At 60.0% G+C, this 115343-nt stretch carries 96 protein-coding genes and 3 pseudogenes (1 of these 99 running past the window's edge); 47 read left to right on the top strand and 52 right to left on the bottom strand.

The features are described from left to right. Positions 1 to 150 precede the first annotated feature (150 nt). From G559_RS0104630 to G559_RS0104645, 6 genes are all read left to right on the top strand, one after another. Complete coding sequence (locus G559_RS0104630; protein WP_155945668.1) at positions 151 to 597, top strand: hypothetical protein; 447 nt, start codon at positions 151 to 153, stop codon at positions 595 to 597. A gap of 578 nt (positions 598 to 1175) precedes the next feature. Further along, a complete protein-coding gene (locus tag G559_RS30225) occupies positions 1176 to 4538 on the top strand; it encodes a hypothetical protein (protein WP_155945669.1) in 3363 nt (1120 codons plus the stop codon). Between the two features lie 12 nt (positions 4539 to 4550). Next, complete coding sequence (locus G559_RS0104635) at positions 4551 to 5027, top strand: response regulator (RefSeq protein WP_028627134.1); 477 nt, start codon at positions 4551 to 4553, stop codon at positions 5025 to 5027. Continuing rightward, entirely contained in the window at positions 5017 to 6249 is a 1233-nt protein-coding gene (locus G559_RS29735; protein WP_081667913.1) for a phosphorylase family protein, read from the top strand. The genes G559_RS0104635 and G559_RS29735 overlap by 11 nt, the downstream gene beginning before the upstream one ends. Before the next feature lie 12 nt (positions 6250 to 6261). Continuing rightward, positions 6262 to 6723 carry a hypothetical protein gene (locus G559_RS30230; RefSeq protein WP_155945670.1) on the top strand — a complete coding sequence of 154 codons (462 nt, stop codon included), beginning with the start codon at positions 6262 to 6264 and terminating at the stop codon, positions 6721 to 6723. A gap of 312 nt (positions 6724 to 7035) precedes the next feature. Further along, entirely contained in the window at positions 7036 to 7854 is an 819-nt protein-coding gene (locus G559_RS0104645) for an SDR family NAD(P)-dependent oxidoreductase (protein ID WP_028627135.1), read from the top strand. A gap of 68 nt (positions 7855 to 7922) precedes the next feature. Here G559_RS0104645 and G559_RS0104650 read toward each other — a convergent pair whose 3' ends face one another. Next, the gene (locus G559_RS0104650; RefSeq protein WP_028627136.1) at positions 7923 to 8900 is read right to left on the bottom strand and encodes an AraC family transcriptional regulator; all 978 of its coding nucleotides are present in this window, start codon (positions 8898 to 8900) and stop codon (positions 7923 to 7925) included. 135 nt (positions 8901 to 9035) lie between these two features. Here G559_RS0104650 and G559_RS28440 point away from each other — a divergent pair, with 135 nt between their 5' ends. The 6 genes from G559_RS28440 (at position 9036) to G559_RS30235 (ending at position 17682) form a co-directional block, all read left to right on the top strand. Continuing rightward, entirely contained in the window at positions 9036 to 10106 is a 1071-nt protein-coding gene (locus tag G559_RS28440; protein ID WP_036996898.1) for an aromatic ring-hydroxylating dioxygenase subunit alpha, read from the top strand. Between the two features lie 553 nt (positions 10107 to 10659). Further along, positions 10660 to 12288: a DUF1302 family protein gene (locus tag G559_RS28445; protein ID WP_081667915.1), complete on the top strand. Its 1629-nt coding sequence runs from the start codon at positions 10660 to 10662 to the stop codon at positions 12286 to 12288. 13 nt (positions 12289 to 12301) lie between these two features. Beyond that, positions 12302 to 13657 (top strand): DUF1329 domain-containing protein, encoded by a 1356-nt coding sequence (locus G559_RS0104665; protein WP_028627137.1) that lies wholly within the window; start codon positions 12302 to 12304, stop codon positions 13655 to 13657. Positions 13658 to 13677: 20 nt separating this feature from the next. Further along, on the top strand, positions 13678 to 14817 hold the full coding sequence (locus G559_RS28450) for a YCF48-related protein (protein ID WP_081667917.1): 1140 nt from the start codon (positions 13678 to 13680) through the stop codon (positions 14815 to 14817). Between the two features lie 6 nt (positions 14818 to 14823). After that, entirely contained in the window at positions 14824 to 17292 is a 2469-nt protein-coding gene (locus G559_RS28455; protein ID WP_051246403.1) for an efflux RND transporter permease subunit, read from the top strand. A gap of 210 nt (positions 17293 to 17502) precedes the next feature. After that, positions 17503 to 17682, top strand: a complete 180-nt coding sequence (locus G559_RS30235) for a hypothetical protein (RefSeq protein WP_155945671.1) — start codon at positions 17503 to 17505, stop codon at positions 17680 to 17682. A gap of 73 nt (positions 17683 to 17755) precedes the next feature. Here the strand turns inward: G559_RS30235 and G559_RS0104685 are convergent, their stop codons facing one another. The 17 genes from G559_RS0104685 to G559_RS0104765 all read right to left on the bottom strand — a co-directional run bounded on the left by G559_RS0104685 (position 17756) and on the right by G559_RS0104765 (position 35579). Further along, a complete protein-coding gene (locus G559_RS0104685) occupies positions 17756 to 18781 on the bottom strand; it encodes an aldo/keto reductase (protein ID WP_028627138.1) in 1026 nt (341 codons plus the stop codon). Positions 18782 to 18857: 76 nt separating this feature from the next. Beyond that, positions 18858 to 19505 (bottom strand): NAD(P)-dependent oxidoreductase, encoded by a 648-nt coding sequence (locus tag G559_RS0104690; protein ID WP_028627139.1) that lies wholly within the window; start codon positions 19503 to 19505, stop codon positions 18858 to 18860. 10 nt (positions 19506 to 19515) lie between these two features. After that, positions 19516 to 19869 (bottom strand): c-type cytochrome, encoded by a 354-nt coding sequence (locus G559_RS0104695; protein ID WP_081667919.1) that lies wholly within the window; start codon positions 19867 to 19869, stop codon positions 19516 to 19518. Further along, on the bottom strand, positions 19866 to 21524 hold the full coding sequence (locus G559_RS0104700; RefSeq protein ID WP_028627141.1) for an FAD-binding oxidoreductase: 1659 nt from the start codon (positions 21522 to 21524) through the stop codon (positions 19866 to 19868). Before G559_RS0104700 ends, G559_RS0104695 begins: the two co-directional genes overlap by 4 nt. A gap of 35 nt (positions 21525 to 21559) precedes the next feature. Further along, a complete protein-coding gene (locus G559_RS0104705) occupies positions 21560 to 22165 on the bottom strand; it encodes a twin-arginine translocation signal domain-containing protein (protein ID WP_028627142.1) in 606 nt (201 codons plus the stop codon). 395 nt (positions 22166 to 22560) lie between these two features. After that, entirely contained in the window at positions 22561 to 22707 is a 147-nt protein-coding gene (locus tag G559_RS30240; RefSeq protein ID WP_155945672.1) for a hypothetical protein, read from the bottom strand. A 124-nt stretch (positions 22708 to 22831) separates the two neighbouring features. Next, entirely contained in the window at positions 22832 to 24187 is a 1356-nt protein-coding gene (locus tag G559_RS28460; protein WP_081667921.1) for an FAD-dependent oxidoreductase, read from the bottom strand. A gap of 65 nt (positions 24188 to 24252) precedes the next feature. After that, positions 24253 to 24993 (bottom strand): hypothetical protein, encoded by a 741-nt coding sequence (locus G559_RS0104720; RefSeq protein WP_028627143.1) that lies wholly within the window; start codon positions 24991 to 24993, stop codon positions 24253 to 24255. A 154-nt stretch (positions 24994 to 25147) separates the two neighbouring features. After that, on the bottom strand, positions 25148 to 25525 hold the full coding sequence (locus G559_RS28465; protein WP_036996902.1) for a nuclear transport factor 2 family protein: 378 nt from the start codon (positions 25523 to 25525) through the stop codon (positions 25148 to 25150). Positions 25526 to 25535: 10 nt separating this feature from the next. Continuing rightward, on the bottom strand, positions 25536 to 25739 hold the full coding sequence (locus G559_RS0104730; protein WP_028627144.1) for a hypothetical protein: 204 nt from the start codon (positions 25737 to 25739) through the stop codon (positions 25536 to 25538). Next, positions 25739 to 27328: a phytoene desaturase family protein gene (locus tag G559_RS0104735; protein WP_028627145.1), complete on the bottom strand. Its 1590-nt coding sequence runs from the start codon at positions 27326 to 27328 to the stop codon at positions 25739 to 25741. Before G559_RS0104735 ends, G559_RS0104730 begins: the two co-directional genes overlap by 1 nt. A 267-nt stretch (positions 27329 to 27595) precedes the next feature. Then, positions 27596 to 29545: a methyl-accepting chemotaxis protein gene (locus G559_RS0104740; protein ID WP_036996903.1), complete on the bottom strand. Its 1950-nt coding sequence runs from the start codon at positions 29543 to 29545 to the stop codon at positions 27596 to 27598. 125 nt (positions 29546 to 29670) lie between these two features. Next, on the bottom strand, positions 29671 to 32439 hold the full coding sequence (locus G559_RS0104745; RefSeq protein WP_162144803.1) for a LuxR C-terminal-related transcriptional regulator: 2769 nt from the start codon (positions 32437 to 32439) through the stop codon (positions 29671 to 29673). Between the two features lie 144 nt (positions 32440 to 32583). Further along, the gene (locus G559_RS0104750; protein WP_051246409.1) at positions 32584 to 33384 is read right to left on the bottom strand and encodes an N-acyl homoserine lactonase family protein; all 801 of its coding nucleotides are present in this window, start codon (positions 33382 to 33384) and stop codon (positions 32584 to 32586) included. Positions 33385 to 33457: 73 nt separating this feature from the next. Continuing rightward, a complete protein-coding gene (locus tag G559_RS0104755; protein ID WP_028627149.1) occupies positions 33458 to 33847 on the bottom strand; it encodes a carboxymuconolactone decarboxylase family protein in 390 nt (129 codons plus the stop codon). A gap of 10 nt (positions 33848 to 33857) precedes the next feature. After that, positions 33858 to 34766, bottom strand: a complete 909-nt coding sequence (locus G559_RS0104760; protein ID WP_028627150.1) for an NAD(P)-dependent oxidoreductase — start codon at positions 34764 to 34766, stop codon at positions 33858 to 33860. 24 nt (positions 34767 to 34790) lie between these two features. After that, entirely contained in the window at positions 34791 to 35579 is a 789-nt protein-coding gene (locus tag G559_RS0104765; RefSeq protein WP_028627151.1) for an SDR family NAD(P)-dependent oxidoreductase, read from the bottom strand. Between the two features lie 308 nt (positions 35580 to 35887). Here G559_RS0104765 and G559_RS0104770 point away from each other — a divergent pair, with 308 nt between their 5' ends. Next, positions 35888 to 37258: an MmgE/PrpD family protein gene (locus G559_RS0104770; RefSeq protein ID WP_028627152.1), complete on the top strand. Its 1371-nt coding sequence runs from the start codon at positions 35888 to 35890 to the stop codon at positions 37256 to 37258. 51 nt (positions 37259 to 37309) lie between these two features. Here the strand turns inward: G559_RS0104770 and G559_RS28470 are convergent, their stop codons facing one another. From G559_RS28470 to G559_RS0104785, 3 genes are read right to left on the bottom strand one after another with little or no spacing between them, the layout of a single operon-like run. Continuing rightward, positions 37310 to 37954, bottom strand: a complete 645-nt coding sequence (locus tag G559_RS28470; protein WP_036996905.1) for an alpha/beta hydrolase — start codon at positions 37952 to 37954, stop codon at positions 37310 to 37312. Positions 37955 to 37965: 11 nt separating this feature from the next. Further along, the gene (locus G559_RS0104780) at positions 37966 to 38922 is read right to left on the bottom strand and encodes a VOC family protein (RefSeq protein ID WP_028627153.1); all 957 of its coding nucleotides are present in this window, start codon (positions 38920 to 38922) and stop codon (positions 37966 to 37968) included. Positions 38923 to 38969: 47 nt separating this feature from the next. Then, positions 38970 to 40025, bottom strand: a complete 1056-nt coding sequence (locus G559_RS0104785; protein WP_028627154.1) for a maleylacetate reductase — start codon at positions 40023 to 40025, stop codon at positions 38970 to 38972. 179 nt (positions 40026 to 40204) lie between these two features. Between G559_RS0104785 and G559_RS0104790 the strand changes: the two genes are divergently transcribed. Then, a complete protein-coding gene (locus tag G559_RS0104790) occupies positions 40205 to 41812 on the top strand; it encodes an AMP-binding protein (RefSeq protein WP_155945673.1) in 1608 nt (535 codons plus the stop codon). After that, entirely contained in the window at positions 41809 to 42981 is a 1173-nt protein-coding gene (locus G559_RS0104795; protein ID WP_028627156.1) for a CaiB/BaiF CoA transferase family protein, read from the top strand. The genes G559_RS0104790 and G559_RS0104795 overlap by 4 nt, the downstream gene beginning before the upstream one ends. A gap of 39 nt (positions 42982 to 43020) precedes the next feature. Here G559_RS0104795 and G559_RS0104800 read toward each other — a convergent pair whose 3' ends face one another. From G559_RS0104800 to G559_RS0104825, 6 genes and pseudogenes are all read right to left on the bottom strand, one after another. After that, on the bottom strand, positions 43021 to 43977 hold the full coding sequence (locus tag G559_RS0104800; protein ID WP_028627157.1) for a PDR/VanB family oxidoreductase: 957 nt from the start codon (positions 43975 to 43977) through the stop codon (positions 43021 to 43023). A gap of 54 nt (positions 43978 to 44031) precedes the next feature. Continuing rightward, on the bottom strand, positions 44032 to 44835 hold the full coding sequence (locus G559_RS0104805; protein WP_051246412.1) for an alpha/beta fold hydrolase: 804 nt from the start codon (positions 44833 to 44835) through the stop codon (positions 44032 to 44034). Positions 44836 to 45031: 196 nt separating this feature from the next. Next, positions 45032 to 45448 (bottom strand): annotated as a pseudogene (locus G559_RS0104810) (formaldehyde dehydrogenase, glutathione-independent); the annotation flags it as partial. After that, positions 45382 to 46656, bottom strand: a complete 1275-nt coding sequence (locus G559_RS0104815; RefSeq protein WP_028627160.1) for a malic enzyme-like NAD(P)-binding protein — start codon at positions 46654 to 46656, stop codon at positions 45382 to 45384. The pseudogene G559_RS0104810 and the gene G559_RS0104815, both read right to left, overlap by 67 nt. 116 nt (positions 46657 to 46772) lie before the next feature. Continuing rightward, a complete protein-coding gene (fdhA, locus tag G559_RS0104820) occupies positions 46773 to 47972 on the bottom strand; it encodes a formaldehyde dehydrogenase, glutathione-independent (protein ID WP_028627161.1) in 1200 nt (399 codons plus the stop codon). A 618-nt stretch (positions 47973 to 48590) separates the two neighbouring features. Next, the gene (locus tag G559_RS0104825) at positions 48591 to 48947 is read right to left on the bottom strand and encodes a histone-like nucleoid-structuring protein, MvaT/MvaU family (protein WP_028627162.1); all 357 of its coding nucleotides are present in this window, start codon (positions 48945 to 48947) and stop codon (positions 48591 to 48593) included. A gap of 533 nt (positions 48948 to 49480) precedes the next feature. Between G559_RS0104825 and G559_RS0104835 the strand changes: the two genes are divergently transcribed. Beyond that, a protein-coding gene (locus G559_RS0104835; RefSeq protein ID WP_137823895.1) for an IS3 family transposase occupies positions 49481 to 50625 on the top strand; the annotation gives its coding sequence in 2 pieces (ribosomal slippage) (positions 49481 to 49751 and positions 49751 to 50625; 1146 coding nt in all). A gap of 49 nt (positions 50626 to 50674) precedes the next feature. Beyond that, positions 50675 to 51295: pseudogene (locus tag G559_RS30775) on the top strand (inositol monophosphatase family protein); the annotation flags it as partial. Positions 51296 to 51413: 118 nt separating this feature from the next. On the opposite strand, the gene G559_RS29745 reads toward G559_RS30775, so the two are convergent. The 3 genes from G559_RS29745 to G559_RS0104845 form a co-directional block, all read right to left on the bottom strand. Further along, complete coding sequence (locus G559_RS29745) at positions 51414 to 51701, bottom strand: BPSL0761 family protein (protein ID WP_155945674.1); 288 nt, start codon at positions 51699 to 51701, stop codon at positions 51414 to 51416. A gap of 189 nt (positions 51702 to 51890) precedes the next feature. Beyond that, positions 51891 to 53282, bottom strand: a complete 1392-nt coding sequence (locus G559_RS0104840; protein WP_028627165.1) for a DEAD/DEAH box helicase family protein — start codon at positions 53280 to 53282, stop codon at positions 51891 to 51893. Continuing rightward, the gene (locus tag G559_RS0104845) at positions 53279 to 53857 is read right to left on the bottom strand and encodes a hypothetical protein (protein ID WP_028627166.1); all 579 of its coding nucleotides are present in this window, start codon (positions 53855 to 53857) and stop codon (positions 53279 to 53281) included. The genes G559_RS0104840 and G559_RS0104845 overlap by 4 nt, the downstream gene beginning before the upstream one ends. Before the next feature lie 103 nt (positions 53858 to 53960). Between G559_RS0104845 and G559_RS0104850 the strand changes: the two genes are divergently transcribed. Then, complete coding sequence (locus G559_RS0104850) at positions 53961 to 54191, top strand: helix-turn-helix domain-containing protein (RefSeq protein ID WP_028627167.1); 231 nt, start codon at positions 53961 to 53963, stop codon at positions 54189 to 54191. Positions 54192 to 54433: 242 nt separating this feature from the next. Here G559_RS0104850 and G559_RS0104855 read toward each other — a convergent pair whose 3' ends face one another. Genes G559_RS0104855 through G559_RS0104870 form a run of 4 tightly spaced genes read right to left on the bottom strand, consistent with a single transcriptional unit; the run spans position 54434 to position 60827 of the window. After that, the gene (locus G559_RS0104855; RefSeq protein WP_028627168.1) at positions 54434 to 55852 is read right to left on the bottom strand and encodes a tyrosine-type recombinase/integrase; all 1419 of its coding nucleotides are present in this window, start codon (positions 55850 to 55852) and stop codon (positions 54434 to 54436) included. Then, positions 55833 to 56447, bottom strand: coding sequence for a hypothetical protein (locus G559_RS0104860; RefSeq protein ID WP_028627169.1), 615 nt, complete (start codon positions 56445 to 56447; stop codon positions 55833 to 55835). Before G559_RS0104860 ends, G559_RS0104855 begins: the two co-directional genes overlap by 20 nt. 8 nt (positions 56448 to 56455) lie before the next feature. Beyond that, a complete protein-coding gene (locus G559_RS0104865) occupies positions 56456 to 58540 on the bottom strand; it encodes a hypothetical protein (protein WP_028627170.1) in 2085 nt (694 codons plus the stop codon). After that, positions 58518 to 60827 (bottom strand): hypothetical protein, encoded by a 2310-nt coding sequence (locus G559_RS0104870; RefSeq protein ID WP_028627171.1) that lies wholly within the window; start codon positions 60825 to 60827, stop codon positions 58518 to 58520. Before G559_RS0104870 ends, G559_RS0104865 begins: the two co-directional genes overlap by 23 nt. A gap of 68 nt (positions 60828 to 60895) precedes the next feature. Here G559_RS0104870 and G559_RS28475 point away from each other — a divergent pair, with 68 nt between their 5' ends. Further along, positions 60896 to 61201, top strand: coding sequence for a YggL family protein (locus tag G559_RS28475; RefSeq protein WP_051246415.1), 306 nt, complete (start codon positions 60896 to 60898; stop codon positions 61199 to 61201). A gap of 181 nt (positions 61202 to 61382) precedes the next feature. On the opposite strand, the gene G559_RS0104880 is transcribed toward G559_RS28475, so the two are convergent. Next, a complete protein-coding gene (locus G559_RS0104880) occupies positions 61383 to 64337 on the bottom strand; it encodes an HD domain-containing phosphohydrolase (protein WP_028627172.1) in 2955 nt (984 codons plus the stop codon). 412 nt (positions 64338 to 64749) lie between these two features. Between G559_RS0104880 and G559_RS0104890 the strand changes: the two genes are divergently transcribed. Together G559_RS0104890 and G559_RS28480 are read left to right on the top strand one after the other, a co-directional pair. Continuing rightward, positions 64750 to 65364 carry a response regulator transcription factor gene (locus G559_RS0104890; protein ID WP_028627173.1) on the top strand — a complete coding sequence of 205 codons (615 nt, stop codon included), beginning with the start codon at positions 64750 to 64752 and terminating at the stop codon, positions 65362 to 65364. 8 nt (positions 65365 to 65372) lie between these two features. Further along, positions 65373 to 68990, top strand: a complete 3618-nt coding sequence (locus G559_RS28480) for a transporter substrate-binding domain-containing protein (RefSeq protein ID WP_036996914.1) — start codon at positions 65373 to 65375, stop codon at positions 68988 to 68990. A gap of 9 nt (positions 68991 to 68999) precedes the next feature. Here the strand turns inward: G559_RS28480 and G559_RS0104900 are convergent, their stop codons facing one another. The 6 genes from G559_RS0104900 to G559_RS0104925 all read right to left on the bottom strand — a co-directional run bounded on the left by G559_RS0104900 (position 69000) and on the right by G559_RS0104925 (position 73797). Further along, entirely contained in the window at positions 69000 to 70064 is a 1065-nt protein-coding gene (locus G559_RS0104900) for an FUSC family protein (protein ID WP_028627174.1), read from the bottom strand. 25 nt (positions 70065 to 70089) lie between these two features. Continuing rightward, a complete protein-coding gene (locus G559_RS0104905) occupies positions 70090 to 71421 on the bottom strand; it encodes a deoxyguanosinetriphosphate triphosphohydrolase (protein WP_028627175.1) in 1332 nt (443 codons plus the stop codon). A gap of 61 nt (positions 71422 to 71482) precedes the next feature. Continuing rightward, entirely contained in the window at positions 71483 to 72655 is a 1173-nt protein-coding gene (locus tag G559_RS0104910) for an EAL domain-containing protein (RefSeq protein ID WP_028627176.1), read from the bottom strand. Positions 72656 to 72776: 121 nt separating this feature from the next. Further along, a complete protein-coding gene (locus G559_RS0104915; protein WP_028627177.1) occupies positions 72777 to 73094 on the bottom strand; it encodes a hypothetical protein in 318 nt (105 codons plus the stop codon). Beyond that, entirely contained in the window at positions 73091 to 73480 is a 390-nt protein-coding gene (locus tag G559_RS0104920; RefSeq protein ID WP_028627178.1) for a phage holin family protein, read from the bottom strand. Before G559_RS0104920 ends, G559_RS0104915 begins: the two co-directional genes overlap by 4 nt. A 2-nt stretch (positions 73481 to 73482) precedes the next feature. Further along, positions 73483 to 73797 (bottom strand): DUF883 family protein, encoded by a 315-nt coding sequence (locus tag G559_RS0104925; protein WP_028627179.1) that lies wholly within the window; start codon positions 73795 to 73797, stop codon positions 73483 to 73485. A 355-nt stretch (positions 73798 to 74152) separates the two neighbouring features. Between G559_RS0104925 and G559_RS0104935 the strand changes: the two genes are divergently transcribed. Together G559_RS0104935 and G559_RS0104940 are read left to right on the top strand one after the other, a co-directional pair. Next, positions 74153 to 75361 (top strand): ammonium transporter, encoded by a 1209-nt coding sequence (locus tag G559_RS0104935; protein WP_028627180.1) that lies wholly within the window; start codon positions 74153 to 74155, stop codon positions 75359 to 75361. Between the two features lie 224 nt (positions 75362 to 75585). Further along, a complete protein-coding gene (locus G559_RS0104940) occupies positions 75586 to 76194 on the top strand; it encodes an FMN-dependent NADH-azoreductase (protein ID WP_028627181.1) in 609 nt (202 codons plus the stop codon). Positions 76195 to 76410: 216 nt separating this feature from the next. Here the strand turns inward: G559_RS0104940 and G559_RS0104945 are convergent, their stop codons facing one another. Beyond that, a complete protein-coding gene (locus G559_RS0104945; protein WP_028627182.1) occupies positions 76411 to 78000 on the bottom strand; it encodes an ABC-F family ATPase in 1590 nt (529 codons plus the stop codon). 407 nt (positions 78001 to 78407) lie between these two features. Between G559_RS0104945 and G559_RS0104950 the strand changes: the two genes are divergently transcribed. The 3 genes from G559_RS0104950 (at position 78408) to G559_RS0104960 (ending at position 80199) form a co-directional block, all read left to right on the top strand. Next, on the top strand, positions 78408 to 79421 hold the full coding sequence (locus G559_RS0104950; RefSeq protein WP_028627183.1) for an aldo/keto reductase: 1014 nt from the start codon (positions 78408 to 78410) through the stop codon (positions 79419 to 79421). A 207-nt stretch (positions 79422 to 79628) separates the two neighbouring features. Then, the gene (locus G559_RS0104955; protein WP_028627184.1) at positions 79629 to 79814 is read left to right on the top strand and encodes a hypothetical protein; all 186 of its coding nucleotides are present in this window, start codon (positions 79629 to 79631) and stop codon (positions 79812 to 79814) included. Positions 79815 to 79899: 85 nt separating this feature from the next. After that, on the top strand, positions 79900 to 80199 hold the full coding sequence (locus G559_RS0104960; protein WP_028627185.1) for a hypothetical protein: 300 nt from the start codon (positions 79900 to 79902) through the stop codon (positions 80197 to 80199). Positions 80200 to 80277: 78 nt separating this feature from the next. Here the strand turns inward: G559_RS0104960 and G559_RS0104965 are convergent, their stop codons facing one another. Next, entirely contained in the window at positions 80278 to 80556 is a 279-nt protein-coding gene (locus tag G559_RS0104965) for a peptidylprolyl isomerase (RefSeq protein ID WP_028627186.1), read from the bottom strand. A gap of 118 nt (positions 80557 to 80674) precedes the next feature. Between G559_RS0104965 and G559_RS0104970 the strand changes: the two genes are divergently transcribed. Beyond that, positions 80675 to 81880 carry a PilT/PilU family type 4a pilus ATPase gene (locus G559_RS0104970; protein WP_028627187.1) on the top strand — a complete coding sequence of 402 codons (1206 nt, stop codon included), beginning with the start codon at positions 80675 to 80677 and terminating at the stop codon, positions 81878 to 81880. A gap of 203 nt (positions 81881 to 82083) precedes the next feature. After that, positions 82084 to 82680, top strand: coding sequence for a DJ-1/PfpI family protein (locus G559_RS0104975; protein WP_028627188.1), 597 nt, complete (start codon positions 82084 to 82086; stop codon positions 82678 to 82680). Between the two features lie 60 nt (positions 82681 to 82740). Here G559_RS0104975 and G559_RS28485 read toward each other — a convergent pair whose 3' ends face one another. Together G559_RS28485 and G559_RS0104985 are read right to left on the bottom strand one after the other, a co-directional pair. After that, positions 82741 to 84732 (bottom strand): acetoacetate--CoA ligase, encoded by a 1992-nt coding sequence (locus G559_RS28485; protein ID WP_051246418.1) that lies wholly within the window; start codon positions 84730 to 84732, stop codon positions 82741 to 82743. A 60-nt stretch (positions 84733 to 84792) separates the two neighbouring features. Next, positions 84793 to 85701 (bottom strand): LysR family transcriptional regulator, encoded by a 909-nt coding sequence (locus G559_RS0104985; protein WP_028627189.1) that lies wholly within the window; start codon positions 85699 to 85701, stop codon positions 84793 to 84795. A 125-nt stretch (positions 85702 to 85826) separates the two neighbouring features. Here G559_RS0104985 and G559_RS0104990 point away from each other — a divergent pair, with 125 nt between their 5' ends. From G559_RS0104990 to G559_RS30855, 12 genes and pseudogenes are all read left to right on the top strand, one after another. Next, positions 85827 to 86525, top strand: a complete 699-nt coding sequence (locus G559_RS0104990) for a CoA transferase subunit A (protein WP_028627190.1) — start codon at positions 85827 to 85829, stop codon at positions 86523 to 86525. Between the two features lie 30 nt (positions 86526 to 86555). Next, positions 86556 to 87212: a CoA transferase subunit B gene (locus G559_RS0104995; RefSeq protein WP_028627191.1), complete on the top strand. Its 657-nt coding sequence runs from the start codon at positions 86556 to 86558 to the stop codon at positions 87210 to 87212. 139 nt (positions 87213 to 87351) lie between these two features. Next, positions 87352 to 88530, top strand: a complete 1179-nt coding sequence (locus G559_RS0105000) for an acetyl-CoA C-acetyltransferase (protein WP_028627192.1) — start codon at positions 87352 to 87354, stop codon at positions 88528 to 88530. 319 nt (positions 88531 to 88849) lie between these two features. Further along, positions 88850 to 90268 (top strand): short-chain fatty acid transporter, encoded by a 1419-nt coding sequence (locus tag G559_RS0105005; RefSeq protein WP_028627193.1) that lies wholly within the window; start codon positions 88850 to 88852, stop codon positions 90266 to 90268. A 278-nt stretch (positions 90269 to 90546) separates the two neighbouring features. Then, a complete protein-coding gene (gene kdpF, locus G559_RS28490) occupies positions 90547 to 90636 on the top strand; it encodes a K(+)-transporting ATPase subunit F (protein ID WP_036996920.1) in 90 nt (29 codons plus the stop codon). 8 nt (positions 90637 to 90644) lie between these two features. After that, positions 90645 to 92345 carry a potassium-transporting ATPase subunit KdpA gene (kdpA, locus tag G559_RS0105015; protein ID WP_028627194.1) on the top strand — a complete coding sequence of 567 codons (1701 nt, stop codon included), beginning with the start codon at positions 90645 to 90647 and terminating at the stop codon, positions 92343 to 92345. Positions 92346 to 92357: 12 nt separating this feature from the next. Then, the gene (kdpB, locus tag G559_RS0105020) at positions 92358 to 94409 is read left to right on the top strand and encodes a potassium-transporting ATPase subunit KdpB (RefSeq protein WP_028627195.1); all 2052 of its coding nucleotides are present in this window, start codon (positions 92358 to 92360) and stop codon (positions 94407 to 94409) included. An 86-nt stretch (positions 94410 to 94495) separates the two neighbouring features. After that, complete coding sequence (gene kdpC, locus G559_RS0105025; protein WP_028627196.1) at positions 94496 to 95047, top strand: potassium-transporting ATPase subunit KdpC; 552 nt, start codon at positions 94496 to 94498, stop codon at positions 95045 to 95047. After that, positions 95044 to 97692 carry a sensor histidine kinase gene (locus G559_RS0105030; protein WP_028627197.1) on the top strand — a complete coding sequence of 883 codons (2649 nt, stop codon included), beginning with the start codon at positions 95044 to 95046 and terminating at the stop codon, positions 97690 to 97692. Before kdpC ends, G559_RS0105030 begins: the two co-directional genes overlap by 4 nt. Positions 97693 to 97739: 47 nt before the next feature. Continuing rightward, positions 97740 to 98432, top strand: a complete 693-nt coding sequence (locus G559_RS0105035; protein WP_028627198.1) for a response regulator — start codon at positions 97740 to 97742, stop codon at positions 98430 to 98432. Between the two features lie 80 nt (positions 98433 to 98512). Continuing rightward, on the top strand, positions 98513 to 99421 hold the full coding sequence (gene glsB, locus G559_RS0105040) for a glutaminase B (RefSeq protein WP_028627199.1): 909 nt from the start codon (positions 98513 to 98515) through the stop codon (positions 99419 to 99421). A gap of 46 nt (positions 99422 to 99467) precedes the next feature. Further along, positions 99468 to 99623, top strand: a pseudogene (locus tag G559_RS30855) (phytanoyl-CoA dioxygenase family protein); the annotation flags it as partial. Between the two features lie 264 nt (positions 99624 to 99887). Here G559_RS30855 and G559_RS0105045 read toward each other — a convergent pair. The 5 genes from G559_RS0105045 to G559_RS0105065 form a co-directional block, all read right to left on the bottom strand. Then, positions 99888 to 100355, bottom strand: a complete 468-nt coding sequence (locus tag G559_RS0105045; protein ID WP_028627200.1) for a BRO-N domain-containing protein — start codon at positions 100353 to 100355, stop codon at positions 99888 to 99890. Between the two features lie 509 nt (positions 100356 to 100864). After that, the gene (locus G559_RS31210; RefSeq protein ID WP_028627201.1) at positions 100865 to 101347 is read right to left on the bottom strand and encodes a MaoC/PaaZ C-terminal domain-containing protein; all 483 of its coding nucleotides are present in this window, start codon (positions 101345 to 101347) and stop codon (positions 100865 to 100867) included. A gap of 51 nt (positions 101348 to 101398) precedes the next feature. Beyond that, positions 101399 to 102166, bottom strand: a complete 768-nt coding sequence (locus G559_RS0105055; RefSeq protein ID WP_028627202.1) for an enoyl-CoA hydratase-related protein — start codon at positions 102164 to 102166, stop codon at positions 101399 to 101401. 70 nt (positions 102167 to 102236) lie between these two features. After that, complete coding sequence (locus G559_RS0105060) at positions 102237 to 103427, bottom strand: acetyl-CoA C-acyltransferase (protein ID WP_028627203.1); 1191 nt, start codon at positions 103425 to 103427, stop codon at positions 102237 to 102239. Positions 103428 to 103490: 63 nt separating this feature from the next. Beyond that, positions 103491 to 104258, bottom strand: a complete 768-nt coding sequence (locus G559_RS0105065; protein ID WP_028627204.1) for an SDR family NAD(P)-dependent oxidoreductase — start codon at positions 104256 to 104258, stop codon at positions 103491 to 103493. A 457-nt stretch (positions 104259 to 104715) separates the two neighbouring features. On the opposite strand from G559_RS0105065, the gene G559_RS0105070 reads away from it, so the two are divergent. From G559_RS0105070 to G559_RS0105090, 5 genes are all read left to right on the top strand, one after another. Next, positions 104716 to 105741: an AraC family transcriptional regulator gene (locus G559_RS0105070; protein WP_028627205.1), complete on the top strand. Its 1026-nt coding sequence runs from the start codon at positions 104716 to 104718 to the stop codon at positions 105739 to 105741. A 323-nt stretch (positions 105742 to 106064) separates the two neighbouring features. Then, the gene (locus tag G559_RS0105075) at positions 106065 to 107408 is read left to right on the top strand and encodes an MFS transporter (RefSeq protein WP_028627206.1); all 1344 of its coding nucleotides are present in this window, start codon (positions 106065 to 106067) and stop codon (positions 107406 to 107408) included. A 58-nt stretch (positions 107409 to 107466) separates the two neighbouring features. Beyond that, a complete protein-coding gene (locus G559_RS0105080; RefSeq protein ID WP_036996961.1) occupies positions 107467 to 108207 on the top strand; it encodes a nitroreductase in 741 nt (246 codons plus the stop codon). Continuing rightward, a complete protein-coding gene (locus tag G559_RS0105085) occupies positions 108204 to 109856 on the top strand; it encodes an AMP-binding protein (RefSeq protein WP_028627208.1) in 1653 nt (550 codons plus the stop codon). Before G559_RS0105080 ends, G559_RS0105085 begins: the two co-directional genes overlap by 4 nt. A 165-nt stretch (positions 109857 to 110021) precedes the next feature. Continuing rightward, complete coding sequence (locus G559_RS0105090; protein WP_028627209.1) at positions 110022 to 111284, top strand: OprD family porin; 1263 nt, start codon at positions 110022 to 110024, stop codon at positions 111282 to 111284. A 428-nt stretch (positions 111285 to 111712) separates the two neighbouring features. On the opposite strand, the gene G559_RS0105095 is transcribed toward G559_RS0105090, so the two are convergent. After that, a complete protein-coding gene (locus G559_RS0105095) occupies positions 111713 to 112738 on the bottom strand; it encodes a patatin-like phospholipase family protein (RefSeq protein WP_028627210.1) in 1026 nt (341 codons plus the stop codon). A gap of 166 nt (positions 112739 to 112904) precedes the next feature. Here G559_RS0105095 and G559_RS0105100 point away from each other — a divergent pair, with 166 nt between their 5' ends. Then, on the top strand, positions 112905 to 113183 hold the full coding sequence (locus G559_RS0105100; RefSeq protein ID WP_028627211.1) for a hypothetical protein: 279 nt from the start codon (positions 112905 to 112907) through the stop codon (positions 113181 to 113183). Here the strand turns inward: G559_RS0105100 and G559_RS0105105 are convergent. After that, the gene (locus tag G559_RS0105105) at positions 113153 to 114199 is read right to left on the bottom strand and encodes an AraC family transcriptional regulator (protein WP_028627212.1); all 1047 of its coding nucleotides are present in this window, start codon (positions 114197 to 114199) and stop codon (positions 113153 to 113155) included. The two genes, G559_RS0105100 and G559_RS0105105, sit on opposite strands and share 31 nt — an antisense overlap. Positions 114200 to 114335: 136 nt before the next feature. Here G559_RS0105105 and G559_RS0105110 point away from each other — a divergent pair, with 136 nt between their 5' ends. Then, positions 114336 to 115343: the 5' portion of a flavin-containing monooxygenase gene (locus tag G559_RS0105110; RefSeq protein WP_028627213.1), read on the top strand. Its footprint extends 462 nt past the window's final position; only the first 1008 of its 1470 coding nucleotides appear in the window; it begins with the start codon at positions 114336 to 114338; the stop codon falls past the right edge of the window.

Below are 115343 nucleotides of genomic sequence, written 5' to 3' on the forward strand. Positions count from 1 at the left end.
GCGGAGGCTGAGGCAAACTTCTACCAGCAACAAGCAGGTCAGGCCATGGCGGCCTGACTTAAACGAAACGGCCTCTACAAAAGCCGGGGCGATTCACCTTGCCGGATTTCCCCATGCTGGAAGACTACGTGCCGGATGGTTTGGGGCGAAGTGAAGATTCTTCTCGGGCAGGAACCATTAGCCATCTTGCACGGCGGCCCTGTGCCGCGCGTCGTCGACCATATTGAAGCATTTTGCATCTGCCGCGGGGATGGCACCCAGGCTGGTGCCGATCTGGAAAGTGCGATCCGACTACAGGGCGAGTTTCTCCGGCTAGTTCCCATGAATGGTGGCGATCAGACGGATGAATCGATTCCAGGATACATCGAGATACCGCCCGCGTCTTTTGGGGAGACGGTCTTGCAGGCGTCCAAGCAGTTGCCCGAGGTCGAGAAAATTCGGGATCACTACGTCGCGGAGTTGGGGCACCCTGATTCTTGGCAGGACGCAAGCAGCTTCAGCGAATCGGTGATGACTGGCACAGCGCTGCCTTGGATGGCAATTAGGATCGACGGAGCTCCCATTGCAGTTTCCCTACGAAACGCGGCGACGTTGTAATCGAATCGTGGGCCAAAGCTACGCAAGATGCTCCTGCCCGGGTTGCAGCACGCTTGGGGGCCTACCTGGCTCAATTTCGATGCATTACCGGGTTTCCGCAGCGCTCACTCCTCGCTAGCATTGGGCTATCACCACCCAGGGCATCCACATGGCTAGAGGTCACAGCAAATCCCTAGAGCAGCCATTTTCTGCAGGGGAAAATTTCCTGCAATTTGTGGAGTTCACCTACGAACAGAGGTATGAGCTTGGGGGTACGAACATAGACTCCAGTAGCTAGTGACTCAAGGAAGCTCAAGCTTTTCCCCTTCTCGTCATAAGGCAACGTCGAACCTTGAACCGAATCGAAGGCTAGACCCAGAGAGGGTAATAGCGAGAGTGGAGCAAAAGTATTGCTTGGCGTGTTTAGGAGCCAAGCAAGCCGTAAGAAGAGTGGCTAGATAACTTATTGTAGACCAATGTAAAGCCTGTCCCCTAACTGAAGTGGATGGCAGGATGTAAGTTGGCGACTATTGAGATCTACCTTGGCACGAGCGTGGCTTTGGTTTGAGAATATAAGTTTTTAAATAAAAGGAATTAATATGAAAAAAAAGCCAATTTCCTCCTTGGATAAATCAAAGAATATCGTAAGAGGGGCTTTGTCGCATTTGAGTGCGAGAAGCACACCGAGCAGGAAGTTGGAGGCATGGAGTCAAGAGCAGAGGGCGCAGCAGCAAATAAATAGAGCTCTTGCATTCGCCAAAAAAAATCTCAACTCTTCGCAGCTTCTGTCATTTGAGCTTTGGCTCTCTAATCAGTTGGTTAATGATACCAAGGTTAGACCCAGAATTGGTTTGAGTTTAACATCCCTAGGCATATTTCCCGCGAATATCACGCCCAAAAGCATTGCTATAGAGTTGGGGCTTGCAAGGGATCGCCTAGGTCGCCATCGCGACCTGTTTTCCGATTTTGTTCCAGATGCTCAAAATCTAATTTCCCAGATTAGAAGCGAGAAGTGGGAGGAGGCGATAGCAACTATAGATGAAATAGAGTCCCGCGATGGCTTCTCCTATTGGCTAGTTGAGACTCGACTTTTCCTGCTGGGAAAGACTGGTGGAATTGAAGCCATAAAGGGTTACATAGCGCAAGTCTCGGAGTATTCCTTTGGGATTCTTAGGTTTCATCTTTACCATCTTGGGGTAAGAAATGAATCCGCGCAGAACTCTAATCGTTTCAAGGTTAATCTGAAAAAGCGAATTGATGAGTCTGAATTGCCTCTGCAGTTAAAGGATTACTCGAAGTACAGGCTGTATTCGGCGCTCGACTTAGATTCTAACAGTCTCTCAAGTATCTTGGCGTGCGAACAGGTAAATAATCTGGTTGATCTGCTTGTAACGACTTCCAGAATTTCTAGATATATTTTACTGAATAAGGCTAGGTTTAGCCGCGATGAGATTAATATCGCTGGCTCAGCGATTGATTTGGTAATCGGGATGGGGTTCCCATTTTCATCAATGATGAAAGTGGATGATTTGTATGTGAATCAAAAAACGTTAGAGGTAGCCCGGGAGGCTGTATCTCTTGTGCTCGCTGAGGATAGTGATGTTCAGGACGCCTCCGGTTTTGAAAGGCTAATCTATCAGGGGATTAGCTCTGCAATATCTAGTAGAAGTGATGGGGCAGGTGCAGAAGAGCTTTCGAAGGCGCTATTGAATCTGAATTGGCTCCCTGAGGCAATTCAGATTGGGGATATTACAAATCTTCCTTCCTTACCGAGGCTTATGCTGGAGGCTACAGATTCAAAGCTGGTGGAAACAACTTCCTCGGCAATGCATAAAGCGCTCTTGCTTATTTTGTCAAAGGAGCCGGCTTCACCCCATTGCAGACAGGCTTGTATTAGTAACCTTGCAAAGGTGGCTGATATTCCAGTGGAACCTGCTACCAGTTACAGTAGGCGGCTTGATGAATTTATACAAGTGTGCAAGGGGGAGGTGGCCTCAGATGTTCTTAGAATAATGGCCGTTCGACTACTCATTCAGAACGGTTTGGTGGAAGAGGCGGTTACTCATTGTGCAGTAGCGGGAATAGATAACAGCAGGCTAATTCAGAACTTGCCTTTGATAGAGCTTTTCCAAGGTTTGCGCTGGCCTACTATAAAGGGTATGTGTAATCCTCTGGATTTGTCGATTGCTCTTGACCATTATTTGCATATCGATGAAGATCGAAAAATAAAGACCTTTAAGAGGTATGCGATAGAAGAGCTTTTGCGTGAGTATGAATGTCCCAGTCTTGAGGCGCTTCCTTCAGTTCTTTATAAGTCTGGCGTTGAAATATCAAAGATTGAATTTTTCTCTTCCAAAGTGTGCGATCTGTCGACCGTCGAGCTTCTCCCTGGCATGGGGGAGTCTAGACGCACTCGTCAAACTAGAAGTGCTCTTTTGAAAAGTGTTGCGGCTTTGCATCCACGTGATGAGCTTTCTTATATTAGGGAAGCGGAGGAAATTGATGCGGGCTTGGAGCTGGATGATGGTCTTGAGGTTTTGGATGAAAACAAAATCTATGTTGATGAAAGTGCAATTTTAAAGTTAATTAATCACGAGCTTGGTGCGGATTTTCAGCGTTACATAAAGTTGGTTGAAAGTGGGGTTGGAGTCTCGGAGTCTCTGGCTGAAGTTATTAGAAGCTTTAAAAGTCCGTCTGCAAAAACATTCCAAATACCTAAGAATGATGCCGATGATCTCCTAGCCAATTTACTGAGTTCGGCCTTAGAGAAGTTTCTCAGTGATCCAACTCATGGGCTTGACATAATTCTAGGTCGCAGAATTCGACATGGCACCATTGCAAGTGAAATCCGAGGTGTCCTGGAACCCGCAGAACTGATCGGGCAGCGCCCGCGTGCAGGTGCCGACTATGCCCCACCGAACAAGGCAATACTCCTTGGTCAAAAATTAGATCCTAGGCGTAGAAAATCTGTCTATGCGCTGTTCTCCCGATTCTCGGAGTCTATAGATCAGCTCATTGCACTTTTGCGTGATGAGTACTTTCACGTTAAATCAAAAAGCAAACCTCGTGGAATATTTGATATTCAAATTGATCCGCTCAAGCTGGCTCTTGCAAGAGGTATTGCGCAGTCGTGTTTGTCAATTGAGCAGCTTTCTAAGGAGCTTGTTGAGTTGTTCTGGTTCTCGCTTTCAACTAAGGCTGAGGCGATACGTCCTACAGTTGAGGCGGAAATTAAGAGAACCCTTCATTCGTGTTTTCAACGGTTGCATGATGAACTGAAGTCACAAAGCATCAATGATCCAGCCTTCTATTCTCATGCATTGCAGATCTCCGAAGAATTGCAGCGAAGGGCGTCGGTTATCTCGAACTGGATAAGAGTTCCGCAATATAATATTGACGGGAAAACCTACTCTATGGGCTATGCAGTAGATGTGGCTTTAGCACTTGTTACTGGCAAGCACCCCGGTTTCCAGCCTGATGTTTCCATAGATGTCCCAGATGATCTTGAGCTAGATACGCATGGATTCTCAATAATTGAGGATGCCCTCTATCTTGCTCTGGTTAATATATATGAGCATTCTGGTATTAGGGTTGGAAATAAAGTAAGTATATCTGTGTCGCACAATCGGCAGGATAATCTCATATCATTTGAAATCGAGAATGATGTGGCGAAGAGTTCTAGGACCCCTGAGAAGGATGCGCGAATAAGCTCAACCAGGGCGATAATTCAAAGGCGCGCATATAGTGAACGAGCTCGCCTCGATAAGGGCGGTTCTGGGCTTTGCAAGCTTGCCGGAATTGTAATGCAATCTGAAAGGACGAAGATTGTTTTTGACTATATTACGCCCGAGCGATTTCAACTCAGATTTGATTTGATTTGGATTGGGTTTACAGATGTGCCTCAGCTAAGTCTGCTTGATCGGGATGCTAGTCTTTTAAATGAGGCAATTCCAGAAGTGTAGTGGAGATTAGTGATGAATGAATTTTCAGTTCTAATCGTCGAAGATAGTGAAGCAAAGCTACATAGTATCCAAACGGTCTTGGAACGGGTGGTTAAAGGCCTAAATCTAACTACGGCAAAGTCGGTGCGTTCGGCAATTGATGCAATTCAGTGCTTCGATCTCGACATGATTATTGCTGACATGTCTCTTCCGACCTATGACGTGGAAGTTAGGGAGCGAGGGGGGACGCCGCGCCCGTTTGGCGGGATCGAAGTTTTTGAAACCTTAGAGAGGTTCTCCATCAATGTCCCTGTTCTTGTAGTTACATCCTATCCTGTAATTATCGAAGGAAGTCAGAATGTAGGGCTTTCAGAGTTGTCTTTAAGGTTAAAGAACGAATTTCCAGAGAGCTTTATTGGGACGGTCTATTTTGATTCCTCATTCTCTTATTGGGAAAAAGAGATTGAAGGGTATGTAACTGATATATTGAGGGGTAAGTATGGCTCTTGAGGTGCTCCTGCTTGAGGACGATCCTAACAAGAAGAATCGCCTATTGTCTTTCCTTCAAAAGAGGAATGACCTCTTTGGGAAGGTCGATGTAGCTTTGTGTACATCGGATGCTATGAGGATGATGGAGGATCGGCGTTATGATCTGCTAATTGCGGATATTGTTGTGCCGTTAGTGCTTGGTGGTGAAAAAAGTGAAGAGCATAGCATTAGCATGTTCGAGCGAATAGATGATCAAGTCGACAGACTCCATGCGCCACGATATGCGTTGCCGGTTAGTGCCTCAACCGAGATAAGTTCATCGGTTTATGACTTTTTTCGGGGGCGTCCTTGGGGGGTATTGCAATACAGCGACTCGACGGATGAAAGTATCGAGACAGTTGAGAAAGTTGCTCAATATGTACTTGCGCAGCAAGAAGGGAAAGTCGCTCCTGCGCTAAGTTGTGACGTATTCATGATAACTGCTCTCATGGAGCCCGAGTTCTCAGCTATTGAGGGTTTGAATGTGAATTGGGAGGCGCTACAGCCTCTTGATTCATCACAGCTTGTAAGGTTTGGCGAAGTAGTTGCGGATGGAGCTGTATACAAAATTGCTGCCGCATTCTCGCCTAGAATGGGACCCGTTGCTTCAGCTGTCCTGGCAACTAAGGCTGTACTGACGCTAAATCCAAAGTTGGTGATAATGTCTGGAATTTGCGCTGGTCTCCCACAAAAGACGGAGATTGGTGATGTAATTGCGGCGGATGTTTCTTGGGATTGGCAAAGTGGTAAGTATATAGATTCAAATGGATCGGAGCAGTTTCAAGTTTCACCCCACCAGATTTGCCTTTCAGACTCTGCTCGTAATCAGTTATTTCTTTTAAAGCGAGATAAGGATTTCTGGGACTCCCTTGCAATTAAGTCCGTTGAGGTGAAGCAGCCAATCCCTAAAATGATAGTGGGGCCAATGGCAACTGGTTCTTCCGTGCTGGCTGACGCTCGTGTTTCTGATCGAATTAAGTCGCAGCAGCATAAGAATCTTACTGGGCTCGATATGGAGACATATGGTGTTTATGCTGCTGTGCAGTCATGTCGGCCAGAAATTGACGTAATATCGATGAAGTCTGTGTGTGATCACGGTGATATGCAGAAAGATGATAGGTTTCAAGCTTATGCATCCTTCATTTCTGCAGTGTCAACGCTTCATTTCATAAAAAAATATGCGAAACCTTTGTTGGTAGATTAAAAGGGGCAGGAGATGGGACAGGGAACTGTGGTTAATCAAGATTACGCTTGGCGATACTTTGAGATTCATTCCTCTCAAAGAATGACGTTGTTTAACTATTTTTTGATTATTTCTGGCGTTATTTCTTCCGGAATAGCAGCTGCAATTCAAGGTGCTCAGGGTATTGCGTTTTTAGGGGGGGCTCTAGGGGCGCTTTTGTCTTTGTTTTCCTTTGTATTTTGGAAGCTTGATCAACGCACGGCAACATTAGTAAAGCTAGCTGAGACTGTGCTGACTAGCGCTGAAGAAGGTATGGAAGAAGAATTTAGGATTTTCACGGAAAATAATGTTGGTCTGCGGTCTAAAATTTTTGATTTTGGCCCTCAGTGGACTTATGGAAAATCTTTTAGATTCACATTTGTAGTAATGGGGTTAGTGGGAGTGGTCAGTGCGGTCATCTCTTTGCTAAAGGCTACGGGGGTTCTGACTTGGTGATAGATGTGGAGTTTATCGTCTATTAGAGTCATTCTCGATTACGTTGATTAGTTCTGAGTCTGCCGAAAGTGTACAACCTTTGCTGCATACGCTGATGCCAGCCTAACATAGTATCGGCACGGACCTTCATACAAGGTCGGTGCCGGTTCTGTCCTTCGGAATTAACAGTTGAGTGTACGCTTCACCGGAGCTGATACGGTGTCACTTCTTTTCCAGTGTTTGGTGGTTTCCCTGATAACCATCGATAGATAGGTGTTTGGCCGATCAGACTGAGACATTTCTTGATTTTTCCATATTGGGGAGTGTCGAGAGATGAGTGTGACGCAGCTGTTCGATGTTCGTAATCAGGTATGTATCGTCACCGGCGGTGCCAGCGGTATTGGCCTGGCGTGTGGCGAGGCAATGGCGGAGAACGGTGCGCGGGTTTTTCTTGGGGATGTCGACTCCCGCCGTCTGGATTTTGCGGTCGAGCGACTGTGCTCAAGGGGGCTTAAGGTGGAGGGGCGAGTGCTGGATGTCAGCTCGCGAGCCTCGGTTGCCTCAGTGTTCGATGAGGTCCTGGAACTGACGGGGCGATTGGATGTGGTGTTCGCCAATGCAGGGGTCGATGTGGGGGAAGGTTTCATTGCGCGCGACGGCAGCCGCAGTGTCGAGGGCGCTCTGGAGAACATCACTGAGCAGCACTGGCGGAAGTACCTTGGGATCAATCTGGACGGCGTACTTCACACGCTCCAGGAGGCTGCTCGGCATATGAAGCCTCAGGGCAGCGGCAAGATCATCGTCACCACGTCGATTGCCAGCCTGTGCAACGTAGGAGGGGTTGGGACATCCTACTTTGCGGCGAAAGCAGCGGCTTCGCACCTGATGCGTCAGGCTGCATTGGAATTGGCCCGCTACAACATTCAGGTCAATGCCATCGCTCCAGGTGCTTTTGCGACCAACATTGCGAATGGACACGTTCGCGATCCTGAATTCCGTCGCCTTCTGGAGTCCTCCAACCCACAGCATCGTGTGGCAGACCCGGAGGAGATCAAGGGGCTGGCACTGTTGCTGGCTTCTGGGGCGTCCTCGTTCATTACCGGAACGGAGATTGTCATCGACGGTGGTTCATTGCTCGGTCCTGCTGACTGACGAGCTTAATGCCGGAGCAGACCGAGTACGATGCACTGCTCGGGCTGACTTCCAGGCAATCCATGCCGCTAAGTCTCTAGCTCAGTGACTTGGTGCCGCTTCGCATAGCGCAGAGGTGGATGTCCAAATCTCTTCTTGAACACTTCCCGGAATGCTCGTTCCGACTGGTAGCCGACCTCTTCGGCTATTCGGGCTATGGAGTGCTGCCCTTCAAGTAATTTTTCTGCGGCTATCTGCATGCGCCAGTCAATCAGGTATTCGATGGGGGATTGGCCAATAAGCTTGGTAAAGCGACGCCCGAAGGTGAAGCGCGACATGCCCGCTTCCGTGGCCAGGCTCTCGGTGGTCCAGGGATCTCCTGGACGTGTATGTATCGATGCCAATGCCTGGCGGATGCGTTTGTCCGCCATCCCCCTCAACCATCCAGTGCTGTCTGTAGGAACAAATAGCGCGTGGGCTCGAATAAAACTGGTCAGGATGAGTTGAGCGACATGCGTCGCAGTGGCGAGATACCCCGCCTTGGCAGCGGTGGTTTCGTTGGCAAGAAACGTTACCAGCGTAGAGATCCAGGGGAAGAGACCGCTTGCGCTGTCTCGCAGAAGGATCATCGGAGGAAGTGAGCGCAGCAGGGGATTGTTGCCGTCACCATCATGCAGCACGAACGCAAGGGTAAGCATTCGACTGTTACGCGGCGCCTCCCCAAGCGCCAGGCCTGAAATGGGGGCGCCCTGACGGGAACTGGGGGTCAGAACAGGCAAGTTGTGATGGAGCCAGTACTCATGCAGGTCAACGCACTCTGATGTGGGCGACGAGCCCATTCTGAATGCGGCGCCATGCAGTAGCAGTGCGGAGTCTCCCGGTTGAAGTTGCAGAGGAGCCTGCCCATCCAGCATCACCCAGTACGGTGTATCGATACAGCACAGGGCGTAGGCAAATGCAGCAGGCATGGCTGGCACATCGAATCCCCACTCTGACCCCAGGGAGTAGATACCCCCAGAGTTGGCTTTCACCTTGAGTGAGAGAAGGACTTCTCCTAGCAGATCCATTTCTTTCCCTCAGGGTGATGGAATCAGCCGAAATTCAGCTCAATCTATCATAGAGAATGACTCCGTCGCCCCTTAATCTGACCTCGTCGTGGCGCTTGCCACAGAACAACAACAAGACCTGCGAGGAGATACCCCATGTACCTGCACAACTGCTGGTATGTCGCTGCCTGGAACCACGAGATCGAGTCCGAGGGCCTGGTTGCTCGAACCATCATCAATGAACCAATCGTCCTCTATCGCAAGGAAGACGGTAGCGTTGCGGCGCTACAAGATCGTTGCTGCCACCGTTCTGCACCATTGTCGATTGGCCGCAAAGAGGGTGATGCGGTCCGCTGCATGTACCACGGCCTCAAATTCGACAGCTCGGGTGCCTGCATAGAGGTTCCCGGCCAGGACACCGTCCCGCCCCAGGCGTGCGTGCATAGTTTCCCCGTGGTCGAACAGGACAGCTGGGTGTGGATCTGGATGGGAGATCCGGAGAAGGCCGATCCGGCTTTAATCCCTCCCGGTGTTTCCCATGATGACCCGGACTGGATTTTCCGTTCGGGCAGTATTGAGTACGAAGCCAACTACCAGCTGGTGAACGACAACCTTCTGGACTTCTCGCACCTGTTCTTCCTGCATCCGGAAAGTTTCGGGGTTGGAGAGGATTGGGCTCACGTACGTCCAAAAGTTACCCGTATGGAGCGTGGTGTTCGTGTGCAGCGTTGGCTGCCGAACCAGCCGATTCCTAACCACATCAAGGATGTGGTGGATTGCGAAATGATGGATCTTTTCGGCACATACGATTACCTGGTGCCAGGTGTGATGGTGATGCGCTCCTACGGCTTCCCCAAGGGGACGCTGGAGAAGTTCAATGGCGGTGAGCCGCACGGTGTGCCTTACGTCACCTGCGATGTCACTTGTCAGGCGATTACACCCAAGACCGATTCCACCTCTCGCTACTTCTTCTCGTGGGCGCCCAATCGTCACGCTCTTGCCGGATGCAGCGAAGAACTGGCTGACGGCATGATCGCCATTGCCCGACTGGCCTTCGAGGAGGACCGGATCATGATTGAGGCCCAGGCTCGGGTTCTCGAGCTGACTCCCAACGCGAAGCAGGTGCCCATCGCCTTCGACAATGCTCTCTCTCAGTTCCGTTGGGTGCTGGAGAAGCTGGTCAAGGAAGAGAGCCAAGTGCATCTGCATTCCGTTGCTCAAGGCTGAGGAGTGCTCGCTTTCTTCAGTTCTCCCCCTTCCGGGTCTGCATAAACGATAGGCACAGACATTGGCGCATTGCCGATGTCTTGCTTTCCGCGGCATGGCTTTTGGAAGGCTCTACAACGCCTGTTCTGACGTGACCTATCGCTACCTATCTCGGCTCTATCTTTCGATAGGAGAACGTCGCCATAGATTGAGTGATTGTGAGGTCGTGCTCCTCAGCAAAGCCTGTAACTGAGTGAGGAGCTGCCAAGCGTCAAGGCTTGGATTGTCCAGAAACTACAAGGAAAACAGGACATGACTGCTCACCATCTGCGCCGCAATGCCGGCTCTCATCTCACTCCAGGAAGCTGCGGCTCTTTGGTGCTCCCTCACTCCTTGAATGGCTCGTGCATGCACCGCGTTGGCTGCAACGCGCAGGGGCTCGAACAACTCGGTTCGGTCTAGTCGTCAATCGCCGCTTCAACTCCAAACCCGAGCTGCCTGGTGTGGCTCGTGACGGGCGCTTTGCGCCTGCAACTCAACCTCGTCGCCAATGCTTGTTGAGGTATAGATACAAATGACAAAACAACAACAAAGAGTCTGCCGCACCGTACTTGCTACCGTCATTTCTTCGCTGGCGGCCAGCGGAATGAGTCTGGCTCAGGCCGCCCAACTGGCCGATACCGAGAGCTATCAAATTCGCTGGGACAACACGGTGAAGTATCAGATCGGTCAACGCACCGAGGCGCCGTCGAAGTTCAACACCAGCAATATCAACACCAACGATGGCGACGCGGCCTTCAACAAGCATGACCTGATCAGCAATCGCGTCGACATCCTGTCCGAGTTCGACTTCACCCTGAAGGACGAAGCCAACAGCGGTCTGCGCATCAGCGCGGCGGCTTGGTACGACAACGTCTACAACCGTAATCATCGGACCATCCCGGCCGACACTTTCAACATGACGACTGTGGACAATGACGAATTCACCGCTCAGGCGAAGGATCAGGCTGGCCGTGACGTCGAAATTCTCGATGCCTTCATCCACAGCGGTATGGATATCAGCGGTCATTACCTGTCCTGGCGACTGGGTCAGCACACCCTGCTCTGGGGTGAGAGCCTGTTCCTGGCCACCAACGGCATCGCCAATGGCCAGGCGCCTAATGACGCGTACAAGGCCTTGTCGGTGCCGAGCACACTCGCCAAGGAAGTCTTCCTGCCGGTCAACCAGCTGTCGATGTCCTTCTCGCTCACGGAAAGCCTCTCCCTCGATGCGTACTACCAGTTTGAATATGAACAGACTCGTGTGCCTGCTCCCGGTACCTATTGGAGTATCGGCGATATGGTGTTCAAAGGTGGCGAGAACCTGCTCCTGGCTCCTGGCTTCCGCGTGCCGCGTGGCCGTGATATCGGACCCCGCGACGACAGCGGCCAGTGGGGTGTAGCGCTCAAGTACCGCGATTACGAGAACGACTGGGACTACGGCGCTTACTTCCTGCGCTTCCATGCCAAGACGCCGCAGGTATTCCTGCATCTGTCCACTGTCGCTCCAGGGATTGCAGTGCCGGATGAGTACAACTTCGTTTACCCCGAAGACATCAAGCTCTTTGGTCTGAGTGCTTCGACCAAGGTTGGCGATGCCAACGTGGCAGGGGAGATTTCCTTCCGCGACAACATGCCTCTGGTCAGCGATGCCGCTCAGCTCGTAGTGCTGGACGGCCAGCGCGTGGATGGCCGTCACAACCCTGGCTATGCAGTCGGTCAGACGATCCACGCTCAGGTGTCCACCATCTGGGTTCTGCCGCGCGTGTCCACCTGGGATACCTCGACACTGACTGCCGAGCTCGGTGCCAATCACCTGTACAAGGTGACGAAGAACGACGAGCGCCGAGACAAGGACAACACTGTCCGCACAGCCGCCGGATTCCGCACGATCTTCGAGCCGACCTGGTACCAAGCGCTGCCATCCATCGATGTCAGCAGCCCCATTACCCTGGGATACAACTTCACCGGCAAGTCTGCCGTGGACCCGGGCTTCAACGTCACCGGTGCCGCACACGGCGGCGATGTGACCGCTGCAATCAACTTCAAGTACGCCGGCAATCTGCGCGGCGGCATTAGCTACACCAAGTTCCTCGGCGACGAGGACAACAACGCCTACCACGACCGCGATTTCGTTCTGCTGAACGTCGCCTACTCGTTCTGATGGGAGATGCGCCATGAAGTACAACAACAAGATATCCCTGATCGCCCTCTGTGCTGCTGCCGTGTTTCCCCTGCATGCCCTGGCCGCTGTCAGTGCCAGTGACGCTGAGCGTCTGGGCAACGATCTGACTCCCGTGGGTGCTATCAAAGCTGGCAATGCCGATGGCTCGATCCCCGCGTGGACCGGAGGGCTCACCAACTCGGTAGCGAAAGAGAATCCCAAGCTCCCGCCGAAACTGTTCAGCGATGAAAAGCCGCTTTTCAGCATCTCGGCGTCCAACGTCGATCAGTACGCGAGCAAGCTGGCGGTCGGGACTCAGCAAATGCTGAAGAACTATCCGGGCTATCGCCTCGATGTCTATCCGAGTCATCGAACCGCTGCCGCGCCCCAGTTCATCTACGACCGTACCAAACAGAACGCAACCACCACGACGCTGACCAATCAGGTTCTCAACCGGGAAACCTATTCCGGCGGCATTCCTTTCCCTATTCCGCAGACCGGCGACGAAGCAATCTTCAACGTGCAGTGGAACTGGCGGGCATCGGACAGCACGGTCAACGGGAGCACCTGGTTCGTGTCCTCCAGCGGCAAGCGGGCACTTACCGCGGGCAACATCCTGGAGGTCACCACGCCGCACGGCTACCCGAATGATCGAAAGGATCCGTGGGAGAACAAGCTCTGGGGCGCCACGCTGGTGACTTCGACCGCACCGGCTTACTCCGCGGGCGAAAAGCAACTGGTGCACGCGCCGAACGATCAGATCAATACCTCGGTCAACGCCTGGGCGTACCTCACTGGCCAACGTCGACTGCGTAAGGCGCCGAACGTCCAGTACGACGTGCCGAACAACTTCAGTTCGGGCCTGACCAACTTCGACGACAGCTGGGGTTTCAACGGCGCACCGGATCGCTATCAGTGGAAACTGGTTGGCAAGGAAGAAATGTATGTGCCCTACAACGCCAACAACATGGCCTACGCCTCGGCCAAGGATCTGATCGGCGAGAAATTCGTCAATCCTGATTTCGTGCGTTGGGAGCTGCACCGTGTCTGGGTGGTGGAGGCGACCCTGAAGCCGGGTGCACGGCATGTAGTCCCGAAGCGTCGCATGTACATCGACGAAGACAGCTGGACCATCGTTGCGAGCGACCTGTGGGATGCCAAGAACCAGCTCTGGAAGACCTTCCAGCTGCCGCTGATGACCTTCCCGGAGGCTCCGGTGAATCTGACGGTTCCGATGTTCGTCTACAACCTCCAGGCTGGTGACTACACCGCGATGAACATTCTCAACGATGGTGGTGAGGTCAACTTCAAGCCGCTTCCCTCGGCGATGTTCACTCCCCAGCAGCTCGAGCGTTCCGGCGTTCGCTGAGTCATGCACAGGTGATATTCATGAAACGCCTTGACCTTCAATGGTTGATGGTAGGGGCCGTGGTCATGGGAGCTGCGTTTGCAGCTCCCATGTCGAGCGCCCAGACCATCGAGTCCGATCCCCTGCTCACTGCGGCAATGGCATTGCTGGATCGTCATTCGCCTCCGGTCGCTGCACCGGAACGTGCAATGCTGTTCGCCATCACCCGGGCGGGCGAGCGACTGGTTGCCGTGGGTGAACACGGTATCGTCACTCTCTCCGATGACGGCGGCCAAACCTGGCGTAGCGCCAGTGTCCCCGTGGACGTGAACCTCACTGGCGTCGCCTTTGCCGATGTACAGAACGGCTGGGTGATTGGTCAGATGGGTGTGGTTTTGCACAGCTCTGACGGTGGTGAGAGCTGGCAAAAGCAGTTGGACGGTGCAAGCGCCGCCAAGCTGCTGCTCAAGCAAGCTCAGCAGCAGTCCGCGACTCTGGACCAGGCAGAGCGTGAGGAATTGCTGTATCGCGCCGAGGGATTGGTTGCTGACGGACCCGATAAACCGTTCCTCGATTTGCTGGTCGAGGACCGCAACACTGTGACGGTCGTGGGGGCCTTCAATCTGGCGCTGCGCAGTACCGATGGCGGTGTCAGTTGGGAGGGCTATTCCCAGCAGCTCGACAATCCCAATGGCATGCATGTGTACGCCTTGAAAAAGGTCGACGGGAAACTCATGGCAGCTGGCGAACAAGGTCTTCTCCTGCGCAGCGACCACGCCGGCGGAATGCTTGGCGCCGAAAGCTCGCCGTATGACGGCAGCTACTTCGGCTTGTTGCCGATGAACCACCACCACGTTCTCGCCTATGGATTGCGTGGCAACGCGTACGTGTCGGGTGACGCCGGCAGCACCTGGCAAAGGTCCGAAGTTCCAGGCAGCAACAGTGCGACATTCAATGCGGCGTTGCAGCGCAGCAATGGTGATGTGTTGCTGCTGGACCAATCCGGACGAATTCACCTCAGTCGTGACCAGGGGCGCGATTTCCGCACCTTGGCATTCGAATGGCGGGCGCCGCTCACCGGGGCCGTAGAAACGTCAAACGGTGATGTCCTGCTTTCCAGCCTTGCCGGCGTCGTACAGATCCCCGCGGCTACCTTGGCCGAACTCGCTTCCAAGGAGTAATACCTCATGCAATCCGCTCACGAAGAAGCGCCCGTTATCGCCAACCTGGAGGACTTTGATCGAGCCTCGGGTTCTCGCCTGGAACGGCTGCTGTTCAACAACAGGTTGTGGGTCATGCTGTTCTGCCTGCTCCTGACGGCGTTCTTCGTCGCTCAGTTCTCCGGCCTGAAGCTGAACGCCAACTTCCTGCGGATGATTCCCAATGATCATCCGTACATTCAGAACTTCACGGCTCGCCAGGACGACCTGGCGGGGCAAGGCAATGTGATGCGCATTGTCGTGGAGAATCGCAAGGGCGGCATTCTTGATGCCGAGTACCTGGCCACGCTGCAGAAGATCAGCGATGAGGTGTACCTCCTCGCCGGTGTCGATCGGCCGAACATGAAGTCTCTGTGGACACCGACCATGCGTTGGCGAGGCATCACCGAGGTCGGGATCGAGGCTGGCCAGGTCATTGACTCCAACTACGATGGGTCGGCTGAAGCCTTGGCCCGCCTGCGGCTGAACATCGAACGCTCCGGCGAGATCGGCAGCATCGTCGCGCCAGACTTCAGATCAAGCCTTTTGCTGGTTCCGCTGCTGGACATCGACACTGAAACGGGCAAGCCGCTCGACTATGGCGAGTTCAGCCAGAAGCTCGAACAGATCCGCGCCAAATATCAGAGCGATGCCATTGGCATCCATATGGTTGGTTTCGCCAAAGTGGTCGGCGACCTGATCGAGGGCCTCGGTCAGGTACTGGTGTTCTTCGCGATCGCCATCGTGATTGCAGGCCTGCTGGTGTTCAACTACACCCGTTGCGTGCGCAGCACCTTGGTTGTGCTGTTCTGTTCGGTGGTCGCCGTGTTGTGGCTGCTAGGCACATTGCCGCTGCTCGGCTATGAGCTGGACCCCTACACGATCCTGGTTCCGTTCCTGGTCTTCGCCATTGGTATGAGCCACGGCGCACAGAAGATGAACGGCATCATGCAGGACATCGGGCGCGGCACCCATCGCCTGATCGCGGCCCGTTACACGTTCCGCCGCCTGTTCATGGCGGGGCTGGTGGCCTTGGCCTGCGACGCGGTTGGCTTCGCGGTTCTGCTGTTGATCAACATCGAGGTGATACGCCAGTTGGCGACCACCGCCAGCATCGGTGTGGCTTTCCTGATCTTCACCAACCTGATCCTGCTGCCCATCGTTCTCAGCTACGTTGGTGTGGGCACGAAGGCTGCAGCCCGTAGCCTGCGCAATGAACAAGCAGACCTGAGCGGCGGCATTCGCCATCCATTGTGGCGTTTCCTGGACCTGTTCACCCGTCGCAAGGTTGCTGCGCCAACTCTGTTGGTTGCTTTGGCCCTGGGCATCGTGGGGTTCATGGTGAGTCTCAACCTGAAGGTCGGCGATCTCGACCCGGGTGCTCCCGAACTGCGCACGGAGTCCCGCTACAACAAGGACAATGCGTTCATTACCTCGCACTTCGGTAATGCCAGTGACGTGTTCATCGTCATGGTCAATTCTCCGGCTGGGCAATGCATGAACTATGAGCTGCTGGAGAAGGTGGATCGCCTCGAATGGCAGTTGCGTCAGCTGCCGGGCGTGGCGGCGACGGATTCGTTCGCATCCTTCGTCCGGATCATGACCGGGCAACTCACCGAGGGAAATCCGAAGTGGATCGGCCTCATGCCCAACCAGGCCGTGATCAACAACCTGGTCAAATATGCCCCGTTGACCCTGGTGAGCCAGGTCTGCGACATGTCGATGCTGAGGGTTTTCCTGACCGACCACAAAGCTGAAACGCTCGATGGCGTGGTCAAGGTGGTCGAGGCATTCGCCGCGCGCAACAACACCGAGGATCAGCAATTCAAGATGGCTGCGGGCACCGCGGGAATCGAGGCGGCGACCAACATCGTTGTGAAGAAGGCCAATCGCGAAATGCTGTTCTGGGTCTACGGAGCGGTGGTGCTGTTGTGCTTCATGGTGTTCCGTTCCTGGCGTGCCGTCACTTGCGCCATCCTACCGCTGGTGCTGACCTCGATTCTGGCCGAGGCGCTGATGGTCTGGCTCGATATCGGCGTCAAGGTCGCCACACTGCCGGTGATCGCACTTGGGGTGGGGATTGGCATCGACTACGCGCTGTATGTGCTGAGCATCCTGCTGGTTCATCTGCGCAATGGTGAGTCGCTCTCGGTGGCTTACTATCGGTCGCTGCTGTTCACCGGGCGTGTTGTCTTGCTTACCGGTGCGACGCTGGCGATTGGTGTGGCCACCTGGGCTTTGTCGCCGATCAAGTTCCAGGCAGACATGGGCATCCTGCTGGCGTTCATGTTCCTCTGGAACATGCTCGGAGCGCTGATTCTGCTGCCCGCACTGGCAAGTTTCCTGCTCAAACCGGCGACGCGGCCCCTAATGGAGGTGAAGTCAGAAGGTACCGCCAATCAGGCAAGCAACGACGACCCAGTCATGCAACGTGCGTTGCACGGGTACCCGCAGTAGCTACTGATAGCGTTCAAACGCTTTCATTGGAAACGCCCCCGTTTGGGGGCGTTTTGGTTAGTGGGTGGCGCGCTTAATTCTCGCTCCTGCAGGTGTGATGCTCGCCAGAACAAGCCAATTTGCTGATCAGCGCTTACTTTCGAAAGATAGGTTTTTCTCCACATGGCAACGGTTGTAATCAACTCTCCAAGCACTGCCGAGAGCGCTGCCATGAAAATAAAAACTATGCTCTTCACCCTGGCCGGTCTGTCCCTGTTCACGCTTGCCGCCGTGGAAATCATCAACCAACCGCCGCGTGCGGCTTACGCGGGTTATCCGCCCAACTGCCAATACGCGAACTACGGCTGTAGCCTGCCTGTGGGCTTTCGTGGCTGGCCTCAGTTGCCCTGAGTCCTGACATACCGCCTTCGGGCCTGCGAGATCATGTGCAGCCACATTGCCATGGCTGCACATGACGTTCGGGTTAGGGTTTTACGGGCGGGGTGAGCCGATCCTGACTGCTGAACGCAAGCATCCAGCCAGGGTACTCGCTGGGCAGCGCACTGGCCTCGTCCAGCTGTGTCAGGTGTTCATGGCTCAGTGCGAGGTCTGCAGCGGCGAGGTTGGTCTCCAGTTGCTCGTGGGTGCGTGCTCCGATGATCACGCTGGTCACCGCACGACGTGCCAGCAGCCAGGCCAAGGCAACTTGTGCCGGGCTGGCGTCGATGGCGTTGGCGATTACTTGCAATGCTTGCAGGCAGGCATCGGCCCGAGCAGGAACGACTGGAGGGAAGCTCCCTTGCGAGCGGCGACCTTGCGCTCCACCACTCTGGTATTTGCCGGAAAGCAGCCCGCCGGCCAGCGGGCTCCAGATCAACATCCCCATCCCCTGGTCCTCCACCACAGGCACGATTTCGCGCTCAACATCACGCCCTGCGAGTGAGTAGTAGACCTGGGCACTGGAAAAGCTCTTCCAGCCATGGGCACGACTTATCGCGTTAGCCTTCATGACCTGCCAGCCAGGGGTGTTGCAGAGGCCGGTGTAGCGGATCTTGCCTGCGCGCACCAGGTCGTCCAGGGCGGAAAGCGTCTCTTCCAGCGGGGTCAGTGGATCGACGCCATGTACCTGATAAAGGTCGATATGGTCCAGCTGCAGGCGTTTGAGACTCGCGTCCACAGCGTTGAACAGATGATGTCTGGACAGTCCTAGCTGGTTGACGCCTGGCCCCATACGAACGAACCCTTTGGTGGCGATAACCAGTTCGTCGCGTGGTAGGCCAAGATTACGAATCGCTTGGCCAACGAGAACTTCAGACTGGCCATAGGAATACACGTCAGCGGTATCGATCAGATTGATACCCTTCTCCACGGCCAGTCGGACCTGTTCGTCCACTTCGGACTGGCCCAGGGAACCCATATTGGCGAAATAGCCAGCACCCCCATAGTTCATGGTGCCAAGTGAGAGTTCGGATACGTGAAGGCCGGTGCGGCCTAGCAAGCGGTAGCGCATGGGAGAAGCTCCTTGCAGCAGGTGAGTCGCCGGCCCACGCGACTGCAAGGAGCCGGGAACGCCGGCGAGGGGAGGATTAGTAGGCGACGCCGAAGCGTTGGCCGATATGTCGGGGCTGTTCGAGCTCGTCCACAACAGCCATGGCGTAATCAGCGAAGGAAATTGCGCTAACGCCTTCAGCGTCGGTCAGCAGGTTGTCGCCGGTGATGCGATAGCAACCGCGACGTTCGCCTTCGTTGAAGAAGACTGCTGGGCTCAAATAGGTCCAATCGAGGCCTCCGGCTTCCCGCTGGTAGATCTCCAGGGCCTGCCCTTGGGCCGTTGCTTCGGGCAAATAGGCAGGGGGGAAATCCGGCAGGCTTTTCAAGGGTACTCCGGGCTCGACTTCCAGGCTGCCGGCGCCGCCCACCACTAGTAGCCGTGTGACTGATGCCTGCTTGAGGCCAGAGACCAGCGCGCGGGCAGCATCCACGAGCGAGCACGCCGGGCCACTGAGACTTGGCCGCGGTGAAATGCAGTTCACCACTGCATCGGCACCTCGCACCAGATGGCCAACTTCGCTTGGGTTGGTCGCGTCGCCTTTAGCTGATTGCAAAAGGGGATTTGGCGTCAGCTTGGCTGGAATAGAACGGCTGATGGCCACCACCTCGTGGCCGCGCTGAACGGCTTCATGGCAGATGCAACGGCCTGCGCGGCCGAACGCGCCGAACACGACGATCTTCATGTGCGGAACCTCAAGGCGTTTTGGCTGATTGTGCTGGCTGCTTCTGCAGATAGCGGCCTAGGGCATCCAGCTCGGCATCGCTGATCTCGGTCTTGCGGAAGAAGGGCATTACCGAGATGCCGTTGCGAACGAAGTACTTCACCAGCTCTGGAGTCAGATCGAGCCGCTCTTCAAGGGGGCCGGGAACCGCCCCCTTGTAGCGGGCCTCCAGCGCAATGGTTCCTGGATAGAGATTTCCCTTGCCGTGGCAAGGCATGCACCACTTCTCGAAAACCTGCTTGCCTTGAGCATTTTCGGCGGCCCATACCCCCAGTGATGGTGCCAGGAAGAAACCCGCCAGAATAAGTGCTTTAGTGAGCTTCATGCCTGCTTCTCCTTGCGCAGATGCTTCGGCCAGATGCCATAGCGACCCGGCGACAGGATTCCGTTGGGATCCACGGCGTCCTTGATGGATTCGTGGAAGCGCAACAGGGCATGGTTGCCGAACGAATAGGTGTCCATGACATCACTCTGGAACGCCGGCGCAGTGCGGTACTCGCCCCAACCGTGTTCCGCAGCCAGCTTGATCAACTTGCGGAAGGTTTCGCGGGACTCCTTGTTCTTCTTCGGGTCCTTGGTCATGTAGAACGGAAGAATGAAGGTGAAGCTGCGCTCCCACGAAGGCACCGGGACGTTCATGGCGAACACCAGCGGAACACCCAGTTCCTTGGCGGCCTTACCCAACACTTCGTTGATTCGCAGGATCTCTGCGCCATCGCGGGGAATCACGGGCGAGAACCAGGCATGGCCCTCTGAGGGTGGGGCCGGATTCCATTTCGATCGGGCGCCGATGGCGAAGGTACGGAGATTGGGGATACCGAACTGGGCGGGGTACTGCACTTGGTTCTTCTGCTCTTCGGTCAGTGGCAGGTCGTAGAACTCCACCTCCTCGAAAGAGGCTTCGGGCAGCGCCTGACGATATACCTCCTGTACGTGCTCCCATTGCGCACGGATGACTTTCTCCGGTCCATAGAAGGTGAATGAGCAACTCCAGAACGGGATCTTGTTGCGCCGACCGTAGTCCTCGTACTCCTCGGGGGCTGCGCCACGTTGCAGCAACTGCATGTATTCGTTGTCGCGAGGCTCTGGTCCGTTGACCAGGAAATCGTGAAGCCCAGCCAGGCTGGGCGTTCCCAATACGGGGCTATTGATGTCCGGATAGCCCGTGAAGACTTTCGAGTTCTCCAGCTTCGTCATGATGTCCACGAGAGGAATCATGTCCTTGTAGCGCGGGAGATTGACGCGCCCCTTTAGGAAGGCCTCTGGTTCCGGCATCAGCCAGAATCCCATCTTGGTCACCACGCCGAAGTTCGACTGGCTGAAGATGCCGTCTACCCAGGGACCAAAGCCGGATTTGTACATCTGCCAGGTCTTGGCGCCCGGCATTGCGCCCATGCCGGTGCGCATGAGGGTGCCGTCGGCCAGGACCACTTCCATTCCGCAGTGAGAGTCGAAGTGGTTACGGAACTGGGACGAGGTGTAGCCTGCGCCGCGGTCGAGGGCATTGCCGAGCATGCTGCCCCAACCCGGGTCAGGTACGTCGATCCAGAGCTTGATGTTTTTTTCCTGCAGATAGCGATACATGTCGAAGTAGCTGACACCCGGCTCGACGATGCAGTACGCCTGCTTCTCGTTGACCTCGATGATGCGGTTCATGCGCTTGAGGTCCAGCACGACCGAACCCGAATAGGTTGGCGCGGAGCCACCGTAGCCAAGGTTCTTGCCCGTGGAGATGGGGTACATCGGGACCTTGAAACGGTTGGCGATGCGCATGATCGCCTGGACTTCTTCCTCACTCGCCGGAGCGACGGCTGCGGACGCTATACGTTCTTCCTCCTCGCCCCAGAACGGCGAGTAAGCGTCTCGGTACAGGTTGAGATCTTCTTCACTGGTGAAGACCCACTCCTTACCCACGACTTCCGTGAACAGGCGTATGGCTTCGGCGAAGTCTTGGCTGCTGATGCCGGGTGGCTGGCGCATAGTTGGTTCCTTTCTTATTCAGTTCTTGGAAGCGATCAGGCGTTGCGGGCTGGGGCGATGATCCAGCTCACCAAGGGCGCGGTCCGGTCACCCTGGCGAACCGCCGGCGAGGTGACTGCACTGCGGTTGCAGGCGCCTTGATTGCTCCAGGTGCAGTTGGCGCCGAGCCGGGCCAGTCGCTCGCTCCAGTCGGCGTGGTCATTCAGAAGCTCTGTCAGGTGAGGAAGCTGGTGCTGGGGCGCTTCGAGCTGGTGATCGACGAGGCCGTTAGCCGTCCAGTCATGCTCGATCCGTAGCACCACGCGCATATCTCGTTCCCAGGCGAGTCGTTCAAGCACGAACAGCGGCTGGCGGGCCGTCATGCCGGCGATGACGACCCGATGTTTGCGCCAAAGTGGGTCCAGGTGTTCGAACCAGAGCGCGGTGACATCGCCATCAATCGCCAGATGGCGCAGTCCTGCCTGTTCTGCTGCAGAACCGAAGAGTCTGCTCTGGTGGAAGCGGGCGTCGGATACCGCGATGCTGGCCTTGTCGCCGCTCCAAGCATCGAAGGCATCGGCCAGGCTGAGGCCACTGGTGGCGGTAAGGGCAGGAAGGGTCGCCCCCGCGAGACTGGTCTTGAGGAAGTTACGTCTGTTCATGGAGATTTCCGGTCGATTCCCTCCGGCACTCGGCTGATGCCGCCGCTACCCGGTGGGGTATGTGATTCCGAGGGCTAGACAGGACTCTGGGAGAGCCGGGACGAAGAGGGGCCGGTGGGCATGGAAGAATCTCCTGTGCGTTATTTATTCTTTTGTGGCCGCCACTCTGAGTAGGCGGACAAGCAGGCAGGATCGATTCTCAAGGTCGGCCGATGGGCCGATCACCTATCAAAAGATAGCGATCGGAAATCGATTGCAGCTCGTGCGGTCTTGGGTGAGTCGTGGGGCGGAATTGGCAATCGGAAAACGCCGCCTGGCCGGTTCCCAGATGATCCGGCAGGGGCGGGAGCGGCAGCTGAGTGGGCTGGGCAAAGACGCCATCCTGACTTCGATGGTCAGGACTCGAACAGGCGATCCAGTGGCTTGGAAGGATCAACTTCAAGTTGCCGGATTTCCTGAATCAGCTCCTTGAGGGCTTCCTTGGCGAACCTGACCTGGAGAGTACGCCCACCACTGGCTCGGTGAGGGTTCTTGAATTGCACGCTGAGCTCCTGAGCTTGCGGATCAAAGGCGACTCGTGCAGGGCTCGTGACTTGGGCGACAGTGAAGATCATTGCTCGGTCTCAGAGAGGAGGTGCCGGCTATGCCGGCACCTTGTCAGCGGATTCAGGCCTTGATTTTGATGCCGCCATGGGCACCGACGGTCGGAGCTTTCCCGCTTTGATCGTCGACCAGCAACGTGGTTTGCCAATCCTCGCGGTAAGCGCGTCCGGACAGATTGAAGATCGACATCATCGCCTGGCGGGTTGCATCGCGATCTGCCATCAGGGCGAACATGTTCTGTTCGTCTTCCATGCGCTTTGCTGTATCGCGCTCTTGGGTCCTGCGTTTCATTTCGATGGCGGTGGGGTTGGCGATCTGCAGGAAGCAACGACGACGCTCGTAGGCGTACCAATCCAGGGCATCCTCAGCCAAGTCGCCCGTAATCACGCCGCCCAGGCATTTGATCAGCGTGCTTGCGTCCTGTACGCCCGAGGTGAAACCCATGCCACCGATGGGGTTGGTGGCATGTGCGGCGTCGCCAGCGAGGAACACACGGCCGACTCGGTAAGTTGCGGCCGAGCGCTGGTGGACGCGGTAGGAGTTGGCCGCCAGTACCTCGATTGGGGCGTCGGGATCCGGCAGGAAGTGCTTGAAGCGCTCCTTGATACGCGCCAGGCGAGCTGCCTCGGAGAGGTTGCTGTCCTCGCCATAGGCGATGCGCCACTGCTGCTGATCGTCGATCTTGGCGATGACGCACCAATGGTCCGGGTCTGCGACCATGGTGGAGGGGGCGTAGCCATACTTGTCGAAGTCGTACAGGACGTTGGTCGCCATGAAGGTGTCGTCCCAGGTGAATCCTTCGAACTCGACGCCGAGATCCTTACGGACGCTGGATCGGGCGCCGTCGGCGCCGATCACCCAGTCGGCCTCCAGGGTGCGCGGACCGTTGGGGGTGTGAACCGACACCTGAACGCAGTCGGCTGCCTGCTCGATGGTATCGAAGGAGGTTTTCCAGCGCATTTCCGCGCCTGGAAGTTTCAGGAATTCCTCAAGGATCATCTCGGCGAGTACGTCCTGGCCGAAATGCAGGTTGTAGGCGTAGGGGGTCAGGTCCTCGACTATGTGGTAGTTGAGGCGGCCGATGTTGCCGGTCAGCGGGAAGCGGAGGTTGTATTCGTAACCCCAGGCCGCGACGCTCTTCGCCTTTTCCAGCAAGCCGATCTCGTCGAGCACTTTGAGGGTGGAAGGCAGGTAGACCATCGCACGCGGCCAGCGCAGGATGTCGTCCTCGCGATCGATGATGGTTACCTGGGCGCCCAGGCGGGCCAGGCCGAGGGCGGCAACCAGGCCGGTGGGGCCTGCGCCGATGATGATGACGCGTTTACCTTTGTTCATTAGGTATCTCCGTGGCTCTTGTTCTTGGTCGGATGAAGGACCCGTGTGGCGGGCCGGCGAATCTGCTGGTCGCGTAGGGGGAATTCTTCCGGCGAAGAGCTCTGGGAGTACCTACCCAAAGATAGCCAGATTGATTTCTTTGATCCGGATCAGTTGTTCGAGTCGCTTGCTAACTGGTCCAGTTCACGGATGTTTCGCTCCAGGTAGAGCGCTACTCCGCTGGGTGCCCAGTTTTGTTGAAAGTTCATCAGCTTGCCGCGGACGAACTGATACCGCCGCTCCACCGGGACGAGCCGGGTTGCGAGCGAGGCGTTCATCTGGATGAGGTTCTGCAGGCCAACAGAGATGTGCCCGTCGAGTTGCTGGTTGGTCTCTTCCGATATGTCGAGGCCATGTTTGGGGAGCAGGACGAAGGCGCGGGACTGGTAGAGCAGGAGCATTCGCCCGGTATCCAGGCTGATGGTGCGCAGGGCGCGCCGCTGGTTTGGCTCGCTGCCCTCCATTGATTGGTAGCGCTTAGAAGCCAGTTGTTCCAGCTGCTGCTGAAGGTCGAGAAGCTTAGCCAGTCCGTGTCCGTACCGGTTGGTACCTTGTCGCGGCAGTCCCTCTAACTCTGCGATCTGCTGTTCCATTTCGCTGACGAGGGCTAGCTCTGATGGCAGTTTTGAGCTTGCACTGATCTGTTTCATTTCGGCCAGGTCTGCACGATAGGCCTCGGGACGCAATGTATCTCCGCGTTCCTCGTACTCATTGAACTGCACCAATGCGTTGGCGCAGAGCAGCAGGCTACGGGTGCGGAGCTGGTGGAGTTGCTCAAGTGATTGGTCGTCGGCCCAGGAACTGGCGCTCAGCACGCAGGCGGACAGAAAAAGCACGAGTGGTCGCTTCATCGTACGGATTTCCTCTTCTTGGACCTCCCCTGTGGTGAGGGTGATCCAGGTTGTTATTGATCTTGGTCGAAGGGAAAGACAGCTATTCGGGCAGGTCTGTCTGACCTGCAGGTTGTATGTGGCCGGGCAGCGTTGCGCTGCCCGGCCTGCTCGGTCATTCCTGAAAGAACACTGCCGCTGGGGCCGTATCGGCGTATTCCTTCATGAAGGCCACTTGGCCGACCTGGATGATGAACAGGAAGTGGTACTCATTGGCGTACTGCTTGCCATTTGCCAGTTGAGCCAGGCCGCTAGCCTCGACTGCAACCCGTCCGCCTTCCTCGGCCATGCCGTGAATGGTGAACTTCATGTTGAGAATGAGGGGACCGACCTGGTCGAAGAATCCGGCCAACTGCTCCTTGCTCAGTTCACCTGCTCCGGGCATCCAGAAACGGGCGTCGTCGCGGGCCAGGGAGAGTGCGGCGCGTACGTCGCCGGCCTCCATGCAGCGAAGGTATTCAAGTACGAGTTGTTTGTTCTCGGAGTTCTGCATGGCGTGCTTCTCAGCGGCGGAACAGCATGCTGATGAGGAACCACACCAGCTTGAGGTTGAGGAGGCTGAAGCCGCCACGCATTTCCTGGGGGCGCAGTTGAGCGGTGATCGGCATGGCGCCAAACGCAGTGCCTTTCAACAGCAGCTGATCGCCTTCGCGTTCCAGGGCCTCGATCTTCATCAGTTCGCTGCCATCGGGGGAATAGAGTTTCATCAGGCCACCTTGTTGAATTTGCCGAAGTTCATCTTGAGGTCGTCGAACATGCGCATGGCGGTCGCCCGCCCGGCGCCGAAGACGCCGCCACCCGGATGCTGGAAGGGCCCGACCAGATAGAACCGGTCAACGCCGGGAACGGTGTTGCGACCAAGATCAGGGGTAGGACGGTGGGCGCCGAACTGATGTTGGTATCCGGCAATACCGTGGAGATCTCCGCGCTGGAAGCTCGGCGACGTGCGTTGCATGTCGAGCGGTGTGTCGACGTGCTTGGCGATGATCAAGCTGCTATCGAGGTTGTGGAAGAAGGGCTGCATGCGACCGAGCAATTCTTCGGCATAAGCCTCCTTGATCTCATCCCAGTATTCCGGAGCACGCTGACCCACCTGGAACGGCACGTAGGCCCAGGCATGCATGGTTGCCTTGCCGGCGGGCGCCCGACTTGGATCGATGTTAGTCGGGGAAGCCAGGGCCACCAGCGGGTCCTTGGGCAGCTCGCCGTAGCGCACATCGTCGAAGGACCGGCGGAAGCGGTTCTGATCGACAGCCAGGAGCTCGATGAACGCTGCCTGGTCAACGTGGTCACCGGCCTTGAAGCGCAGTTTCTCGTTGAGCGCCGCATGAATGGTGATGCAGGCGCAGGGGGAGGTTTGGGTGCGTTCGGCGCGCTCGAACACCACCGGCGCTACGCCGGAGTCGTCCAGGTATTGGCGAAGCAGATGCGGGTGAATGCCACCGATGATCCCGTCGCGAGCTTCGAAGTTTTGGCCATCGTGGGTGCGCACGCCGACTGCGCGACCGAGACGGGTTTCGATCTTGGATACATCGATGGAGGAGAGAACCTCGCCGCCGTGGTCGCGAATACAGCGGATCAGCGCGTCGGTGAGTGCGCCGCTGCCGCCGACGGGAATGCCGATTCCGTACTTCTCCATGAAACCGAGGAACATGAAGAGGCTGATGCCGGAGCCCAGTTCCTCGGGACTGGCCAGGTTCTCGCCGACCATGCGGGCGAAGTGCAGCCGAACCTTCTCATGGGTGAACCACTCGCAGATGATTTCCCAGCTGCTTTTCATCATGGTGGCGAACATTTCGCGACCTTCCGGGCTCTGGTCCATCATGGCGAACTGCGCGCCCATGGGAACCGGCGCTGAGTAGAGGGTGCCCAGAAGCATGGGCAGGTAATGGGCTGCGATCTCGGAGAACTTCAGGTAGGCCTCGGCGTCCCGCTGCGAGAACTTGGCCAGCTCCTCGTAGTTCTTCTGCCGATCACGGAACAGACGCAGGGTGCTTCCGTCGTCAAAGACGGAAATCAGCGGTACTTCCGGGTAGATGTACTTCAGGCCGTATTTGCTGATCAGGCCGAGCTCGTCATTGCGAATCAGCGGATTGGCCTGGATGAAGATGTGGCCGACGCTGTGCTGGTCGTGGCGAAAGCCCGGTACGGTGAGTTCGCGGGTTACAACGCCACCGCCAAACCAGGCGTTGCGCTCGAGTACCAGGACTTTCTTGCCAGCGGCGGCCAGGTAGGCTGCGGCGACCAGGCCGTTGTGGCCAGATCCCACGGCGACTATGTCGTAGGCGGTGCTCATGTGATTGCTTCCTGTTGTTCTTGTGGAGGGCGCTTGCCCACTGAGACTGATGCTAGGAATGCGATCGTTGAGGAGCACCTATCCATGGATAGTGTGGAAAGGCGGGATGGTTTTGGGCAGGCAAAAAAAAGGAGTGATCCCAGCCCAATTGAATGTGATCACTCCAAAATAAAAGCAACGAGATGTAGCGTGACGGTATTGCAGATGACGAAGCGGATTATCTCCGGCGTCCGTCGTGCTTTCGCCTACCGAAAGATAGCGTTGGTGTCAGGTGCGGAACTGACGCACCAACTGCTGTAGCTCACCACCCAGACGCGCCAGTTCCGCACTGGCAGTGGTCATGTGCTCCGTCGCTTCGGCGCCCTGGTCGGCGATGTTCCGGACGCGCTCGACGTTTGTGCTGATCTCGCCTGCCACCGAGCTTTGCTCCTCGGCAGCGGTGGCGATCTGGTGATTGAAGGTCTCGATGCTGCTTACCGCATCGGTGATGCGCGAAAGCGCTACCCGGGCCTGCTCTCCGTATGTGGTAGCTTCCTGGCTCAACTGCGAGCTGCCCGACATCTGCTGGACGGCCCGATCTGACATGTCCTGTAGCTCGACAATCAGTGATTCAATCTGGCGAGTGGAGTCCTGCGTGCGCCTGGCAAGGGCACGTACCTCGTCGGCCACAACGGCGAAGCCTCTTCCTTGTTCTCCCGCTCGGGCGGCTTCTATGGCGGCGTTCAGGGCCAGGAGGTTGGTTTGCTCTGCCACGGCTTTGATCACGTCCAGTACGCTACCAATCCTTCCGCTGCCGTCATGAAGCTCGCGAATAGTTTTCATGGATTGCTGAACGTCCACCGCGAGTCGGGCAACCTGATCGGCGCTGTGGCGCACGATCTGGGCGCCTTCACTGGCCTGCTGATTTGCCAGCCTGGCAGCTTCTGAGGCTTCCTCGGCATGGCGAGAGACGGCGTCTGCGCTGTAGGCCATTTGTTGGGTGGCGGTTGCGGCCTGTTCAGTCTCCCGCTGTTGGCTGCGCGCTCCATCCCTGCTGACCTGGCTCGCTTCCAGAAGTTGACTGGCCGAGCTGTGCAACTGATCGATGCCCTGGACGATTCGCTCGATCAGCTGGCGCAGTCCAAGGCTCATGGTGCCCATGGCCTGGCACAGCTGCCCGAGCTCGTCCTTTCTCTCAGTAGCGATCATCTGGCTGAGGTCCCCGGATGCGATGCTCTTGGCCAAGTCCAAAGTCTGGCGCAGTGGCGGCAGTATCAATTGACGAATTACCCAGCCCGCCAGCAGGGCGAGCCCAAGAATCACGATACCGCTGACGACCAGGAGCCTGAGAATGGTCGCTGCCTTTTGTTCCATCGCCTGGTTATGGGACAGCAGTGTTTTGTCCGCCACTTCCAGTACCCGACCTGCCAGTTGCTGCATCGTTTCCGCCGTCGCTTCATTGGCGACACGGCTGCCTCTGTAGGCCTGGAATGCAGCGCGGTAGTTCGCCAGCGCATCTTCGGCCGCCTGAAGAATATCTTCGTGATCCTCACCAATGCGGGCGTGCAGTCGTGAGACCTCGCCTTCGGTTCCCTGCATCAGCTCCTCCCATTCCGCCAGGGCCTGCTCGGTTCCAATCTGGCCATAGACGTACTCGCGATTCCGTACAGCCAGCAGCTTTCGCAGTAGCGACGAGGCGGTTTCCGCGAAGGTGAGTGTGTCGGGATTCAGTTGGCCCTGGTTGCTCATGGTGTCGCGCAGGGAACTGAACATGTCCAGCTCGACGAACTCGAACTGGATACGAGCCTCGTCGGCCTGTTTCTGCATGTCCTCGAATGCCTTTTCCGCACTGCGTGAGTCGTCTACGAACTGCTGGAACTGCATTCTGTAGTCCCTGACGCTGCCAGTAACCGCGTCCAGTTGTTCGAGCCCGATGGCGTCTTCGCTGCGAAGGGTGTCGACCCTTTTGCCAAGCGCAGCCAGGGCTTGGTCCAGGCGTTCCACGGCGGGCGCACCATGATTCAGGGCGAAATCCTTCTCCGCCCCGCGTGCCTGCAGGAGGAGCAGATTGATCTCGGCGATGGCCTGGTTCTGCTGGCTTTCGGAAAACAGTGTCTGTGCTGCCTGGATGGCTATTGCGATAGCGGCGAGAGAGAGTGCGGAAACGATGCCGAATGCGAGCATGAGCTTGCGGCCGACCGAGAGATTTGCCAGGCCGGATTGGATAGGCTGCAGCATGTTGTTGTCCTTCTGGGCTGCGTGCGAAATGAGGTGTTTCGGCGGCCTGGAAGGCCGCCGACTGATGAGGCTAGGAAGGGGAAGTCAGTGCGGCACCTATCCATGGATAGTGCCGTGGGGAAGGGTTAACGCAGGATGCCTAGCTGGCGCGCACGTTCAGCGGCTTGGGAACGCCGACGGATTCCGATCTTGTCGTAGATTTGCTGCAGGTACCATTTGACCGATCCTTCGGTCATGCCGAGCTTGTCGCCAATTTCGCGATTCAACATGCCAACGGCCACCATCTTCAGGATGTCCAGCTCGCGGCTGTTCAAGGAGCCGACGATGGCCACCGGCTCCAGCGCCGGAAGCGCCGGTTTTGCTGCGAGCGCGTCGTCATCCTGGAATCGCCGCAGCAGCTCGGCGGTAAAGGCGTCCGTTTGCTCACCGTCCACCTGAGCTGCCTGCAGTTGTTCGCGAAGCAAGCTATGCAACCAGGCGCCTTCGTCGAGGAAGACGCGAATGAACCCTCCTGGTGCAGCCTGAAACATGGCGCGACGAAGGATTCTTAATGCCGCGCGCTGATCGCCGGACAGCAGTGAAATGTGAGCGATGATCAGGTCCCAGCGAAGCACGCTGCGAATCGCATCCGCGGCACTCATGTGACGGTGCCATTGCTTGGCTAGGTTGAGAGCCTCTGGCAACCGGTCTTCGGCCTGCGCCACTCGAACCCAGGCCAGGGCACGAGCTTCGTCGCGGGTGGTGATGCCATGGTGAGGGGTGACCTGGCTGGCCGGACAGCGCAGATCGTGCTTGCGCCCGAGCCTGATCACCGCGTCGGTGTCTCCTTGACGCATCAGCCATTTCAGGCGTTCGGCAAGCGAGAACAGGCGTAGTCGCTCGAACGCATGCTTCTCTGCGAAGACGTCGGCTTCGTCGAGCATCTGGAAGGCGGTTGAGACATCGCCATCGATCATTGAAAGCCGGGCGCGGGTCAGCCAGCCTGCGATCGCCTGATCAACGAAGCCCTGGCAGTTGATCTGGGGGAGATAGTCCTCGAGGAGCTTGCGCGATTGCACGATCTCGTCGCGTTCGTAATGGATCTTTGCCAAGTGCATCGCCACCACTGCCGCCAGGGGCGACCCCTTGCCCGCAATACGCTCCGCCTGTTTCAGTGTCTCGGACATTGACTGGACGGCAACATGCACGCGTCCGGCAACGAAGCGGGATGGGCCGAGGATCGCCTGGTGAAACACTTGGCCCGCAGGGGAGTCCAGGCGACCCAGAAACTCCATGGCTTGTGTGTTGAGGCGCTCGATGTCACCCAGCTTGTAGTGTTCCCGGCGGCTGTAAATCAGCGCGGTAAACAGACTTCCCCTGACCAGGGGGTGAGCATCGTCGAACTCATCAATGAGCGTCCTCGCCGCCTCTTCGACCAGATCCATCTTGTCTTCCATCATGTTGAACATCATTTCTCGATGGAGCACATGGTGATTGAGCGACGCGAGCTCGGCCTCCGACACATTTCCTTCTGCCTGCAACTGCTCGATTCTATTCCGAGCTGACACTAGGAGCTTTCGGCAGGTTTCGAACTGCCAACCCATCAGTAGCTTCCATGTCTGGGCGAGAGTGATGCGCGGGAAGCGTCCTATAAGTTCCTTGGGCAGCTTATCTACAAGCAGGTCAGCATTCCCGTCGATGCTGAAGATGTGATCGCAGTTGGCATCCATGATCTCCGCAGCGCGCTCCACGTCGCCGCTGGCCAGGGAGTGATTGAACGCATCAACGTGCAGGTTGTTGTCGGAGTACCAGTCGCTGGCCCTACGGTTGAGAAACTCGATGGAGTCAGGGTCAGTTTCGCGACGATGGCGTCGAAGAAACTCCGCGAATAGCGGGTGATAGCGGAACCATTTCTGGTCGTCGTCAATCGGCAGCAGGAAAAGGCCGCGGGTTTCGCACTCTCGCAGGAGTTCCTGGCTGTTGGTCGAGGATGTCAGGTGGTTGCAGAGTGGGACACTGAGTCTGTCCAGTACCGAGCTCTGCAAGAGGAAGCGTTGGATCTCCGGTGGTTGGCGGGTAAGGACGTCCTGCAGGAAGAAATCGGCGAACTGGCGACGCTCACCGGTGAAGTTCGCAAGGTCGTGGAGCAAGTCCGGATCACGCTTGAGCAGCATTGCGGCGAGCTTCAGCCCGCCGGCCCAACCTTCCAGCCTGGACTCGAGCACGCTGAACTGCGCTGGTTCCAGCCCCTCCACACCCTGTTTCGCCATCAACTGCTGGGTTTCGGCAGCAGAAAAACGAAGATCTCGAGCGTTGATGTCGTAAACCTGTCCATGCATGCGCTGCCGTGCAACAGAGAGGCAGGGTTCGCCACGGAACGAAAGGATGAAATGCAGTCCTGGAGGAGAGCGATCGATCAGCATGGACAGAACGCGAACGGAGTCGCTGCCGGCCAGATGGTGAACGTCGTCCACAAACACGTACAACGGCGAGTGTGACTGGCTCGCGGTCAAGTTGAGGATCGACTTGAAGGCTTGCTGAAGGTTGCTTTCACCAACACGAGTAAGCTGATCTTGAAGCAGATCCTCGGACCCTGCCAACTCAATAGCACCCTTGAGGTGGGCAATGAAGGTCGGGAGCTCCTGGAAGTCGGGATCGACTGAAAGCCAGGTTACTCGGTGGTTGTTCTCCTTCAGCCACTGATAGTGCTGGGCCATGATGCAGGTCTTGCCGTAGCCGGGCGGAGCCTGGATCAAGGTGAGTAGAGAATTGCCGGCCTCGCCGACGCGCTTGTTCAGACGAGGCCGGGCAATCAGATTGTTGGTTTCGGGTGGGGGCAGAAGCCTCGAGCCAATCAGGAAGACCTGAGCCGAGTCACGGTAATCGGGCAATGTAGTGGGGGATGTGCTGCGCATTGGCATATCGCCTCTCAAATCAGGGTCGATAGCTCGACTTCTTGTTTGTCTGATGCCCCGGCGTCTGGGCCGCGGCGAAGCGCTCTCGTTCAATTCGGAGCTGGGCTCGCTCCGTTATCTCCGAAAGGAGTTTGCCTGTCCACTTCAGCCGTTGGGCGGCTGGTGCAGCGCAACCACATCGGCTTCTGGCGCGCCATGGAAGGGATAGCGCTTGCGAACCAGCGGATCGTGTCCGGGGATCAAGTGTGCCGGAGAATCCGCGAGCGACAGGAGCTTGCGGTAGCCGTCTAGCATATCGCCCACGTTGAACACCACAGGGAAAGGCGCTTCGAGCTCCATGTTGTCGTAGTAATGGCTGGCATCGGAGGCGAGTACCACCCAGCCACGAGCGGTATGCACTCGCACGGCCTGCAACCCTTGTGTGTGGCCGCCAACCTTGATCAGCTCGATTCCGGGGGCCAGCTCGACGTCTCCATTGTGAAAGACGACTCGCTCCTGATAGACACCGCGAACGATGTTCACTACGTCTTCCACATTGAATGGCTGGCGTAGTGGCTTGTAGACCATGTAGCGCCCGGTGGCATAGCTCATTTCCGCTTCCTGGAGGTGGAAGCGCGAGTTAGGGAGCAGGTCCGTATTGCCGGCGTGGTCGTAGTGCATGTGGGTGATCACCGTGTCGGTGATGTCCTGCGGGCGCAGACCCAGGGTTTCGAGCGCTTTGATGGGGCAGCGCAGGAGGGTGCGGCCACGGGCGTCGGCTGCTTGCTGGTTGAAACCAGTGTCCACCAGGAGGGTGCGGCCTTGACCACGTATCAGCCAGACGAAGTAGTCCATCGGCATCGGCAATTCATGGGCATCGTGAATTTCCATGAAATTGTCGCGTCGGCGGCGGGCGACATGGGCGTAGCGGAGGGCGAAGACTTCGAATTGGGGCAGGCTGTTCACGGTGGGGCTCCTTGGGTCGGCGTCCGTTTGTTGTTGTGATGCGCCGCTCCGAAGAACGGCGCATTTGCCAGGTTCAGGCGCCGTGTTCAGCTTCCCAGGCCTTGATGGCCTCACTGGCTACGCGGAAACCTGCCAGGGCCAAGGGCACGCCGCAGTAGATTGCAGCCTGCATCAGCACGGCGCGGATCTCTTCCTTGGTTACGCCGTTGGTCAACGCCCCTTTCACGTGAACTGCCAGTTCGTGGTGCTGGCTCATCGCGGTCAGCATGGCCAGGTTGGCAATGCTGCGGGTCTTGAACGGCAGGGTGTCATCACCCCAGATCGCGCCCCAGCAGTACTCGGTAACCAGTTCCTGCATGGGCTTGTTGAAGTCGTCGGCCGAAGCCCAGGACTTCTCGACGTGGGTGGCGCCGAGAACGGCCTTGCGATTGGCGAAGCCTTTGTCGAACAGTGCTTTGTCCATGAGGTATTCCTTACTGGGCTTTGGGGCAGGTGGGGACTTCGACGCCAGCCCACTGCTCGATCAGGCAGACCATGCGAGTGAAGTCGGCGTTGTCGCCGAATGCGGCGCGCGTCATGTTCAGGACCTGACGCACGGCACTGCCGACTGGCATGGGGACGCCCATGGCTTCGGCTTCGTCGAGGCACAGGCGGGTGTCCTTCAGCGACAGTGCGGTGGTGAAACCGAAGTCGAAGGTACGTGGCAGCACGGCGCGGGGCAGCTTGTCGGCGGTGGCGCTGTTGCGGCCGCTGCCGGCGTTGAACACATCCAGCATGATCTGCGGATCCAGGCCGGCCTTCACACCCATGACCAGTGCTTCGGACGAGACCGCCAGTGCGGTGACGGAAACCAGGTTGTTGACCAGTTTCATGGTTTGGCCGAGGCCGGGCGCTTCACCGCAGAAGATGACCTTGCCGAGGTTCTGCAGAATCGGCAGCAGTTCGTCATAGACAGCCTTCGGGCACGAGGCCATCAGTGCCAGGGTGCCTTTCTGGGCGCCGGCGGCACCGCCACTGACCGGGCAGTCGACGGCGACGATGTCGTGTTTGGCCAAGGCTTCGGCCACCATCTTGGCGGTACGCGGACCGGTGGTGGAGAGATCCACGAATACGCGGACCTTGCCACCGGCTGCTACGCCCTGATTGCCGAGGGCGACTTTCTGGACGACGTCGGGGGTCGGCAGGCTGGCGAACACGATTTCCGCTTGCGAGGCTACAGCGGCTGGATCACTGGCGCGCTTGGCACCAAGCGCGACCAGGCGCTCGACGGCGGCGTCGTTGAGGTCGGATACGGTCAGGTCGAATCCGGCTTGTGCCAGGCGGATGGCCATGGGCTCACCCATGGTTCCGAGGCCGATGAAGCCGATGCTGGGTTGGGACATTGCTTGGGGTCTCCCTGGAGTAAATCAGCTGGCCAGCCAGCCGCCATCGACCGGCAACATGGCGCCGGTGATGTCGGTGGCAGCTTCGCCGCACAGAAAAGCGATGAGTTCGCCGACATGCTCGGCCTGGTTGAAGCGCCCCGACGGCTGCTTGCCGGCAAGGAAGCGGCGTACGGCTTCTTCCTCGCTAAGGTTTTCACTCTGCCGCAGAGCCTCTACGCGAGCGGCGATGGAGGGCGTGAGGGTCGAGCCTGGCGAAACCGAGTTGCAGGTGATGCCGTAGTCGAGGTTCTCCAACGCAACGACCCGGCTGAAGCCGAGCAGGGCGCTTTTGGTCGTGACGTAGTCAACGCGGTTCGGCGTGCCGCGCATGCCGTAGATGGAGGTCAGGTTGATGATTCGTCCCCAACGACGCTCGCGCATGCCGGGCAGCACGAGTCGAGTGGCATGAAAAACAGCCGACAGATTGACCGCTAAGGCGCGTTCCCATGCGTCGACCGGAAACTCGTGGATTGGGGCGAAGTGCCTTGTCACGGCGTTGTTAATGAGGATGTCGATGCCGCCTAACTCGGACGCTGCCGATTCGACTAGGGCTTGCACGCCGGCTTCTGTCGTCAGGTCGGCTTGCTGGTAGCCGACGTGCGCTTCGTGGCGCGCGCTTAGTTCTGCGCAACGCTCTGCCATTTCGGCCGCCGGAGCGCGGCCATGCAGCACTACGCTACAGCCAGACTTGGCCAGGCTTTCGCCAATGGCGAGTCCGAGTCCTGCCGCTGAGCCAGTGATAAGGACACGTTTGCCTGCGAGCGGTCTCATTGCGACGTTGCCTCCGCTCCAGGTTTGCGTGGGGAGGCGGAGCCTTTCGACACTGCCAAGACAGGGACTGCCACTGGCGAGTGGAGCGAATCGAGCATTGGGTTGCCCTCATTTCTTGTAGATCGGCCGTCCCAAGCTGAGTCGACCGCGTGATGTTGTGGAGAGCAGATTTGCGCTTAGAGGTGGTTGCAGACACCTGCCGAAAGATAGTGACGAGTGGGTCGACAGCGCCTGCCGATGGATAGGTGCCCGCTGGGGGGCGGGTAACTACTGTCAGGTTCTCTAGGGACCTGCCAGGAGAAACCCCCATGCAAGAAAGCGCTGCGACCGATTCGGAAGTGCCAGACGTAACGAAATTGATTGCCGAGTTTGTGGAGTTCACGGACTGGGTCGACCTGCCCGAGACGATTCGTCATGAGGCCAAACGCGCCTTGGTGAACTATTTCGCCGTCGCTTTGGCGGGATGCTGCGATCCGGATATCAGTAAGACCCTGCGGTTACTTAGACAGCTGCGCCCTGGTGGCCAGCAAAGCGTCGTTGGTCGCTCCGAAAAGATGGACATGCTGGATGTGGCTTCGCTCAATGCGATGAGCGCTAACGTCTACGATTTCGACGACACCCACATCCCGACCATCATTCACCCTACCGCGCCTGTTGCTGCTGCGCTCTTCGCCCATGCCGAACGCTCTTCGATATCCGGGCAGCAGTTTCTTCTGGCACTGGTCCTGGGAATCGAGGTGGAGTGTCGGTTGGGTATGGCGCTGCATCCTTGGCACTACCAGCGTGGCTGGCATATCACGTCCACCTGCGGTGTCTTTGGTGCTGCGGTAGCTATCGGCAAGCTCCTTGGACTCGATGCGCGTCAACTGGCATGGGCATTGGGGAACGCCAGCGCACAGGCCTCGGGACTGGTGGAAACGTTGGGTAGTGCCTCCAAGAGCCTCAGTGTCGGTAACGCACCGCGCAATGGCATCCTGTCCGCACTGCTCGCCCAGGAAGGTTTTGCCGGGCCAACGCACCCTCTTGAAGGGGCGCGTGGCTTTCTACGTGTGATGGGCGAGCAGCCCAGGTTCACCGAGCTTACAGAGGGGCTTGGGGAGACTTGGGCGCTGTCTGCAAATACCTACAAGCCCTATCCCTGTGGCGTTGTACTCAACCCGGTGATCGAAGCCTGTCTGGCCTTACGAAAGGAGCAAGGTTGGTCGACTGCCGAGATCCGCCGAATCGAGCTCACAGGTAATCCCCTATTGCGGCAACGGACCGACCGTCCAAGTATTCGACTGGGGCGAGAGTCCCAGGTAAGTGCCCAGCATGCTGTTGCTGTGACGTTGGCAACGGGGAAGGCCGGTCTGGAGCAGTTCAGCGACGACGCGGTGTCCAACCTTGCTCTGCGAGCGCTCTACCCGTTGGTCGAGTTCAAGGATGACCCGTCCTTCTCCGTGGAGGCGGCGGAGGTCAGGATCTGGTTGGCGTCGGGCCGGACGCTGGTTCATCGGATCGGAACAGCCAAAGGGGGCCTTGCAGTCCCGCTGACTGACCGAGAGCTCGAAGACAAGCTGAGGGAGCTCGCGGCGTATGGCGGATCGGGGTGTGCGGTGGAGCCGTTGCTGGAGGCGATTTGGTCTCTGGATCGGATCGAAGATGCCGGCGCTCTGATGAGTCTTGCGGTGCCGCGCTGAAACAAAAAATGGCCACCCTGAGGTGGCCATTTTCGTGGTGCGATTGCTGATTCAGGGATTCAGTGCGCGTTGCAGCAGTGCTCGGCCCAGGTCGACTTCCTCGTCATTGACTTGGTGATCACGCCCCGGATAGACGTGCAGTTCGGCTTCAGCTCCCATCGCCTGAAACACTTCCAGCGTTTCTTTGGTTCGCTGCAGCGGCACCCAGGGATCGAAGTCGCCGTTGCTGAGGTGAACGGGCGTGCCATCCAATGTGCGAGATCGATCCCATGCGGTTCCTTCCGGACCGACTAAGCCGCCAGTAAAAGCGATCAGTCCACCCCAGCGCTGCGGGTGACGATACACATACTCGCAGGCCAGGCAGGCGCCCTGAGAGAAACCAAGCAGGACGATTCGCGAACGTGGAATGCCGCGCTCTTCCAGTTGGACGACTTGAGACTCCAGACGCTCCAGAGCGAAGTCCAGAAATGGCTGGTTGTTTTCCAGCGGAGCCATGAACTTGTCCGGGTACCAGGATTTGCCGGCAGCCTCGATGGCGGTGTACGACACTCCCGGCAGATTGATTCGACCGGCGATTACGAACATATCGGCGGGGCTCTGAGTGCGCCCGTGAATCAGGATGACGGCGGAGTCCACGACCTCGGGCGCGGGGCCCGAGGCGTGAGTGGGAAGGTGGAGATGGATGTTCTCACTCATCCGTTCCGGCCTCAGTACTTCAGCGGTTCGAGGTAGGCGGCAATTTCCTGGGCGCGAGGGCCCAGTTGCGGCGGGATCTGGATGGTCTTGCCGAGGTCCTCGAACGCTTCGTCCACGAGGAAGCCTTCAGGCTTGGAAACCGACGCTTCGAACAGGGCTCCGCCCGGGGTGCGCACGTAGACGGAATCGAAGTAGCCCCGATCCTTGCGATCGGACACGTCGGTGTACCCGAGGCCTTCGAGATGAAGCTTCACGCTCTTCTGGACTTCGAGGTCAGCGACTTCGAATGCGCAATGGTGAACGGTGCCTTCGCCATAACTCCAGGAGCCCTGCGGAAGTTCCGGCTGAAGCTGGAAGTCGATGATGGTGCCGGAGCCGCCATTGCCCACCTCGTAGCGGGAGAAGGCACCATCGGTTTCCTGGAGCTGACCGGTCCAGCCGTAGTGCATGAATTCTGCGGAGTTCTCCAGATCGCGAACCGAAACGGTGATGCCGTGGGTGCCGCGGATGCCGAACTCGGACGGAATCACACCGTTGGAGTAGGGTTTGCGGTCATCGTCGCTGATGCCGACCAGCTCGTAGCAGATACCGCACGGGTGGGCGAAGTGCAGCAGTTGCTCACCGAAACGCTCCTGGAATTCCGGTTTGAAGCCATGGCTTTCCAGGTGCTTGGCCCAGAAGGCCAGGGAGGATACCGGCACGGACAGGGCGAGGGTCTTGATCTGCCCGCTGCCCGGTCGGCCCATGCGGCCGGATTGGCGCATCGGGAAGCAGGTGATCAGGGTACTTTCTTCGCCGGTGTCGTTGCCGTAGTAGAAGTGGTAGATCGGCTCGGTACCGTCGTACAGGCCAGTCTTCTTGACGCTTTTCAGGCCCAGCACCTTGGTGTGGAAGTCGTAGTCTTCCTGAGCGCCGCCGACGTTCAGGGTGATGTGGTGGTGACGCAGGATGTGTGGATTGAGTTCCATGGCGTTCTCCTATTGTTTTGTTAGTACTTCTGAACGTGGTACTTCGGTTACGGACGATTGCCGTTGAAGGCGTTCTCGAGCAGCTTGCGAATGGCTACCGGCTCGATGGGGCGCGGATTCCAGTACGGTGACGAGCAAGCAATTTCCACGGCGCGCGCAAGATCGACTTCCTCCATCCCGATATCGGCGAGGCGAGTCGGTGCTCCGTTGCTGGCAGCGAGGTCGAAGAGTCCCTGCGCTGCGTTGTCCACGCCCAGGGCGCGGGCAATGCGAGCCATGGCCTCAGGTGCCGCATCGGCGTTGTAGGCGGTGGCGTGGGGAAGGACGACGGTATGGGTCTCTGCGTGGGGCAGGTCGAAACTGCCGCCCAAGGTGTGGCACAGCTTGTGGTGGATCGACATGCCGACCGCTCCCAGGCACACGCCGCATGCCCAGGCGCCAAACAGAGCGTCAGAGCGAGCCTCCTTGTCTTGCGGATCCAGCTGGATGCGCGGCAAGGCCCTGCCGATGGCTGCGATACCTTGTTCAGCGAGCATCGAGATCAGCGGGTTGGCGTCTTTCGAGTAGAGCGCCTCGACGGCGTGGGCAATGGCGTTCATGCCGCTGGTGACGGTCATTTGAGCCGGCAGAGTAAGCGTCAGGTCAACGTCGTAGATGATGACCTCTGGCAGCACTTTGAGGGTACGCTGGGTGGTCTTCAGGCCGTTTTCGGTCTGGCCGATGATGGGAGTGGCTTCCGATCCGGCATAGGTGGTCGGAATGACGATCTGGGGCAGATCGGTGTTCAGCGCAATGGCCTTGCCCAGACCAATGGTGGAACCGCCTCCGAGGGCTACCACGCAATCGGCGCCGCTGCTTTTCACGACCCCCAAGGCATCGCGCGTCACCTCGACCGGGGTGTGCATGGTGGCATTGTCGTAAAGCCCTACGGCGAGCTCACCCAACTTGGCAACCAGGGCCTCGCCGGATGCACGCTGGTGCGGGGTGGTCAGCACGAGAGCCCTGGAGCAGCCGAGGGCGCGAATTTCTTCCGCAACCTGGGCCAGGGTCCCAAAGCCGAAGATGACCCGTGAAGGAAGGGCGTTGTAAATGAAAGGCTGCATATCGCGATTCGTCTCCCAATGCTGAACGTGCCGTCAGGGCACTTTGTTGTTCATGCAGATTGGTGGGGCGAACCCGGTCAAACACCTGCCGAAAGATAGTGATGGATCCCTATCGGCAGATAGGTGAATCGGTGTTGTGCGGACGACAGGATCGCGTGAGCGACCCTCGGAGAAGAACAATGACGAAAATGCCGGTTCAACCGCTTCTACCCACCTGTCAGGTGTGCGATTTGCTGCATCTTCGGGCCAAGCAAACACCTGATCGTGTGTTTGCCATGTTTGTGCCTGGTGACCAGTGGAGCTATGCGCAGACTCTCGACGAAGTAAGGCGCAGCGCTGCCGGAATGCAGCAATTGGGTGTCCAGCCGGGGGAGCTTGTGCTGGTCTGGCTCGGTAATGGTCCCGACGCACTGCGAACCATGCTGGCAATCAACTACCTGGGCGCAGTTGCCGTCCCCATCAATACCGCTTACCGCGGCGCATTGCTGGAACATGTGCTGAGCAATACGGCAGCCTCTCTGATGATCTGCGACGGCCGTTTGCTGGATCGTCTGGCAGGCGCGCAGCTCGCACGACTTCGCAGGGTGGTGGTCATGGGGCCAGAGCGCATGGATATCGCCGGTGTAGAACTCCTGGGTGGAGAGCTGCTACTCGCGGATAGCGAGCCGGAGCCTATCTCCTGCGAGGTGCAACCGTGGGACAACGCAGTGGTGATCTACACCTCGGGCACCACCGGTCCTTCCAAGGGCGTGTTGTCCTCGTATTTGCACCTGTGGACCACCGCCACGGCGTTTCGCCATCTCGACGACAGTGATCGCAGCTTGGTCAGCCTGCCCCTGTACCACATAGGTGGAGTGCTGGGGTATTACTGTGCACTTCTCACCGGGGGATCTCTGGTATTGGTGGAATCCTTCAGCGTGAGTCGTTTCTGGCAGGTGGTGCGGGAGTACGGGGTGACCAGTACCGGGCTGCTAGGCGTGATGCTCCCTTTCCTGCTCAAGCAGTCGCCATTCCAGGGCGACCGCGAACACAGCTTGCGCAGCGTCCTGGTTGCTCCTCTGGACGAGGGCGCTTCGGCATTTGCCGAACGCTTCGGCGTCGACATCTATACCGAATACAACATGACTGAGTTGTGCATGCCGCTGTTCAGCGAAGCCAACCCCGGCGTGCTTGGCACGTGTGGGCGTCTTCGTGAGGGCGTGGAGCTGCGCATCGTGGACGAGCACGATTTCGAAGTGCCCGTTGGCGCGGTGGGGGAGCTGATCGTACGTTCCGAGCATCCGTGGGCTCTCAGCCATGGGTACCTGAACAATCTTGAGGCCACCGCGCGTGCCTGGCGCAATGGCTGGTTCCATACTGGTGATGCGTTTCGCTGCGATGCGGATGGCAACTACTTCTTTGTCGATCGGCTCAAGGATGCATTGCGTCGCCGAGGCGAGAACATCTCATCCTTCGAGGTAGAGGCCGCAATCCTGGCCCATCCGGCGGTACGCGAAGTGGCCGTTGTGGGAGTGCCCAGCGAAGTGGCGGAGGATGAGGTCATGGCTGTACTGGCGTTGGCCCCGAACCAGGAGCTGAGCCCTGAACAGTTGATTGAGTTCCTCAAGCCGCGCCTTGCCGATTTCATGATTCCCCGTTATCTCCGCTTCATGCAGGAGCTTCCCAAGACCCCGACTCACAAGGTGCTCAAGCATGAGCTGCGCGGACAAGGCGTCACCGCCGATTCCTGGGATCGCGAAGGTTCGGAGATAGTCGTCCGACGGCAGCGGTTGGAGGTTCGGTCATGAAAGCCCAGGGACCACTTCGTGGAATCCGGGTTCTCGAGTTCACGGGTATGGGGCCGGCGCCTTTTTGCGCCATGCTCCTGTCTGACATGGGCGCCGAAGTACTGAGAGTCGACCGCAAGGGAGGGATGGACTGCGACACCTTCTGCGTCGAGTCGCGCGGAAGGCGATCGGTTGCCCTTGATTTGAAAAAGCCGGAGGGGTGTGAGGCGGCATTGAGGCTGATTTCCCGGGCTGATGTGCTGCTGGAGGGGTTTCGACCCGGTGTGATGGAGCGCTTGGGATTGGGGCCAGAAATCGCACTGGCGGTGAATCCTGCGCTGATCTACGGTCGGATGACCGGTTGGGGGCAGAGCGGCCCCCTGGCTCAATCCGCAGGTCATGACATCAACTACATCGCGTTGGCCGGAGCTCTGCATGCGATCGGCACGGCCGAACGTCCCGCCATACCCCTGAACCTTGTTGGGGATTTCGGTGGTGGTGCGCTCTATCTGGCGATGGGGGTGCTCGCTGCGTTGCTGCATGTTAGGGCGGGAGGTGGAGGGCAAGTCGTCGATTGCGCCATGGTCGATGGCGTCGCCTCCTTACTCGGCATGATCTATGGACATCTTGCTAGAGCACACACGAGCCCGCTTTCAGAGGACTCCGCGGTGAATAGCGGCACCTGGCAGGACAAAAGGGCAAGCAACGTCATTGATGGTGGGGCGCACTTCTACAATACCTACGAATGTGCTGATGGCCGGCAGATTGCGATTGCATCGATCGAGCCTGCTTTCTATGCGGAACTGATTCGCCTGTTAGAACTACCGGCTTCCTTGTTCGACGAGCAAATGGATAGGGACTCGTGGCCGGCGCTACAGGCGCACCTGACAGAGCTTTTCCTTTCACGTACGCGTCAGGACTGGTGCGAGCTCCTGGAGGGTACTGACGTGTGCTTTGCTCCGGTGTTGAGCCTCGAAGAAGCGCCCATGCATCCCCACAACCTGTTTCGGGAGACTTTTATCGAACGTGACGGATTCATCCAGCCTGCGCCTGCGCCAAGATTTTCGGAGACACCGGGGGCGATCCAGGGGCCTCCGCCGCGCTGTGGGGCAGACAATCGTGAGGCGCTGGGGGATTGGGGGTTCAGCGATGTAGAAATTGCGGTGTTGGAGACGTGTCAGGCGCTCTGACAGGGAGAGGGAGTCGGTGAGCCGACTCCCTCTCACCATTCAGATATCCAGCTCGAGCACCTCGCTCTTGGCGCGGGAGACGCAGATAAGCATGCTCTTGCCCTCGGCCTTCGCTGTGTCCGAGAGGACGAAGTCCCGGTGATCAGGAGTGCCGGCGATCACGCGGGTTTCGCAGCTGGAGCACAGGCCTTCCCGGCAGGAGAAGGGGACGAAGTGCCCGTTGTCTTCGAGGACTTCCAGGATGCTTTTTTCTGGCGGTATCTGCAGCTCGTCCCCAGTGCTACGGAGAATGACGCGGAAGCCCTGATTTTCTGCATTCTCCTGGGTTTTGCCAGAGAACCACTCAAAGTGCACCTTGCTGCTGGGCCGATCCTGAGCCGCGGCCTGGACTCGCTCCATAAGGGGAGCGGGACCACAGCAGTAGATGTGGCTGTATGACGGCATCGCTGCAACGGCGGTTTCGATGTCCAGCGGCTGGCCACCATTCTCATCCAGAAAATGGAAGATCACATGGCCTCCCCCGAGCTCCTGCAGTTCTTCGTAGAAGGCTGCTCGCAAGCGACTGCGGGTCAGGTAGTGGAGTGTCCAGGCTTTGTCGTTCGCGACACACCAGCGGATCATCGCCAGGATAGGCGTAATGCCGATGCCACCGGCAACAAAGCTGTAGTGGTCGCCATCCCCAACTAGCGGGAAATTGTTGCGTGGCGCGCTGATACGTAGTCGATCCCCGACCTTGAGACCACCGTGCAAGAGCTTTGAGCCGCCGCGGCTCTGCGGCGAGAGCCCCACACCAACTCGATAGCGGTTGCGCTCGCGGAAGTCATTACTCAACGAGTAATGACGAATCAGTCCATTGGGCAGATGTACTTCCAGGTGGGAGCCCGGTTCGAACGGTGGCAGATCTCGGCCTTGTGGATCGACCAGGTCAAAGCTCAGCACATCCTTGGCTTCGGCATTGATCGCCGCGATAACGGCATCGAGTTGTCCAGCAGACATGGGGTGTTACTCCAGAATCGGTAGGGTGCGGCGCCGGCGTGCCGGCGCTGCCGGTCAAGCCAGGAAGTCGGATACAGCCGAGCGGGCTTCACCCGACTCGTCGAGCACCAGGTGCCCGGCATTCGGGAAGAGCTTCACGTCGGCATGGGGTAGCAGTCGGTGCCAATGCTCAGCCTGGCCTGGAGGCACGATGCGGTCGTTCTCGCCCCAGATCAGCAAGGTGGGCATGCGGATGCGGTGCAGCCAGTTGGGCAGCTTCGGGTTGGTCATGACGCCGTTACGGGAGATGCGGGCGACCGAGCCCCCCTCTCTCATGCGCATGGTGCCGAACTCGTTGTCGGGCGCCATGGGCAGGAACGCAGCCAGCGTGGCCAGGTCGTTCACCAGGTAGGAGGGGATCTCCTCCGGCGGTATCACCATGAAGTCCGGCTGCGGGTATTCCTTCACGTCGAGGCCGGCCGGTGCGATCAGGACCAGCTTCTCGATCTGATGACCATGCTGGATGGCGTACTCGGCAGCCATGCGTCCGCCCAGGGAGAATCCGACCAGGTGAAAACGCTCCAGGCCCATCACATCGAATAGCTCCTGGTAGTGCTGGAGGTAGTCCTGAAGGCTGTCGAAGCTGGGATTGTCGCCAGACTGCCCGAAGCCTGGGTGATAGGGCAGGATCACGCGAAAGCGATCAGTCCAGGCGTGTGCGAAGTCGATGCCGTGCCAGGTGCCGCCGCCGTGCAGGAAGACCAAGGGTTCGCCTTGGCCGGCGGTGTAGACGACTGTTTCGCAACCATCGATCAAGTAAACGTGGCGTTCGAACCCGGAATGGTCGACTCGCGAATCGCCGAAGCTGTTATTGGACATTGTTGGCTCCTGGGACGCTTGTGGGGTGGATGGCACAAGAGTCGGCCAGGCGAAGAGATGCGGCACCTATCCTTGGATAGAGTCTTTGCTGGAGCGTCAGACGATCGAAAGCTGGGAGCTGTTGAGAGCTGCGGAGCTGAAAGAAAAACGCCGGAGACGCTTTCGCGTCTCCGGCAAACCAAGTAGCTGAATCAGGTTAGGCCGCGCTAAAGGTCTTGTGTGGGTCGATGACGAATTTCTTCGGCACGCCGGCATCGAACTCGCCGTAGCCACGCGGTGCGTCGTCCAGGCTGATGACTTGCACGCCTACCACTTCGGCGATGTTGATGCGGTCCCACATGATCGCTTGCATCAGTGCGCGGTTGTACTTCATCACCGGGGTCTGGCCGGTGTGGAAGCTGTGGGATTTCGCCCAGCCTAGGCCGAAGCGGATGCTCAGGCTGCCGATCTTGGCGGCGGCATCGGTCGCGCCCGGATCTTCGGTCACGTAGAGACCGGGAATGCCGATCTTGCTAGCCACGCGGGTGACCTGCATCAGCGAGTTGGTCATGGATTGCCATTGAACACGTCTTCCGCCGACTGCAGCGGGTAGTGCGCTGGATACGGCTGCGTGGCGACACCAGTCTCGATGGCGGCGCGTGCCACGGCATCGCTGACCACTGTGATCAGGCGTTTGTCCATGGGCTTCGGAATGATGTACTCACGGCCGAATTCCAGGGAATCCACACCGTAGGCCTCGCAGACGTCCTTCGGTACCGGCTGCTTGGCCAGGTCGCGCAGGGCGATGGCCGCGGCGATCTTCATCTCTTCATTGATGCGGGTGGCGCGCACGTCCAGGGCACCGCGGAAGATGAAGGGGAAGCCCAATACGTTGTTGACCTGGTTCGGGTAGTCGGAGCGACCGGTCGCCATGATGACGTCGCTGCGGGTCGCATGGGCCAGCTCGGGCTTGATCTCCGGGGCCGGGTTGGAGCAGGCGAAGACGATCGGGTTGACCGCCATGCGCTTGAGGTCTTCCGGGCTCAGCAGGTTGGCGCCAGAGAGGCCGACGAACACGTCCGCACCGTCGAGGGCTTCGGACAGGGTGCGCTTGTCGGTATCGTGGGCAAACATGACCTTGTACTGGTTCAGGTCGTCGCGTTCCGCATGGATCACGCCCTTGCGATCGACCATCAGAATGTTCTGGATCTTGGCGCCCATGCGCACCAGCAGTTTCATGCAGGAGATGGCGGCGGCGCCGGCACCGAGACAGACGATCTTGGCTTCGGCCAGGGTCTTGCCGACGATTTCCAGGGCGTTGAGCATGCCGGCGGCGGTCACGATGGCGGTGCCGTGCTGGTCATCGTGGAAAACCGGGATGTCGCACTGCTCGATCAGGGTGCGCTCGATCTCGAAGCACTCGGGGGCCTTGATGTCTTCAAGGTTGATGCCACCGAAGGTGATGGAAATACGCTTGACGGTGTCGATGAAGGCCTGAGGGCTTTCAGCGTCCACTTCGATGTCGAACACGTCGATGCCAGCGAAACTCTTGAACAGGACGCCCTTGCCTTCCATGACCGGCTTGGAGGCCAGCGGGCCGAGGTTGCCCAGGCCGAGAATCGCGGTGCCATCGGAAATGACCGCTACCAGGTTGCCCTTGCCGGTGTACTTGAAGGCCAGTTCGGGATCACGCGCGATTTCGCGTACCGGCTCGGCGACGCCCGGGCTATAGGCCAGCGACAGGTCGCGGGCGGTGACGGTCGGCTTGGTCAGCTCGACACTGAGTTTCCCGGGGCGGGGCTGTGCATGGTAGTCGAGAGCGGTAGTTCTCAGATCTGACATGGATAGCGTCTCAAAATAAATGGATTGAAGGATTGGTCGGTGCAAATCCCTCGGTAGGTTCTATTCAGGGCTGAGGCGGGGCTCGAAGAGCCTCGCCCCTCGCCTATCTACATTTGTCAGGCCGCACTGAAGGTCTTGTGCGGGTCGATGACGAATTTCTTCGGCACGCCGGCATCGAACTCGCCGTAGCCATGGGGAGCGTCGTCCAGGCTGATGACCTGCACGCCCACCACTTCGGCGATGTTGATGCGGTCCCACATGATCGCCTGCATCAGCGCGCGGTTGTACTTCATCACCGGGGTCTGGCCGGTGTGGAAGCTGTGGGATTTCGCCCAGCCGAGGCCGAAGCGGATGCTCAGGCTGCCGATCTTCGCCGCGGCATCCACCGCGCCCGGGTCTTCGGTGACGTAGAGGCCGGGGATACCGATCTTGCCGGCCACGCGGGTGACCTGCATCAGCGAGTTCAGCACGGTGGCCGGGGCCTCGTGCTTGGCGCCTTCATGGCCGTGGCCGCGGGCTTCGAAGCCCACTGCATCCACCGCACAATCCACTTCCGGCTCGCCCAGCAGCGCGGCGATCTGCTCGTGCAGCGGGGTGTCCAGCGACAGGTCGGCGATCTCGAAGCCCTGAGCCTTGGCGTGGGCCAGGCGGGCAGGGTTGAGGTCGCCAACGATGACCACCGCAGCACCCAGCAGACGGGCGGAGGCGGCAGCGGCGAGCCCCACGGGGCCGGCGCCAGCGACATACACGGTGCTGCCCGGACCGACGCCGGCGGTGATCGCGCCGTGGTAGCCGGTGGGCAGGATGTCGGAGAGGCAGGTCAGGTCACGGATCTTCTCCATGGCCTTGTCGCGGTCGGGGAGTTTGAGCAGGTTGAAGTCGGCGTAGGGCACCAGCACGTACTCGGCCTGGCCGCCGGTCCAGTCACCCATGTCGACATAGCCGTAGGCACCCCCAGCGCGGGCCGGGTTGACGGTCAGGCACACGCCCGTGTGCATTTCCTTGCAGGAACGGCAGCGGCCGCAGGCCACGTTGAAGGGCACGGAAACCAGGTCGCCAATTTTCAGGTTTTCCACGTCACTGCCTTTCTCGACCACCTCGCCGGTGATCTCGTGGCCGAGCACCAGGCCGACCTGAGCGGTGGTACGGCCACGCACCATGTGCTGGTCCGAGCCGCAGATGTTGGTGGAGACCACCTTGAGGATCACCCCGTGCTCGATCTTCTTGCCGCGGGGATCCTGCATCTTGGGGTAGTCGATCTTCTGCACTTCGACCTTGCCCGCACCGAGATAAACGACACCACGATTGCCTGACATGTATATCCCTCTCTTCTTGTGGTTGTGTACGCGTGAGTGGGCCGAGCCGGGCATGCTCCAGTCAGCATCTGACTGTGGTGTCAGGATGGAAACTGCAAGAGTTAAGCTCGCGAGATCATCCGCGCCCACGGCTGCCGACAGATGCCCCGGCAAGGGACAGGCGGAAGATGCACGCGCGCAGAAGACCCATGGCTACGGCGTGCACAACCGTGCGCTTGGGAATGCTGTCGAGCACCTATCCATCGATAGCCAAGGGATCAAAGTAGGGCAGCTGAGTGGTGGCCGCCGGCTAGGCTCTTTGGGGTCAAATTCCTTAAGGAGTAAGGAGATGGTGTCGGGCGCAGCTGCTTCATGTTGGTCAGTATTGGATGCTTCAGCGAATCCGATTTCGGCCAGAGTCAGAAGGTGTTGAGTGGCAGCTAGTGGCCGTTCTCTGCGTGCGCGTCTCTGCCGCCGACTGGTCAACGAGCATGCGATTCCTGGTCAAACTTTATGCGACTTGTTTGCACCGGAGCGGGCCAGCAGGGCCATGGCTGTGGGGAGTGACGGCTTACAGCCGAAGGTATGCATTCCGGTAGGGCAGCGCGCTGGGGTCGGAAGGACGACCCCACGCCAGAATCACTGGAGCCAGGATTTCACAGTTTCGGCGCCGAACTCGGCTTTCCAGGCATTCAAAACTTTGTGATTGCCGCCTTTGGTTTCAACAATCTCATTCGTGTGCGGGTTCTTGTAGGTCTTGACGGTGCGCTCGCGGCGTTTGTCCTTGGCGGGGGTAACAGCCTCACGGCGTGCCTTTGGCTCTAAGAGATTGATGACTGCCTTCAGACCGAAGCCGTACTCGTTCAGGAGTGTCTTGAGCTTGGTCTCGAACTCGATTTCGCGTTTAAGCTCGGCATCGTTCTTAAGGCTGTCCAAGGCTGCAAGTTGTTCTGCAAGTTGAGCTTCAAGACGTTTGAACTCTGCTAATTTGCTCATCGATTTTCCTTGGAAACATTGCCCGGTTGGGCTGGTTGCTAATAGCACTGATACTACGCGATATTCCTGGTGAATTCTTCTAGTGAATGCATCAAATACGGTTACTGATGCAACGTAAACCATCTTTATTAAACAAGTTTTGGTCGCATGAGCGTGCACGCGGATTCACGTCTTACGGCACAAGGTCTGTTCTGGGCGGGCGAGAAGTTCGAGGCTACCCCTATCGACATCTCGACGTAATATGCTGTTCAACTGGCCGGGCGAAACGAACGAGAGAATACGTATCCCATGGATCTTGTGGTCTTGCTCACGCAGGTAATTGAGAGGGTCGAAGCGGCTGCTGCCCTGTTGGAGGCAGAGTGGCGTCTCCCATCTGGTCCTCGCGGTAGTGGGGACAAGGCTGAGGTGGATTTAGAGATCGAGTCTAGGTTGCGGAATGATTTGCTTGCACTACTCAACTGTGACTGTACTGGTCTAATTCTCGTGGACACCTCGATAGGGGATGATCATCCCCAACGAGGACCCAGAAAGACATGACATCACGTACCCGTAGAAGCTTTGACACCGCCTTCAAGTTGCAGGTGGTGCAGATGATCCGAGACCAGGGCCTGAGCGTGGCGCAGGTCTGCTGTGACCTGGATTTGGTCGACAGTGCGGTACGCCGCTGGCTGGTCCAGTACGACGCCGAGCAGTCCGGTCAGCCCGGCCAAGGCAAGCCATTGACCGCTGAGCAGCAACGCATTCGGGAATTGGAGCGGGAAAACCAGCGGCTGCGCGAGGATGTGTCGATCCTAAAAAAAGCATCGGCCTTCTTCGCCCGGGAACTGAAGTGATCCAGCAGATGATCGATCAGTGGCAGGAGAAGGTCGAAACCTCCCGGCTGTGCCGGCTTGTGGGCGTGTGTCGCTCGGGCGTGTATGCCGCACGCCGCCGTAGGCGAACCTCGCGGGCCTGCCCCCTCACCGCAGCGTTGCAGGCCGCCTTCCAGGCCAGCGGTGGCAACTACGGTAGCCGCCGGCTGAGCGCGAGTCTGAAGGCCCAGGGCCTGCGTGTGGGCCGCCACCGAGTGCGATGCCTGATGAAGCAGCAGGGCCTGAAGGCGCGCTGGAAGCGCAAGTTCGTCCATACCACTGACAGCCGACATGCGCTGCCGATAGCCAGCAACGTGCTGGATCGGCGCTTTAGCCCGCAAGCCCCCGATCAGGCTTGGGTAGCCGATATCACCTACATCCGTACCGAGCGCGGCTGGCTGTACCTTGCGGCCGTGCTGGACTTGTACTCACGCAAGATCGTCGGCTGGGCGATGGCTCCGAGCATGCCCGCCGAGTTGGTCTGCACGGCGCTACAAATGGCCATCGCGCTACGCCAGCCCAAGCCCGGGCTGATCGTGCACACCGACCGCGGCAGCCAGTACGCCAGCCAAGCCCACCGCGACCTGCTGGCCCGCTATAGCTTGGTCGCCAGCATGAGCCGCAAGGGCAACTGCTGGGATAACGCGGTCATGGAGCGGTTCTTCCTGAACCTGAAGATGGAGCGAGTCTGGCAGCGCCGCTACTCCAATCCGGCCGAGGCCGCTGCGGACATCACTCATTACATCGTCGCTTTCTACAACACCCACCGGCTGCACTCCACCCTCGGCTATCGATCGCCAGCCGACTACGAGAAGGCCACTACCTGAAATCCCTTATCCCGGTGTCCACCAAAACTTGACCACTACAGACTTTTAGGGTGAAGAGACCGGCCATATCCTGACCGGTGCGGAATACTGTTGGGTGGTAGACCCCAACGACGGCACTAGTGACTTCCTTAGGGGGCACCAAGGCTCGGCGATCTCGGTCGGCCTATTGCGGAGTGCTGTGCCCGTGCTGGGCGTGGTTTGCGCCCCCGTCACAGAGGATCGTGGAGCTGACTGCATAGCCTGGGCAGAAGGGCTGAACACCATTCTTCGCAATGGCCGAGAAGTATCAGGGAGACTCAATGAACAGGACTTGCAGATCGGGCGCAAGGTCATGGTGAGCGTAGGCGCCTCAAACAAACCAGAAATCAATGCCAGGCTGTGTGCGCCGGCCGACTTTGTCGCGATGCCCAGCATCGCTTATCGCTTGGCTCGAGTTGCCGCAGGGGATGGAGTCGCAGGAGTCTCCGTTGTTCCGGTGTCTGCTCATGATGATGTTGCTGGCCACGCACTTTTGAAGGGGGCAGGCGGTGCCCTACTCAACCAAGAAGGCCATCCTGTGACCTATCAAACTGAGGCGAACCTATCCGAAGTTTCACAACGCTGCTTCGGTGGTGCTCCCGAAGCTTGCCGTAAGCTGGCACTTCGCGACTGGGGAAAGGTGTTCAACTAGGTTGAAATGGGTTCGTAGCCCCGTGGATAAACTCGGGAGCCCAGGGGCCTTAGAGTCGGTCAGGAAAGTCTTCTTGGCCGACTAGTTTTCGCAGTTTTCTGTAGCTCGGAACGCTTGTTTATCGATGGCGACCTAGCAGGAAGATTGCCAACTTGCGGCTCAACCTGCGCCAGCCAGAGGGCTGGTAAGATTGCGAAGAACTAAAGAACGGAAAAAGGCAGAATTTTGCTGGCAGAGCTTCTTCGACCAAGCCTTGTAAAAGCACCTCACCTCGAGTTGGATAGTGCCGCAGCAATTGCGTGGCGGTGCTGCGCATCTCCTCGCTCATCGCCGAATCACGCTCTATCCGCTTCAGGAACTCATGTGTCTGGATGACGGCGCGGGTTCGTTCATGGGGCATGGTCATGTGATGATATCCCCCTCGAGAATTTGCTTGCTCTGGGCAAAAAGAAACCCCCTGGTGCGCAGTACGGGAGTGAGCCCGTCCGAGGCGTGGGGGTTATGGTCAGAGTTCATCCTAACTGAGGTTCGCCAAGCTTTCTACCTAAGGTGACCTGCTGAAATCGATCTACTTGTGAATGCTACCGCTTGACCGTCAAAGGCAAGCCAGTAACAGCTGCCTGTAGTGCTGTGAGAAGTTGATCTGATAGCTTGGCTCAGCGACATGATCACCCAATGTGTACATGCTTGCCGAACCCACCCCAAGAGCCTGCCCAGCTTCACTGTTAGTACTGCCATCGACATCGCCGGCTGTACCTGTCCCACCGGGCGTCGCGTCGAATGTAGCTGTAGGCATCTGAACCAAGCTCAGCACTGCCAGGTCATCCGGTAGATCATCCGCAATGCGCTCCGCAAAGCGTCGGAGCGTGGGCTCCGCGAGCATAAACAACCAGGCCTGGTCGTCCAACTCACCCATGCGACGTAGCACCCGTCCCAACACTTGTCGGTAGTGCAACTCGGTACGGATGCGGCTGAGGTAGCAGCACACCTGCAAGCGAGGAATGTCGGTGCCTTCGCTGATCATTCCTATGGCGACGACCCAGCTGCAAGCGCTGAGCCTGAACGCATTGATTGCCTGCTGGGCACCCGGAGTACGGTTGGTCACGACCCGACAACTTTCGCCTTTGGCTTCCAAGACCTTGGCAATTTGGTGGGCGTGCTCGATATCGGTGGCGACCACCAGGCCGGCCGCGTCCGGCTTGACTCGGCGAAGCTCGTCCAGTTTTTCGCATCCCAAGCCAAGCAGTTGATTGATCACCTCGTCGTGGCGCAACAGGTTTTCGTAGGTGACGGGGGATTCCCCCAGCAGCTTGGCGATATTGGGAAACAGCCTGACCGTGGTCTCGGTCCCCTGTTCTTCAGTGAGCTTCACCTTTTGGTTGTCGAGAAGGACGATGCGGGGGGATCGGCACACCCTGTCCGCAATGGCCTCCTTCAGGCCATAGCGATAGTCACGAATCAGGTTTCCTTCGGGTGACGAGTAACGTGCCAAGGCAATGGCTCTGTCATCCGATCGCCATGGTGTGCCGGAAAGGGCCAGCGTGAAAGCGGCGCGGTCCTGGATCCGTTGCAGGATCTGCTGCCCCCAGGCGTTGCTCAGGAGCGAATCATGGCCGGCGCAGTGGTGGATCTCGTCGAAAACTGCGAATACGCGGTAGTCATCGAGGAGTCGCCAGAACGCATCGTCACGGTACTCCATGGCTTGGTAAGTGTACGCGGCCCCCACAGAGCCGAGCAGTCCATCCAGCCGTCTACCGAGTACCGCACCAAATGCTGCGCGAAAGCCATCCACGACTTGGCATGACGGTGCGAAGCAAAGTACCAAGTCGATCTTGTCTTGCTCCAACAGTCGCCGGGCCAGCTCTGCTGCCATGCGAGTCTTGCCGGCGCCCGGAGTGGCCTGGCAGAAGAAATGCGGCGTGGAAACGAAGTGCTCCAGCGCTGTTTCAATGCATCTGCGCTGCCAGTCTCTCAGAGATGAAATCATTGCGAAGAGGCTAGTGTCTTTAGCGTCTTCTCGACGGCACGGAGGTGTCCTAGGAGGCGCGAGCTGCGGTCCCTGGCTTCCTGATAATCGCCTTCAACCTTGTCCCGCAGGTCCGGCATTTCATCGAGTAGTTGCTTGAATCGTTCCACCTCTCCCATGGCGGAAAGGAAGTCGAGCCGGATCTCCTTGAGGAGCGTTTCCAGGTGCTGTTCCGTATCGACTGAAGGTTCAGACGGCTCAAGCATTGGCGGCGCCTGCTCTGGTTCGCATACCAACTTGAGACTGTTCTCAAACCCGTTGTCGACTAGCTCGAGATGCAAATGCGCTGGGATTGGTTGCAGGTGGTAGACCTGCCCCCGAGTACGGCGATTTTCGTCGAGCACGAGCCAGCCTGCCCGCAGCATTCGGCGGATCTGCTCATACACATATCGGCGCACATTGGCGAGATCAAAGGTCATGCCCTCCAAGCGTTTGGCATAGGCATCCCGCAGGTCACGGGTTGTGAATTGGGTGCGCCCTTCCTCCTGAAGCAGCTGATACAGCCGCCTGTCGAAGATGAACGAGGCAGATCTCATGCGGGCACCCACGGGGTCGTAGCGTAAAAATGCGGATTATAGTCCGTGGTTTGTGCGTCGGCAAACGCAGGATAGTGCCGCCTCAAGTGGAGTTGAGGCGGTCATGGATCAGTTGGCGAAAGCGTTGGGGACACGCATTCGGACGCAGAGAAAGTCCTGCCGGATTTCTCAGGACGCACTGGCACTGGCCTGCAGCATTGACCGCAGCTATATGGGGCGCATTGAGCGTGGTGAAGTGAACCTCACGGTCGAGAAGCTATACCGTATCGCCAGCGTGCTGGCATGCGATCCAGCCGCTCTTCTGCCTCAGGTGACAGAGCTCCAGGCCGACTAATCGAAACTGAAGCTCAAGCGCCCAGAGCGACCTTCTCCTAGCGAGTTCTTACATCCTTTCCGACGAGCAGTGGCCGGCCTACAGCTTCGTAACTCTACCTAGTTGGTAGGCCGTGGGGCCGATATCAATCTACTTTTTCTGCTGGTGGCTTCGCTTGCCGCTTCACAGCAAATTCTGCAGGGTAAGGTTATGCGTGGATTGCCAGGCTGACTGAGCTTCAGCTTGATATTGCACTGATAGGCTTACGCCGTCTTAAAATCACGATCCATAGCCGCTGTAAGGGCCTGCTCGCGCTCAATGTATCTTTCTTTGCTGATTCTATCTTTCTTGAAATCCTCAAGAAGACGTTTTCTCCGGCGCTCGTAGGTTTCATAGCGCCGAGCGATTTCGACGTTGTGGATGACTTGTTCGAATTTGGATTTGACTCTGAAGGCCGCATCGACATAGTCAAGTAGGCTTTCCAGCGTTGCATGGCCGCTCATGGACATCGCGCGCTCCGCTAGCATCTTATTAGTCATCAACGTTTGTCTGAATGAGTCGGGGCTGAGCGCCTGTGTTTCAGCAATGAGGTTGGCGACAATGTTGGTACAAAATGCATGTCTAAACAGGTGCGCACAAGCTTGTTCTTCGATGCCCGCTGCGCGTCGGATTAGTGAGAATTCGGTCGTCAGGGTATCTATTCCTAAAGGGCGTCCGCCTCGCTCAGTAACAAACAAGAAGCCATGATCTGGAGTGTCCTCAAACCGTTTCATTATGTCGCGACGGTCGCCCCGAATGTATGTCAACAGATCCTCTATTAAGGGAGGACTCAACGGTAACTCGCGCGTCAAGCCAGTCCCGCCGCGCTTTAGCGTGGTGATTAGGATTATTGGCTTTTTTAACTTACTGGCAGCCTGTATCTGAGCAACAGTAATAGGCTGTATCTCGCCTCGTCGAGCACCGAGCTCCTCAAACAAAGAAATCATCAAGTGTCGACGATTGCATAGGAATTCCGAAGTAGACATCTCATCAATCGCATCACGCAGCTTTGCGATGGTTGCCTCGCCAATAGGCTTGCGGGTCTTTTTGGCGCTGGCGGTCCTGAAAGACCTGTGGTGAATGCTGGAGCGTTTGAAGGCTTTTCCGTTTCGGTGGAAAATTGAGTCGACCATTTGAATTGAAATGGTTCCTCCAATGCCGACGAAGTTGTGAGTTAGGTTAATTTCTCCCACGTGTGATAGAAAACTCAAGCATCTTCTGCCAATGTTGGTAATCGTTCGCTCATTTCTCTTGAGTTGACTTGAGTTGTTGAGTTTGGTCTCCGTGCGGAGCCCGTCGATGAATTCACAGAAATCGTCGTCAGAAAGAGCGATGAAGTCGAGTTTGTTGTAGTAGCAGAATCTGATCAAATGGCTAATCTGACCCGCGTACTCTCCAAACGTGCCACCTTTGCTTCCCAGTCTTGACGGACCGTTCCCTCCTCGGCCGGACTGCATTCGGATGTTGATCATGTAAGCATTTGCTTGCAGGCATGGAGAGCCATCCGGCCATTTCATGAAGGGCATGTTGCTGCCGTCAAGCGTTAGCAGCGTGTCTTTGGTTAAATAGTCGTAGAGCCTTAATTTCGGGATGGGTGTAAACAGTTGAGATGATTCGGGGTACCTAACGATTCTCTTGTTCATTGGGCACCAACTGCAAATGCTTTTTCGTGGAAAGAAGAGTGACGTCGTCGAAGGGAGGGGGATTCATACCTAATATCCTGACGATCCGATTGATTGCATCGTTGACCCTTTTTTGTCGCAGTCCTGTGTTGGCGGTGTCAAATATCGTGATCAGATCCCTCCGGTTAACCTCCAGTGCCTGTATCAGGACCATGTTAACTGCGTGGAGCGTTGCGACGGAGGCCTTAAGCTCTTCGACCTGATCTTCCAACGCAGAGCGGGCGGTCTTCTGCGGAGCGGTCAATTCTTCGCTATATTTTCGTATCGCCATCTGCGCTTGAAGTCGCAGCTTATCGAGTTGCTGAAAATTTCTATCGGAGTAATTGTCGGAAAGTCTTTTTTTAAGGGTGTTAAGGCTTATTGGTCGTATCGCGAATTGTTTATCCTGTACGGCGAACTCAAGGTTCAGCGCGCAGAGGCGGCCTTGGCTCTTCAGTGCGTACAGAATCTGTTCGTTGTCGACATAGCTCCCCGGAGAACACAGGATGTCTGTAAGTAATTTAAAGATATTTCCTATGGATTGATCGATCAGCTCTCGCTTGGGCAATGTGCTCATTTTTATTCTCAGCTGACAATAAATAGGATATTCATGGATCTGCCATTTTCATCGTTAAAGAATTGCGGCTCAATCCGCGCCTTCCCTTCTTCAAGCATCGCTGAAAGGTAATCTTCTATTTTTTGCTCGTCGACCAAGGAAAATTTAGTGGTGCCAAATTCCGCAAACAGCAAATCCTGCAAGTTTTGGTAATTTTCCAACCGCTCGTGTTTGGCGAGGTCAGCAAAATAACGGGCGCCCGCTCCCCTGAGATCTTTAGGCTCGAGGCACTCGGTTAGGTAGTGCCAAACGTGTTCGATGTCGCGGTGGCCAAGCATCCAGCGAAGGGTATCCAATTCACCGAAGCTATTGGTGTAGAAGAACATGATGGCGAAAAAGCGGCGCAGTTGGTGCTGACGTACGTAGTAGCGCTCCCCGTCAGCGGTGAGATCGCTTTCGAAATAGTCACAAGCGAGATTTAGATTGCGGTTGTACAGGTGCAGTGTGCAGGGCTGCAGTCCCTTGTATCCTAGCGAGCATGGGGTTGCGAAAAGGCTGGTCAGGTCATCGATAACTCCAAGGCGCTTGAGTATCTTTTGAAAGCGTCGCAGCTCCTCGATCATTTCGACGGCAATGGCATCGATAGGCCGAGACTCACGCTGCCGAATCCCCAAGGCCTTTTGCGTGGATTTGGCCAGGCTGAAAACGAGCCATGATTTGCTTTTGTCCAAGCATCTCGCGGCGTCCAGAGTGACCAACTCGTCAATGCGCCGCGCCATGATCATCCCTACGACCAACTGGACGCTGCCCAGATAGACGCTTACCAATTCAAGCAGTCCCTGGTTGGCGCGCAGGTGCTCGTAGTATTGCTCGCGGTTGCCTTTTCGGGTCGATCCTCTCTTGGTTCTGCGGTGGCTGGAAAGTCCTAACTTTTTGACGCCAAAGCCAGCAAGCTCCGGGCCAATAATCCGCAAAAAGTCTGTCTCGGGTAGTTGGGTAATTGGGAGGTTCTGGCTGTAGCAATGCGCTGCTACTCTGATAAATCCGTTGAGGATCATCCTCCCGTGCTCGACATGGAACTCCATACTGCAGCGGAATAGTCGCAACAGGTTGCCCGATGGGACGCTTCTGAACCGGGAAGGTTCGTTGAGTGTTGGAGTGTACTCTGTGATGGTGTTGGTATCTGCGGGGGCGGGCAACCCTAACGTCTTGAGTACCGCGCTATTCACGAGCGCGTAGCGACAATAAAAATACGCGGTCTCCCGAAGGCTCTCGGATTCGCCTGTAGTAACTCTGACCCCCGGATACTCGCGCCTGTAGTTGGTTTCGTTTGGGTAGAAATTTAGCACTTCGAGAGCCGATTTCGATGTGGTTCTCCCAAAAAGCGTGTCTTGGTAAATTCGTTCCGAAAGTGATTTTGTACTTACCTTGAAGCCATGGTGATGGTTCCCGTAATACAGATTAGCTTTCATGAGCGCCGCACGAATCCGCGGGATATCGGTTGCGATGATATCGAGCTTGAGATTCTCACATTCATCATCGTTGACCTCCAGCATACTTGGATATTCGGCAAAAAGATCCTCAGCTTCGCTATCGCTGAGATTTCTAAGTTGAGTGTTACAGAAATCGGATGCGCGCTCATGCCATGAATAGACGGAGTCTTCAAGCCATGGGGAAGAGGCTAGATGGTTGAGTATTCCTTTCAAGTCATCGGAGTTCAATGCGCCAAGGCCGAACTGGATAAGATCTAGACTTTGAGCGTGAATCAATAGGTAATCAATGATTCTTAACATGCATGTAAGTCGTGTATTCTGGGACACGGGCGCAAGCGTGGAGAACTCTTCGTTGACTCCGTTCGTGGCAATTATTAGTAGGTGCTTTAGCGATCGGAGTAGTGTTTCATTCTGGGCGTCAGTCAATAGACTGCCATCCCAAAGACGTACTCTCCAATCGAGTTCGTATGGCTTTTTATGAATGGTCTTGATTTCCCAGATATGCTTGTGAAAGTCAGTAAGCAACCAGGGCGCGGTAGTATGCGGCGCTAGTTCTCTAGCCACAAAATCATCGAGAAACTCATACCCGGTGGTTGATTCACGCCCAGTGAGCAGGGACATAGATCAATGCCTCCATCTTTTTTGCGTCGACCTGTTTTAGCGCAGCATTCAGGTGTTTTTTCAGTAGGCGGTTATAGCCGTTGGTGATTTCGGCCTTGATCTTATCTGCAAACGACGCCCAGTATTCTGCTTTTCCGCATACGCGGTTCCGATCGGCGGAGCCCGTGACTGCTGCTTCAAGTGAGAGCAGAGAAACGAGGAACGGCACGCCGATAGAGAGCACAGCTTCACTGATCTCAGTACTTGCCCGCTGTTCTGTGCGCTCAGGATCGGAAGCCTGGGATGGCATTTCTCTGATTCGGTGGCTATCCAAAAAGATATCCAACTCCTCCATAGTGTTGAATCGGGTCACCTGAAGGAGGTGCGGACTATCCTTCATCGCTTCACAGATGAGCGCTTTCTGAAAGATCCGGATCCACCGAGCTTTGATGAATGCCAGTAGCGCATCCGGAAGGTAGTGGCTGAGCAGGTCTGGGTAGTAGTGTTCATGGCCGAGGGCCTTAGACATGGCCTCGCTACTTTTAGTCTGAATGAAGACTTCCACTCCCCTAGACACTCGGACTTTGGTCAATCTCACCTTTTTGATGAACTCGACCAACTCGTCAAGTGGTAGGTCGCTGTGGGGGCGGAATTGTGCGATCAGTTTTTCGCGCAAGTAATCGGTATTACGAAAAACGCTCTCATTCCAAACGGTTGCACTGGCCCGATTAAAGACGGAAATGGCTGTGCCCGAGGTGATAAACAGTTGGCGATAGTTGTCATTCTCTTGGGCGCGAAGCTTTCTCCGGCCAATGCTCGTGATCTCGATGATGTCCTTCACTATTTCGAAAGAGGTGTCATTGAGTTCAATTACCTGCTCTCGCTTATCTGATTGCTTGCGATCTTTGTATCCAGTCAATAGGCGTTTCTCTTCGTCAAATCCGGTCAATTGACCTTGCTTGTTGTAAAGCTCGAAGTTCTTTAGAAATTTGGTCGTGATTTCAGGATGCTCAAGCACCAACAAGCACTGAAGCGGGAACAAGCTTCCTGTTACAGGGAATCCGTAAATGTTGGCAAGATCTGTAACGCTGCAGATTTCTCCAGTGACCCGATAGTGGACTTTACAAAGGAACTTTGATGGCACTTCAGAGTTGGCGTCCTCCAATGTCGCGCAGAGGTCTGCCAGGGTGTACCGATTTGCGATATCTTTACCTTGGTACTCGATGATTGGTTTGCCATTCTCAGCTAGCGAGACACGACGGGCTTGGCGGGATTTCAGGTCTGCAGCCTGATGGGTTGCCCAACTACGAACAGTGGAAAGGTCGTTCTTAATGTGGAAGAACAGTACGTCAATTGCTTCGGAATCAGTTACGTGAAGGGGAATGTTCGTAAGTAACTTCTCTTGGACCAATAGCCCGTCTTCGCGCTCTTTTAGTTTGGTTTCAGATCCATGTTTGGTTGACGGTGGCGGCCGCTTGACTGGCGAGGTGAGGTTTGCCCATACCCCTGTTTTACATAGGCATTCCTCTACCGAGTTTACAAACCTGTTCCAATTTTTGATTTGTGATTTTGCGTCCTTCTGGGCGTCTTTTGCCTTGGTAAAGTGAGCAACCGTGAAGGCGTGCATGAAACTTTTCACGCCTGCTTCGGTTTTGAAGGTACTCAGGGGCCACAAGGTTTGATGTTCGCTTAGGTAGTCGAACATGTGGTTCCATTCGGTGCGAAATGTGCCAGTTCGGCCGCGGTAGTACTTTTCAACTTCCGCGAAGATGGCCTCTACAAACGTGCGCCCATAAGGGGCTACGAGCTGGCCGAGCCGCAGGTACAAGCCAGCTTGGTGCGGGCATTGGATTGACCAGCCTGCCCAGTACCAACGCTTGTATTCACTAGCGGATGCAAGCTTCGCGCACACGACTGCGTCTGGTTTGAATAGGGAAGTGCTCCAAGAGAATGAGTGGGCGTCGGGAATCTGCGTTCTTGCCGAGGCGAGCAAATTGTAGAGATGCCGGCAAACAGCTTCCCGCAGCTGTACCGAAAGCTGCGCTAGAGCATTACCGGCCATCGCGGCGGAGAAGCCTTGCATGATTGCCTCAATGGCGGGGCTTCTGAGCGTGTCCATGGTGATCCGCAGTCCGGCAATGTCGCAGTACGCCTCCAACAGCTGCACGGGAGTGCGGAACCGGTAACGTTTGTGGCCGAGGGCTTGTTGGCGGTCGGCAGCCCCCTGGATGATTAGATTCGCAACTTCGGGGTCGATTGCCGTGAGAGGGTGATAGCGGATGGACCGAGTGTCTTTGATAATTGTCATTTTTTATTGAGCTGATATGACCGTCTGAAAAGCTCTTTCCAGAGCCACTCAGGAAAGAATGACAAAGGATGCTAAATAGTCAAAGTAAGGAACTGGGTTTCGAGCTCACCTTCAACTACAAGGAGGGTCTGGACCCGGAAGCGGTTTCGGCGTACTTCGAGCGTTTCATCGACGAAGCGATCGAGGGCAACGGCCTGGGCTTCATCGGTTCCGAGGACTACGGCTTCGTCTGCCTCGGCAAACGTGGCTCGGTAACTGCGGAACAACGCGCCCAGGTCGAAGCCTGGCTGCAGAAGGGCCACGCTGAACTGGCCGGCTCCACTGTCAGCCCGTTGCTGGACGTGTGGTATCCGGAAAATTCCGTCAACGCCTGACGGGGTTCGGAATGAAGAAGGGCGCCTTGGGGCGCCCTTTTTTGTGCCTGGCTGATAGGCCAGGGGCTTTGCGGTTCCTGTGGGGCGATTTCAATCGCCAGGCACGCCGCAGGTCTGCCTTTCGCCCTCCGTGGATTAAAGCGTGCCCGATATCGCCCTGAATTTCTGGCCAGAACTCAAATCAGGCCAACCCGGCCTTGGTCAGCACATCCGCCTCATTCACCTGGTCGATCTGCTCCGGCTTGAGGAAGCGCCTGGCGTATTCCTTGTACACCCCGGAACGGATGAACAGGCCGAACAGGTCGGGGTCGATGTGGGCGCCGCGGCACATGTTGGTCATGATTCCCAGGGCTTCGGAGAGCGTCTTGCCCTTCTTGTAGGGCCGGTCTACCGCCGTAAGCGCTTCGAAGATGTCGGCGATGGCCATCATCCGCGCCGGCAGGCTCATCTCGTCGCGGGTGAGGCGTTTCGGGTAGCCGGTGCCGTCCATCTTCTCGTGGTGCCCGCCGGCTATCTCCGCCACGTTCGCCAGGTGGGCGGGGAAGGGCAGGTGGTTGAGCATCAGGATGGTTTGCACGATGTGGTGGTTGATGATGTAGCGCTCCTCGTCGGTCAGGGTGCCGCGCCCGATCGAGAGGTTATGTAGCTCGCCACGGTTGAACTTGTACTCGGGCACCTGCAGCTTGAATCCCCAGGGGTTATCGGGCGGTATCAGCTCGCTGGCGGGGCGCTCGAAAAGGTGGTCCGGGCGGTCGGCCAGCAGGTTTTCCTCCACTGGCAGCGACGGCGGCGGCGTGCGGGCCAGCCGCTGCGCCTCTTCCCAGGACACGCCCAGGCGATTGTCCAGGGTGCGGGTCCAGGAGCGGGCGGCGATGTGCTTCAGGCGTTCCTGGTCTGCCTCGGCCATGGCTTCCCCGCCCAGGTTGCAGCGGGCGATAAAGGCGAAGTCGTCGTCCAGTGCGGCCAGGGCTGTATCCCGAAGCTGCGCCTGTTCATGCTCGTCAGCGCCTTGGGCGAGTGACTTCCAGTAGTTCACCCATGCGTCGCGCTTGAGTACCTCGAAGCGGGTGCGGATTTCATGGATACGATCGTTCAGGGTTTCCAGCTTGGTGGCCTTGTCCACCACATACTCCGGGGTGGTCACCTTGCCGCAGTCGTGGAGCCAGGCCGCGATGTGCAGCGCCTCCCACTCCTCGTCGCTGGGCTGGAACTCGCGGAATGCCGGCTCATTGCTGGCGGCGGCAGCGCGGGCAAGCATCAGGGTGATCTCCGGCACCCGCTGGCAGTGGCCGCCGGTGTAGGGACTCTTGGCGTCAATGGCGCCGGCCATCAATTGGATGAAGGCATCCAGCAGTTGTTTCTGCTTCTCCAGCAGGCGCTGACTTTCGATGCACAGTGCGGCGACGCCGGAGATGGCTTCAACGAACGCAATGCGTTCCGGCCTGAGAATGGCGGGGCGTGATTCATTGCCCGAATCGCGATGTAGCAGGACCAGCACGCCGATGGTGATGCCCTGGCGGTTGTGCAATCCGGTGCTGACCAGATGCACTCGCGGGCTTTCGAGGGTTTGCAGCAGGTCGCGGTAAGCGCCGGCCTGGTCATAGCCGAAGGAGCACACCTGGCTGGGGCCCTCGTGGGCCGGAAGATCCAGCCAGCGCGGCATGGCCGGGCTCTCCAGGCTGAAACCACGGATGCCGTGGGTTTCCAGGTCCTGTTCCTGGTTATTAAGGAACAGGGCATGGGGTTCCAGGCGGCCCTTCTGGTTGTCTATCAGATAGATCAGGCCTCCGGATGCTTCGCTGATATCGATGGTTTCGTCGAGGACGCGGCGCAGCAGGTTGTCGAAGCGGGTTTCTGCCGAGAGGCTGGAGGCGATTTCGAGGAAGCTGGAAATGGTGTCTTTCATCCGCGCCATGGCCACCGCCAGTTGGTCCACTTCCAGTACCGGCGAGCGGCCCATGGCGGGCAGGCTGAAATTGAAACTGCGGATGGCTTCGGCCTGGGTCACCAGCGCCCGCAGCGGCTTGACCACGATTCGCGAAAGCAGGACGCCAACCGGGATGCACAGCAACAGGATGGCCAGGGTCAGCATCGCGCTTTGCCAGCGAATGCGGTAAGCGTCATCCAGCAGTTCGTCTTCCGGGACCAGGATGGCCAGTTGCAGGCCCTGGGGGCCTCCCTCCTTGAGGTGCTGGCGGGCGACGACCCAGCGGCGTCCGTCGATTTCCAAGCTGGTGCGTAGTTCTTCCCGCGCAGGGAGGCCGATCAGGGCGGCGAGCGGCGGGCTGAAGTTCTTCACCTCGCCTAACGTGGGCGCGCCGTTGATCCGTTTGACCAACCTGCTGGTATCGGGGTAGGCCACTGCACGACCGTCATGCTGGTACAGCACCACCTCGGTGGAAGGGGTGACCCGGTGGTTGGCGAGGGTAGCGGACAGGTCGTCCAGGGTCAGGTCTGCGCCGATGACGGCATCGCTGCCGCTGGGACGCGCCAGGGTTGTGCCAACCGCACCACTGGAGAAGAACACGTAGGGTGCGGTGGTGATCAGTCCATCCTGCTCCAGGGCCCGGTAATACCAGGGCCGGCCGCGGGGATCGTAGCGCTCGTTGAGCTCCTCGCGGGTGGTGATCTGATTGAGCTGGTCGTCGAAGAAATAGGTCAGCGAGCGTGCTTTGGCCTGGTTGTCGCGCTCGATGCTCCACACCTGGTACGCAGCGTTCGGCGGGGCATCGAAGGTTTCCTTCAGGGCCTCGCTGCGCAGGGGGCGGACCATGAAGAAGTCGCCGTCGTCATAGCCCAGGTAGAGCGATGCCAGCTTGGGGTTGTCCTTCAGCGCCTGCGTCAGGGGGCGCAGCAGGATGCCCAGGCGGTCGACGCTCTCTTGCTGCTGGTCCGAGCCGCTCAGGGCCAACAGGTTCAGCAGGTGGTGGATGGGCTGGTAGGTGCGTTGCAGGTCGGTTTCCACTGCCTGGCTGATGCGGCCGAAGAGCTCGTCGCTGCTGGAAAGGATGATCTGGCTGGTCTGGCGGTAGTTGAAAAGGCCCAGGACCACACCAGTGAGCAACAGAAGCAAGGTGAACAGCGCGCTGATATGGACGTGCAGCGGAAAGCGACGCTCAGCAAACTTTTGCGGCATTGCGGCAGCTCCTTTAGCCCCTCTCCCTGAGGGCTAAAGGAGCATAGATGAGGCCTGTGACGCTCGTCGTGCAAATCGCCATGTCAGTGCGGATGTCAGCGACAGCGCCGAGGATGCTGGGAAAAGGTAACGAGCTGCCATTCCGGAGAGAACGCCCGCTCATGGATATGACGGTCGCTTCCCCGGAACCGAGCCTTGGTTCCCGTTGAAATCAGCTCCTGCATGTAGGACAGAACCCAAGGTGGAGTAGGTTGCGTCCTGAAAGCGGTGAGCGGCCTGTTTCGGGGTCGACAGTGCATTGAGCTTCTCTATCTTGGCAGCCACCAAACCGCGCCAAGGGAGCGATGCTGTGAGCAAACTGGTCAATCTGGACGATTTCCTCGAGCCGGGGAGCGAGTCCGCCTACAAGGTCATGATCGTCGACGATCATCCAGTGATTCGTCTTGCCGTGCGCCTGTTGCTGGATCGAGAGGGCTACGCAATCGTGGCGGAGACGGACAACGGCGTGGATGCCATTGCCCTGGCACGAGAGCATCAGCCGGACATGGTGATTCTCGACATCGGAATTCCCAAGCTGGGTGGGCTGGATGTCATCGCTCGCCTGCATTCGCTGGATCTGCCCCTTCGGGTGCTGGTGCTCACCGGCCAGAATCCCAACCACTACGCCACGCGTTGCATGCAGGCCGGTGCCGCAGGTTTCGTGTGCAAGGAGGGTGACCTGGCCGAAGTCACGGCAGCGGTGCGCGCGGTGCTCTCTGGCTACAGCTACTTCCCCAGCGATGTGATCAAGTCAGGCAAGCGTCAGGTCGGCCTCCCCGACGAGATCGAGATGATCGGCCGTCTTTCCGACCGGGAGCTGGTGGTGCTCAAGTTCCTCGCCAACGGCTACAGCAACAAGGACATCGCTGAAGAGATGTTCATCAGCAACAAGACTGTCAGCACCTACAAGACGCGCCTGTTGCTCAAGCTCAACGCCCGCTCCCTGATCGAATTGGTGGAGTTCGCCAACCGCAACGCACTGGTCTGATCACTCCCATGCGCCTATTCGCCATGCTTGCCTGCCTCCTGCTCGGAGGCTCGCTGCTGCCGTCGGTCTGCCTTGGCGAAAGCCCCCTCTCGCTGGAACTGCTGGGCCGCTCTCTGGGGCGAGACCTGCAAGCGCCGCTGGACGAGGCGGACAAGCGCTGGCTGCAGCAGAAGGGCACGTTGCGAGTGGGTACCAGCGAGCCTGATTTCCCCCCGTTCGACATAACCGCCAGCGGCCAGGACTATGAGGGGGTGACAGCTGACTTCCTGCGCCTTATCACCCAGTCACTTGGCGTCGAGATCAAGGTCCTGCGCTTTACGGACCGCCAAGCGGCCCGTGATGCACTGCGCAGGGGCGAGGTCGATGTACTGGGCAATAGTGTAGAGGGAGATGCTGCCAGCCCCGGACTGATCCAGACGATGCCCTACATGCAGCACCAGCCCGTGATGGTGACGCGCATAGACGATCGTCGTGCCGCCACCGGAAACCTAAAGGGGCTGCGGCTTGCCTACTCCCCGGAGGGGCCAAGTCGTGAGCTGATCCACAAGCTCTACCCCGACGCCCGCCCCATCAAGTTCGGATCGGTGCGCAGTGCCCTGCAATCGGTGGCTTTCGACCAGAGCGACGTATTCATCGGCGACGCCGTGGCCGCCAACTACCTGATCAGGCAGGGCTACCTCATCAATCTGCGCATGACCAACTTCGCCGGCTTCGATGGGGTGGGCGTCTGCTTTTCATTGGCCGAGGGCAACGAGCGTCTCAGGCGCATTTTCGATAGCGCGATCCAAGCCATTCCCGAAACGGAGAAGGCCAGCATCCTGAAGCGCTGGGGAGGTGGTGTGGGAATGTTCCTGGACAATCTCCGGCCCCAGCTCACCCAGCGCGAACTTCGTTGGCTGGAGCAGCATGGCCCGGCCCGGCTGGTGGTGGATGGCACATTCGAACCCTTGACCTTCTTCAATGCCAAAGGCCGTTTTCGCGGGATAGTGCCGGACCTTCTGGACCTGATTCGACAACGGACCGGCCTGGAGTTCGAAGTCAGCAGCAGACCTTCGGCCAGAGGGATGCTCGCCGATCTGCGTGAAGGGCGGGCCGAAATGGCCGCCACGCTGTTCTTCACGCCCGAGCGGAACCAGTACCTGAGCTTCACCCGACCTTATTTCAGCACCAGCAGCGTGCTGGTGGTTCGCATGTCCGACACTGAGCCGCAGGGGCTGAACCAGCTCGGTGGACGAACCCTGGCGATCCCGGCCGGGCACTCCCTGAGCGCGTACATCCGGCAGCATTATCCCGGGGTGGCGGTGATCGAAGTGGAAACGGGCATGCAGGCCCTTGCCAGCGTGGCTGAAGGCAAGGTCGATGCGGCGTTGCATGCGATGGCGTCTTCGACTTTCCTGATCAATCGCTACTTCCCGGGCAACTTGCGCATTGCCGATACCATTGGGCGGGACCCGGGCCGTTTCTCATTTGCCGTGTCGCGCAATGCGCCCGAGCTGCAGAGCATTCTCGAAAAGGCCCTGCTGTCCATCTCCCCGGACGAGCTGGGCACGATCATCAACCGCTGGTACACCGATGCTGAGGAATCCGAAAGCACCTGGGTCGAGTACCGGGCACGGCTTTACCAGGTGGGCTTCGCCCTGCTGTTGCTGGCGCTGGTGTTTGCCGGCTGGGCGCTGTACCTGCGCCGTCAGGTGTCGCGACGTGCGCGAGAGGAGCGGCGCCTGAGTGACCAGTTGGCCTTCAAGCGTTCCCTGATCGATGGAATTCCCTTTCCGCTGTCGGTTCGGGGCCTTGATGGCCGGACCATTACCTGCAATCGCAGCTACGTCGACGCCATTGGGGTGCCGCGCGCGGCCCTGATCGGTCGACGCCTGACCGATGTGAAAGGGCTGCGGATCGATACCCTGGACGCGTTGGAGGGACTGAACCGACGGGCCCTGGAACAGGGGGAGGCGCTGTTCAGCGATCAGCAACTGCACTTGTGGGATTGCACGCTCGAGGTTTCCTACTGGGCCATTCCCTACCGCAATGCCCAGCAAGACATCCGTGGGCTGATTTGTGGTTGGGTCGATATCACCGAACGCAATCGGCTGATGGACGAACTGCGCCAGGCCAAGGAGCAGGCCGAATCGGCGAATGTCGCAAAAAGCCGTTTCCTCGCCACCATGAGCCATGAAATCCGCACCCCGTTGAACGCCATCATCGGCATGCTCGAACTGGCCCTCAAGCGTGAGCGCCTGGACCGGGAGGCAATCCTGGTGGCGCGGGATTCAGCCGATTCCCTGCTGGCGCTGATCGGCGACATCCTCGACATCGCCAAGATCGAGTCCGGACGCATGGTCCTGGAGCCGCGTCGAGAGGCGCCCCGCGCGCTGACGGAGTCGGTCGTACGGGTCTTCGAAGGATTGGCATGGCAGAAGGGCCTTCGGCTCTCGCTCGATCTGGACCTGCCCGATCAGGACGACGTGATGGTGGACCCCTCCAGCTTCAAGCAGATCCTGTCCAACCTCATCAGCAATGCCATCAAGTTCACCGACCGCGGCACGGTTCGAGTCCACCTGCGGGCCCGGCGCGACGGCGAAGAGCACCTGCTGCTGACCATCCTGGTGGAGGACAGCGGAATCGGTATCGCTGAAGCCGATCAGAAACGCCTGTTCCAGCCCTTCACGCAGCTTGCCGGCAACATGAGTGTGGGGCGAGGGGGCACCGGCCTGGGGCTGAGCATCTGTCGGCGGCTGGTGGACATGATGGATGGCCGTCTGGAGATGCACAGTGAACTGCGTGTCGGTACGCGGATATCGGTGAGCTTGCGCCTGCCGCGGCTGAAGCCTTTGCCACCCGTTGCGGAGCAGCCCGAAGTCCGGGAGCTGCCGCCAGGATGCTTGCGCGTGCTGGTAGTGGACGATCACCCGGTCAATCGGATGATGCTGGTGCAACAACTGGAACTCCTCGGGCAACTGGGCGAGCAGGCCGAGAATGGCGAGGAGGCCCTGCGCATCTGGATGGAGTCAGCGTTCGATCTGGTGATCACCGATTGCAACATGCCGGTGATGGATGGCTACGAGCTGGCCCGGCGTATCCGTGAACAGGAGTGCGAGCGGGGTGCGCACCCCGGCCTGATCGTTGGTCTCACTGCCAATGCCCAGGCAGAGGAGCGGATGCGCTGTCGTGAGGCGGGCATGGACGACTGCCTGTTCAAGCCCATCGGCCTGGAGGGTCTGCAGCGTTACCTGCAGCGCCTGGTTCCTCCGACCACGGCCCCCGAGATCCAGGAAGACGACCAATCGGTCTGCCTCGATCTGAGCTTGCTGGATCGCACCGCCGGCGGCTCACCCGAAGCGGCCCGCATGCTGCTGAGTGTGTTGCATCAGGCCAATGAGGCTGATGCTGCGGAGATGGAAAGCTTCCTGAAGGCGGGGCGTTGGGATGACCTGGAGCGCCTGGTGCACAAGATCAAGGGCGCAGTGGAGTTGATCAACGCCCAGCCGTTGTTGGCCCATTGCATCGCGTTTGGCGAGGCCCACGACAGGGGAGCCGAAGGTTCCGAACTGGCGCAACGGGCCGAAGCAGTGTGGCGAAGCCTGGGAAACCTGCAGGGAGAACTGGAGCAGCACCTGCTCGACTGACGTCGGGCACTAATCGCTCTGACGCACCGCTTCCATTTGCGGTGACCGTGTCCCCCAGCGCAAGCGAGCGCGGTGAGCCAGATAAGCGACCAATAGCGCCAGTCCGGCCCCCAGCAGCGTGTTGTAAAGACGCAGCACAGGCAGGTGCCAGTCAAGGGACAGGCTCTCGGCCAGCAGCACGAAGCACACGGTGGTCTGCACCACGAACAGTCCATAGTGCTGGGCGATAAAAGCCCGGCTGAGCACGATCAGCGGCAACATGCAGGCTACCAGCAGGGTAGGGCTCTGCAGCCAGCTTCCCACGCCGATCAGAACCAGCGCGCCTACAAGGCTTCCCAGGCAGCGCTGGATGCCACGTTCCAGGCTTCCATTGAGGTCCATCTGGATAGTGGTCATCACCGTCAGCGTCAGCCAATAGCCCCGCGGCAGTCCGGACAGGTTGACCGCCAGACCAGCGAAGGCACCGGCCGCGCTGCAGGCCAGGGCATGGATCAGCCAAAGGCGCTGGGGCAGGCGCTGGGCATGGCGACGCATCACCCGCGCGAAGTTGCCCAGGCGCGGCATCAGCGGCCACAGCCGCATTCCCTGTGAGGCTCGCAAGGCGAAGGCAAGCAGCATCACCCAGAGGCCGCCAATGGCAAACAGTGCCCCCACCGCCAGTCCATTGTGCAAGTTGCCGAGCCCTGCCTGGCCCTGACCCAGGCACAAGCATGCCGCAAGCCCTACTCCCAGCTTGCCGAGCTCCGTGCCGTAGCGTTGCAACACGGCCAACAGCAGTCCCATGAAGGCGAAACTGGCCAGGCTCAGGAGTGGATGGCTGGCCGCCCAGAAGCCCAAACCAGAAAAGATGGCACCCAGGCCAGTGAGCAGGCTCATACGCAGCATGCCGAGGCGATGGTAAGGATTCGCCAGGGCAGCCTGGAAGGCTCCTGTGGCTGCCCAGAGGAAGCCGCTGTGACTCGTGAACAGGCCCAGCATCAGCGGAAGGCCGCAGCCCATCCCGGCCATCAGCGCGGCGCCCCAGGCGGGTGGGCCGGCGTGCCAGCGCAGGCTTCTTCTGAACAAGGTACGCATCAACGCGACTCCTGTAGGCGCTGGGTCAGGTCGGGCTGGAGCGGCCGGTCATCTCTCGGGCCATTTCGGTAGCGTAGCTGTCGGTCATTCCGGCGATGAAGTCGATCACCCGGACGAATGCCCGGTAAAGCGGCCAGTCGGGGTCAGGGGCGTTGTTGCCGAGCAGGTCGAGGATGCGCCGATGCTTGAACGACGGCGTGCGCCCGCCGTGCTGCTCCAGAGCGGCTCCGCAGAAGGCGTTGAGGAGGATTTCCAGGGTGGTGTAGGCACCGATCTCATGGAGCGTCTTGCGCTTGTCCTGGAAGATCTTCTCACGGGCAATGGCCTTGGCCCGCAGCACGCAGCGCTTGGCCGGGCCGTGCATGTGTTCCACCAGGTCGCCTTGCAGCGTGCCGGCCAGCAGCGCGTCGTGTTGCTCGACAAAGGCACGGGCGGCAGCGTTGGTCAGGTGCTCGATGGCTTTGCCCCGCAGGATGGCCAGTTTGCGTCGGCGGGAGTCCTTGGGGCCGAGCTGGCGGTAGGTCTCCGGCAGGTCGTCGCCAACCAGGCCAAGCAACAGCGCCTCGACTTCCGCGTACTCCAGTAGCTCCATCTCCAGGCCGTCTTCCAGGTCGATCAGGCCGTAGCAGATGTCGTCCGCAGCTTCCATCAGGTACACCAGCGGATGCCGTGCCCAGCGGTGCTCGTCGATGCGCGGCAGCTCCAGCTTGGCGGCGATCTGCTCCAGCAGCGGCAGCTCGCTCTGGTAGCAACCGAATTTGTGCTTCTTGTAGCCCAGCGCCTCGGCATGGCGCGAGGTCCAGGGATACTTCAGGTAAGTGCCGAGGGTGGCGTAGGTCAGACGCATGCCGCCATCGAACTGGTGGTATTCCAACTGGGTCAGCACCCGCAGCCCCTGGGCGTTGCCCTCGAAGCTGAGGAAGTCGGCCCGCTCCACTGGGCTCATGGCGTCCAGCCAGCCCCGCGCGGCGGCCTGTTCGAACCAATGGCGGATCGCGTCTTCGCCTGAATGGCCGAAGGGCGGGTTGCCGATGTCGTGCGCCAGGCAGGCCGACTGGACGATGACGCCCAAGTCCGAGGGCTCACACCAGTTCGGCAGCACATCGCGCAGGGTTTCACCGACCCGCATGCCCAGCGAGCGCCCGACGCAGCTCACTTCGAGGGAGTGCGTAAGGCGCGTGTGAATGTGGTCATTGCTGGAGACCGGATGCACCTGGGTCTTGCGCCCGAGGCGGCGGAAGGCGCCGGAGAAAATGATGCGGTCGTGGTCTTTATGGAAGGGGCTGCGGCCCAGCTCATCGGCGCTGTGCACCGGTTTGCCAAGGCGTTCGCGGGTAAGCAGAGTCTGCCAGTCCAAGGCCTGTCCTCGCCGTTCAGTGGCTGAAGACCCTACTCTAACCCAAGCGTTCGCGCACGACTCAGCCCATTGCCAGACCGGCGGCGTCGATATCCACCAGCAGCAGGCGGCGACCGTTGTCGATGAACTGTCCGGCAGTCAGGCAGTACTGGTTGGTGGTGGCATCGCGGTAGGTCGTGGACAGCGTCAGGCGGCGTTCTTCCCAGCCCTCGGCCAGCAGTTGATAGAAGTAGGGGCGCCAGGACCAGTTGTGACCCCGGTAGCTCGCATCTTCCTGCCAGCCGCCCGGCCCCCAATGCAGATTGGGTGTGATCTGCGTACCGTTGCGGTCGCACTGATAGATGCGCAGCAGCCAGGGATAGTCCTCCGGGCTGACCAGGCTCGACGTTGGCGCGCCGCTTTCAGCCCAGGCGCGCAACCGCGACATCAACTGGTTGAGACTGCGGCGCAACGTCATCAGCCGCGCCCGTTCGGCCAGCTTGCTCTGTACGTAACGGTCGCGCAGGAGGGCGAACCGCTGTACGAAGGCATCGGTTTCAAAGAACTCCAGGCGGGGTTCGGCGAACAGGTACCCCTGCACGTAGCGGGCCCCGCACTCCAGGGCAAAATCCAGTTCGGCTTCGGTCTCCACCCCCTCGGCGATGATCCAGCAACCGGTTTTCTCGGCCATCTGCGCGAGGGCCTTCACCACTTCGCCGCTGGGTCCGCCGCGGGCTGCGGCCTGGAACAGGCGCATGTCGAGCTTGAGGATGTCCGGTTGCAGGGCCAGCACCCGGTCGAGCTGGGAATAGCCGGCGCCGAAGTCGTCGATGGCAATCCGCGCCCCGGCCTCGCGGTAACGCGCGACCACATCTGCCAGGCGCTGGCTGGCGCCGCCCAGTTCGGTGATTTCGAAGACGATGCGTTCGGCGGGTACGCCAAAGCGTTGCAGTTGCTTGAGGCTGGGCAGGGTCTGCCCCGGACGCAGGCGACTGATCCAGCGCGGGGAGATGTTCAGGCTGAGGAACCATTCCGAGGGAGCTTCATGCAGGCGCCGCAGGGCATCTTCGCGCAATTGCCGGTCGAGTCGGCGCAGGGCCGTCGGCGACACTCTCGAATCAAGGAACAGCGGGCCTACCGATTGCAACGTGCCGTCTGGCTGGCGCAGCCGGCCCAGGGCCTCGACGCCAGCGATCAGCCCCGTAGCGGTATCGATGAAGGGCTGGAAGCAGGCGAGCGGTTGCCCATCGATCACGTTGACTCCTTAGGTGGAAGGCCATGGGAATGCGCGCGGCGCACGTTGGTGCCCATGCCTGGTGCAATGGACCGCTCATCTGTAGCAAGAATGTGGCCAGTTGCCTTCCAGCCGGGGGATGTCAGCCGGGACCGTCCCGTGGAGGGCTTCTCAACAGGGCCTGCAGCAGGGGGAAGAGCGCACTGCCCAGGCGCAAGCCGCGGCTCAGGCTGCCTTTGTTCGCGGCGAGAAAGCCCAGCGCTGCAACCGCTGCAATGCCCCAAAGTGGGGCGTGGGGAATGTCCAGCTTACGGGTGAAGTCCCGAGCCTGCCGCAGTGGCTGGGTCAGCAGAAGGGACTCGTGGCGCAGTTCCTGGCGCTGCATTTCCAGGCGCAGGCGCACCAGCGCCTTGCGCATGTCGCGACGGGTGGCGTTGCGGGGCAGTTCCGGCGGGTTCATGGCAACAGGCGCTCCCGGTCACGGGCCAGTTCTTCGAGGGTCGCGCTGAAGGGCGACTCGTCGCTATCCACTGCCGCCCTCAGGCGCACACCGCAGTAAAGCGTTGCGATCAGGTAGAAGGCGCAGAGGCCGGTGAGGGCCTCGAAGCGCCAGTTGTCCCAGAGCAGCGCCAGTATCAGGCCGGACAGTCCGATCAGCAGCAGCATGGCGAAGATCAGCGTGAGCCCGCCGAACAGCAGCAGATAGAGGCTGTTGGCTTTTTGCTCCTGCAGTTCAATGCCGAACAACTCCACATGGCTGTGCAGCAGGCCGAGCAGCGAGGCGCTGAGGCGTCTGGGCGAGGGACCGCGTCCCGCCTCCTGGGCGGAAGGGGCTTCGTCGCTCATGATCAGCGCCGGGCGGCCAGCAGGCCGAGCAGGAAACCGATGCCGGCGGCGAGGCCGACGCTCTGCCAGGGATGTTCCTGGACATAGTCTTCGGTGGCCTGGACGGCAGCCTGGCCACGTTCACGCAGGTTCTGCTCGGTGTCGCGAAGGGTGTCGCGGGCGCGCTTCAGGCTTTCGTGGATCTGCACGCGCAATTCATCGGCCTGCTCGCCAGCCAGGCTGGCGGTGTCTTGCAGGAGCTTCTCGGTGTCGTTGACCAGGGTCTGGAAGTCGGCCAACAGGTCGTCCTGGGCGCGGGCGGCGGTCTTACGGGGCATGGCGATTCTCCTTGTAGGACTCAAACCCTAAGAGTAGGTGCCTTCGCCCAAGGTTCACGCGGAATTTTCTTTGGTGCTGCTGGTATAGCGCTTGCATCGCGCTGGTGCGCGGTTGTGGCGAGATGCGCTGGATCGGGGCGCCCTGGATGGCCTGTCGAGACGCGTAATCCACTCGCAACCTAATGAAAATCAAAAAGAAACGCCGTTCTAGATAATTCTTGCGCTGGCCTGCCTGCACCAATTCGGGAACCGGATTCGATCCTTTGCGGTGCGGCGTGGCCTCAGGATGGTGCGCTGGAAGTCGTTCATGAACTGCATTGGTGCTTTTTCCTTACTGCCGGAGTTGTCTTCGCCAATGGAAAACCTCAACAGCGCCGTGGAGACCCTGATCCACGGTTCCAACACCCTGTTCATCCTGATGGGCGCCGTCATGGTGCTGGCCATGCATGCTGGCTTCGCCTTCCTTGAAGTCGGCACGGTGCGCCAGAAGAACCAGGTCAACGCCTTGTCGAAGATCCTCTCCGACTTCGCCGTTTCCACCCTGGCCTATTTCTTCATCGGTTACTGGATCGCCTATGGCGTGACCTTCCTGGAACCGGCCAGTGCACTCGCCGCCGACCACGGTTATGCCCTGGTGAAGTTCTTCTTCCTGCTGACCTTCGCCGCGGCCATTCCCGCCATCATCTCCGGCGGTATTGCCGAGCGCGCCCGGTTCTACCCGCAGCTGTGCGCCACGCTGCTGATCGTCGCCTTCATTTATCCCTTCTTCGAAGGTCTGATCTGGAACGGCAACTTCGGCCTGCAGGACTGGCTGAAGAACAGCTTTGGCGCCAGCTTCCATGACTTCGCCGGTTCGGTGGTGGTGCACGCCGTGGGCGGCTGGCTGGCCTTCGGCGCGGTGCTGTTGCTGGGGCACCGCAACGGGCGCTACCGCGAAGGCCGCCTGGTGGCGTTCGCTCCGTCGAACATTCCCTTCCTGGCGCTGGGCTCCTGGATCCTCATCGTCGGTTGGTTTGGCTTCAATGTGATGAGTGCGCAGACCCTGCAGGGCGTCAGTGGCCTGGTGGCGGTGAACTCGTTGATGGCCATGGTCGGCGGCACCGTCGCCGCACTGCTGGTGGGCCGCAACGACCCGGGCTTCCTGCACAACGGACCACTCGCCGGTCTGGTCGCGATCTGCGCCGGCTCCGACCTGATGCATCCGGTTGGAGCACTGGTGACTGGCGCGGCGGCCGGTGGCCTGTTCGTCTGGGCGTTCACCGCCACCCAGGTCAAGTGGAAAATCGACGACGTGCTCGGCGTTTGGCCGCTGCACGGCCTTTGCGGCGTCTGGGGCGGCATCGCCTGCGGCATCTTCGGCCAGGAGGCGTTGGGTGGCCTGGGTGGCGTCAGCTTCGTCAGCCAACTGATCGGCACCGGCCTGGGTGTGCTGGTCGCGCTGGTGGGCGGCTTCGTGGTCTATGGCTTGCTGAGGTCCACTGTTGGCATCCGCCTTAGCCAGGAAGAGGAATACTACGGCGCCGACCTGTCGGTACATAAGATTGGTGCCACTTCGCAGGATTGAGCAGCAGTCGCGAATGAGTCCGCCTCTACCGGGGCGCTCTTGCAGGTGGGCCTGGCGTCATCGGCCCACCATTCGCGGGCTGGCGCGGCGTGGAAAGGTAGTTTCGTCCTATGAGTGGGACGCTCAATCACAAAATCGCTGGCTAATCAGCGTTTGTCGACATGGATAGGATTGCCCCCAATCCGATCGGCCGTCGCCGGTCGCCCAACTGAGGGTAACCATCCATGAAACTCCTGCACCTCGATTCCAGCATCCTCGGCGACGCCTCCGCCTCCCGCCAACTGAGCCGTGACGTCGTCGCCGCCTGGGAAGCCGCCGAGCCGAACGCCCAGGTTACCTACCGTGACCTGGCCAGTGACGCCATCAGCCACCTGTCGGCCCTGAGCCTGGTTGCTGGCGGTACCCCGTCCGAACTGCGTGATGCTGCGCAGAAGCACGAAGCCGAGTTGGGTGAGTCCACCCTGAACGAATTCCTCGCCGCCGATGCCATCGTCATCGGTGCGCCGATGTACAACTTCACCATCCCGACCCAGCTCAAGGCCTGGATCGACCGCATCGCCGTCGCCGGCAAGACCTTCCACTACACCGAAAACGGCCCGGAAGGCCTGGCGGGTGGCAAGAAAGTGGTGATCGTTTCCACCGCAGGCGGCATCCACGCCGGCCAGGCCAGCGGCCAGGCTCACGAGGACTACCTGAAGCTGGTGCTGAACTTCCTCGGCGTGACCGACATCGAGATTGTCCGCGCAGAAGGCCTGGCCTACGGCGAAGAGCCTCGTGCCAACGCCTTCAGTACCGCCAAGGCGCAGATCGGCGAGCTGTTCACCGCCGCCTGATTCCGCTAGCCGGAAAACACAAAGCCCCGCACGCGGGGCTTTGTCGTTTGCAGTGAGTGAGCAATCTCAAGCGGCAATGTCCGCTTTACCTGTAGGGGCGATTTCAATCGCCAACCGGACCGCAGGTTCGGCCTGCAATGCCGAAGGGGGCAGCTTCGCCGCCCTTGGCGAATGAATTCGCCCCTTCTACAGATACGGCCTTCATCCTGGAAGGGATCAGACAATCACACCCTGGCTACGCAGGTAGTCGTCATAAGTGCCGCTGAAGTCGGTCACACCGTTCTCCGACAGCTCGATGATGCGAGTGGCCAGGGAGCCGACGAACTCGCGGTCGTGGCTGACGAAGATCAAGGTGCCCGGGTAGTTCTCCAGCGCCAGGTTGAGCGCCTCGATGGATTCCATGTCCAGGTGGTTGGTGGGTTCGTCCATTACCAGCACGTTGGGCTTCTTCAGGATCAACTTGCCGAACAGCATGCGGCCCTGTTCACCACCGGAGATCACCTTCACCGACTTGAGGATCTCGTCGTTGGAGAACAGCATGCGGCCGAGGGTGCCGCGCACCAGTTGCTCGCCGCCCTGGGTCCACTGGCCCATCCAGTCGAACAGGGTGACGTCGTCTTCGAAATCATGGGCATGGTCCTGGGCGTAGTAGCCCAGGTCCGCGCTTTCGGTCCATTTCACAGCGCCACTGTCCGGAGTCATCTCGCCGACCAGAGTGCGCAGCAGAGTGGTCTTGCCGATGCCGTTGGGGCCGATGATGGCGACGCGCTCGCCCGCTTCGATCTGCAGGTCCAGGCCCTTGAACAGTTGCTTGCCTTCGAAGCCCTTGGCCAGTTTCTCCACGGTCACCGCCTGGCGGTGCAGCTTCTTGTGCTGGTCGAAGCGGATGAAGGGGCTGACGCGGCTGGACGGCTTGACCTCGGCCAGTTGGATCTTGTCGATCTGCTTGGCGCGCGAGGTCGCCTGCTTGGCTTTCGAGGCGTTGGCGGAGAAGCGGCTGACGAAGGTCTGCAGTTCGGCGATCTGCGCCTTCTTCTTCGCGTTATCGGCCAGCAGCTGCTCGCGCGACTGGGTCGCAGCGGTCATGTACTCGTCGTAGTTGCCCGGGAACAGGCGCAGTTCGCCGTAGTCCAGGTCCGCCATGTGGGTGCATACGCTGTTCAGGAAGTGGCGGTCGTGGGAAATGATGATCATGGTGCTGTTACGCGCCGTGAGGATGTTTTCCAGCCAGCGGATGGTGTTGATGTCCAGGTGGTTGGTCGGCTCGTCCAGCAGCAGTACGTCCGGGTCCGAGAACAACGCCTGGGCCAGCAGTACGCGCAGCTTCCAGCCGGGGGCGACCTCGCTCATCGGGCCGAAGTGCTGGTTCAGCGGGATGCCCAGCCCGAGCAGCAGCTCGCCGGCGCGGGACTCGGCGGTGTAGCCGTCCATTTCGGCGAACTCGGTCTCCAGCTCAGCCACGGCCATGCCGTCTTCTTCGCTCATTTCCGGCAGCGAGTAGATGCGATCACGCTCGGCCTTCACCTTCCAGAGCTCTTCGTGGCCCATGATCACGGTGTCGATCACGCTGAAGTTCTCGTAGGCGAACTGATCCTGGCGCAGCTTGCCCAGACGCACGTTGGGTTCCAGCATCACCTGGCCGCCGGAAGGCTCCAGGTCGCTGCCGAGAATCTTCATGAAGGTCGACTTGCCGCAGCCATTGGCACCGATCAGGCCGTAGCGGTTGCCGCTGCCGAACTTGACGGAAACGTTCTCGAACAGCGGCTTGGCGCCGAACTGCATGGTGATATTTGCGGTGGAGATCACGGTGGAATCCTGAGCTTGGGGCGCACGTAGCGCAAAAAGGGCGCGATTGTAGCGTTTCTGGTTCGGGAAAGGGGCAATCGATCTTCGCCATCGATCCGGTCGCTCGTCGTCGCGTATCCAGTTATATGCCTTGGTGAATATCTGAAATACGGCAAATAAATTGGATGAATGTGTGAGGCGCACGCATGCTTTGGTCAACCCGCAGTCAAGGAGCCGAGCCTGTCGAAGATCCCGTTCATCCTCGCCAGCCTTGACCGAATGCTGGAGCGCTAGGCTGGACACAAGGTGTTGTCACGCCTGATCCGCTGCCCGGGTTCCCGGTGCCGACGACCGCCGAATAGGCACATTCATTGAAAACCCAGGGCGAAGGCGTGGCCTTCGCCTCCTTTCGCAAAAAGGAGAACACCATGGCGCTCAAAGATATTCTTCCCGGCCAACTGGGCTTCGGTACCGCCCCGCTGGGCAACATGTTCCGCGACATTCCCGAGGAGGAAGCACGGGCGACAGTGGACGCCGCGTGGAACGACGGCATCCGTTACTTCGACAATGCGCCGTTCTACGGTGCGGGGCTGGCGGAAATCCGCATGGGCGAGGCGCTCGCCGGAAGGCGTCGCGAAGACTACGTCATCAGCACCAAGGTCGGCCGCCTGATTCTCGACGAAGTCGAGGATGTGAATGCCCGCGACCTCGGCGAAAAGGGTGATGTCTTCCGCTACGGCCGCCCGAACCGGATCGTCAATGACTATTCCGAAGCCGCCACCCTGCGCTCCATCGAAGACAGCCTCAAGCGGCTGCGGACCGATCACATCGAGATCGTTTGGGTCCATGACGTGGCGCAGGACTTCTACGGCGACGAATGGCTCAGCGTATTCGAAAGCGCGCGCAAGGGTGCTTTCAGGGCTCTCGACCGCCTGCGCGATGAAGGTGTGATCAAGGCCTGGGGCCTGGGCGTCAACCGGGTGGAGCCCATTGAACTGCTGCTCGCCCTCGACGAACCGCGCCCGGACGGCTTTCTGCTCGCGGGCCGCTACACGCTGCTCGACCATGAGCGCGCCTTGCAGCGGGTGATGCCACAGGTTGCGGCGCGCGGCCTGGGCATAGTCGTTGGCGGCCCCTACAGCTCCGGCGCGCTCGTCGGCGGCCCCAACTTCGAATACGCACCGGCCACGCCCGAGATACTCGCCAAGGTCGCCCGGATCAAGGCCATCGCCGATCGCTATGGCATCAGCATGAAGGCCGCAGGGCTCCAGTTCGCCCTGGCCAATCCGGCGGTGGCCGCGGTCATCCCGGGGGCGAGCAAGCCCGGCCGCATCGCCGAAGACCGCGCCGCGCTGAACGAAGTGGTGCCGGCGGATTTCTGGCGCGAACTGCGCAGCGCCGGACTGGTCGACCCGGCCGCGCCGCTGCCGATCGCGGATTGAGGTGCGCGAGGTGACCGGGGCGGTGGCTTCGGTCACAGGTCTGTCGCAAAAGTGTCAACTTCCGGCGTTAGCCTGACTCGGCTTCCACGGCATATTCGATGCGGCAGCGCATCCCCACACCTTCGCGGTGCAGGCCAACCTCATCAGTTGGCCTTTTTTCTGCCTGCCGCTCCTGCCGTGGTCCCACCGGGTTCAGCGGAGCAGTCCATGGAAATCGCGATCCAGCAGGTCAACCGTGGCGGCAGGGAAGAGTGGCAGGTAGAAGCCCTCGGTATGAAGGTGCCGTTCCGTGATCGGGCCTCGGCGCTGGCGTTTGCAGTCCGATTGCAGGAGCGTGTGGACGCCCCGCACTGGTTGCCAGGACGGGAGCAGCCAGCGTCCACGGAAGAGTGAAGTCGCGCCCTGTCGTTTTCAGCTATTGCCTGCCAGGTGCCCGCTGCGGCAAGAATGCGCCTTCAGGACCAGCAGGAGATTGCACGTGAAGAAGACTCGGTTTTTCGCTGTACTGGCCTTGCAGGCCTGCGCAGTCGCGGCAGTGGCGGGGGAGTGGCCGCAGGGTGGCGGGGAGAAGTTCACCCAGGAGTGCGTTATCAGCGCGGCGCGGCAGGTTCCGCCGGACAAGGCCGCCGCCTACTGCAAGTGCTCCAACGGCATGATGCAGGAGGCGTTCACCTCCCAGCAGTTGGTGGGGGTCACCGAAGGTCGTAAACCTACCGATGAAGAGCTGACGGTCCTGACCGATATCTCGCGTTCCTGCGCTCGCGAAACCTTGCAGTGAGACGGTAACAGGAGCGTCACATCCGCTCCCTAGAATGGGCACTGCGCCACGGACGGTGCCCATCTCCCCGCAATGCCCTCATTCCCTGAAGAACACCTGCACCAGGTGATAGCCGAACTGGCTTTTCACCGGGCCGTGGATCACCCGCACGGGTTTCTTGAAAATCACCTGATCGATCACCCGCACCATCTGGCCGGGGCGGACTTCGCCCAGGTCGCCGCCGCGCTTGGCGGACGGGCAAATGGAATGCTTCTTGGCCAGGGTCGCGAAGTCTTCGCCTTTATCCAGGCGCTTCTTCAGTTGCTCGGCTTCCGCCTCGGTCTTGACCAGAATATGGCGGGCAAGGGCCTTGGCCATGGGATTTCCTCTTGGAGTGTGGAGCGGTTCATTGTGCCAGCACGGGCCGCCGCCATACAGTTGCTGACCTGTGATCCGCCACGCGGATGCCTTCACACCTGACCGGACGCGCACACCCATGGACCTCTCATCGATGCTGAAAATCCTGGCCAGCCAGGATGGTTCCGACCTCTACCTGTCCACGGGCGCGCCGCCCTGTGCCAAGTTCAACGGCCTGCTCCGACCGCTCAGCAATGAGCCGCTGAAAGCCGGCGACGTGGCGAAGATTGCCGAATCCATCATGGATCCCGAGCAGCGCGCCGAGTTCGACCGCGAGCTGGAAATGAACCTGGCCATCTCGCTGCCGAACATTGGCCGTTTCCGTATCAACATCTTCCGCCAGCGCAACGAAGTCTCCATCGTTGCGCGGAACATCAAGCTGGACATCCCGCGTTTCGAAGACCTCAAGCTGCCCGAAGTGCTGTTGAAAATGGTGATGGAAAAGCGCGGCCTGGTGCTCTTCGTCGGCGGTACGGGGTCCGGCAAGTCCACCTCCCTGGCGGCCTTGATCGACTACCGCAATCGCAACACCGGCGGCCACATCATCACCATCGAAGACCCGGTGGAGTACGTGCACCGGCACAAGAAGTCGATCATCAACCAGCGCGAGGTGGGCGTGGACACCCGCAGTTTCCACGCCGCGCTGAAGAACACCCTGCGCCAGGCGCCGGACGTGATCCTGATCGGCGAGATCCGCGACCGCGAGACCATGGAGCACGCCTTGGCCTTCGCCGACACCGGTCACCTGGCCATTTCCACCCTGCACGCCAACAACGCCAACCAGGCGCTGGACCGCATCATCAACTTCTTCCCCGAAGAGCGCCGTCCGCAGCTGCTCAACGACCTGGGCAACAACCTCAAGGCGTTCGTCTCCCAGCGCCTGGTGCGCACCCAGGACGGCAAGCGCCGGGCGGCAGTGGAAGTGCTGCTGGGCACCTCGACCATCAGCGACCTGATCAAGCGCGGTGAATTCCACTCCATCAAGGAGATCATGGAAAAGTCCCGCGGCCTGGGCATGCAGACCTTCGACCAGGCGCTGTTCGACCTGGTGGTGGAGGGCGCCATTCCCGAAGACGAAGCGATCAAGAACGCCGACTCGGCCAACAACCTGCGCCTGAAACTCAAGTTGTACCGCGACGGCCCGGCAGCAGCGCCGGCACCGGCAGCGGCCGCCCCTGCACCTGCCGCTGCGCCGGCCCGCACCGAGGATGCCGCCAGCTGGGGCCTGGAGCTGAAGCTGGAAGAGCTGGAAGAGGACGGGCCGGAGGAGCCGGGGCCTCGCTAAGCCTCTTCCTTGTAGGGGCGATTTCAATCGCCAAGGGCAGCGGAGCTGCCCCTCGGGGCTTACCGGCCGAACCTTCGGTCCGGTTGGCGAATGAGTTCGCCCCGACACGCCTGTATGGCCAAATTTAATTTTGTCTGTACATAGCGACCGCTCCCCGGCCCGCATAGATTCGCTGCATGCCCCAACCGATCCGGGAGGTCGTGATGCGTATCGCTGTACTGACGTTCGAAGGCTTCAACGAGCTGGACTCCTTCGTGGCCTCCGGCCTGCTCAACCGCATGCGCGGGGAGGGTTGGAAGGCGGAGATCACTGCACCCAGCGAATGGGTGACATCGATGAACGGCGTGCGGGTGCAGGCCCAGCAGCCCCTGGAGGCGGCCAACACGGCGGACGTCGTGCTGTTCGGCAGCGGCATCCAGACGCGTGAAATCGCCAAGGACCGCAGCATCCTCGATCGCCTGCGCCTGGACCCGCAGCGCCAACTGATCGGCTCGCAATGCTCCGGCGCCCTGCTGATGGCCAGGCTTGGCCTGCTCGGTAACCTGCCGGCCTGCACCGACCTCACCACCAAACCCTGGGTGATCGAGGCTGGCGTCCAGGTGCTCGATCAACCGTTCTTCGCCAATGGCAACCTGGCCACCGCCGGCGGCTGCCTGTCCGCGCCGTACCTGGCGGCCTGGGTGATCGCCAAATTGGCCGGCGAGGATGCCTGCGCCACGGCACTGCACTACGTGGCGCCGGTGGGGGAGAAGGAGGCGTACATGGAACGGGCCCTGGGTGTGATCAGGCCCTACCTCTAGGCAGGATTCCTGTGGGGGCGAATTCATTCGCCAAGGGCGGCGAAGCCGCCCCGCAGGGGTTCAGGCCGAACCTTCGGTTCGGTTGGCAAATGAATTCGCCTCTAAAAGTTCCGGCAGGTCCCGGAACAGTTCCAGCGCCTGCGGATTGGCCAGGGCGTCGGTGTTCTTCACCGGCCGGCCGTGCACCACGTTGCGTACCGCCAGTTCGACGATCTTGCCGCTCAGGGTGCGGGGAATGTCGGCTACGGCGATGATCTTCGCCGGCACGTGGCGTGGCGTGGTGTTGGCGCGGATCACCTGGCGGATACGCTCGCGCAGGGCGTCGTCCAGCACCACGCCGTCACGCAAGCGAACGAACAGCACCACCCGCACATCGCCTTGCCAGTCCTGGCCGATGGCGATGGACTCCAGCACCTCTTCCACCTTTTCCACCTGGCGATAGATTTCGGCGGTGCCGATGCGCACGCCGCCGGGGTTGAGCACCGCGTCGGAGCGGCCGTGGATCACCAGGCCGCCGTGCGGGGTTTCCTCGGCGTAGTCGCCATGGGCCCAGACGCCGGGGAAGGTGTCGAAGTAGGCCGCCTTGAACTTCGCCCCGTCCGGATCGTTCCAGAAGCCCACCGGCATCGACGGGAAGTGCCGGGCGCACACCAGCTCACCCTTCTCGCCGAACACCCGCTTGCCGTCCTCGTTCCACACCTGCACGTCCATGCCCAGGCCCTTGCACTGCAGCTCGCCGCGCCAGACGGGCAGCACCGGATTGCCCAGGGCGAAGCAGGACACGATGTCCGTGCCGCCGGATATCGAGGACAGGCACAGCTCGCCCTTGATGTCGCGGTACACGTACTCGAAGCTCTCGTGGGACAGCGGTGAGCCGGTGGAAAGCAGCGCCTTCAAGCGTTCCAGGCGATGGCTCTGACGCGGCCTGGCGCCGGCCTTCTCCAGGGCGGCGAGGTACTTGGCGCTGGTGCCGAAGATGCTGATGCCCTCGGCATCGATCAGGTCCATCAGGCGCTCGGGGCCGGGGTGGAAGGGCGAGCCGTCGTAGAGCACCAGCGTGGCGCCGAGGGCGAGTCCGGAAACCAGCCAGTTCCACATCATCCAGCCGCATGTAGTGAAGTAGAACAGGGTGTCCGAGGCCGACAGGTCGCAATGCAGGCCGTGTTCCTTGACGTGCTGCAGCAAGGTGCCGCCCACCCCGTGGATGATGCATTTGGGCACGCCGGTGGTGCCGCTGGAGTAGAGGATGTACAGCGGGTGGTCGAAGGGCACCGGGACGAACACCGGCTCGCCGCCGGGCGGGTAGACGTCGTTCCACAAGGCCACCCGGGCACGGGTGGTGAAGTCCTCCGGCCGCGCTTCGGCCTGGGAGTAGGGCACCACCAGCAACTGTTCCAGCCAGGGCATGCGCTCGAGGATTTCATTGAGCTTGGCCGTCAGATCCAGATTCTTGCCGGCGTAGCGGTAGCCGGCAGCGGCGATCAGCACCTTGGGCTCGATCTGGCCGAAACGGTCGATCACGCCCTGGGTGCCGAAGTCCGGCGAGCAGGATGACCAGGTGGCGCCCAGGCTGGTGGCGGCGAGCATGCCGACGACGGTCTGCCAGGTGTTGGGCATGAAGGCCGCCACCCGGTCGCCGGCTCTTACGCCCATGGCTTTCAGGCTCTGTTGCAGGCCGGCGACATGGGCGGCCAGTTCGGCGTAGGTCAGCTGTACGCGGCTGCCGTCTTCGCCGATGGCCACCAGGGCAGGATGTCCGTCGCGACGGCGCAGCAGGTGTTCGGCGAAATTCAGCGTGGCGCCGGGGAACCAGCGGGCATTGGGCATCGCGCCGCCTTCCTCCAGAACGGCGCTGGGCTGCGTGCTGAAGCGGATGTCGAAGAACTCGACGATCGCCTGCCAGAAGGCCTCGCGGCGATCCAGGCTCCAGGCATGCAGGGCAGGGTAGTCGGGCAGGTCCAGCCCCTGTTGCCGGCTGACCTGGCGGCGGAAGGCATCCATGCGGGTGGCGGCGATCCGCACTGGGCTGGGGGTCCACAGTGGCTGGTCCATCTGCGCATCCTCATCTTGCGAGTCTTGAGTCGTCCGACTGCTATCAGCATAGGCCCTGGCTCAAGGCCGGGGCAGGTCGAGGCGGTTCCAGTCGGGGGTGTGCAGGAGCACATCGCTGAGTGCCTGGGCGGCGGTGGAAAGCGTGTGCTCGGCCAACCGCAGCAGGCCCACGCGGCGCTCCACCTGGGGGCTGTGCAGGGCGATGCAGTGGGCACCCAGCTCTTCCATCTGCTGGATGCACAGGCTGGGCACGGCGCTGACGCCCAACCCCTGGGCCACCATCCGGCCCACGGTCACCAGTTGGTGGCTCTCGAAGGCGACCGGCAGGCGGCCGTGCTGCGGGGCAAGTACCTCTTCCAGCATCAGCCGCACTGCGGATGGGCGTTGCAGGGTGATGAAGTTGCCCTGCAGCAGCTCTGCCCAGCCCACCTCGGCGCGCTGGGCCAGTTCGCAATCGGCGGGCACCACGGCGACGAAGCGGTCGGTGTAGAAGGGCGTGAAGTCGAGCCCGTCGAGGGATTCGGGCTCGAAGGCGATGCCCAGTTCCACCCGGCGGTTGCGCACCATCTCCAGCACCTGCTCGTTGATCACGTCATGCACCGCCACGTTGACCTTCGGGTGTTGGTCGCGGAAGGCCTTGAGCGCGGCCGGCAGCAGGTTGCCGGCGAAGGAGGGCATGGCGGCGATGGAGACCTTGCCCAACTGCAAGGTGAAGTGCTGGCGCAGCAACTCCTCGGCATTGTCCCAGTCCGCCAGCAGGCGTCGGGCGATGGGCAAAAGGGTTTCCCCTTCGGGCGTCAGGGCGACGCTGCGTGTCGTGCGCACCAGCAACTGGCCGCCGAGGGAGTCTTCCAGGTTCTTGATCGACAGGCTCAGCGCCGGTTGGGACAGGTGCAGCCGTTCGCAGGCCTGGGCGAAGCTCAGGCTCTGGGCTACAGCGAGGAAGGCGCGCAACTGCTTGATGGTCATTGATTTGGTTTGCTTATGAATTGTTAGGAAAAACAAACTTAACAAATCAGTCTGTGCGGGAGAAGCTCTGACCCACTCACCGGCGGCACTGCGCCGCGACCAATAAAGACAAGAGGCACATGAGCATGAGTGGACTCGACAAGCGAGTAAGCAGCTACGAGGAAGCCCTGGACGGGCTGACAGACAACATGACCGTCCTGGCCGGTGGTTTCGGCCTTTGTGGCATCCCCGAGAACCTGATCGCCGAGATCCGCCGCCGTGGCGTCACGGGCCTCACCGTGGTTTCCAACAACTGTGGCGTCGATGGTTTCGGCCTCGGCGTGCTGCTGGAAGACCGCCAGATCCGCAAGATGGTTGCCTCCTACGTGGGTGAGAACGCCCTGTTCGAGAAGCAACTGCTGAGCGGCGAGCTGGAAGTCGAACTCACCCCGCAAGGCACCCTGGCCGAGAAACTGCGCGCAGGTGGTGCCGGCATCCCGGCCTTCTTCACCGCCACCGGCTACGGCACCCCGGTTGCCGAAGGCAAGGAAGTGCGCGAGTTCAACGGCCGTCCTCACATCCTCGAACCTTCCATTACCGGTGACTTCGCCATCGTCAAGGGCTGGAAGGCCGACTACTACGGCAACGTGATCTACCGCCACACCGCGCAGAACTTCAACCCGGTGGTGGCCACTGCCGGCCGCATCACCGTGGTCGAAGTCGAAGAGATCGTCGCGCCGGGCGAACTGGACCCGACCCAGATCCACACCCCGGGCATCTACGTTGATCGTGTGATTCTTGGCAGCTTCGAGAAGCGCATCGAAAAGCGCACCGTTCGCTCCTGACCACGACAAGAAGAATTCGAGGAAACCGACATGGCACTGACCCGCGAACAAATGGCCCAGCGTGTGGCCCGCGAACTGAAAGATGGCTACTACGTCAACCTGGGCATCGGCATCCCGACCCTGGTGGCCAACTACGTACCCGAAGGCATGGAAGTGATGCTGCAGTCCGAGAACGGCCTGCTGGGCATGGGCGCCTTCCCCACTGAAAATGAAGTCGATGCCGACATGATCAACGCCGGCAAGCAGACCGTCACCGCGGTCAAGGGCGCGTCCATTTTCTCCTCGGCCGAGTCGTTCGCGATGATCCGCGGCGGCCACGTCGACTTGACCGTGCTCGGCGCCTTCGAGGTGGACGTCCACGGCAACATCGCGTCCTGGATGATCCCCGGCAAGCTGGTCAAGGGCATGGGTGGCGCCATGGACCTGGTCGCCGGTGCCGACAACATCATCGTCACCATGACCCACGCCTCCAAGGACGGTGAGTCCAAGCTGTTGGAACGCTGTGAGCTGCCGCTGACCGGCGCCGGCTGCATCCGCAAGGTGCTGACCGACCTGGCCTACCTGGAGATCGAGAACGGCGCCTTCATCCTGCGCGAAACCGCGCCGGGCGTGAGCATCGCCGAAATCGCCGAGAAAACCGCCGGCCGCCTGATCGTCCCCGACGACGTGGTTGAAATGACCTTTTGATTGCTCTACCGCTCTGGAGGAGGCCACCACGCATGGCGTCCTCCGGCGCGGTCTTTTCGTTTTGTAGTTCGTAGGATGGGTGGAGCGGAGCGATACCCATCAATCGAGAGCCGCCCCATGTGGTGCAGGAGTTCCAAACATGCAAGATGTCGTTATCGTCGCCGCCACCCGCACCGCCATCGGCAGCTTCCAGGGTGCCCTGGCGAACATTCCCGCCCCGGAACTGGGTGCCGCAGTGATCCGCCAGTTGCTGGCCCAGACCAGCCTCGACGGCGCTGAAGTGGATGAAGTCATCCTCGGCCAGGTGCTCACCGCAGGCTCCGGCCAGAACCCAGCCCGCCAGGCGGCGATCCTCGCCGGCCTGCCGCACGCGGTACCGGCCATGACCCTGAACAAGGTCTGCGGCTCCGGCCTCAAGGCCCTGCACCTGGCGGCCCAGGCCATTCGCTGCGGCGACGCCGAGGTGATCATCGCCGGCGGCCAGGAGAACATGAGCCTGGCGCCGTACGTGATGCCGGGCGCCCGCACCGGCCTGCGCATGGGCCACGCCAAGCTGGTCGACACCATGATCCAGGACGGCCTGTGGGATGCCTTCAACGACTACCACATGGGCATCACCGCCGAGAACCTGGTGGAGAAGTACGGCATCAGCCGTGAAGCCCAGGACGCCTTCGCCGCCGCCTCGCAGCAGAAGGCCGTGGCCGCCATCGAAGGCGGGCGTTTCGTGGATGAGATCACTCCGATCCTGATCCCGCAGCGCAAGGGCGACCCCGTTGCCTTCGCCACGGACGAGCAGCCGCGCGCCGGCACCACCGCCGAAGCCCTGGCCAAGCTCAAGCCGGCCTTCAAGAAAGACGGCAGCGTCACCGCCGGCAACGCCTCCAGCCTCAATGACGGCGCCGCTGCCGTGCTGCTGATGAGCGCCACCAAGGCCAAGGCCCTCGGCCTGCCGGTACTGGCGCGCATCGCCAGCTACGCCAACGCCGGCGTCGACCCGGCGATCATGGGCATCGCCCCGGTCTCGGCGACCCGTCGCTGCCTGGAAAAGGCCGGCTGGAACCTGGCTGATCTCGACCTGATCGAAGCCAACGAAGCCTTCGCCGCCCAGGCGCTGTCCGTCGGGCAGGAGCTGGGCTGGGACGCCACCAAGGTCAACGTCAACGGCGGCGCCATCGCCCTGGGCCACCCCATCGGCGCCTCCGGCTGCCGCGTGCTGGTGAGCCTGCTGCACGAAATGATCAAGCGCGATGCCAAGAAGGGCCTGGCGACCCTGTGCATCGGCGGCGGCCAAGGTGTAGCCCTGGCCATCGAACGCTAAGCCGCAACACACCCGACCCGCATTGCGGGTCATGTAGGGTGGATCGATGAAGCGCGATCCACCCTACGATTGCTTCACCCATAACTAGAAAGCTCCAACGGACCGGGCCCACCTGGTTCTCGCAAGGCCATCACGCACGAGCCCAAGGCCGAAAGGTCACGGGCACCCGACCTCACCATGCCCCTGATGGGCGTGGCGTCGTCGTTTCAGACAGAAAGAGGGCAAAGACCCTCGGATTCGATCAAGACCACTGTCCCGGCGCCCGGCCGCCATTGCGGCTGGGCGATTGCCGATAAAAACAACACTCCCGAGGTACCCGATGGCCACACAACTTCAAGAAAGCCGCTCAGCACGCTTTGCCATGCGTTGCTCGAACTGGGCGGAACGCTGGTTCCCTGATTCCTGGGTCTTTGCCGCAGTCGCCGTTCTGCTGGTGACGGTCGCTACCCTGGCGATGGGCGCGCCGGCCAGCCAGGCCGCCAAAGCCTTTGGCGACGGATTCTGGAGCCTGATCCCCTTCACCATGCAGATGGCCTTCGTGGTCATTGGCGGCTATGTGGTTGCCAGCTCCGGCCCGGCTTCGCGCCTGATCGACCTGCTGGCCCGCGTGCCGAAGAACGGACGCTCGGCCGTGTGCTGGGTAGCGCTGATCTCCATGGTGGCGTCGCTGCTGAACTGGGGCCTGTCCCTGGTGTTCGGCGGCCTGCTGGTGCGTGCCCTGGCCCGCCGTGAAGAACTGAAGATGGACTACCGCGCCGCCGGTGCCGCCGCCTACCTGGGGCTGGGCGCCGTGTGGGCCCTTGGCCTGTCTTCGTCGGCCGCGCAGTTGCAGGCCAACCCGGCCAGCCTGCCGCCGTCGATCCTCGCCATCACCGGCGTGATTCCCTTCACCGAAACCATCTTCCTCTGGCAGTCGGGTGTGATGCTGCTGGCGCTGATGGTGGTGTCCCTGGTAATCGCCTACATGACCGCGCCCAGCGCCGCCAGCGCGCGTGATGCCAAGTCCTGCGGCGTTGACCCGAGCTTCACCGCGCCGCAGCAAGTCAAACCGACCCGCCCGGGCGAATGGCTGGAACACAGTCCGCTGCTGATCATCCTGCTGGTGGTGCTGGCCGGTGGTTGGCTGGCCCAGGAGTTCGCCAGCAAGCCGGCGATCACCGCCATTTCCGGCCTGAACACCTACAACCTACTGTTCATCATGGCGGGCGCGCTGCTGCACTGGCGTCCGCGCAGCTTCCTCGATGCCGTGACCCGAGCGGTGCCCACCACCACGGGCGTGCTGATCCAGTTTCCGCTGTACGGTTCCATCGCTGCGATCATGACCACGGTCAATGGCAGCGACGGCCAGACCCTGGCCCACCACATCTCCACCTTCTTCGTGCAGATCGCCAACCACGACACCTACGCGCTGCTGATGGGCGTGTACTCCGCCGTGCTGGGCTTCTTCATCCCGTCCGGTGGCGGCAAGTGGATCATCGAGGCGCCCTACGTGATGCAGGTGGCGAACGAACTGCAGTACCACCTGGGCTGGTCGGTGCAGATCTACAACGCCGCCGAGGCGCTGCCGAACCTCATCAACCCCTTCTACATGCTGCCGCTGCTGGGCGTGCTGGGCCTGAAGGCGCGCGACCTGATCGGCTTTTCCTTCGTCCAGTTGCTGGTGCATATCCCGCTGGTGCTGGTGCTGCTGTGGGGCCTGGGCAAGACGCTGGCCTACATTCCGCCGGTCATGCCCTGACGTTTCGACTCGGGGGTGACCCTCACCCCCAGCCCCTCTCCATGCCACGGAGAGGGGCTCGTGCCTGACCGCCCGCGCTAGCCCAGCAGTCGGCACGAACAATCCCCGCCTCCCTCCAGGCGAGGGGCAGTGAAGATCGTTGGCCCCGGAACGGGGCCAACTTGCCACTTCTTTACGCTTTCTTGATGCCCCCGCGCTCCCTCTGGGCTCGTTCCTTTACGCCCTCCGTTCCGACAATGGCTCCACGGCGGCATAGACCGCATTCAGGAGCACAAGCAATGAGCATTCTCGACGGGGTGTCCCTGGTTCTGGCCATGGGACTTTTCATTTATTTGCTGGTCGCGCTGCTGCGCGCCGAGCGCGGCTAGGAGGCCACATGCAACTTCAGGACATCGGCCTCATCCTGGCCTTCTTCGTGCTAGTGCTGGCGCCGGCACCTTTCCTCGGACGCTTCTTCTACCGGGTGATGGAGGGACAACGCACCTTCCTGACCCCGGTTTTCTCGCCCGTCGAGCGTTTCTGCTACCGGGTCTCAGGCGTCGACTCCGAGCGTGAGCAGGACTGGAAGACCTACGCACTGGCCCTGGTGGCCTTTTCCCTCGCCAGCCTGGTCGTTCTGTTCTCCATCCTCATGCTGCAAGGTGCATTGCCGCTGAACCCGCAGAAATTGCCGGGCCTGGAGTGGAGCCTGGCGTTCAACACTGCCGTCAGCTTCATGACCAATACCAACTGGCAGGCCTACAGCGGTGAAGCCAGCCTGAGTTACTTCAGCCAGATGGTCGGCCTGGGCGTGCAGAACTTCGTCAGCCCTGCTGTCGGCCTGGCCGTACTGGTCGTGTTCTGCCGCGGTATTGCCCGTCGTTCGACCGACAGCATCGGCAACTTCTGGGTCGACCTGACTCGCGCGACCCTCTACGTGCTGCTGCCGCTGTGCCTGCCGCTGGCGCTGTTCCTGGTCTGGCAGGGCGTTCCGCAAAGCTTCTTCGACTACGCCCATGCGGTGACCCTGCAGGGCGCCGACCAGAGCATCCCGCTGGGGCCTGCCGCCAGCCAGATCGCCATCAAGCAACTGGGCACCAACGGTGGCGGCTTCTTCGGCGTCAACTCGGCGCACCCGTTCGAGAACCCCACGGCCTGGAGCAACCTGCTGGAGATGGCTTCCATCATCCTGATCCCGGCGGCCCTGGTGTTCACCTTCGGCCACTACGTCAAGGACCTGCGTCAGAGCCGTGCGCTGCTGGCCTGCATGCTGGTGCTGTTCGTCATCGGCCTGGGCGTGACCCTGTACAGCGAATACCAGCCGAACCCGGCCCTGGCTGCACTGCCGATCGAGCAGAGCGGTTCGCTGGAAGGCAAGGAAAGTCGCCTCGGTATCGCCGCTTCGGCGCTCTGGGCCGTGACCACCACCGCGGCGTCCAACGGTTCGGTCAACGCCATGCATGACAGCTTCAGTGCCCTGGGCGGCATGATCCCGATGTTCAACATGATGCTCGGCGAGATCATCTTTGGCGGCGTTGGTGCTGGCCTCTACGGCATGCTGCTGTTCGTGCTGATCGCCGTGTTCCTCGCCGGCCTGATGATCGGCCGCACCCCGGAATACCTCGGCAAAAAGCTGGAGGCTCGCGAAGTGCGTCTGCTGGTGGCGACCCTGCTGGTGATGCCGGTTGGCGTGCTGGTGTTCTGCGGCCTGGCCATCAGCCTGGCGGGCCCGGCGGCTTCCATCACCAACCCCGGCGCCCACGGCTTCAGCCAGGCCCTGTATGCCTACACCTCGGGTACCGCCAACAACGGTTCGGCCTTCGCCGGCTTCGGCGCCAACACGCCGTTCCATAACGTGTTGATCGGCCTTGCCATGATTCTCGGCCGCTTCGGCTACATCCTCCCGGTGCTGGCCATCGCCGGCAGTCTGGCTGCGAAGAAGCGCGCGCCGCTTGGCGCCAACAGCTTCCCCACCCATGGTCCGCTGTTCGTCACCTTGCTGATCCTGACCATTCTGCTGGTCGGCGGCCTGACCTTCCTGCCGGCGTTGGCCCTTGGGCCGATCGCTGAACACCTCGCGTTGATCCAGGGCTTCTAAGGGAGATCGATGATGAATGCCCCCATGCAGGCGCTCAAAGGCGCCAAGCAGCAACCCAAGACCTCCTTCGCCGCGCTGTGGAAACCGGCGCTGCGCCAGGCCTTCGTCAAGCTGGACCCGCGCCAGCTGGTACGTTCGCCGGTGATCCTGGTGGTCGAGCTGACCGCGGTGCTGACCACCGTTCTTTGCTTCATCCCCAACCCGGCGGTGAGCACCGGCCTGGCCGTGCAGATCGCCCTCTGGCTGTGGTTCACCGTGCTCTTCGCCAACTTCGCCGAAGCCTTGGCCGAGGGGCGTGGCAAGGCCCGCGCCGACAGCCTGCGTGCCGGTAGCCAGGGCCTGACCGCGCGCCGCCGCAAGGCCAATGGCCAGTTCGAGACCGTTCCGGCCGCCAGCCTGCGTCGTGGTGACGTGGTGCGGGTTGAAGCCGGTGAGCTGATCCCCGGTGATGGTGAAGTGATCGAAGGCATCGCTGCGGTCAACGAAGCGGCCATCACGGGCGAATCGGCGCCGGTGATCCGCGAGTCCGGTGGCGACCGTTCCGCCGTCACCGGCAACACCCGCATCGTTTCCGACTGGCTGCTGGTGAAAGTCACCGCCAACCCCGGCGAGTCCACGCTGGACCGGATGATCGCCCTGGTGGAAGGCGCCAAGCGCCAGAAAACCCCCAACGAGGTGGCGCTGGACATCCTGCTGCTCGGCCTGACGCTGATCTTCCTGTTGGTGGTGGCTACCCTGCAGCCCTTCGCCCGCTATGCCGGTGGCGACCTGCCGCTGGTCTATCTGGTAGCGCTGCTGGTGACCCTGATCCCCACTACCATCGGCGGCCTGCTGTCGGCCATCGGCATCGCCGGCATGGACCGCCTGGTGCGCCTGAACGTGATCGCCAAGTCCGGTCGCGCGGTGGAAGCCGCCGGTGACGTGCATGTGCTGCTGTTGGACAAGACCGGCACCATCACCTTCGGAAACCGCCGTTGCAGCGCGATGATCAAGGCCCCCGGCGTGGCCGGCAAAGAACTCTCCGACGCCGCGCTGCTGGCTTCGCTCGCCGACGAGACGCCGGAAGGCAAGTCCATCGTCGAATACCTGCGCGCGCTGCACGCCATGCAGGAGCCGGCCCGCGACGAGATTACCGTCATTCCCTTCACCGCCGAGACCCGTCTCTCCGGCGCCGACTGGGCTGGCCACAGCTACCGCAAGGGTGCTGTGGATGCGGTACTCGACTGGGTCGGCATGGCTCGCGAGGACATGCCGGCGCCGCTGGCCCGCGAAATCGAGAAGATCGCCCAGAGTGGCGGCACGCCGCTGCTGGTGGCGGCCGACGGCAAACTGCTGGGGGCCATCCACCTCAAGGACGTGGTCAAGCCTGGCATCCGTGATCGCTTCGCCGAACTGCGCCAGATGGGCATCCGCACCGTGATGGTGACCGGCGACAACCCGCTGACCGCTGCCGCCATCGCCGCCGAGGCCGGGGTGGACGACGTGATCGCCGAAGCCACGCCGGAGAAGAAGCTGGCGCGCATCCGCCAGGAGCAGGGCGAAGGCAAGATGGTCGCCATGTGCGGCGACGGCGCCAACGACGCACCGGCGCTGGCCCAGGCCGACGTGGGTCTGGCCATGAACGACGGCACCCAGGCCGCTCGCGAGGCTGCCAACCTGGTGGACCTGGATTCCGACCCCACCAAGCTGCTCGACGTGGTGCAGGTGGGCAAGGAACTGCTGGTGACCCGTGGCGCGCTCACCACCTTCTCGGTGGCCAACGACGTCGCCAAGTACTTCGCCATCCTCCCGGCGCTGTTCGCCGGCATCTACCCGCAACTGGGTGTGCTGAACATCATGGAGCTGGCCAGCCCGCAAAGCGCCATCCTCTCGGCCATCGTGTTCAACGCGCTGATCATCATCGGCCTGATTCCGCTGGCCTTGCGCGGGGTGCGGGTGCAGGCCGCGGACGCCGCCAGCCTGCTGCGCCGCAACCTGCTGATCTACGGCCTGGGCGGCATCGTCGCGCCCTTCGTCGGCATCAAGCTGATCGACGTCCTGCTCAACGCAGTGGGACTGGTGTGAACTAGCCCCCTCTCCCTCTGGGAGAGGGGCCGGGGGTGAGGGTTTCTCACCCCCGCAAGACTTAGATTTCCCGCGAGGAACTGAATATGCTTAGCCAACTCCGCCCAGCCATAAGTCTTCTGGCCCTGATGACCCTGATCACCGGCGTCGCCTATCCGCTCACCGTTACCGGCATTGCCCAACTGGCCTTCCCCGAGCAGGCCAACGGCAGCCTGGTGCATGACGCCAAGGGCGAGGTGCGCGGCAGCTCGTTGCTGGCGCAGAACTTCGACGGCCCCGAGTGGTTCCAGCCGCGCCCGTCGGCCGCAAGCTTTGCCACCGTAGCCAGCGGCGCCAGCAACCTGGCGCCGAGCAACCCGGCCCTGGCCGAGCGCATCAACAAGGACGCGCACCGCCTGGCCACCGAAGGCCACGGCAAGGTGCCCATGGCCCTGGTCACCACATCGGGCAGCGGCCTCGATCCGCACCTGCCGCCGTCGGCGGCGCGTTTCCAGATTGCGCGCATCTCGGCCGAACGCAGCCTGCCGGCCGATTCCCTGGAACGACTGGTGGAACAACACACCGAGCGGCCCCTGATCGGTCCGGCGGTGGTCAACGTACTGGCCCTGAACACAGCGTTGAATGAGATGACTCGATGAGTGATGCGCAGCGCGCCGATGCGCTTCTGGCCGAGATGCCCCAGGGAGGGCGCGGCCGACTGAAAGTCTTCCTCGGCGCCGCACCTGGCGTGGGCAAGACCTACGCCATGCTGCAGGCCGCCCAGGCGCAACTGCGCCAGGGCGTCGACCTGCGCGCCGCCGTGGTGGAAACCCATGGTCGCGCCGAGACCGAAGCCATGCTCGCCGGACTGCCGCAGCAACCGCTGCGGCGTTTCGATTACCGCGGCATGCAACTGACCGAGATGGACCTGGACGGCATCCTCGCCCGTCCGCCGCGCCTGGCCCTGGTGGACGAGCTGGCCCATACCAATGCCCCCGGCAGCCGTCACGCCAAGCGCTGGCAGGATGTGCAGGAGCTGCTCGACGCCGGCATCGACGTCTACACCACCGTCAACGTCCAGCACCTGGAAGCGCTCAACGACCAGGTGCATGACATCACCGGCGTGCAGGTACGCGAGACCTTGCCGGACTGGGTCCTGCAGGAGGCTGACGAAATCCTCCTGGTCGACCTGCCGCCGCGCGAACTGCTCGAACGCCTGCGCGAAGGCAAGGTCTACGTGCCTGAGCAGGCGCGCGCCGCCATCGACGCCTTCTTCTCCCAGACCAACCTCACCGCCCTGCGCGAGCTGGCCATGCAGACTGCCGCTGCACGGGTGGATGCCGACCTCAATCGTCGTTACCGCCAGCGTGGCCTGGAAGCACCGGCTGTGCGCGGGCGGCTGCTGCTAGGTATTGATGGTGACCATCAGGCCGAGCGCCTGGTGCGTCATGCCAGCCGGGTGGCCGAGCGGCGCCACCTGCCCTGGTCGGTGGTGCATGTGGACACAGGCGGAGTGCGCTCGGAAGAGTCTCGCGCCTGTCTGCAAGCAGCTCAGCAACTGGCAGAACGCCTGGGCGGCGAGGTGGTAACCCTGCGTGCCGAATCGGTGGCCAAGGCCCTGGTCCAGCACGCCAACGAGCGCCGTGCCAGCCTGTTGCTGGTCGGCCGCAGCCGTCAGCGTCTGCGCCGCCGCCTGCTCGGCCGAGGGCTGGCGGAGCGCTTGCTGCACCTTGGCGAGGGACTGGAAATCAGCGTGCTGGATACCGAAGCTGACCGTCGCCCACCCAGTCCGCGCGCCAGCGATTCTGCGCGTCTGGTGGACTACGGCCTGGCGGTGCTGGCCGCCATCACCGCCAGCGCCCTGGCCTGGTTGGTGTCCCATTCCCTGGAACTGCCGAACATTTCCCTGGTGTTCCTCGCCGCCGTGCTGCTGGTTGCGGTTCGCAGCAGCCTGGGACCTGCGCTGCTGTGCGCCGGATTGTCCTTTCTCGCGTACGACTTCCTGTTCATCCCGCCGACGTTCTCGTTGACCATCGCCCGCCAGGAAGACGTGCTGACGCTGCTGTTCTTCCTGCTGATGGCCGGGCTGACCGGCAACCTGGCCTCGCGCCAGCGCCGGCAGTTGGATGCCCTGCGTGAAACCCAGTCGGAAACCACGGCATTGCTCGACCTGTCGCGCAAGCTCACCGCCGCAACCGACCGCCAGGCTGTCCTGAATGTCGCGATTCAACAGTTTGGCGCCTGGACGGATGTGGAGGTTTGCCTGCTTTCCCGAGGCCGCGACGGCATCTGGAAGGTGGAAGCGGGCGTTCAACGCCTGCTGGCTGACCAGGAGCGGGCAGCGGCGGAATGGTCCTGGCAACACGATCAACCGGCGGGCCTGGGGACCGACACCTTGCCGGGCGGGCGCTGGTGGTGGCTACCGCTGTCGGGCGAGGAAGGGCCATTGGTGCTGCTGGGCATCAGCCCGCGCGACGAAGCGCCGCTTCCGGCGGGCCGGCGTCGGCTGATCGCCGCCCTCGGCCAACCGCTGGCCCAGGCCCTGGCCCGTGCCCAGCTGGCCGAAGACTTGGAGGCCGCGCGCCTGCACGGCGAAACCGAACAGTTGCGTAGTGCATTGCTGGCGTCGGTTTCCCATGACCTGCGTACGCCGCTCACCGCCATGCGCGGCTCCATCGACAGCCTGCTGGCCCTGGGCGAAGCCATTCCCATGGCGGACCGCCGCGAGTTGCTGGAAGGCACCCGCGACGAAGCCGAACGCCTGGACCGCTACATCCAGAACCTGCTGGACATGACCCGCCTCGGCCATGGCGGCCTCAAGCTGGCGCGGGACTGGGTGGCCCCGGTGGACATCGTCGCCAGCGCGCTGCAGCGCCTGCGCCCGGTACTGGCGCCGTTGCAGGTGGAAACCCGGGTGCCGGAGCAACTACCGCTGCTTTATGTCCACGCCGCGTTGATCGAGCAGGCGCTGGTCAATGTGCTGGAGAATGCTGCGCGCTTCTCGCCCAGCCAGGGGCGCCTGAGGGTTGCGGTGGAAGCGGACGAAACCGAGCTGCGTTTCTCCGTCAGCGACCAGGGGCCGGGTATTCCGCCGGAAGAGCGCGACAGGATCTTCGACATGTTCTATACCGCCGCACGGGGTGATCGGGGCGGGCAGGGTACGGGCCTGGGCCTGGCCATCTGCCAGGGCATGGTCGGCGCCCACGGCGGCCGCGTGACCGTGAGCGACGGCCTGGACAGTCGCGGTGCCACCCTGACCCTGCACCTGCCGCTGCACCCGCAGCCGCAGTTGGAAGAAGAATGATTGCAGTAAATGCGCTCCAGCAGGATACCGATTCAACGAAGGACCCCATGACAACCAACCAACCGACCATCCTCGTCATTGACGACGAAGCGCAGATCCGCAAGTTCCTGCGCATCAGCCTGGCTGCCCAGGGCTACCGGGTTCTGGAGGGCGCCAATGGCCGCGAAGGGCTGGCCCAGGCGGCATTGGCCAAGCCCGACATGGTGGTGCTCGACCTCGGCCTGCCGGACATGGACGGCCAGGACGTGCTGCGCGAGCTGCGCGAGTGGTCCCAGGTGCCGGTGCTGGTGCTCTCGGTGCGCGCCAGCGAGGGCGAGAAGGTGCTGGCCCTGGACGGTGGCGCCAATGACTACGTGACCAAGCCGTTCGGTATTCAGGAGTTCCTCGCCCGCGTGCGGGTGCTGCTGCGCCAGGGCGCTCCTGGCGAGCAGCAGGAAGCCAGCGTCACCAGCGGCCCGTTGCGGCTGGACTTCGCCTATCGCCGGGTGACCCTGGACAACGAAGACGTGTCGCTGACCCGCAAGGAGTACGCCGTGCTCGCCCAACTGGCTCGCCACCTCGGCCGGGTGGTCACCCAACAGCAGTTGCTCAAGGACATCTGGGGGCCGACCCACGTGGAGGACACCCATTACCTGCGCGTGGTTGTGGGGCACCTGCGCCAGAAGCTCGGCGATGACCCGGCCAACCCGCGCTTCATCATTACCGAAGCGGGCGTCGGCTATCGGTTGAAAGAGGCCTGAACAAGGCTGTGCCGTCACGCCCGCGGCGCGCGTCCAGTGCTCCATGAGCGCGAAGACGCTCTCTCAACGGAAGGACCGGCATGCAGCAACTGTTGAACGAAATCCTCGATGAAGTCCGCCCCCTGATCGGCCAGGGCAAGGTCGCCAGCTACATTCCCGCACTCTCCAGTATCAGCGGGGACCAGCTCGGCATTGCCGTCTACAGCAACGACGGCGAACTCTATTACGCGGGTGACGGCCTGACGCCGTTCTCCATCCAGAGCATCTCCAAGGTCTTCAGCCTGGTGCAGGCCATCCAGCACTCGGGTGAGGACATCTGGCAGCGCCTGGGGCACGAGCCTTCAGGCCAACCGTTCAACTCGCTGGTGCAGCTGGAGTTCGAGCGCGGCGTGCCGCGCAACCCCTTCATCAACGCCGGCGCCCTGGTGATCTGCGATATCAACGAATCGCGTTTCGCCGCACCGTCGCTGTCCATGCGCGACTTCGTCCGGCGCCTGTCGGGCAACCCCCATGTCGTGTCCGATGAAGTGGTGGCCCGTTCCGAGTACCAGCACCGTGCGCGCAACGCCGCCATGGCCTACCTGATGCAGTCCTTCGGCAACTTCCGCAACGACGTGGAGGCCGTGCTGCACAGCTACTTCCACCACTGCGCGATCCGCATGAGCTGCGCCGACCTGGCCCTGGCCTTCAGCTTCCTCGCCAACAACGGCGTCAGCCCCCACAGCGGCGAGCAGGTGCTCACCCCGCGCCAGGCCAAGCAGCTGAACGCCATCATGGCCACCAGCGGCCTCTACGACGAAGCCGGCAACTTCGCCTACCGGGTCGGCCTGCCGGGCAAGAGCGGGGTAGGGGGCGGGATAGTCGCGGTAGTGCCGGGGCGCTTCACCGTCTGCGTCTGGTCACCGGAACTCAACGAGGCCGGCAATTCGCTGGCGGGCATGGCGGCGCTGGAAAAACTGTCCGAGCGGATCGGCTGGTCGATTTTCTAACCTCCCCCCGACGCACCGGACGCTGCCCGTCCAGAGCCGGGCCGATCTGCACGCCGGCAGCCTTAACGCCACCGGCGCTCGCCGTCGCTCTCTCCTCATCAGCTATTTTTCGGAATCTCTCTACGCCTCACACCTCGAAACCGCGAGCTTGCGAGGCGTTCGGATGGACACGAGCGAACGGTTCGATCCTGCGGATTCTGCCCGGGGCGGCCCTGTAGCCTGCCCAGGATGGCTTGTGCCTAACCGGCGAGAGTCACCCCTCGCCCCGCTTGCGGGAGAGGGGCCGGGGGAGAGGGCTGCGTCAGGCCGGCACGAAAGCCTGGAAGGCCTGTGCTAGAGAGCTTCCCTCACCGTTGCAACAACCAACGCACACAAAACCGTGCCGCAGGAGCAGCTTCAAGTCACTGGGACGCCGGTCGCTCGGCCAGCACCCACTGCCTGATCCTCCGCTGCTCGTGCTCAAGCCTCATGGCAACACCTCCTGGCTGTCCTTCATCAACACCGGCAAGTCCCGCCAGGCCACCCACACTTCGCGCTGCCACTTCACCACGCCGATCTTGCGGTCGTCCCACGTGAGAAAGGCCCGGCGCGGCTCCGCACTCAGGTCGCGGTGATAGTCATGCAGCGTCGGCACCAGCACCTCGCTCAACCAGCGACTGATCTCGACATACCCCGGCCGACCGAAGCGAAACAGCACCTTGTAGGCCCCGGCATCGCTGATGGCTTCCACCTCTTCATGAAAGCCACTGGCGCTCGCCAGCAAAACGGTACGCCTTTCAAAACGCTCCAGGGCATCGAGCAAACGGCGGGAATTGCGAACCCCCATCAACTGGGCGAAGTCATGGGCGATGAACCAGGGCTGGTTGTCGATCATCACGGCGCGCAGGCGCTCGGTGTGGTGATGGAAAACGATGGGGGTGTATGCGTCGTGCATGGCGAAGCTCCTACTAGTCTGTTGAGGCTTGCCGTCACTCGCTGTCATTCGAAGGGCGGCAAATCGCGCGGGGTTGACAGACCGGCTAGTAGGCACCGGCAGACCACGAGGGTCTCCCCGCGCGACCTGCCATAGAGCAGAGCAGTCAAAAACTGCATGCGTGTGAATGCCTGCAAGAAACGTCCGCCGTTTCTCGCATGCACCATGCGGCGCATTCGCGCCTACTAATTCAGGCTGTCAAACCCGGCCACGGGATTGACCGTGGCCGGGGCAGGATAGGGATAGAGCTGGGGGAGGGCAAGGGGAGTGGGCTAGCCACGCATGTCAGGCGGCTTTCGACCCAGAGCCACAGGAGGGACCGGCAGAAACCGGCCAGAAGCTGCCCTTCATGACGGGTAACTAGCAGCCAATAGGTGAGGTTCGGCAGCGGGTAGCTGCGGTTTGCCGCCGGCTATTTCGTTCGTAAGCAGTTATCGGGGCAATCCCGGGGGGGGACACGTTAGGCTTATTTAGCTCGCTGCTGGCAACGCTTCCATGTGGCGCCGCATTATGAGGATCATGGTCTCGTAGGCAAGTACGGCTCTACCCCGGGCGGATGTGTTTATTTCTACCTTGAAGATTACCCAACCTCGATCCTCCCTCCAGGAATGTGGCATTACCTCCACGACTTGTACTGAAAGTCGAAGCACGTCCCCGTTTTGGACTGGGCTGAGCATGACGAAGCGGTCAATTCGTCCGCCAGCAACTATGTGCGTCTGGAGGAGGAAGGCGTCACACATCATTCGTTGCGCCATGCCAAGGGTATGAACTCCGCTGGCACAGTGCATACCTATTGGACTCAACGCCGCTCGATCTGGATCAACATGAAAATCGAGAGGGTCGTACCGAATAGCAAACTCGATTATTTCTTCACAACTGACAGGAAGTTCCCGTTGGGTACTCCAAACTCTTCCAAGAGTGAAGTCTTCCCAGTACAAAGTTTTTTCAATCATTCTTGTTTCCAATAATGACCATACCAGCGCTGTATCCAGATCGTTACAGCGCTAGCGGAATTGGGCTGGACGCTTCTCGACGAATGCGCGCATTCCTTCTTTCTGGTCAGGAGTGGCGAACACTGAGTGGAAGATTCTGCGCTCGAACCGCAATCCCTCAGCGAGCGACCCTTCATCCACGCGCCCAATGCACTCCTTGATCATCATAACGGCGGTGCGCGATTGAGCTGCAATGCGCCGAGCCGTTTCTAGGCCTACGGAGTGCAACTCCTCTAGCGGCACAACACGCGCGACGATTCCGCAGCGCTCCGCCTCGGCTGCGTCCATGGTTCGGCCAGTCAGCGTCATTTCCATAGCCTTTGCTCGGCCAGCTAGGCGCGCGAGGCGCTGGGTTCCACCGGCACCGGGAATCACCCCAAGTTTCACTTCGGGCAGGCCAAAGCGCGCGTTGTCCGCTGCGATAATGAAATCGCACATCAGGGCAAGCTCGAAGCCTCCACCCAACGCATGGCCGGCTACGGCCGCAATGATGGGTTTACGTCGTTGTGCGACTTGATCGAGGCGTCCGAGGTAGTTCTCAAGATAGGTGTTCGGGTAGCAGAGTTCGGCCATCTCCTTGACGTCCGCACCAGCGGCAAACGCTTTGCTGCCACCGGTAATGAGAATGCAGCCAACGGAAGCCGCATATTCGAAGTGATCGAGTACCGATTTTAGGTCGTCGATCAACGCGCTGTTAAGCGCATTCAGCGCTTCGGGGCGGTTCAGCGTGATCACGCCAACGCCGTCGACCTGGTCGGCTAAGAGAGTCCTGAAATTCAAGGGGAAGGCTCCCGAGCAATGAAGTGAGAGAGGCGGTATGGCCGACTCTTAGTAAGGATCTAGTGGCTTGTCAGGCCATCAGCTCGATGGCCACAGCAGTGGCTTCTCCGCCACCGATGCATACCGATGCGATGCCTCTCTTGAGCGAATACTGTTTCAGTGCATTGACCAGGGTTACGAGCACGCGTGCTCCTGATGCCCCGATGGGATGTCCCAGAGCACATGCACCCCCATGGATATTCAGTTGATCCCGGCCGATTCTCAGATCGCGCATCGCGGCCATCGGAACGACAGCGAACGCTTCGTTGATTTCAAACAAATCCACGCTCTGCTGAGACCATTTCGTGCGGTCGAGCAGGCGCTTGATGGCTCCAATCGGAGCGGTGGCAAACAAGTTAGGGGCATGAGCGTAGGAGGAGTGACCGACTATGCGGGCCAGCGGTGCAAGGCCGCGTCGCTCCGCCTCGGACAGTCGCATCAGCACCAAAGCAGCGGAACCATCGGAAATGGAGCTAGAGTTTGCTGCGGTCACGGTTCCGCCCTCGCGGAAAGCTGGTCTCAGTGTGGGGATCTTGTCCAGCCGGGCTTTCCCCGGTTGCTCATCTTTTCCCGCACAGACAACATCGCGACCCGATCTGGCTTGCACCGGGGCGATTTCGTTGTTGAAGAGACCTTCCATATTGGCCTTTTGTGCCCGGATGAGCGAGTCGATGGCGAACTCGTCCTGCTGCTCGCGCGAGAACCCGTAACTCTCGGCGCAATCCTCGGCAAAGGTGCCCATCAGACGACCTTTTTCATAGGCATCCTCGAGACCGTCCAGAAACATGTGATCGACGACCTTCTGATGCCCCATACGATAGCCGGAGCGCGCTCTATCCAGGAGGTAGGGGGCGTTCGACATACTTTCCATACCACCAGCGATTACCACCCCAGCGCTGTCAGCAGCGAGAAGGTCATGCCCGAACATCACGGCCTTCATACCTGAGCCGCACATTTTATTGACGGTCGCGCATACGACTTGCTGCGGTAGCTGCGCTTGGAGGGCGGCCTGGCGCGCTGGAGCTTGTCCCTGACCAGCCTGCAGGACACAGCCCATGATGACTTCGTCGATGTCCTTGGCGAGCAGGCCCGCGCGCTCCACAGCGGCACGTATGGACACTGCGCCAAGTTCTGCGGCGGTGAGTTCTTTGAAGTCACCGAGAAAGCCGCCCAAGGGCGTGCGAGCGGCGCTGACGATGACGATAGGATCTGTGTGGCTCATGTCTACTCCTCAATTCGTTGGCCGAGTGACCCCTGACGAAACACGGGAACAGCCTTCAGGTGATTACTTTGCAGCCATCCGGAGGGCGCCATCGAGACGAATCACCTCACCGTTGAGCATGGTGTTTTCGATGATGTGCCGCGCTAGCGCTGCGTATTCCATTGGGCGGCCCAGGCGCGGCGGGAACGGCACATTGGCAGCCAGGGAGTCCTGCACGTCCTGGGGCATGCCGGCCATCATTGGGGTCTCGAAAATACCCGGTGCGATACACATCACTCGGATACCACTGCGGGCCAGGTCACGGGCTATTGGCAGCGTCATCGCGGCGACTCCCCCCTTGGATGCGGAATAAGCAGCTTGCCCCATCTGGCCATCGAAGGCGGCGACGGAAGCAGTGTTGATGATCACGCCACGTTCGCCTTCCTCGTTTGGTTCACCACCGGCCATTGCTTCGGCGGCGAGTCGGAGCATGTTGAAACTACCGATCAGGTTGATTTCGATAGTGCGGCGGAAGCTGTCGAGGCCATGGGCGCCGTTGCGGCCAAGCACCTTCTCGGCAGGTGCGATCCCGGCGCAGTTGATCAGACCTTGTAGACCGCCAAATGCATCCTGAGCGATGGCTACAGCCTTGCGACAGTCCTCTTCGTCGGTGATATCTGCGCGTACAAAGCAGGCGTTCTTGCCTAACTCGTCCGCTCGAGCAGCACCGGCAGCCTCGTTGATATCGACCAGGATGACCTTGCCGCCCAGCCCCACCAGTTCACGCGCGGCAGCGAGGCCGAGGCCGGAACCTCCACCGGTTACCAGGAGGACGGAGTTTTCGACGCGCATGATGAAGAACCTCGTGTTATGGGCAACACCGCATACGCGGTTGCTTGATATGAAATACTCAGCGCTTATTGGCGTAGGCTCGCTATGTAGGCTGATCTTCCAATAAGGAATCACCGCCTCAAGGAATCCACGGAAACACAGAGCAGATAACTAGCTCTTCCAAGGCAGTTCGCCACGCGAGCTATAGCCAGGCGCCAGCTGGGGGCGATCTTTGGCTAACGTCAACCTAACGACAATGTTCAAAAGCCTCATTCTGATTGAGTAGTTTGGGCATCTCCGGCTGCGGAAGCACAAACGGCAAGCCACGTCGGCTTGACAGTCGGTGCCCTGAAAAAGGAGCGTTAAAAGGCGACTGCAGCTTGGCTGTCCCTTGTTATGAAGACAGCTGGTGCAGGCGGTTGGAATCAACAATGAAGCAGCTCGCGCCGAAGGGCGCGCAGCGGAAGATGGAAAAAGCATGGTGCTCCCCGCAGACAAAGGAACCACTTCGATAGGGTTGGTGCATGAAGCGCTTCATGGGGCGCTCCATCGAGGCTTGGATGTCTCCCTCGCCCTCCGGCAGGCGCACATTGATCCCGAGCTACTGACAGCTCCTCAGGCTCGTGTGTCAGCCGCTGCGTTCTCACGCCTCTGGGTCGCACTATCCGATCTGCTCGACGACGAGTTTTTCGCTATCGACAGCCACCCAATGCGACGTGGCAGTTTCAGGCTGCTGTGCCATGCGACGCTTGGTTGCGATACCTTGGAGCAGGCGTTGCGCCGCATACTGGCGTTTCTTCGGCTGGTGCTCGATGACGTGTACGGAGAGCTCCAATTCGAGGGGAATGCTGCCGTAATCGTGATCCACGATTACGGCGTAGAAAGACGGCTCTTTTGCTATGGCACCTGGCTGATCTTGGTGCATGGCCTGCTGTGCTGGCTTGGCAATCGGCGAATTCCCATCCAGCAGCTGTGCTTGCGCCCGAAACGTCCGGAGGACGACAGCGACTACCGCATGCGCTTCTGTGAAGACATCCAGTTCGAGACGCCTGCTTCGCTGGCTCGTTTCGACCGTAGCTACCTGGAGCTGAAGGTCGCTCAGACTCCGGCAAGCCTGTCGGTATTCCTCAAGGAATCGCCTGCCAGCCTTCTGGTGAAGTACCGCAATGACCAGAGCATCAGTGCCAAGATCCGACAGCGGCTCCGTGGCCAAAGCCCGGAGGAGTGGCCGGAGCTCGAGGCGCTCGCCAAAATGTTGCGCATGTCCAATTCGACTCTCCAGCGCAGGCTGCAGGCCGAGGGCGTCAGCTACAAACTTCTGAGGGACAACCTGCGGCGCGACATAGCGATTAACCTGCTATGTCGCGCAGACCTGACCGTGAACGACGTCGCCGAACAGACTGGTTTCCAAGAGACCAGTGCGTTTCATCGTGCGTTCAAGAAATGGACCGGGGTAAGCCCAGGTGCCTACCGGCGTTCGCACGGTGGCGACGCTGACACCTAGCGACATCTCTGCGGGCTGCTGACTCCGGCAGCACTCTCTTCCACTGCCCGGAGACGGTTCTGACCGTCTCTGGTGTGGCCCGCCTCCTTTCCCTCGAAACTGCCCAGATCGGTCAAGCACAACGATGCCCACGGGCATGGGCCCTGCGGATTTCTGATCCTACGATGCGCTGCAGGTAGCCCTCTGCGCTGTGTACCGTCCATCCAGCCCACGTTGCTTGAGTTGGTGTGCGACGCCTGAGACTCCCTTCACCTGAAAGGGCCGGCAGACCTAGTGACTGATGGGCTCTTCACAAACAAGAACAAGATTGAAGGAGACACGATATGCAATCACTGAACGCATATGCGCTTGCGGCGGAATCAAAATTCGGCCGATTCCACGGGCTCATTCTCTTCTGGTGCGTCCTCATCCTGATCATTGATGGCTACGACCTCGCCGTAGTTGGCGCAGCGTTGCCGGCAATCATGCAGGATATGAATGTTGATCCGACTAGCGCCGGCATCATGGCTGGTTCTGCGCTGTTCGGCACCATGCTCGGGGCGATATTCCTCGGGACGCTAGCAGATCGCATCGGTCGGCCAAAGATGATAGCCATCTGCGTGGCACTGTTCAGCATATTCACTGCAGCTGCCGGTTTCACCAACGACCCCATCACTTTTAGCATCAGCCGCTTCATCGCTGGTCTTGGCATCGGCGGTGTACTGCCGGTATGCACCGCCCAAATGGGCGAGTACTCGCCCCTGAAGTTGCGGACTCGTCTGGTGACCATTGTTTTCGCCGGCTACTCCGTCGGCGGCATCCTGGTCGCACTCACCGCGAAGCAACTCATCGAGAGCCATGGCTGGCAGTGGGTCTTCTATGTGGCAGGCCTACCGGTACTCCTGATCCCCTTCATCCTGAAGAGCATGCCGGACTCCATCGGCTTCATGCTGAAGAAAGGTCGCCAGGACGAGCTTCGTGAAATCGCCCGGCAAATCGAACCCGGTCTAAATATCAGCAACGACACCGCGATGACCGGCAACCCCGCGATGGTGGGCAAGCAAGAAACCCCGGTTCGCAATCTGTTCAAGGACGGTCGTGGCTTCAGCACTGTAATGATCTGGGCGGCCTTTATGACCGGTCTATTCATGGTGTATGCGCTTAATTCCTGGCTGACCAAACTCATGGCCATGGCCGGCTTCAGCCTCGGCTCGGCACTGAACTATGTCATCGTGTTCAACGTCGGCTCTATTGCTGGAGCCATTTTCGGCGGCTGGTTGAGCGACAGGCTGAACATCAAGCATGTGCTGGTCAGCTTTTACATCGTGGGGGCCATTGCCCTGACGTTGCTGGGCTACACCCGCTCGACGACTCTCTTGTTCGCTGTCGTGTTCGTCGTGGGCGCATCCACCCTCGGCACTCAGCTGCTGGCCTATGCCTACGCCGGGGACTTCTACCCATCAACGATCCGCTCCACCGGTGTCGGCTTCGCATCGGGTGTAGGGCGTATCGGCGCCATCGTCGCCCCAGTTCTCATCGGTTGGCTGGTTTCCCTGAGTTTGCCGCTTGAACAGAACTTCATGGCGATCAGTCTCGCCGGTCTGATCGGGGCCGTGGCAGTCACCATGATCAACCAGTCGTGCGCCGACTCCACCCAAGCCAGAAAGGCTCCAGCCCTATCTAATTAACTTTGGACGCCGGACGACCCTTCGCTTCCTCAGAAAAACGAGTCTGTAAGAGATGATCATGAACCGCTTATCGCAACCGCCGCTCTCGCCAGAGCTCCTGAGCCAGACGGTTGATTGGGCGATTACTACCCGCCGGAGCATCAGGGCTTTCCTGCCTAAGCCGGTGCCGCACGAGGAAATCGAGTCAATCCTCAACGTTGCGCGCTTCAGTGCCACTGGAGTGAACATGCAGCCGTGGCGGGTTCATGTCGTTACGGGGGAAACGAAGGATCGCCTTTCCCAGGCAATCGCTGGGATCGACAACGATCCGTTGCTGAGCATGGGCCTCGAAGATCCCTACGAATACTATCCGCGCGAGTGGGTGACTCCGTACGTTGATCGTAGGAGAAAGGTGGGTTGGGAACTCTATGGCTTATTGGGTATTGCCAAGGGTGACAAGCACCGCATGCATCAACAGCACGGCCGCAATTATCGTTTTTTCGATGCCCCGGTCGGCCTGCTTTTCACCATTGACCGAGTGCTGCAGGAGGGGAGCCTGCTTGATTATGGAATGTTCCTGCAAAGCGTGATGGTGGCGGCGCGCGGCAGAGGTTTGCATACCTGCCCGCAAGCCGCATTCCTGAAGTATCACAACGTGATTGCAAAGGTTCTCGCGATTCCCTCCGATCAGATGCTGGTGTGTGGGATGAGTCTCGGGTATGCCGACGAGTCCAGCATTGAGAACACCTTGGTTACTGATCGAGAGCCGGTAAGGGCGTTTACCACATTTCATCACAATAATAAGGAGACAACCCCATGAAACCTGATGCCTATGAGAGCGGGCTTGACCGTAATCCTGCGAACCACGTTCCGCTCACTCCGCTCGGCTTCCTTGACCGTGCAGCCCTGGTACATCCAGAGCGGCATGCCGTGGTTCATGGTGAACTGCGCAGAACCTGGACTGAAACTCGCGAACGCTGCCGCCGACTAGCTTCCGCCTTGGTCAGCAGAGGCCTGAGTAACGGTGAAACCGTGTCCATCCTGTCCCCCAACACTCCGGCGATGCTGGAAGCCCACTACGGAGTGCCGCTGGCCGGCGCAGTCCTGAATACCATCAACTATCGCCTCGACGCTGAGGGTGTTGCCTTCATCCTGCGACATGGCGAGTGCAAGTTGCTTCTGGTCGACCGTGAGTTCGCAGGCCTAGCTGCGGCGGCACTCGATCTGCTTGAGCAGCCCCCGGTGGTGATCGACATCAATGACCATTTAGCGCCGGTTGGCCCTGCGATTGGCGAAACCGACTACGAGACCCTATTGGCAGGCGGCGATCCTGAGTTTGACGGCGTGTGGCCGAGCAGCGAATGGCAGCCGATTGCTCTCAATTACACGTCGGGTACCACGGGTGATCCCAAGGGAGTCGTGGCCAGCCACCGTGGCACGTACTTAATGAGCATGCTGCAAATGACCAACTGGCCGCTGGCACGAGCTCCGCGATACCTCTGGACGCTGCCCATGTTCCATGCCAACGGCTGGTGCTTCACTTGGGCAATCACCGCAGCCGCCGGCACGCATATCTGCCTACGTAAGGTGTCGGCCGAGACGGTGTTCGATGCCATCGATAACCATGGCGTAGACCACTTCTGCGCCGCGCCCATCGTAATGGCAATGATCGCCAATGCGACGGATCGCCGCCCGCTGAACACTCCAGTACGCGTGCTTACTGCTGGTTCGCCGCCGCCTGCTGCCGTACTGAAAGCTGTGCTGGCTCTTGGCTTCGATGTGGATCACGTTTACGGCATCACCGAGGTGTCTGGTACTCCTGTGAGCTGTGTATGGCAGGACGCGTGGGACGATCTTCCAGAGAACGAACAGTGCGCTCTTCGTGTGCGCCAGGGTGCCCGCGCTGCGGCCTTTGAAGATCTCATGGTCGCGGATCCCGAGACCTTGGTGCCGGTACCGCACGACGGCCACACCACTGGTGAACTACTAATGCGCGGCAATACCGTGATGATGGGCTACTTGAAGAATCAGAGCGCCACTGAGAAAGCGTTCGCAGGTGGCTGGTTCCACACGGGGGATGTCGCCGTCGTCCATGAGAACGGCTATATCCAAATCACGGATCGCTGCAAGGATGTGATCATCTCCGGCGGCGAGAACATCTCTTCCATCGAAATTGAGGAGGCCATTCACTCCCACCCCGCCGTCCTGCACGCCGCTGTTGTTGCCCAACCGGATGACAAGTGGGGAGAAGTACCCTGCGCATTTGTCGAACTCAAACCTGGCGTCGCTGCACCCACCGAAGAAGAAATCATAGCGTTCTGCCAAGGCCGCCTCGCGCGATTCAAATGTCCGCGCCGAGTAATCTTCGATGAACTGCCGAAAACAGCCACCGGGAAAATTCAGAAGTTTCTTCTCCGTGAACGTGCGGGTAGCCGTGACGCCATTGTCCGCCTCGCTTCGAACTGTTGAGCCGAAGCTTCAGCGCCGGGTGCATACACGCGGCGCTGAATGTTAGTTGCCGACAAGAAACCAAGAAAAGCCCGGTCAAAGAGTTATTGACTTAGATATAAACCGAATGCTGCCAACTATGGCGGCACGTACTCATGCACACTAAAACAACAAAAGGCACCTATAATGTCGAAACACTCCATCAGATTTTTTTTAGCTTTAGCAATCGCGACTCCAGTGCAATTTGCATCAGCTGAGTTAATTAAGGATTCGAAGGGATCTTTGGAGCTTCGCAACTTTTACTACAACCGTGATTTTCGAAACGACGGCGCTACGCAGTCTAAACGGGACGAGTGGGCCCAAGGCTTTATCCTTAACTTGCAATCCGGCTTCACCGAGGGGACGGTCGGCTTTGGTGTAGATGCTCTCGGCCTGCTAGGGGTGAAACTGGACTCCAGTCCCGACCGCACAGGTTCGGGGCTCCTGGCGTTCGATTCGGAGCGGAACGTGGAGGATGAATATGGCAAGTTTACGCTCACGGCCAAGGCTCGCATGGGCAAAAGCGAACTCCGGGTGGGCGGTATAAGTCCACTGATGCCCTTGCTGTGGAGCAACAATAGTCGCCTCCTGCCACAGGTCTTCCGAGGTGGTTCGCTAGTGTCCAACGACTTGGATCCACTGACAATTTCGGCAGTGCGAGTGAACGCGGTCAAGCAGCGCAACTCAACTGACTTTGAACATCTCACCACCTTCGGCTACCGAGCCGTCGAGGCGGATCACTTCGACTACCTGGCCTTCGATTATAAGGCTCTGCCGACGCTAACACTGAGTTATCACGTTGCTGAGCTCGAAGATCAATATCGCTCCAACTTCTTCGGTCTGAAGTTGAACCAGCCCCTGTCGACTGGCGCTGTGATCGCAGACATCAGACTGTTCGACGCAGGGGAGACTGGTGACGAACGCTTGGGGGAAGTGGATAACCGCACTCTTAGCAGTTACTTCGCCTACAACCTGAAGGGGCACACCATCGGCGGGGGGTACCAGAAGGCCTGGGGTGATACATCGTTCGCCTTCGTTAACGGCAGCGACACCTATCTGTTCGGTGAATCCCTGGTCAGTACCTTCACTGCACCCAACGAGCGGATCTGGTTCGCGCGCTACGATTACGATTTCGCCACTATCGGTATTCCCGGCCTAACGCTCGGACTGAAGTATGTGAAAGGCGATGATGTCGATCCTACTTTGTTGAGCACTCGCCAGGCGGCAGCCCTGCGTGCCGAAGGGCAGGAGGGCAAGGAGTGGGAGCGTGTCACAGACATCACCTATGTCGTTCAGAGCGGGCCAGTGAAGGGCCTGGCTGTGCAATGGCGGAACTCCACCAACCGATCAACCTACGCGGATAGCGCCAACGAGAACCGCTTCATCGTTCGCTACACGTTGAATTTCTAGGACACCAATCTCCGTTAGGTTTTTTTGCGAAAGTAAGCTTCACCGATGCTCCTTTCTTTGGGTCAGATTGCTCGGTTAAACGACAGTCTGGCTCTTTTTTATTCAGAATTTGCCACGTACTAAGTAAATGTAATGCCGCTTATTCATATAACTCAAAAATATTATGACAGTTACTGATGCAGAGCCTCGAGAACTCCAGTCTTGGCGTCGATACACTGCGTCATCGAGAAAAAAACTTGATGTGGCAGGGTGGGTATTTACGGGGCACTTATTTCTTCTGTTAGGCTCCGACAATCACTTGCAAGTTTGGCCGAGCGGGACATATTCAGTCTTTCTGGAGTGGCCGCTTATGGCCGAAATAAGCCCGCCGCAACTTTCTCCTTCCGGCTCTAACCGCCTACTTACAATCCCCCTAATCAACTACCCCCTCATTTCCCCTGCTCATACCGCTCCAGGGTTTCCCGGGCGATCTGCCGGCCGAGCTGGATCAGTTCCGGCGCTTTGTAGAACTCGAAGAAGCGGCACACGCGCTTGGGCACGTTGATGAGGATGTCCGGCGGGTAGCCGGCGATCTTGTATTGGGCGAGTGAGGTTTGCATGACCTCGAAGCTCTGGTTCACCAGGTCCAGCAGGGAGGCGGGGCCGACGCTGGCGATGACTTCCGACCCGCTGGCGGATCGGGGGGCGCCGTGGGTTTCCGGGGCGGCGGCGGGTTGCTGCATTTGCGGTGCGGCGTTTTCCAGCCAGGGGTTGCCGCCGGGCAGGCTCTCCGGGTCGAGTATGTCGTGGGGTTCGAAACCGCTGCGTTTGAGGAAGGGCAGCCGCGAGCCCAAAGAGGCCATCAGCAGGTCGATGCGGCTCTTGATTGCCGGTGGGCGCTCGATCACCGGAAGCTGGTAGTCGCGCTGGGTGGTGGCGTTGAGGTTGACGGCGATGATCAGGTCGCAGTGGCTGGACACCACCGGGATGATGGGTAGCGGGTTCAGCAGACCGCCGTCCACCAGCATGCGGCTGCCCTGGACCACCGGCGTGAACAGGCTGGGAATGGCTGCCGAGGCGCGCATGGCCTGGTGCAGGCAGCCTTCCTGGAACCAGATTTCCTGCTGGTTGGTGAGGTCGGTGGCGACCGCCGTGTAGGGGATGGACAGGTCTTCGATGTTGATTTCGCCGACGATGTCGCGGATGCGCCCAAAGACTTTCTCGCCACGGATGGCGCCCAGGCGGAAGCTCACATCCAGAAGGCGCAGTACATCGAGGTAGTCCAGGCTTTCGGTCCAGTCGCGGTAGTGGTTCAGCTTGCCGGCGGCGTAGATGCCACCCACCACGGCGCCCATGGAGCAGCCGGCAATGCAGGCGATTTCATAACCGCGCGCTTCAATTTCTTCTATCACGCCGATGTGCGCATAGCCGCGCGCACCCCCTGACCCCAGCACCAGTGCCACGCGTTTGTTCATTCGGAATTCCCCCACCAACAGTGTTTCGACGATACGCCCGTGGCGGGGCGTCGCCAAGGCGCTCTGCAAACCTGCCGGGGCTAGTACACGAAGTTGAATGTTGTGAGTATCGGACCGTCTATCGAGACACTAGACTCTGCCGATCTTCACCACAGGAGTTGTATAGATGAAAGCCTGGATCAGCCTGCCTTTGATCGCCTTGTTGCTCGTCGGTTGCGCCGGCAAGACAGCTTTTCGCACGAGCTGCGCTTCAGAACTCGATGCCGCCTGGAAGGAGCTGGACCTGGCCAAGGCCGAAGGTTTCTCCGGCACCGTGAGTTACTCCAAGGCGCTGAGCCTGCTCACCGCGGCCAAGACCCAGCAGCAGTTCGAAGCCTTCGAGGGCTGCACCAGCAAGGCCGAGAAGGCCCGCTTCTATATTCGCGAATCGCGTGCCGGCCGCTGACTCTCGAGCCGGTACTGACCCGGCGTGATTCCCTTCCAGCGCTTGAAGGCATGGATGAAGTTCGACACTTCGCCATAGCCCAGGCGCTCGGCAATTTCCTCCAGGCGCAAGGCGGTCGAGCTCAGCAGCTCTTCCGCCAGCGTCTCCAGCACTTCCTCCTGCAACTGTCGGAAGCTGGTGTCTTCGGCCGCCAGCTTGCGGCGCAAGGTGCGTGACGTCATATGCAGCGCCTGCGCCAGGCGTTCCATGTCTGGCAGCTGTCCCGGCCTGGCCAGCAGCAGGTCGCGGATGCGCCCGGCAAAGCCGGTGCGCGCCCGACGGCGGGCCAGGATGATCTTGCACTGCGCCTCGCAATGCTGCGCCACCTGCGGGTTGGCGCCGGGCAGGGGAAGGTCGAGCAGGGCGCGGGGAAAGACGATGCAGTTGCGGCTGGCACCGAATTGGGGCGTCACCCCCAGCAGTTCACGCCAGGGTGTGACGTCGGCGGGCTCGGGAATGCGGAAGCTGGCCCGGCGCACCGCAAGCGGGGCGTTGACCAGGTCGTGGTACACGCTGAGCGCACCGGAAACATCCCGCTCCAGCAGGAAGCCGCGCAGGTCGTCCGGCAGGTCCTGCTCTTCCAGGGTCAGCCAGGCGTCGTCGCCCTGTTCCTCCAGGTGCATGCTGTGGAAGGCGTAGGTCAGGTCCAGGTAGCGCAGGCCCAGTTGCACGGCGCTGCGAAAGGTGGCGCTGCTGAGCAGGGCGAAGCCCCAGATGCCGTAGGTGTTGAGGCGATAGCGCCGCCCGGCCTGCAGGCCCATGCCGGGATGCTGGCCGAGGTGTCGGGCGAGGTTGCGCAGCAGTTCGAGCTCCTGACTGGCGACGACCTCCGCACCGGGATCGCCGAGCAGGCACCAGTCCAGCCCGGTTCCGGCCAGGCATTGTTCCAGGGTGAGGCCCTGGTCGAGACCGAACTGGGTCATCAATTGCACGCTGATGGCGCTGCGGCGGGGTGGTCGGGGTGTGGGGCTGGGCATCGAGGCTTTGCTCTGGGTTGTCCGAAATTCACAATTTACTGTCCGACTATGCCATAACACGCCGATTTACGCCGAACTAGCATGCTTCCATCACGCAGGCCCCGTGCCGGCGTGTCACTACCAATGGGAGATAACAATGACCAACAGTTCCCAGCCCGGTGCGCCCCTGCACGTGCTGATCATTGGCGCTGGCTTCGGCGGCCTGGGCCTGGCCATCCAGTTGCAGAAGGCGGGCATCCAGGACTTCCTGATCCTGGAGAAGGGCAGCGAAGTCGGCGGCACCTGGCGTGACAACAGCTACCCCGGGGCGGCCTGCGATGTGCCCTCGCACCTCTATTCCTTTTCCTTCGAGCCCAAGACCGACTGGTCGCGCAAGTACGCGCCCCAGCCGGAGATTTTTGCCTACCAGCGTCATTGCGCCGACAAGTACGGGCTGCACCGGCATATTCGTTTCGGTTGCGAGGTGGCGGGTGCGGAGTTCGATGAAGCCAGCGGCACCTGGCAGGTGCAGACCCGCACGGGCGAACGCTTCCACGCCCGGGCGCTGGTCAGTGCCTGTGGCCAGCTGAACCGCCCGGCCTGGCCGCGCATTCCCGGCCTGGACGGGTTCAAGGGCGAGCTGTTCCATTCGGCTCGCTGGAACCATGGCTACCCGTTGGAGGGGAAGCGGGTGGCGGTGATCGGCACGGGCGCCAGCGCCATCCAGTTCGTTCCGCAGATTGCCCCGAAGGTGGCACAGCTCACGCTGTTCCAGCGCTCGGCGGCTTATGTGATTCCAAAGTCGGACCGTGCCTACCAGCCCTGGGAGCTGGCGCTGATGCGGCGCCTGCCCGGGTTGCAGAAAGTCGACCGGATGCTCAAGTACATCCAGCATGAGTCGCGGGTGCTGGCGTTCTCGGTGTTCCCATCGTTGATGAAGCTGATGCAGTTCCGCTTCCGCCGACACCTGGCACGCGGCATCACCGACCCGGCATTGCGCCAGCGTCTGGTGCCGGACTACCCGCTGGGCTGCAAGCGCATCCTGATCTCCAACGATTTCTATCCCGCCCTGGCGCGATCCAATGTCGAGGTAGTCAACACGGGCATCCGCGAGGTGACGGAGCGTGCGGTGGTCACCGATGACGGCCGGCATCATGAGGTGGAC

The organism is Metapseudomonas resinovorans DSM 21078 (assembly GCF_000423545.1).
GTDB classification, from domain to species: domain Bacteria; phylum Pseudomonadota; class Gammaproteobacteria; order Pseudomonadales; family Pseudomonadaceae; genus Metapseudomonas; species Metapseudomonas resinovorans.

Bases quoted from the DNA above. Each gene is read 5' to 3' on its own strand.
- G559_RS0104935 (WP_028627180.1), top strand. From the start codon at position 74,153: ATGGAAAACCTCAACAGCGCCGTGGAGACCCTGATCCACGGTTCCAAC.
- G559_RS0105000 (WP_028627192.1), top strand. From the start codon at position 87,352: ATGCAAGATGTCGTTATCGTCGCCGCCACCCGCACCGCCATCGGCAGC.
- G559_RS28470 (WP_036996905.1), bottom strand. From the start codon at position 37,954: ATGAGTGAGAACATCCATCTCCACCTTCCCACTCACGCCTCGGGCCCC.
- G559_RS0104645 (WP_028627135.1), top strand. From the start codon at position 7,036: ATGAGTGTGACGCAGCTGTTCGATGTTCGTAATCAGGTATGTATCGTC.
- G559_RS0104730 (WP_028627144.1), bottom strand. From the start codon at position 25,739: ATGAAACTCTATTCCCCCGATGGCAGCGAACTGATGAAGATCGAGGCC.
- G559_RS28440 (WP_036996898.1), top strand. From the start codon at position 9,036: ATGTACCTGCACAACTGCTGGTATGTCGCTGCCTGGAACCACGAGATC.
- G559_RS0104890 (WP_028627173.1), top strand. From the start codon at position 64,750: ATGATCGTCGACGATCATCCAGTGATTCGTCTTGCCGTGCGCCTGTTG.
- G559_RS31210 (WP_028627201.1), bottom strand. From the start codon at position 101,347: ATGATTGAAAAAACTTTGTACTGGGAAGACTTCACTCTTGGAAGAGTT.
- G559_RS0105070 (WP_028627205.1), top strand. From the start codon at position 104,716: ATGGTGCTCCCCGCAGACAAAGGAACCACTTCGATAGGGTTGGTGCAT.
- G559_RS0105065 (WP_028627204.1), bottom strand. From the start codon at position 104,258: ATGCGCGTCGAAAACTCCGTCCTCCTGGTAACCGGTGGAGGTTCCGGC.
- G559_RS29745 (WP_155945674.1), bottom strand. From the start codon at position 51,701: ATGACCATGCCCCATGAACGAACCCGCGCCGTCATCCAGACACATGAG.
- G559_RS0104795 (WP_028627156.1), top strand. From the start codon at position 41,809: ATGAAAGCCCAGGGACCACTTCGTGGAATCCGGGTTCTCGAGTTCACG.
- G559_RS0104975 (WP_028627188.1), top strand. From the start codon at position 82,084: ATGCGTATCGCTGTACTGACGTTCGAAGGCTTCAACGAGCTGGACTCC.
- G559_RS0105060 (WP_028627203.1), bottom strand. From the start codon at position 103,427: ATGAGCCACACAGATCCTATCGTCATCGTCAGCGCCGCTCGCACGCCC.
- G559_RS0105095 (WP_028627210.1), bottom strand. From the start codon at position 112,738: ATGAACAAACGCGTGGCACTGGTGCTGGGGTCAGGGGGTGCGCGCGGC.
- G559_RS0104700 (WP_028627141.1), bottom strand. From the start codon at position 21,524: ATGCGCCAGCCACCCGGCATCAGCAGCCAAGACTTCGCCGAAGCCATA.
- G559_RS28485 (WP_051246418.1), bottom strand. From the start codon at position 84,732: ATGGACCAGCCACTGTGGACCCCCAGCCCAGTGCGGATCGCCGCCACC.
- G559_RS0104800 (WP_028627157.1), bottom strand. From the start codon at position 43,977: ATGTCTGCTGGACAACTCGATGCCGTTATCGCGGCGATCAATGCCGAA.
- G559_RS0105090 (WP_028627209.1), top strand. From the start codon at position 110,022: ATGTCGAAACACTCCATCAGATTTTTTTTAGCTTTAGCAATCGCGACT.
- G559_RS0104900 (WP_028627174.1), bottom strand. From the start codon at position 70,064: ATGCGTACCTTGTTCAGAAGAAGCCTGCGCTGGCACGCCGGCCCACCC.
- G559_RS0104705 (WP_028627142.1), bottom strand. From the start codon at position 22,165: ATGAACAGACGTAACTTCCTCAAGACCAGTCTCGCGGGGGCGACCCTT.
- G559_RS28480 (WP_036996914.1), top strand. From the start codon at position 65,373: ATGCGCCTATTCGCCATGCTTGCCTGCCTCCTGCTCGGAGGCTCGCTG.
- G559_RS0105080 (WP_036996961.1), top strand. From the start codon at position 107,467: ATGAACCGCTTATCGCAACCGCCGCTCTCGCCAGAGCTCCTGAGCCAG.
- G559_RS0105005 (WP_028627193.1), top strand. From the start codon at position 88,850: ATGGCCACACAACTTCAAGAAAGCCGCTCAGCACGCTTTGCCATGCGT.
- G559_RS0105030 (WP_028627197.1), top strand. From the start codon at position 95,044: ATGAGTGATGCGCAGCGCGCCGATGCGCTTCTGGCCGAGATGCCCCAG.
- G559_RS0104815 (WP_028627160.1), bottom strand. From the start codon at position 46,656: ATGTCAGATCTGAGAACTACCGCTCTCGACTACCATGCACAGCCCCGC.
- G559_RS0104695 (WP_081667919.1), bottom strand. From the start codon at position 19,869: ATGAAGCTCACTAAAGCACTTATTCTGGCGGGTTTCTTCCTGGCACCA.
- G559_RS0104785 (WP_028627154.1), bottom strand. From the start codon at position 40,025: ATGCAGCCTTTCATTTACAACGCCCTTCCTTCACGGGTCATCTTCGGC.
- G559_RS0104850 (WP_028627167.1), top strand. From the start codon at position 53,961: ATGGATCAGTTGGCGAAAGCGTTGGGGACACGCATTCGGACGCAGAGA.
- G559_RS0104880 (WP_028627172.1), bottom strand. From the start codon at position 64,337: ATGCCGCAAAAGTTTGCTGAGCGTCGCTTTCCGCTGCACGTCCATATC.
- G559_RS0104915 (WP_028627177.1), bottom strand. From the start codon at position 73,094: ATGAACCCGCCGGAACTGCCCCGCAACGCCACCCGTCGCGACATGCGC.
- kdpC (WP_028627196.1), top strand. From the start codon at position 94,496: ATGCTTAGCCAACTCCGCCCAGCCATAAGTCTTCTGGCCCTGATGACC.
- G559_RS30225 (WP_155945669.1), top strand. From the start codon at position 1,176: ATGAAAAAAAAGCCAATTTCCTCCTTGGATAAATCAAAGAATATCGTA.
- G559_RS0104865 (WP_028627170.1), bottom strand. From the start codon at position 58,540: ATGTCCCTGCTCACTGGGCGTGAATCAACCACCGGGTATGAGTTTCTC.
- G559_RS0104665 (WP_028627137.1), top strand. From the start codon at position 12,302: ATGAAGTACAACAACAAGATATCCCTGATCGCCCTCTGTGCTGCTGCC.
- G559_RS0104965 (WP_028627186.1), bottom strand. From the start codon at position 80,556: ATGGCCAAGGCCCTTGCCCGCCATATTCTGGTCAAGACCGAGGCGGAA.
- G559_RS0104985 (WP_028627189.1), bottom strand. From the start codon at position 85,701: ATGACCATCAAGCAGTTGCGCGCCTTCCTCGCTGTAGCCCAGAGCCTG.
- G559_RS0104740 (WP_036996903.1), bottom strand. From the start codon at position 29,545: ATGCTGCAGCCTATCCAATCCGGCCTGGCAAATCTCTCGGTCGGCCGC.
- G559_RS0105085 (WP_028627208.1), top strand. From the start codon at position 108,204: ATGAAACCTGATGCCTATGAGAGCGGGCTTGACCGTAATCCTGCGAAC.
- fdhA (WP_028627161.1), bottom strand. From the start codon at position 47,972: ATGTCAGGCAATCGTGGTGTCGTTTATCTCGGTGCGGGCAAGGTCGAA.
- G559_RS0104765 (WP_028627151.1), bottom strand. From the start codon at position 35,579: ATGAGACCGCTCGCAGGCAAACGTGTCCTTATCACTGGCTCAGCGGCA.
- G559_RS0105075 (WP_028627206.1), top strand. From the start codon at position 106,065: ATGCAATCACTGAACGCATATGCGCTTGCGGCGGAATCAAAATTCGGC.
- G559_RS0104955 (WP_028627184.1), top strand. From the start codon at position 79,629: ATGGAAATCGCGATCCAGCAGGTCAACCGTGGCGGCAGGGAAGAGTGG.
- kdpF (WP_036996920.1), top strand. From the start codon at position 90,547: ATGAGCATTCTCGACGGGGTGTCCCTGGTTCTGGCCATGGGACTTTTC.
- G559_RS0104735 (WP_028627145.1), bottom strand. From the start codon at position 27,328: ATGAGCACCGCCTACGACATAGTCGCCGTGGGATCTGGCCACAACGGC.
- G559_RS0104780 (WP_028627153.1), bottom strand. From the start codon at position 38,922: ATGGAACTCAATCCACACATCCTGCGTCACCACCACATCACCCTGAAC.
- G559_RS0104805 (WP_051246412.1), bottom strand. From the start codon at position 44,835: ATGTCCAATAACAGCTTCGGCGATTCGCGAGTCGACCATTCCGGGTTC.
- G559_RS0105035 (WP_028627198.1), top strand. From the start codon at position 97,740: ATGACAACCAACCAACCGACCATCCTCGTCATTGACGACGAAGCGCAG.
- G559_RS0104855 (WP_028627168.1), bottom strand. From the start codon at position 55,852: ATGAACAAGAGAATCGTTAGGTACCCCGAATCATCTCAACTGTTTACA.
- G559_RS0104950 (WP_028627183.1), top strand. From the start codon at position 78,408: ATGGCGCTCAAAGATATTCTTCCCGGCCAACTGGGCTTCGGTACCGCC.
- G559_RS30230 (WP_155945670.1), top strand. From the start codon at position 6,262: ATGGGACAGGGAACTGTGGTTAATCAAGATTACGCTTGGCGATACTTT.
- kdpA (WP_028627194.1), top strand. From the start codon at position 90,645: ATGCAACTTCAGGACATCGGCCTCATCCTGGCCTTCTTCGTGCTAGTG.
- G559_RS0104970 (WP_028627187.1), top strand. From the start codon at position 80,675: ATGGACCTCTCATCGATGCTGAAAATCCTGGCCAGCCAGGATGGTTCC.
- G559_RS0104650 (WP_028627136.1), bottom strand. From the start codon at position 8,900: ATGGATCTGCTAGGAGAAGTCCTTCTCTCACTCAAGGTGAAAGCCAAC.
- G559_RS0104995 (WP_028627191.1), top strand. From the start codon at position 86,556: ATGGCACTGACCCGCGAACAAATGGCCCAGCGTGTGGCCCGCGAACTG.
- G559_RS29735 (WP_081667913.1), top strand. From the start codon at position 5,017: ATGGCTCTTGAGGTGCTCCTGCTTGAGGACGATCCTAACAAGAAGAAT.
- G559_RS0104685 (WP_028627138.1), bottom strand. From the start codon at position 18,781: ATGCGCTACCGCTTGCTAGGCCGCACCGGCCTTCACGTATCCGAACTC.
- G559_RS0105045 (WP_028627200.1), bottom strand. From the start codon at position 100,355: ATGCACGACGCATACACCCCCATCGTTTTCCATCACCACACCGAGCGC.
- glsB (WP_028627199.1), top strand. From the start codon at position 98,513: ATGCAGCAACTGTTGAACGAAATCCTCGATGAAGTCCGCCCCCTGATC.
- G559_RS0104925 (WP_028627179.1), bottom strand. From the start codon at position 73,797: ATGCCCCGTAAGACCGCCGCCCGCGCCCAGGACGACCTGTTGGCCGAC.
- G559_RS28445 (WP_081667915.1), top strand. From the start codon at position 10,660: ATGACAAAACAACAACAAAGAGTCTGCCGCACCGTACTTGCTACCGTC.
- G559_RS0104755 (WP_028627149.1), bottom strand. From the start codon at position 33,847: ATGGACAAAGCACTGTTCGACAAAGGCTTCGCCAATCGCAAGGCCGTT.
- G559_RS0104745 (WP_162144803.1), bottom strand. From the start codon at position 32,439: ATGCGCAGCACATCCCCCACTACATTGCCCGATTACCGTGACTCGGCT.
- G559_RS28475 (WP_051246415.1), top strand. From the start codon at position 60,896: ATGCTAAATAGTCAAAGTAAGGAACTGGGTTTCGAGCTCACCTTCAAC.
- G559_RS0105105 (WP_028627212.1), bottom strand. From the start codon at position 114,199: ATGCCCAGCCCCACACCCCGACCACCCCGCCGCAGCGCCATCAGCGTG.
- G559_RS0104940 (WP_028627181.1), top strand. From the start codon at position 75,586: ATGAAACTCCTGCACCTCGATTCCAGCATCCTCGGCGACGCCTCCGCC.
- G559_RS0104990 (WP_028627190.1), top strand. From the start codon at position 85,827: ATGAGTGGACTCGACAAGCGAGTAAGCAGCTACGAGGAAGCCCTGGAC.
- G559_RS0104825 (WP_028627162.1), bottom strand. From the start codon at position 48,947: ATGAGCAAATTAGCAGAGTTCAAACGTCTTGAAGCTCAACTTGCAGAA.
- G559_RS0104690 (WP_028627139.1), bottom strand. From the start codon at position 19,505: ATGAAGATCGTCGTGTTCGGCGCGTTCGGCCGCGCAGGCCGTTGCATC.
- G559_RS0104720 (WP_028627143.1), bottom strand. From the start codon at position 24,993: ATGAAGCGACCACTCGTGCTTTTTCTGTCCGCCTGCGTGCTGAGCGCC.
- kdpB (WP_028627195.1), top strand. From the start codon at position 92,358: ATGAATGCCCCCATGCAGGCGCTCAAAGGCGCCAAGCAGCAACCCAAG.
- G559_RS0104920 (WP_028627178.1), bottom strand. From the start codon at position 73,480: ATGAGCGACGAAGCCCCTTCCGCCCAGGAGGCGGGACGCGGTCCCTCG.
- G559_RS0105100 (WP_028627211.1), top strand. From the start codon at position 112,905: ATGAAAGCCTGGATCAGCCTGCCTTTGATCGCCTTGTTGCTCGTCGGT.
- G559_RS28455 (WP_051246403.1), top strand. From the start codon at position 14,824: ATGCAATCCGCTCACGAAGAAGCGCCCGTTATCGCCAACCTGGAGGAC.
- G559_RS30235 (WP_155945671.1), top strand. From the start codon at position 17,503: ATGAAAATAAAAACTATGCTCTTCACCCTGGCCGGTCTGTCCCTGTTC.
- G559_RS0104860 (WP_028627169.1), bottom strand. From the start codon at position 56,447: ATGAGCACATTGCCCAAGCGAGAGCTGATCGATCAATCCATAGGAAAT.
- G559_RS0104840 (WP_028627165.1), bottom strand. From the start codon at position 53,282: ATGATTTCATCTCTGAGAGACTGGCAGCGCAGATGCATTGAAACAGCG.
- G559_RS28465 (WP_036996902.1), bottom strand. From the start codon at position 25,525: ATGCAGAACTCCGAGAACAAACAACTCGTACTTGAATACCTTCGCTGC.
- G559_RS0104770 (WP_028627152.1), top strand. From the start codon at position 35,888: ATGCAAGAAAGCGCTGCGACCGATTCGGAAGTGCCAGACGTAACGAAA.
- G559_RS0104790 (WP_155945673.1), top strand. From the start codon at position 40,205: ATGACGAAAATGCCGGTTCAACCGCTTCTACCCACCTGTCAGGTGTGC.
- G559_RS0104760 (WP_028627150.1), bottom strand. From the start codon at position 34,766: ATGTCCCAACCCAGCATCGGCTTCATCGGCCTCGGAACCATGGGTGAG.
- G559_RS0104845 (WP_028627166.1), bottom strand. From the start codon at position 53,857: ATGAGATCTGCCTCGTTCATCTTCGACAGGCGGCTGTATCAGCTGCTT.
- G559_RS28450 (WP_081667917.1), top strand. From the start codon at position 13,678: ATGAAACGCCTTGACCTTCAATGGTTGATGGTAGGGGCCGTGGTCATG.
- G559_RS0104870 (WP_028627171.1), bottom strand. From the start codon at position 60,827: ATGACAATTATCAAAGACACTCGGTCCATCCGCTATCACCCTCTCACG.
- G559_RS0104635 (WP_028627134.1), top strand. From the start codon at position 4,551: ATGAATGAATTTTCAGTTCTAATCGTCGAAGATAGTGAAGCAAAGCTA.